The following is a 113,547-nucleotide window of genomic DNA, read 5'->3' on the forward strand; positions in this document are numbered from 1 at the left end:
TTGCCGCGGCCCAGGCCCAGCTGCAGCAGGCGCGCGGCGACGTGGCCCAGGTCCAGGCCCGCATCGAGGGGCTGGAGACCAATCTGCGCCTGCACCAGCAGGAAGCCTCCATTGCCGGGCAGCTCGCCGCCGAACAGTTGATCGGCCAGCTGGAAGTGCTGGACAAGCAGCGGGCGCTGGAGCAGGTCCGCGCCGAGCTGGCGGCATCGCGCCAGACGCTGTTCAGCAACCGCGCCAAGATCGAGCAGGCCCAGGCCAAGCTGCAGGAGACCCAGGGCGCCTTCCGCCGCCGCGCCTCCGACGAACTGGCCCAGACCGAACGCGAGCTGGCCAGCCTCAACGAAGACCTGGTGCGCGCCCGGACCCAGCGCACGCGCACCGCCGTGCTGGCGCCCACCAGCGGCTTCGTCAAGGGACTGCGCAGCTCGGGTGCAGGCTGGGTGGTCAAGCCCGGCGAGCCCATCCTCGAAGTCGTGCCCGACAAGGACGAGGTCATCGTCGAAGCACGCCTGAGCCCCGCCGACCGTGGCTACGTGCGCACCGGCCAGCCCACCCGGGTGAAGATCTCGGCCTACGATTTCCTGCGCTACGGCTCGGTGCCCGGCCAGGTCACCCTGGTGGCTGCCGATGCCGACCGCGACCCCAACCTGGCCGACTCGCCCTCGTACTTCCGCATCCAGGCCAGCCTGGAGCAGCCCTGGGTGGGCCGCACCGACAACCGCATCACCACCGGCATGCAGGCCGAGCTCGACCTGCTGCTGGGCCACGAACCCTTTATCTGGTACTTGCTGCGGCCCGTGCTGCGCATCCAGAGCGAAGCCTTCCGGGAGCCCTGATGCAAGGCCGCCCGTCCACTCCCACCACAGGCTGGCACGCCCGGCTGCGCCAGCTGCTGGCCGCTGCCTGCTGCGTATCGGCCCTGCAGGCGCTGCAGGCTGAGGCCGCGCCCATGGCGGCCGAGGAACCGGACCTGGCCACCACGGCTGCGGCGGGCACGGCGGAATCCGCTCACGCTCACGCACCCGCACCTTCACCCGAACCCGCATCCGTCCCGGTACCCGACGCCGTGGTCCTGCGCCTGGCCCAGCAGCTCACGCCCGGCACCCTGGCCAGCGACAGCGGGCAGCGCCGCCTGCTCGATGCCCTCTACGCCCTGCTCGACGAATACCCCGACGTGCGCAAGGCGCGCGCCGCGCTGGAATCGGCCGGGCATGACGTGAACACCGCGCGCGGCGCGCGCTGGCCCACCTTCAAGGTGGGCACCAACACGGGCGATGCCAAGCTCCGCCGGGGCCGCGAGTCGTACACCGCCGTCAATGCCGAAGTGCGCATGGCCCTGCTCGATGGCGGAGCCATCGGCGCGGGCATCCGCTCGGCCGAATCGCAGGAGGCAGCCCAGGGCAGCGTGCTCTACGGCACGCGCCAGAACGTGCTGCTGGAGGCACTGACCGCCCTGCTGGAGCTGCACCGCTTCGAGGACAAGGCGCGCGTGGCGGCCGAGTCGGCACGCATCATCGGCCAGCTCGCGCGCATCGAGGAGCGCCGCGCCGAACTGGGCGCCGTGGGCCGCAACGACCTGCGCCAGGCCGCCTCGCGCCAGGCCGGCGCCCTGGCCCAGCAGCATGCGCTGGAGTCGCAGCGCATGGATGCGCTGGCCCGCTTCACGCGCTACTTCGGCTTCACGCCCCAGGCCGGCTGGCTGCCCCAGCTCAATGTGCCCGAGCAATGGATGCCGGCCAGCGAAGACTCGGCCCTGCAGGCGTCCGAAGCCGTCAGCCCCGAGCTGCAGGAAATGCAGCAGCAGATCGAGAAGGCCCGCGCCGAAGTCGACCGCAGCAAATCCCAGCGCTTTCCCACCCTGGCCGCCGTGGTGGCCCACACGCGCGACCCCAGCGGCGTGCTCTATGCCGAGGGCACGCGCTACGGCGTGGAGCTGAGCTGGAACTTCGGCAACGGCTTCGAGCTGCGCGACCGCATCCTCAAGGCCATCAACGAACTGCAGGCCCAGGAAGCGCAACAGGAAACCGTGCGCCGCCAGGTGCGCGAGACCGCCTCCGCCGCCTGGGGCCGCACCCAGTCCGGCCGCCAGCGCGAAAGCCAGCTGGCCGACGCCGTGCGCGAGGCGCGCGCCGCCTTCGAGGGCCGCCGGCGCCTGCTCGAAGTCGGCCGCGGCAGCCTGGCCCAGGTGCTGGACGCCCAGCTGGACATGCAGCGCCTGCTGCTGGACGAGGCCGACGCCATCTACGACCAGCGCATCAACGAACTGCGCCTGGCGCGCACCACCGGCCGCCTGCTGCCGCAGGACCCGCCCGACCAATGGCTGAACGCGCTGTTCAGCACGCAAAAACCCATTCCAGCAGGTGGCGGTACGCCGGACCCCTCGCCCGGCACGGTGCCCGGCATGGCTCCCGGCCAGGCCCCCTCGCGCACCCGCCCCGACCCCATGGACGCTGCCGTGGCCACCCTGTCCGCCAGCGCCATGCCCCAACGAATCCAGCTGCGCCTTGAGCAGCAGTTGCGCCCCGTTTCAGACGCTTTTCAAACCACCGCCGCGCGACAGCAGTGGTGAAGTGGGAAGCAGGGGTTCCCGTGCAGCGGCCGGCTTGGGCCCATCGCCAGCCGCTGCCATCGACAACGATGGGCTTTTGCAACCGAAAGGACGATGCCATGACCGACATCATCAAGAACTTCTGGAAAGACGAGGAAGGCGCCACCGCCATCGAGTACGGCTTGATCGCCGGCCTCATCGCCGTGGGGATCGTGGTGGGCGCCACTGCGCTGGGCACCAATCTGAACGGCCTGTTCACACGGATCGCCACCAAGCTCACCGGCTTCACGCCCTGAGCGCCGGCTCCGGCGCGATCCGAGTGGGCCCGCAAGGGGTCGGCCCGATGCGCGATCTCCATTCCGGCCACCGGCCCCGAGGCAACTTGCAAACCGAAAGGACCATGACATGACCGAAACGATCAAGAACTTCTGGAAAGACGAGGAAGGCGCCACCGCCATCGAGTACGGACTGATTGCCGGGCTGATTGCCGTGGGGATCGTCGTGGGCGCCACCGCGCTGGGCACCGATCTGAACGGACTGTTCAACCGGTTGGCCACCAAGCTCACAGGTCTTGCGCCCTGAAGATGGAGCCGACCTCGCTATGGCTATGCGTCTGCATCACATGGCTCGCAACGATTGCGGCCATGGATCTGCGCATCCGCCGCGTGCGCAACTGGATGGTGCTGCTCGGCCTGGCCACAGGCGCTGGCGCACTGGCCAGTGGGGCCCAGCCGTTCCAGGTCTCGGCCTGGAACGCGCTGGCCGGCATGCTGGCGGGGTTTGCCGTACTGCTTCCTTTCTATGCACTGCGCTGGATGGGAGCGGGCGACGTCAAGTTCGGCGCGGTCGCGGGGCTGTGGTTCGGGTGGGGCTTCGACCTGCTGCTGATCTGGACCGGCGGCAGCCTGCTGGCCGGCCTGCACGGTGTACTGGTTCTGTCGCTGCGCCACCTTCGGGACAGCCCCACCGGGCTGTGGCTGCAGGCACGGCTGCCCCTGTCCAGCGCCGCCCTGTCCTGGACGGCCCGCCTGGCGCCCCTGGGCGCGACGCCCCGGCCCGCAGGCGCCACCGATGGACCGCGCCAGCCCCAGCGCTCCATCCCCTATGCCGGCTACATGGCCATTGCGGCCATCGCCCTGGCCTGGCGCCACAGCCAGCCACTTGTCTGAACCGGAGATGCCCATGCCTGTCACCTGCCTGCCTCCACGCCGTCCATGGACCGGCTCCGCCACACGCCATGGCCGTGCGCTGCCTGGACGCTTTCCTGCCCTGGAGGAGCTTCTCCGCCATGGCAGGAAAGCGCCAGGGCAGCCCCCGGCCCTGAACACCGTCGCAACGCACTTGCACCAGGAGTCCCAGCCATGAACCTCACCAAGATTCTTGCCGGACTGCTGGTGGGGCTTGCCATCGTGCTTGCGGGCCTTGCCTGGATGCTGGGCAGCCAGCCCGCACGCCCCGTGGCTGCCCCCGCCCCCGCGGCCTCGTCGCAGCCGGCCCCCGAACCGGCCCAGCTGCACGCCGTCGTGGTCGTGGCCCAGGCCATTGCCGCAGGCCAGCGCATCGGCAGCGACGATGTGAAGCTGGCCCAGCTGCCTGCCCCCGTGCCGGGCAGCTTTGCCGCAACCGACGACGTGCTGGGCCGCACCACGCTGATGCCGCTCACACCGGGCACCCCGCTGTTCGAGCAGCAACTGCTCAGCGGCCTGGCGCTGCAACTGGAGCCGGGCCAGCGGGCCGTTGCGATTGCCATCCGGGAGCAGATGGCCGCAGGCCACCATGTGCGCCCCGGTGATTTTGTGGATGTCTACTTCACGCTGGACGGCAAGTCCGACCAGGCGCCCGTGGACGCGCAGACCCGGCTGCTGCTGGCGCGCAGCCGCGTGCTGGCCTATGGCGCCGGCAGCGTCGAGCGCCCGCCCCTGTCGGCGGCCCAGCGCCAGGCACAGCAGGACAAGGAGTCGTCAGGCTCGCCGCTGCGCCGCGCCAGCGCCGGCGATCAGGCAGGCCAGCGCCCGGAGAACGTGCAATCGGCCGTGCTGGCCGTGCCGCTGGACGATGTGGAGCGCCTCACGCTGGCCGAGAAATTCGGCCAGCTCACCCTGGCCCTGCGCAACCCCGACGACCTGTCCGTGCCCGATCCCAAGCTCTTCGCCGCCCTGCCCGGCGCGCTGCAGCCGGTGGCCGGCCGCCTCAGGAAGGACCAGACGCTGGAGGGTGCAGACCGCGCCTTCGCCGGCCTGCGCATGCAGGACCTGGCCACCGGCGCCGACGCCAGGAACATCCGCAAGCCGGCTGCGCAGCCCATGACGGCCCTCGCGCCCGCCGTGCGGCCGCAGCCGCAGCGGGCCCCGCGCGAACGCACGGTGGAGCTGCACAACGGAGCGGCCGTGCAGATGGTGAACTACTGACAACACACAACAAGAGGGAGATGCCATGAAGTGCAAGAACATCTCGACGGCCGGGGCAACGCCGCTGCAGAGGGCGGTCTGGACGCTGTGCGGCAGCATGGCCTTGCTGGCCTTGACGCCAGCGGTGTCTGCCCCAGCGGACACCGCTGCCGGCCAGGGCATGGCCAACCCTGGTGCCGGCGACATGCTTTCTGGCGAATCCCTGCAGCTGGTGGCCGGGCGCCAGCACCTGATGGCGCTGGCCGACGCCCCGGTCCGCATCGCCGTGGGCGACCCCAATGTGCTGGATGTGAAACTGCTGCGCGCCACGCCGGGCTCCGGCGCCAGTGCCGGCTCCGGCTCCGGCTCCGGCGGAACCGAGCTGCTGCTCACGCCCAAGGCCCAGGGCAGCACCAGCTTGGTGGTGTGGCCCCGCAAGGGCGGCGTTCCCCAGCGCTGGGAGGTTCAGGTCAGAGGCCAGCACCTGCTGCTGGAAAAGCGGCTGGCCTCGGTCCCCGAGCATGCCCAGGCCGTGGCCGAACTGCGCCTGGGCGCGCCCGCCCAGACGCCGCTGGTGGACAACGCGCAGATCGATGTCAGGAGCAACACCGTGCAGGTGGACGTGCAGGTGGTGGAGTTCAAGAAATCCGCCATGAAGCGCGTAGGCGTCAATATCTACAGCGGCGGGCGCAACAACCAGGGCTTCAGCTTCGGCAGCTTCAGCCCCGGCGTGGTCGGCAGCATCAGCACCAATACCAACGGCACGGGCACGGGAACGGGCAATACCGGGTCGGGCGGCACGGGCTCGGGCAACACGGGATCGGGCAGCGTGTCCAACAACACCTCCTCGGCCATTGCCAGCGCCATGAGCCTGGTGATGACCTTCGGCAAGGCCTTCAGCGGCGCCGGCATCGTCACGCAGCTGAGCATCCTCGAGGGCAACGGCATGGCCCGCGTGCTGGCCCGGCCGACCCTGCTGGCACAGACCGGCCAGAACGCCAGCTTCCTGGCCGGCGGCGAGCTGCCGATTCCCGTGCCTGCGCGCGACGGCAACATTGCCATCCAGTACAAGGAATTCGGCATCAAGCTGCAGCTGACGCCCACCATCCTGTCGGACGAGCGCATCGCCCTGAAGGTCTCGCCCGAGGCCAGCGACCTGGACTTCAACAGCGGCGTGACCATCAGCGGCGTCACCGTGCCCGCCATCCGCACGCGCCGCGCGGACACCTCGGTGGAGCTGGCCGATGGCGAGAGCTTCGTCATCGGCGGGCTGGTCAGCCGCGCCACCACCTCCAACGTCAGCAAGGTGCCCGTGCTGGGCGACCTGCCCATCCTGGGCACCTTCTTCAAGAACCTCAACTACACGCAGGAAGAGACCGAGCTGGTGATCATCGTCACCCCGCGCCTGGTCCACCCGCTGCCCGCCAGCACCAACCTCGAAGCCCTGCTGCCGGGCGCGCGCTCCGAGCAGCGCAACGCCGGCAAGGTCTGGCTGCCCTACCTCGCCGGCGGAATGAACCAAGACACCGCCGTACCCGGTTTCTCGTACTGACGACATGACAAGCAAGCCCACCGCAACCGATTCGCCTGTGGACGCCACAGGCTCGCCGGCCATCGGCTCACCCACCTCGCTGGAGACATTGCTGGGTCTGCGTTCCTCGACCTCGCTGGCCGGCAAGCTGCAGCCCGCCACCGACGCGATGGCCCAGGAAAAAGCGCTGCTGGACAAGGCGCTGCTGGACAAGGCGCCACCGGACAGGATGGCGCCGCCCCATGCCGCAGCGGCGTCCGCCGCTGCATCGACTGCCGCGCTGCGCCAGCCGCCACAGCCGCTCGACGATGTGCTGGAGATGGAGCTGCTGTTCATCCATGCCGGCACGCCCGAAAGCGCGCTGGCCCAGTCCTGGATGCAGCGCATGCTGGACGGCACACGGCTGCACGTGGCGCGCTTCCAGGACAACATCACGGAGCAGGTACAGCGCTTCATGCCGCATGCCATCTTTGTGCATTTCGACCCGCTGTCCACCGACGAGGCCGCCCATCTGGCCTCCCAGCTGCACATCTCCCACCCCCACCTGCCCTGCGTGGCCGTGGGCCGCACCAAGTACCCGCAGTGCATGCTGGCCGCCCTGCGTGCCGGCGTGCAGGATTTCCTGGACGTGGACGCGCCCGTGCAGACCGCGCTGCAGACCGTGCGCGAGCTGATCAAGCGCATGCCGGCACCGCAGTCCAGCGCGCCCAGCGCGCCGCTGACGGCCATCCTGTCCGCACGCGCGGGCCTGGGCAGCAGCCTGCTGGTCTCGCACCTGGCCTGGTATCTGCAAAAGCGCCTGCACGGCCGGATCGAGGGCAAGGAAATCAGCGCCAGCGAAATCAGCAACGAAACGCTGGACGGCCTGCTCATCGACCTGGGCAATCCCAGCGGCGACTGCTCCCTGTACATGGGAACGCAAAGCGACTTCGACTTCATCGAGGCCGTCAACAACCTGCGCCGCTTCGACCGGCGCCTGGCCTCCACCGGCCTGTCACGCCACGAAAGCGGCCTGCGCATGCTCACGCTGCCGCGCCAGTCCAGCCGCCTGCGCGATGTCTCGTATGCCGACGTCGATGCCCTGCTGCTGCGCCTGCGCCAGTACTTCCGCCACGTGATTGCCGACCTGGGCGCCGTCGTCCCCACCCACCTGGCCATGCGCGTGGCGCTGCGCGCCAGCCAGGTCTGGGTGGTCTGCGACCAGAGCGTGGCCAGCGTGGTCTCCACCACCGAACTGCTGCGGCAGCTGGACGAGCAAAAGATCGAGCGCGAACGCATGCACCTCATCGTCAGCCGGCACGACAGCCAGCTCGAACTGGAGGCCCAGCAGATCGCCAGGCAGCTGCAGCTGCCGCTGCTGGCCACCATCCCCGAGCGCCGCCGGGAGCTGGCCCAGGCCGTCAACCAGGGCCAGCTGCTGCCCAGCCGCCTGCAGCGGGAGCCCTATGTGCAGGCCGTGGACAAGCTCGCCACCTTGCTGATCACCACCCACCACCAGGCCCATGCGGGCGATCAGGCCGCGCCCGCCCGCGGACTGAACCGTTTCTTCCACCGAACAAGAAGCTGAACGCACCATGACGACCACGGCTTATTCCCATCTGGCGGACGCACAGGCCAGCGAGTTCGAGCAAAGCGCGCTGTTCCTCGACCTGAAGAACCGCACGCACGAGCATTTGCTCAGCCGCATCGAGGAGCTGGGCGCCGAGTTCGGCCGCTGGTCGCAGGCTGCCATCGCGCAGTTCGTGCTGATGGAGCTGGACAGCTTCATCCGCCTGCACTCCGTGCCCGTCAACGAGCAGGAGGCGCTGCAGGTGGCGCGCGCCCTCACGCGCGAACTCACGGGACTGGGACCGCTGCAGCCGCTGCTGGAGGACCCCCGGGTCGAGGACATCCTCATCAACGGCCATGGCAACATCTACGTCTCGCGCGGCGGTGTGCTGCAGCGCGAGACCCTGCACTTCAAGGACGACGAGCATGTGCTGCGCATCGTGCGCCGCATCCTGGCGCCGCTGGGCCGGCGTCTCGATGAATCCAGCCCCATGGTCGATGCCCGCCTGCCCGATGGCGGGCGCATCAACGTCATCATCGAGCCGCTGTCCATCGACGGCCCCTCGGTCTCCATCCGCAAGTTCCGCAAGGACCCGCTGACGCCTTCCGAGCTGGTGCAGCTGGGCACCTTCAACCACGACATCTGCCGCATCCTGGAGATGGCCGTGCAGGCGCGCTGCAACATCCTGGTCAGCGGCGGCACCAGCTCGGGCAAGACCTCGCTGCTCAACGCGCTGGCCAGCTTCATCCCCTCCAGCGAGCGTATCGTCTCCATCGAGGACACGGCCGAGCTGGCCCTCAACCACAACCATGTGGTGCGGCTGGAAAGCCGCCCCGGCGGCTTCGACGGCTCGGGCCACGTCAGCATCCGCGACCTGCTGCGCAACAGCCTGCGCATGCGGCCCGACCGCATCATCGTCGGCGAAGTGCGCGGCGGCGAAGTGCTGGAGCTGCTGCAGGCCATGAACACCGGCCATGACGGCTCCATGGGCACCATCCACGCCAGCTCGCCGCGCGAGTGCCTGTACCGGGCCGAGATGCTGGCAGGCTTTGCGGGCTTCCAGGGCAGCGAGGTCAGCCTGCGCCGCCAGATCGCCAATGCCGTGGACTTCATCGTGCAGATCGGACGCCTGTCCAACGGCCGCCGGCGCCTGCTGTCGCTGACCGAGGTCACGGGCATGACCGACAACATGATCTCCATGCAGGAGCTGTACCGCTACGAGCCCCAGGTCGGCGGCGACGGGCAGGAAATCGACCACTGGGTCTCGCTGGGCATCTCACCCCACTCGCCCAAGCTGCTGAGCTGGTGGCGCTCGCAGCAGCAGGCCGGCAGCGGAGGCGTGCGATGACAGGCCTGGCACCCGTCATCCTCATCCTCGGCGCGCTGGCCTGCCTGCTGCTGGCACTGGCGCTGTGGGTGATCATGCGCGGGCGCCGCAAGGAGCATGAGCAGTCGATAAAGCTGCACCTGCAGCGCAGCGTCGAAGGCCACAGGGAGGCGATTGCGCCCGCGCTTGCCATGGCCGAGCCTGTCTACAAGCCCGCCGCGCCGCAGCCTGCGCCGGCGCCCGCCGCGGTGCAATGGCTGAACCAGCGCCTGGGCATCCAGTCCTGGGGCATCTCATCCAACACCCTGGCCCTGTTCGCCATCACCGGCCTGGTCCTGGCCCTGCTGGCTGCCAGCCAGGCAGGAGCGGCGGCAGGACTGGTGGTGGCCGTGCTCTATGCCGTGCTTCTGGGCCTGGGCATCTGGCGGCGGCAGGCCAAGCGCCGCGAAAGGCTGCTGCAGCAGCTGCCCGGCTTCCTGGACAACATGGTCCGGCTGATCTCCATCGGCAACTCGCCCCATGCGGCCTTCCAGATGGCGCTGAACAACGTCCCCGATCCGCTGGGCGATGCCCTGCAGCAGGCGGCGGCCATGCTCAGTGCCTCGCCCGATCTGGGGCAGGCCATGGGCCAGCTCGAGCGCAACTGGCGCCTGCCCGAATTCGGCCTGCTGGCCGCAGTGTTCCGCATGAGCGTGCGCTATGGCGGCCGCGCCGACCTGGTGCTCGAGCGCGTGTCGGCCTACATCCGCGACCGCCAGTCCGCCGAGCGCGAACTGCATGCGCTGTCCTCCGAGATCCGCATGTCGGCCTGGGTGCTGGCCCTGCTGCCCCTGGTGGTGGGGACGCTGATCATGGTGATCAACCGGGGCTATTTCATGCGCATGTGGAACGACGACAGCGGCCAGACCATGGTCCTGGTCGCCGCCGCCCTGGAAGCCCTGGGCGCCTTTCTCCTGTACCGGCTGGCCAAGCTGAGGTGAACCCATGACAGCACAGGCACAAGCACACGCCCGCCCACCCGTCTGCGCAAGGAGCCACGCATGAACACGCAGCAACTGTGGATCGCCAGCATCGGCCTGGGCGCTCTGGGACTGGTGCTGTGGGCGTCCACCCTGGTGTGGAGGCTGTGGCGCTCGGCACGCGCCTCCAGCCAGGTCGCCAGGATCCTGCAGGCGCGCGACTCGGCATCGACCACGAAGGCGGCCACGAAGAGCGCCATGCAGGCCAACGACGCGCAACTGCTCAACCCGCTGTCCATCAACGTGCGTTCGTCCGATTCCCCGCAGGCGGTGGCGGCCAACCTGCCGCCACCGGCCTGGCTGCAATGGGGCGTGGCCAAGGCCCTGCTGGCCGATGAGGACCGCAAGCTGCTGGACCAGGCCGGCGTGGGCACGCGCAACGGCAGCATGGCCTATGTGGCCAGCCGCATGGTGCTGTGCGTGGTCCTGCCCCTGCTGGCGCTGGGTGTGCTGCGCCCCGGCGAGAACGCTGCGCTGGTCTACGGCTTTGTAGGAGTGAGCCTGGGGCTCATGCTTCCCAAGTGGTTTCTGCGCTCGCGGGCCAAGGGCCGGCGCGAGCAGGTGGTCGAGGAACTGCCGCTGTTCGTGGACCTGCTGAGACTGCTGCAGGGCGTGGGCCTGAGCGTGGACCAGAGCCTGCAGATCCTGGCCTCGGAGTTCAAGGGCGTGCTGCGCGTCATCAGCGGCGAGCTGGCCCTGGCCAACCAGCTCTACAACACCGGCCGCACGCGCGAGCAGTCCTTCCAGCGCATGGTCAACATGAGCGCGGACGACGACATGAGCGCCATCGTCAACCTGCTGGTGCAGGTGGACAAGCATGGCGGAGCCGTGCAGGAGCCGCTCAAGGAATTCAGCATCCGGCTGCGCGAAAAGCGCCAGGCCAGCTTCAAGGAAAAGATAGGTTCCATCACCGTCAAGATGACGGGCGTCATGGTCCTCACGCTTTTGCCCGCCCTGCTGGTCATCACGGCGGGCCCCGGTTTCCTGGCCGTGATCAGGGCATTGACCACCATGGGAGGACGCTAGGCATGCGACACCACAAAGGCACCCCCGCCGGGCGGACGCCAGCGCTGACAGCACTGACAGCGCGGACAGCCCTGGCCCCCCTGGCCATGGCCCTGGCCCTGGCCGGCTGCGCCGGCAAAGGGCCGCAAGGCTACGGCGCCACCTCTTCGCAGCAGGAGACCGCAGCCCAGGCACAGCAGCAGCTGCAAAACGCCCAGCAGGCCACCCAGGTCGACAACGCCCAGACCTATCTGGACCTGATCACGCAGATGCAGCAGGCCGGCCAGTGGTATGCATCGCTGGCGCATACCGAGGCCTTCGAGCAGCAATACGGCACGCAACCGGAATCGCGCCTGATGCGGGCCGACGCGCTGCGCAACACCGGCCAGGCCGAGCAGGCCCGGCAGGCCTACCAGGCGCTGCTGCAGGGCGCCACCACGGCACGCGCGCGGCGCGGCCTGGGCCTGCTGCACGCAAGCCAGGGCGAGTATGGCCAGGCCGTGGAACAGCTGGAGAAGGCGCGCCAGCTCAATCCCATAGACGCCAACGTGCTCAGCGACCTGGCCTACGCCCACATGCTCGACGGCCAGCTGGCCGCCGCGCAGATGCCCATCATGCAGGCCTCGCAGCTGGCCCCGGCCAACGCGCGGGTGCAGCTGAACATGGCGCTGTTCTGGCTGGCCAGCGGCAACGAGACCCAGGCCTCCCAGCTGCTGCGCCAGCTGGCGCAGCCCCAGGCCAAGGGCGCCCTGCCCATGATCGACCAGACCTCGCTGCAGACCCTGCAGTCCCAGCTGGCCAGCGTGAACGAGGCGGTGCGCCTGCGCGGCGGCCAACTGTCCGCAGCGCCCGCGCCCGGGACCCGGCAGGCGCGGGGCGTGGAGCCCGTGCCCAGGCCCGCCACCGACGCGAGCGCCCTGCCGGCCGGCATCACCCGGCGCATTCTTCTGTCCGAGCCGTCCGGCGCCGCTGGCGCAGCACCGGCCTCGCCACTTTGAGGACCACGACATGCCAGACACACACCGCATGCATTTGCCCCGCCGCGCAGCCGCCGCAGCGCTGGCGCCCTGGCTGCCGGCTGCCGGCCTGGCCCTGACACTGGCCCTGACCCATACGGCCCCGGCACACGCCCAGGCCTTTGGCGAAGTGCAGAGCCCGCCCGAGCAGGTGGATGCACGGCCCCATGTGTTCGCCGAGCCCTCCACCGACTCCATCCTGGCCGGCTACACGCTCTACACCAACCCCGATGGAACCGTGATGTACGTGCCCCGGCGCGAGATCGACATCGGCGGCGGCACCCTGCGGCTGCTGGGAATGCAGCACAGCCAGCCGGGCCAGCGTGCCCGCCCCATCGACGGCGAGCAGGCGCGGCGCAGCTATGCGCGCTACCTCAAGAGCTTCGAGACGGAAATCCCCGCCCTGTACAAGACCGGCGTCGAAGCCGGCGGCAAGAACTGAGCCCGCCCCGGCCAGCAGCTTGAGGAACGACCATGATCCGGCGCCCACTCCGCGCTCACCACCCCCACCGGCCTGCCAGCCTGCGGCAGCGGGGGGTGTACGCGCTGGAGTGGGCCATCATCTTCCCGGTGTTCTTCGCCCTGCTGTACGCCTGCATCAGCTACGGGCTGGCGTTCCTGGTGCGCGAATCCATGCAGGCCGCCGCCGAGGACGCCGCGCGGGCCACGCTGCGCTACCAGACCAGCCGCAGCGCCCGCCTGGACGCAGCCCGCAGCCTGGTGCAGCAGCGGCTGGACTGGCTGCCGGCCGACCTGAGGCCCACGGCAGGCAGCATCGACGTGCGCATCTGCAGGCTGCAAAACAGCGAGCTGTGCTCGGCCACGCTGACCTGCGGCGTGCTGGTGGCCGAACGCTGCATGGTGCGCGTGGGCTTCACCATCCCTTATGGAACCAGCCCGATAGCACCCGCCCTGCCGGGCTTCGGCCTGGTCATGCCGACGACGCTGACCGCCAGCGCCAGCATCATGGTGGACAGGGGGGGGCTATGAAGCTCCCCCTGAGTCGCTTCGCGCCTTCCCCCTCTCTCGCTTCGCGGGAGGGGGGCATCCGGGCCACCGGCGACACCCTCGGGGCGGGGCGGCGCGGCCGGCTTAGGCCCTTCCTCGGTGTCCCTGGGTTGGGGCATGCCGTGCGTGGGGCACGCCCTGCTGCATCGGCCGAGTTCATGCAGGACACCGGCGATACCTTCGCGGCAGGGCTGCGCAGGCGGCAGCGCGGCGTGGCGGCGGTGGAGTTCGCGTTGATCGCCGGGGTGATGGTGATGCTGCTGATGGGCATGTTCGTGTACTGGCGCGTGCTGCAGGCCCAGCAGTCGGTGGCGCGCGCCACGGGCGACGGCGCGCGCATGGTCCAGCATCTGGCGTTTGGCGGGATGGCGGGCTACAACCCGGCCAAGCCGGCCGAGCGCGCCAGCATCCTGCAGGCCACCACCGACGTGGTGAACCAGAGCCTGACGGCCAGCGGCATTCCGCCCGGCACGGCGCCCACCCAGGTGCAGATCGACTGGACCAGTTCCCAGGCCACGCTGAGCGTGGTGTACATGCTTCCCCCCGTGCTGGGCCAGGGCCTGCAGGTGGGCAGCCAGACCCTGGGCGAACCCACGCGCCTGGAGGCCCGCAGCCTGATCAGGCTCGCCCCCGGCAGCTAAGACAGGAGGACCAGAGCATGCTCACCCACCTCCCCGCATCCGTACCCCGCCCCCGCACGCGCCGGCAAGGCGGCAGCCTGCTGGTGCAGTTCGCCCTGCTGGGCTCGGTGCTGTTCCTGCTGCTCGGCATCGTGGACCTGGGCTACATGTACTACGCCAAGCGCGACCTGCAGCGCATTGCCGATCTGGCAGCCACCCAGGCCGCCCAGACCATCAATGCCGAGCGCAGCAACCGCGCCGCCTGCGTGACGGCGGGCGAGGACAGCATCACGGCCAACTGGCCGGTTCCCCTGACCCGCAGCAGCGCCCAGACCCTGGTCAGCTGCGGCAACTGGAACCCGGCGGACCCGGCCAGGCAGTCCAGCGGCGGCCGCTTCTTCGACGCCGCCTCCGGCCCGCTCAACGCGGCGCGCGTCACGGTGGGCGGCACCTCGCCCACCATCTTTCCCGGCACCTGGAGCCGCCTCGTGGTGGCCGAGGCCATTGCCATGCGCAACGACTCGGTGGCGTCCTTCCAGGTGGGCTCGCAGCTGCTGCGCTTCAACAAGGACACGCCGCTGGGCGGGCTGCTGGGCCTGGTGGGGCTGGACGTGGGCATGCTGACCCTGCTGGACTCCAAGGGCCTGGCCGACGCCAAGATCAGCCCGGCCGGCCTGCTCAAGGCCCTGGGCGTGAACCTGGGCATAGAGCAGCTGCGCGCGCTGTCGCCCGAGGGCCTGGCCAACATCGCCAGCGTCACCCTGCTGAACGTGATCGATGCCTCCATCAGCGCCATCACCGACAACGCGCTGGCCGTGCAGCTCAACGCGCTCAAGACCCAGATCATCAACGCGGGGCTGAGCACCATCAAGATCCCGCTGGGCAGCCTGGATGACCAGAAGGGCCTGTTCGCCTTCCTGGGCGCCGGCCGCACCGATCCGCTGAACGCGGCCATGGACGTGCAGCTGGGCATCGGCGACGTGCTCAAGACCGCCATCGCCATCGGTGCCAACGGCCATGCGCTGCAGGCCAACCAGCTCGATGTGGCCGGCCTCATCAAGGCCCAGCTGACCATCGTGCAGCCGCCCACCATTGCCGTGGGCCCCGTCGGCACGCAGGGCTACAGCGCGCAGATCCGGCTGAACCTGAACGTGGACACGGACCAGTTGCTGGGCGGCGCGCTCAAATGGCTGGTCAAGGACATCCTGGGCACCCAGGTCAAGCTGCCCATTGCCGTGGACATCACCAACGCCACGGGCACGCTGACGGCGCTGCAGTGCAGCGCCAGCCCGCAGACCATGGACCTGTCGGTCAAGTCCTCCATCCTCAACGCCTGCGTGGGCAAGATGGACCCGGCCAACAAGCAAAGCTGCGAGAAGGGCCTGCAAAATGAGCAGCTCATCACCCTGCTGCACCTGCCCGTGCTGAACGGCAAGCTGTGGGTGCCGGCCCTGGAGTACACGGACTCCACCACGGGCCTGGGCATGGAGCCGGGCTACGAAGATCCGGCCGACCCCAACTGGTCCAAGACCAACCGCTCCATGCAGGTGAACCAGCTGGCGCTGGGCGACACGGTCGACAACATCGTCACGGGACTGCTCAACCTGCTCAGCGGCCTGCTGCAGCCGCCGGGCACCACGCCCACCGACATCACCACGCGGCTGCTGGGCTCCTATCTGGACGCCTCCATGGTGAACGGGCTCTACAACGTGACCAGCCTCACCAACCTGCTGCTCAACGGGCGCGGCGTGGCCAGCGACAAGGACTACATGCCGCCGCTGCTCACCTCCAACTTCACGTTCAACAACGCCATCGCCAAGTCCTGCCTGCTGGTGGCCTGCCCGTCCTCCACCTGGAACAGCGGCACGTTCTCGGCAGCCCTCAACTCCTACACCAGCGTGCCCGGCGGCCTGCTGGATGTGCTGGGCATCTCCACCTACGACAACGGCTACCAGAGCTGCGCGGGCCTGCTCAGCTCGCTGCTCAACTGGAACGGCTGCGTCAAGCACAACGTGACCAAGCTGCTGACCTCGCACCCGCAGTACCTGTACGCGATCAACGCCAACAGCCCCGAGATCCAGTCCCTGCTCAACCGCGACAACAACCTCACCTGCACCGGCGCCCTGTGCACCCTGCTCAAGCCGGTGATCACGGGCGTGCTCAAGCCCATCCTCAACGGCGTGGGCGGGCTGCTGACCACGGTGCTCAAGGACACGCTGGGCCTGGAGGTGGGCCGCACCGACATCAAGGCCCTGTCCATCGGCTGCGACACGGCGCAACTGGTTTTTTGAACTGCACAGGCCATCCAATCCATGAATCGACAACGAGGGAATGCAACGTGAATCTGGACGAGCTCGTCATCTATGTCTGGGAAGGCCAGGCCGACATCGCCGAGCGGGTGGAGCGCTGCGTGCTCAACCTGGGCGTGGACGTGGTGCGCGCCGACGGGCTGACCCTGCCCGCCGACACCAGCGAGCTGGGCAATGCGATCGCCGTGGTCAGCGTCTCGGTGCTGGAGGGCGCGCGCTTCACGCGCCAGGGCGTGGAGGGCACCTTCGGCATGCCCGTGCTGTGGGTCAGCGCCAAGCAGCGCGACGCCAACGCCGGCACCTATGCCATGGAGTACTCGCATGTGCTGCCCTTCGACTTCACGGGGGCCGAGCTGCGGGCCATGCTGGTGCGCATCCTGCGGCGCATGCAGAGCAACCAGCGCCAGGTGCAGCGCTCGGAGGACATCATCGCCGTGGCAGACTGCATGCAGCGCCTGCTGCGCGACGTGGACACCTTTGCCGACTGCGAGCACAGCGTGCTCATCATCGGCGAGACCGGCGTGGGCAAGGAGCGCATTGCCGAGCGGCTGCACGAGCGCAACAACCGCTACGGCCAGGGCCCCTTCGTGGTGGTCAACTGCGGCGCCATCCCGGACGGGCTGTTCGAGTCCCTGTTCTTCGGCCACGCCAAGGGCTCGTTCACGGGCGCGGTGAATGCCCACAAGGGCTATCTGGAGCAGGCCAACGGCGGCACGCTGTTCCTGGACGAGATCGCGGACCTGCCGCTGTACCAGCAGGTCAAGCTGCTGCGCGTGCTGGAAGAGCGTGCCATCACGCGGCTGGGGTCGGCCGCCGCCGTGCGGCTGGATTTCCGGCTGGTGGCGGCCACCAACAAGCCGCTGCGCGGGCTGGTGCGCGAGGGACGCTTTCGCGCCGACCTGTTCTTCCGCCTGGCCGTGATCGAGCTGCAGATCCCCAGCCTGGAGGAGCGCGGCGAGGCCGACAAGCTGGCCATCTTCCACGCCATCCTGCACAAGGTGGTGGGCGAGGCCACGATGAAGGAGCTGGGCGAGCCGCCCTTCTTCATCCTCGACGCCGTGGCCCAGATGTACTTCCCCGGCAATGTGCGCGAGCTGCGCAACCTGGCCGAGCGCATCGGCGTGGCCGCCCGCCAGACGCGCGACTGGAACGCCGACGGCGCCACGCAGCGCATCCTGCAGCACGCCCAGGCCCTGTCGGCCACCACCTTCCCGCCGGACGCCGGTGCCGCCGAGCCCCTGCTGGCCGACCGCAGCAACTGGGACATGGACGAGCGCAACCGCATCATCGCGGCGCTCAACACCAATGACTGGAAGCGCCAGAACACGGCCCAGCACCTGGGCATCAGCCGCAAGGTGCTCTGGGAAAAGATGCGCAAGTACCAGATCAGCGACGGCGAGCCCGAAGTGCCCGTGCCGGGCTGAGCACGCCCTCCGACACATCCCATCCCCCCACGCCATGGAGACTTCCACGAACATGCAGGACAAGCCGGTCATCATCTTCGTCAGCGCCGTCTACCCCAGCCAGTACAGCCTGCTGTGCAGCCACCTTCGCGCCAGCGGCGCGGCCGACAGCTGGTTCATGACCATGCCCGGCCATGCCGAGAACTATGCCAGCCAGTGCGACCACCTGCTGTCGTTCCGGCCCGATGGCGACATCGTCGGCCCGCAAAGCTACTACTACTCCAGCAAGGTGGAGCGCTCGGCGCGCATAGGCCGCGGCCTGCTGCAGGGCCTGCAGGCCTTCGAGAAGGAAAAGGGCAAGCGCATCGACGTGGTGGTCGCCCACTCGCTGTGGGCCGCGCCCAACCTGCTGTACGGCGAGATCGATGCCGCCATCGTCAGCTACATCGAATTCCCCAGCTACCGCGTGCACGGCAACGAGCCCGACTACCCGCCCGACCTGTCCCAGCGCCTGGCCGACCGCAACATGGAAATGCTGCACTACCACCAGGTGCTGTGCAGCGACCTGACCATCACGCCCAGCGCCCATGCACGCTCGCTGTTCCCGCCGCTGCTGCAGGAGCGCGTGGCCGTGCAGTTCGAGGGCTTCGACATCCAGGCGCCCGACGAGCAGGCCGAGCCGCCGCCGCGCCAGGACACGCGCTTCACCGTGGCCTTCTCATCGCGCGACCTGTCCAGCTCCAAGGGCTTCGAGACCTTCATGCGCCTGGTCGACCGACTGGTGCGCGAGGGCGATGGCCAGCAGATGCGCTTCATCGCCCTGGGCGACCCCACGGCCGTGACCTACGGTTACGAACAGCAATGGGTGGAGCGCCGCTACCAGGGCAAGGTGGCCAGTTTCCGCGACCATCTTCTGCAGATCCACCCGGCCGCCCAGGTGGTGGAGTTCCCGGGCAAGCTGCCGTATGACGAGTTCGCGCGCACGCTGGCCTCGGTGGACCTGTTCCTCTACCCGCTGCGCTACGGCGTGGCCAACTGGGGCCTGATGGAGATCCTGGCGCGCGGCGGCTGCGTGATCGGATCGAACTGGGGCTTTGTGCCGGAGCTGGTGCAAAACGATGTCAACGGCCTGCTGCTGCCCGACAGCGACGACGCCTGGATAGGCGCCATCCGCCAGCTGCGCGACGACCCGGCCCGGCGCCAGCGCTACAGCCGGGCCGCGCGCGAGACGGGCAAGCGCTTTCACATCTCCAACGTGGCACCGCGCTTCATGGACCTGTTCCGCCTGGCCATGGCGCGGCGCAGGGCGAGCCCGCTGATGCTGGAGTAAGGTGCAGCGCGGGCCGGGCTCGGCCTGTGCGTTCAGGTGCGGGCCCTTGCGCGCCTAGGCGGCGGACAGCGCCGATGCAGGGGCCCCGACAGCCCCGACAGCGCCGACGGCCCCGCCAGTCCCGCCGTCGGCAGCCGAAAGAGCCGGCACACGGTCCATGCCACTCCAGCTCAGGGCCATGCTCAGTGCCATGTCCAGCGCGTCGCCCTCCTGCGCCTCGGACGCCTGCAGCACCTCCAGCACATCGGCAACGCACACCACCTGGTCGAGCAGCCCATGCAGCGATGGCCGGGCTATGAAAAACCCCTGCACGCCATGCGCCCCCGCAAGCGCCACGGCCTCCATGCCCTGGGCGGACTCCACGCCTTCCACGATCACGCAGGCGCCGCGGTCGGCGCACAGGCTGATCAGGCCCTGCAGCATCCGGGCCGACGGCCGGGCCTGCAGGCTCTGGTCCAGCACGGACTTGTCGATCTTGACGATGTTGGCGCGCAGCTTGCCCAGGATGTCCAGGCCGCCGCGCCGGGGAACGATATCGTCCAGCGCCACGCGCACGCCCAGGATCTGCAGGTGCCGCACCAGGCCCAGCGCGGCCTTCTCGCAGGGGAAGACACCGGTCTCGGTGATCTCCAGCACCAGGCGCTGGGCGATCTCGGGCCGCTCCTCCAGATAGTCGAACACGCCTTCCCACCAGGCCTCGTCGCAGAACGAGGCGGCCGACAGATTGCAGCCTAGGCTGTGGCCGGTCTTCATCTCCAGCGCCCCTATCACCGACCACAGCACGCTGCGGTCCAGCCGCGCGGCCAGGCCCAGCCGCTCCAGCGCCTCGATGGCATGGGGCACGGCATAGTTGTCGTAGGCAGAGAACACGCTGCGGCGCAGCAGGCACTCGTGGTAAAGCGTGCGGCCCGTGCCGGTCCCACTGCCTCCCCCTGCCATGCCCCCGGGCTCCAGCAGCGTCACGGGCTGGAATGCCAGCGCCAGATGGCCCAGCCGCAGATCGTCCAGCAGGCGGCCCGCCAGCTGCATGTCGGCCTGGTAGCCCTTGATGAGCCTGGCGGGCATTCTGCGCACCGCCATGTCCTGGCCGCCCGCCGTGGCGTGGCCCTTGCCGCGTATCTCGTGCAGCCCCGCGAAGGAGACGCAGCCCAGCGCCTGCACCTCGGCCCGCAGATAGGCCTGGCGCGAGCCGTGCACCACGGGCTCGCTCACCAGGGCGGACTCCAGCGCATGCATCCAGCCATGCCGGGCATGATGGCCGGGCAGCACCGTGTCGGCCAGCGTGCGGGGGTCGAACCCGCGAACCAGCAGCGTATCGCCCGCGCGCTCCAGCGATTGGGCATCAATGCCCAGGCCCTTGAGCCGGTCCATGCAGGCCTGCATGGCCTCGTCGCAGAAACCGTTGCCATAGACGCTGCGCCAGGCCTGCAGGGGCGGCAGCCAGATGGCCAGATCCAGGGGCATGTCGCTGTGCGAGGGTTCGATGATGTCGTGCATGGTGAGCGCCTTCGTTCAACGGCCTGCAATGGGTTGTGAATAGCAGTGAAATCCGATCGCCCTGCGCCCCCGGCCGGCCGGCCCGCCGCCGAGCATGCCGGCATCCACGGCCGACAGCGCCAGGTCCACATGGCCGGCCACCAGGTCAAAGACCACCGAGCAGGCATCCGCCTTGCGGCTGAAATACGCCAGCGTGGCATCCGTTCCGCCGGCAAAGCTGCCCAGCAGCGCCTGCCCGTCCTGCTCCTGGAACACCGCCTGCGCGCTGCCCTGCTGCGGCACGATGACCCGGTCGCCCTGCTGCAGCAAGGCGCCGGCCTGCGCCACGATTACATCGCTGCGCCGCACGATGCGCACGCCCTCGCTCACCCGCGTGAGCAGCGCCACCGGCGCCGCCTGCGCCACCTGCGCATGGGGGCTTCCGTCGCCCGCCTCGCGCGCAGCGGTGCGCGGCACGGCGGCAGACGCAAACGACGCGGGTACGTTCAACGGCTTGCTGCGCGCCCTTTCCGGGTAGGCGCGCAGTCGCGGCAGGGGCATGCCTGCAAACGACAACGAGACAGCGGCCATGGTTTCTCCTCCGAAAGACAGCGATCAATGGGGCGGCCGGCGCAGCACACGGTTTTCCAGACACTGCGACAAGCTTTTTGCATCCTGTTGCAACAAGCGTGCCATGGGCCTGGACGTCTTCATCCAACGCCAAGCCATCTGTAACCTATTGATTTATTTGGGCACCCAAGCACAGCCACCACCGTGTCACCCTGCGGCGTTACGGGCGATGTCACGTAACGCCGGCACGCCACGGCGTTACTTTCACGGCGGCTGCGCAGGACGACGCAGCCCTGGCTGCCAGGCGCGGCCCCCCTTTCGGTGTATGTTCCAGCGCATCACTTCAGGAGCCGGCCCTGTCCCCGCAAAAGTTCATCCAACGGGATCTGGTGATCCTCTGGCTCACCATCTCGGCCGTCGCCCTGGTGCTGGCGTGGCTGCTGTTGCTGTTGACCCGGCAGGGCACCGAACCGCAGATTGCCCGCGCCCGCGACGCCGCAGGCGTCAGCTGCAGCGCGCTGCAGGCCGGGGCTGCGCGGATGGGGCTGGCGGGGCTGACGGCAGATACGCCATCTGCCCAGGCCCGGTCCGCCGCGCAGGCCGTGCTGGACCTGGCGCTGCGCGAGCGCCCGGGCATGGAGGGCGGGTTCTGGCGCGAGGGCCCCGGCGTGGTGGCCTATGCGTTTCCCACCTATGACGGCTCCGGCATCAAGCGCGATGCGCCCAGTGCGGAGATGGAGCGCATCGCCTCCACCGCCCAGCGCGCACGGGACAGCGCCGGGCTGGTGACCGACCTGCGCCCCGGCCTGCGCGAGGCGGTGGTCTTTGCCGCCTGCCCGGCCCAGGCCGATGCGCCCGCCCTGGTGGCCTGGACGCTGATGCGCGTCCCCCTGATCAGCGCCGACGTGGTCAACCCCCTCATCCTTGCCGTCAGCCTGCTGCTGGGCATGGTCCTGGTCTCGGGCCTGTGGCTGGGCAGAATGCTGCGGCGCTGGCAGCGGCAGTCGGCACAGATGGAGCAGCAACTGCTCGGCGCCGAACGGCTGGCCACCCTGGGCCGGCTGTCGGCCGGCCTGGCGCACGAGATCCGCAACCCGCTGGGCACCATGCGCATGAAGGCCGAGAACGCCCTGGCCGCGCCCGAGCCACTGCGGCAGGCCCGCAGCCAGGGCGCCCTGGAGGCCGTGCTGGCACAGACCGCGCGCCTGGAAGACCTGGTATCGAGCCTGCTGGCCTTGACCCAGCCCTTCCGCGTGCACCCGGAGCCCGTGGACCTGCAGCAGCTGCTGGACGAAAGGCTCCAGGCCCATGCAGAAATGGCCCAGGCCAGCGGCGTGCAGCTGGCAACGGCGGTGTCCGCCGGCCTTGCCCGGGACCTGCAGGAAGGGCGCCGCCCGCTGCTGGACCCCGCACAGATGGCCCGCGCGCTGGACAATCTGCTGCTCAACGCCCTGGCGCACACGGCGGACGGCGGCCGGGTGGAACTGGGCGCGGACCGGGACGCCAAAGGCTGCCTGCGGCTGTGGATTGCCGATGACGGCACCGGCATCGCGGCCGAACTGCGCGACACGCTGTTCGAGCCCTTCACCACCGCACGCCCCGGCGGCACCGGGCTGGGATTGGCGCTGGTGCGCGAAATCGTCCAGGCCCACGGCGGCCGGATCGCCCTGGCCAAGACTGCACAAGGCAAGACTGCACAAGGCACCCGCATAGAAATGGAATTTCCATGGCCCGCATCCTGATCGTGGACGACGACACGGCCTTCCGTGAAAGCCTGGCCGAGATGCTCGGCGACCTGGGCCATGGGGTCAGCCAGGCCCCGACCGTGGCGGCGGGGCTGCAGATCCTGCAGGCCGGGTCCGTGGATGCGGCCATCGTGGACCTGCGCATGCCGGGCGAGGACGGCCTGGCCTTCCTGCGCAAGGCCCGCGGCCTCTCGCGGGCGCCCTGCATCATGCTCACGGCCTACGCCAGCGGCGGCAACACCATCGAGGCCATGCGCCTGGGCGCCTTCGACCACCTGACCAAACCCATCGCCCGCACCGCCCTGGTTGAGGCCCTGGACCGCGCGCTGCAAGGCGCAGGGCCGGCCCAGGACTGCGGGGACGGCCAAGCCGGCCAGCCGCAGATGCATGACGATGGTGAACTGGTCAGCGGCAGCGAGGCCATGCGGCAGGTCTTCAAGCGCATCGGCCTGGCGGCGGACAGCGACGCCACCGTGCTGGTGCTGGGCGAGACCGGCACGGGCAAGGAACTGGTGGCACGCGCCCTGCACCGCAACAGCGTCCGGGCGGAACGCCCCTTCGTGGCCGTCAACTGCGCTGCCATTCCGGCAGACCTGATGGAAAGCGAACTCTTCGGCCATGTGAAGGGCGCCTTCACGGGCGCCGCCAGCGACCGCGCCGGGCGCTTTCGCGAGGCGCAGGGCGGCACGCTGTTCCTCGATGAAGTGGGCGACATGCCGCTGCCCACGCAGGCCAAGATCCTCCGGGCGCTGCAGGAGCGCGAGATCACGCCCGTGGGCGCCAGCCGGGCGCTGCCCGTGAACGTGCGCATCATCGCGGCCACGCACCGCGACCTGCCGGACGCCGTCAGGCAGGGGCGCTTTCGCGAGGATCTCTGGTACCGGCTCCAGGTCGTGCCCGTGCACCTGCCGCCGCTGCGCGAGCGCCTGGGCGACGTGCTGCTGCTGGCCGAGCATTTTCTGCGCCAAGGCGGCGGCGCCTCGCCCAAGCGCCTGGGGGCCGACGCCGCGCGCCTGCTGCTGGCGCACGACTGGCCCGGCAACGTGCGCGAGCTGCGCAACGCCATGGAGCGCGCGGCCCTGCTGTGCCCCGGGCCGGTCATCGGGCCCGAGCACATCGGCCTGCAGCCTGCGGCGGCGAACGGCCCCGCCATCGACTGGAACGGGCCGCTGGCCCCCGCCGTCGCCCAGCTGGAACGTGAAATGGTCACGCGCGCCCTGGCCGCAACCATGGGCAACCGTGCCGAGGCCGCACGCCGCCTGGGCCTGTCGCGCCAGCAGCTGTACCGCAAGCTCGCGGAGTTCGGCCTGGGTTGAGGCAGCAGCGGGCACAGGCGCCGCCTGCGGTGTCCGGATGGGTGACACCCCCTGTCGCCATCTCGGACACATGGCCCGCATCAGCGACCGCAAGCCCTTGATTTCATGAGATTTCCGGATGGCATGGCGCTTGCATTGGACTGTGCATGTCCATCGCCAACCCAGGAGCCATCATGACCCGTCTCACCCTTTCTTCCGCCGCCCTGTGGCTGGGTGCCAGCGCACTGAACGCGCATGCCGCCCCGCCCCTGCCTGCCCACGGCCCTGGCGCGCCCCACGCGGCCATGCCGCACGCGCAGGCCGTGCTCGAGAGCCCAGTCGCCCGGCTGCTCACCAACCCTTACGGGGAAGTGGACGGGCTGCGCCTGACCGACGGCACGGTGGTCCGGTTCCCGCCCCACATGGCCGATGCGCTGACGACAGCCGTGAAGGTGGGCGACACGGTGCGCATCATCGGCCGCAGCGAAGCCGGTGGTGCGGTCAAGGCCGACGCCATCGTGAACACCGCCACCGGCCAGACCGTGTATGACCAGCCACCGGAGCCCGGCCGCGCCCGCCCCATGCCCCCGCACCTGCGCATGGCCGGACTGCAGACGCAGCAGGCCCAGGGCCGCATCGAGGCCGTTCTCACCGGCCCGCGCGGCGATGCCAACGGCGTCATCCTGTCCGACGGCGCCATCGTGCGCTTTGCCCCCCATGCGCTGCAGCAGCCGCTGCAGCCGGGGCAGCTGTTTGCCGCCTCGGGCCTGGGCACGCGCAACGCGCACGGCACCTCGCTGGAGGCCATCAGCATGGGTGCCAGCCTGTCGGACCTGCAGCCGCTGTACGACCGCGCGCGCTGACGCCACCGCCCGGTCCCCGGGGCCGGGCGGGTTCCTGCCCCTTCCTGGTTTCCTGCTTCCCTGCTGCCCTGCTCTCCCGCTTTCACCGAACCCGCCATGTCCCCCAAGATCGCCCCCGTCCTGCTGCTGCTGATCTCCAACGTCTTCATGACCTTCGCCTGGTACGGGCACCTGAAGTTCGAGAACCGGCCTCTGTACCTCGTCATCCTGGTGAGCTGGCTGATCGCGCTGGCCGAGTACTGCTTCGCCGTGCCTGCCAACCGGCTCGGCCATGAGGTCTACAGCGCGGCCGAGCTCAAGACCATCCAGGAGGTGATCACGCTGGTGGTGTTCGCCGTCTTCTCCGTGCTCTACCTGGGCGAGAAGCTCACCCTCAACCACCTGGTGGGCTTCGGCTTCATCTGCCTGGGCGCCTTCTTCGTGTTCAAGGGCCCCTTGCGCTGAAGGAAGCCGCCATGCACCGCACACACCACCATGCGCGGCGCTGGCTGCCGGGGCTCCACTTCTTCCTGGCCGATGTGCGCGACGGCCTGGGCCCCTTCCTGGGCGTCTTCCTGCTCGCCCAGGGCTGGCGGCTGGACGACATCGGCTACGTCATGGCCCTGGGCGGCATCACGGGCATGCTGGCCACCACGCCGCTGGGCGCGCTCGTCGATGCCTCGCGCCGCAAGCGCAGGCTGCTGGCAGCGGCCATCGCCCTGCTGCTGGCGGGCAACCTGGCCATCTGGATCGCACCGTCGCTGGCCGTGACGGCGGCATCGCAGGTCATCACCGGCGTGGTCGCGGCCTTGATCGCCCCCTGCCTGCTGGGCATCACGCTGCAGATCACCGGCCATGCGGACCTGCCCCGGCAACTGGGCATCAACGAAGCCTGGAACCACGCCGGCAACGTGGCCACGGCCGCACTGGCGGGGGCCATGGGCCTGCGCTGGGGACTGCCTTCCGTCTTCGTGCTCATGGCCTTGATGGGCTGCGCCTCGCTGGCCTGCCTGGCGCTGATGCGGCTGGATGAAACCCCGCAAGGCACGCCGCCCCCAGAGCAGGCCGGGCCTTGCGCACCCGGCCTGATGCACGTGCTCACGGGCACGCCGGCGCTGCGGGTGCTGGCCGTGGCCATGCTGCTGTTTCACCTGGGCAATGCCGCCATGCTGCCGCTGCTGGGCCAGGCCGCCGTGGCGCGCGGCCATGCCAACCCCAGCGGCTTCACGGCGCTGACCATCATCGTGGCGCAACTGGTCATGATCCCCATGGCCCTGCTCGCCGGGCGCCACGCCCAGCGCAGCGGCTACTGGCTGCTGGTCAAGGCGGCCCTGCTGTCGCTGCCGCTGCGCGGCCTGGTCGCCGCCACCTGGGACTCCGACTGGGCGCTGATCCCCGTGCAGGTGCTAGACGGCGTGGGCGCCGGGCTGCTGGGCGTTGCCCTGCCGGGCCTGGTCGCGCAGACGCTGCGCGGCACCGGCCACGTCAACGCAGGCCTGGGCGCCGTGATGACGCTGCAGGGCCTGGGCGCGGCCGCCAGCCCGGCACTGGCGGGCTGGATCGCGCAGCGCTTCGGCTTCGATGCGGCCTTTCTTTCGCTGGGCGGCATCGCGGTGCTGGCCCTGGCGCTGTGCTGGTTCGGCGCACCGTCCGAACACCGGGCGGCCCGTCTCCAGCCCAAGGCCTGAGGACCGGCAGCGCACGGCTCACTTTCGGAGCACCTGGACACATTTGGGGGCCTGGAAACATAGGAGAATTCCTAGGACCCGAACCAGAACCCGCGCCATTGCGGACTTGCCTCCCTGCGGCCAGCGCCTGCCGCCCCCGAATGACAGTCAAGAACAAGAAGCCTTCCGCGCGCAAGCGCAGTTCCTCCCCCGCCTCCAAGAAGAAAGCCTCCGGCCGCAGCGGCCGCAGCGGACTGTGGCGCTCCGTGATCGCCGCCGTGGTCGCGGCAGCGGGCACCTTCCAGATCGCCAGCTGCAGCCTGGACCCGAACTGGCATCCCAAGCTGCCCGAGCCGCCCCTGCTGTCCACCCTGCCCATCCCCGGGCTGGAGCACCTGCGCAAGCAGCCGGAGACAGGTTCGGGCACGGCCTCCGGTGGCGCCAGCCCGCCTGCCGGCAGCCTGGCCACGGGCTTTTCGCACTGCCGCGATTTCTTCCCCGGTGGCGAGCCCCCTGCCCTGCAGGTCCAACCCCTTCAGCGCGAGCTGTGCTTCAGCGCCTTCGCCGTGCTGCACAGCGGACAGACCAAGACGCCCGTCTTCGTGGTGGAGCGCCTGAACCGCCAGTTGCTGGAGCAGGGCCAGGGCCTCAAGCGCAGCGACAAGTTCTATGCCGATGCCCGCCTGCCGCGCGCCGAGCGTGCCGAACTGGACGACTACCGCCGCTCCGGCTACTCGCGCGGCCACATGGCGCCGGCCGGCGACATGTACTCGCCCGAGGCCATGGCCCAGAGCTTCAGCCTGGCCAACATGGTTCCCCAGGACCAGACCCACAACGGCGGCGTCTGGAGCAAGGTCGAGCAGGACACGCGCCGCTACGCCCAGCGCGCCAAGGGCGATGTCTACGTCTTCACCGGGCCGGTGTTCGACGGCCAGCCCCTGACCATCGGGCCGGGCAAGGTCCATGTGCCCAGCCATATCTTCAAGCTGGTCTACGACGCGAGCACGGGGCGTGCCTGGGCGCACTGGCAGGCCAATAGCCCGGATACGCGGATGAGTGCGCCCATCAGTTATGAGGAGTTCACTCGGAGGACGGGGATGCCGTTGTTGGCGGGGGTGATGAGGGGGCGGGGTTAGCGTTTCGCGCTGGTTGCTGGCGTGGGGTGGGGGTCCTGTTTTTGACCCTGCCGGGGGGTTGTTTTTCGAGGCCGGGTCTCGGCCCGGCGGCCGACCTACTTTCCTTTGTTTCGCCAAAGGAAAGTAGGCAAAGCAAAGGCGACCCGGATGTCCGCGACCCCTTCGCTTCGCTGCGGGGCAACCTGCGTCGTGGCGGTTGCGGGGTTCGCCGTGAAACTCACTTCGCGCTGCGCGCTACGTTCAAACATCACGGCGAGTCAGATCACGAAGCAAGCCTGTCCTTCGGCAGGCTTGCAACCCCGCAACCGCCACGACGCAGGCGCTGACATACGGGGGTGGGGAGAGGGGGCGCGCTGCGGCTCAGGGAGTTACTGTGCGCCGGTCCAGAACCTTGTCTATCAGGCCCCATTCGCGGGCTTCTTCTGCGGTCATGAAGCGGTCGCGGTCCAGGTCGCGCTCCACCTCTTCGTAGCTGCGGCCGCAGTGCTGGGCGTACAGGCGTGTCACGCGGTCCTTGGTGCGCAGCATTTCCTCGGCATGGATGCGGATGTCCGAGGCCTGGCCCTGCACGCCGCCCAACGGCTGGTGCACGTGCAGGCTGGCGTTGGGCAGGGCCATGCGGTGGCCGGGCTCGCCGGCCATGAGCAGGAAGGAGCCCATGGAGCGCGCCGTGCCCATGCACAGCGTGTGCACGGGTGACTTGATGAACTGCATGGTGTCGTACATGGCCAGCCCGCTGGTGATCACCCCGCCCGGCGAGTTGATGTAGAGGTGAATGGGCTTGTCCGGGTTCTCCGCCTCCAGGAACAGCAGTTGCGCGCAGACCAGGGCAGAGACCGCGTCGTTGACCTCGCCGTTGAGAAAGATCACGCGGTCGCGCAGCAGGCGCGAGTAGATGTCGAAGGACCGCTCTCCGCGCGCCGACTGTTCGACAACCATGGGGACGAGCATCATCGATTCGCGCATGGGCGAACTCCTGTGTGTGGTGGTGAAAAAGAAAGGGCTGCGGCCCTGCGCCGCATGCCCCGTTGCCCGGGCAGGGTTTCAGGTCGCGTACATCAGGAAGCCGCCGTCGTTGGCCGCTTCCCTGGCCGGCTGCACCCGCGCATCGGTCAGCACATGGACGATGCGCAGCAGCGTGCCGCCATCGGCGCCGGGGCTGATCTGCAGGTCCACCGTGCTTTCAAGAAAGGGCGGCTCCGCCTCGCGCAGCCGCAGGCGCAGTTCCTGCTGCGGCACCTGCAGCAGCGGCTCGGCATGCTCGGTGCCCGGCAGCCACTGCGCGCGCAACTCGGGAATGCTCAGCGCGCGCCAGACCTTCTCGGGCGGGGCGTCCAGCGCGTACTCCTGCACCAGCTCGCGGGCCGCATCGTCGGTGTCCATATTGCTCATCTTGTTCATTGGTCCATGTCCTTGAGCAGGCCCTTGAGTGCATCCACGCGCTGCGGCCAGTAGGCGCGGTACTTCGCCAGCCAGCCCGCAATCTGCGCCAGCCCTTCGGGATCGACCTCGTAATGCATGAAGCGCCCCTGGCGCTGCTCGCTCACCAGCCCCGCATTGCGCAGCACGGCCAGATGCTGGGACATGGCCGACTGGCTGATATCCATCCCCTCGCGCAGCGCGCTGGCATGCATGCTGCCAGCGGCCAGCTTCTCGAAGATGGAGCGGCGCGTAGGGTCGGCCAGGGCCTTGAAGATGTCGTTCTCGGGCATGGCAACACTTTAGCAACCACTTATTTCAAACGCAAGCCCCGCACGCCAATCCCGCCGCCACACCCTCATCCGCAAACCGCTTGGCCGCCTTGAGCAGATAGCTCACGGCATAGAGGATGGGGTCGTCGGCCTCGTCGCCATTCAGGTGGTCCACCACCTCGATGGCATAGCCCAGGTTCACCGCCGTGTCGTGCAACAGGCCCAGCAATTCCTTGTCCTGCGGCTCCAGCGACTGCGCCTGATCGGCCTTCACGTAGTAGATGCGCAGCAGGTCCCGGCACACGCAATTGATGGCCGTGACCTTGTGGCGAGCGTGCAGGTCCAGCACATCCAGCGCGGCGCCCATGTGCAGGACGGCGTCGATGGCGAGGTCGGCGAGCCGAGGCGCGGCAGAAGCAGCCGTTGAATGATCGGGATGATGAGGCATCCTGCGATGCTCGTTGAATCGGCGAGGGGCGTCTCTACGGAATTCGTAGAACGGAAGCCGAGCCAGGATGGTTGTCTTCGGCTTGGATACGACGATGGCGGCCACCCGTGGAAAAGTCTCACCGGATTGCGCAAATCCTCGGAGTGCCGACTGCCTACCTTTACTGCGAGGACGATGATCTTGCTGAAGTGATCCTGGCGTGGAGCACGCTTGCTCGCGGCGGTCGGGCGCAGGAGAAAAAAGCTGTATTGGGGTTGGTGGCTAGGCGGCAGGGGGAACGCCTGGGCAGCCGCTATGACGGGATGTCGGCAGGATGGGGCGGCAAGAGATTGCTGGCTGCGTATCGATATCGCCAAGAGAAGCTGCTCCTCTCAGACGACGGCAACCGGCGGTGGATTCAACCGGTCAACGCAACACACTCATCAAACATTTCAGCAGGTGTTCTGAACCCCAGCGTCTTCCTGGGACGCTGGTTCAACTGCCTTGCAATCGCATCCAAGCTCTCCTGTGAGTAGCCCGACAGATCCAGGCCTTTGGGAAGGTACTGCCTGAGTAACCCGTTCGTGTTCTCGTTGGTGCCCCGTTGCCATGGATGGTGCGGGTCGCAGAAGTAGACCTGGATGTCGGTCGCCAACGTGAAGCGCTTGTGCCCCGCCATTTCCGAGCCGCGATCCCAGGTCAAGGAGCGGTAGAGCTCATGCGGCAGGCTCCTGGCATGTCTGGCTAGGGCCGCAGCCACGGTGTACGAGTCTTTGTCCACCAGCTTGACCAGCATCACATAGCGCGTGTGTCGCTCCACCAAGGTCGCGATCTGGCTATGAGCATCGCCGAACAGCAAGTCTCCTTCCCAATGCCCTGGCACGGCCCGATCTTCTATACAGGCCGGACGTTCGCTGATGGGGACGGCACCGACGATTCGGCCATGGATACTGGTCTTTTGCGTGTAGTGCCGTGAACGACGCATGCCTCTGGTGCGCCGCAAATGCTCCAGAAGCTCCTTCTTCAAAGCGCCCCGCGTCTGGACAAAGAGCGTGCGATAGATGGCTTCGTGGGACACCTGCATGCTCCTTTGCTCTGGGTAGGTCCGTTTGAGCCAACCGGCGATCTGCTCAGGCGACCATCGATGCTGCAGTTTGCCAGCCACGATCTGCGCCAGGGCTGGATTGCTCGCCAGCTTGCAAGGCTTGGGGCGGTGCGCACGCTCCCAGGCTGCTTCATCGGCGCGCGCAGCCCTGTAGCAACTCTTGCCACCGTTGCGGTGAAGCTCACGGCTGACAGTGGATGCAGCTCGCCCCAAGCGCGCGGCAACGCAGTGGATGGATTCGCCCGCAGCCAATGCCCGCGAGATCTCCTCGCGCTCAGCGAGAGTCAGTGCCAATCGTGATCGATGGCGCGCTGGCGGGCGGATTCCGCCGGTTGCGGCCAGGATGTTCTGAATGGAGGTATGTGGCCGATCGAACAGCTTGCCGATCTGGTGCAGGGTATCGCCCTTGCTCCAGCGATCCCACATCATCGCCTTCTGTGCTTCGGTGTAGTAGATCCGAGGTCGTTGCTTCATGGCCAGCACTCCTTGCGCCAGGTGCAGTCATTGTGTTGCATCGACCGGTTGAATTCACAGCCAAGAGCGGACATTGCTTTTATCCGATAGTCAAATCCAAAGCCGAATTTGCAACGTCGATTGAAAGTCGCAAAGGCTGGATATGGGTGTGTGGACAAAGTGTCAAGCTAACGGGCACCGAGCTTGGACACAATGGCGCCTCAGACGCCTTCTCGCCTGTCTACACCCCCCTCATGTCTTCCAACATCCTGACCTTTACCTGCATCGGCGCTGATGCCCTTATGCTCTCCGCGCTGCACGGTCACCTCCAGACCGCAGTCGGCCAGTTCGCCGACCAGTGGCCCGCGCCGCTGCAAGCTTGCTTCGACGACTGGGAGAAGCCCTTCGTGACCAGTACGTCGCTGCGGGGCGAGACGCTGCGCTTCGTGATTGACACCTCATCCGGTGACGAATTGGAGAAGGCGCATATCCAGGCACTGCACGACGCCGGCGCGACGCACATCCGAGTGCGCATCTGGTACGGGCAGGTCGGCGAAACGCGAACGCTGCATTACCAAGGCGGCAAAAAGGTTGCTGCCAAGGCCTTCCCGGCGCCGATGCTGACTGAGGAGGAGGAGCTGCTGGAGCTGCTGCTGGACGGCAAGGAGGCTGCCTTCGCCAAGGCCATCAAGGCCGGCGCACCGAAGAATGCCGTGGTCGATGGCACGCCGCTTCTGGTGCATGCGGCCAAGGCCCGGCTAGGCAAGGCGGTGTCGGCGCTGCTGGACGCGAACGTCGACCTAATCGCCTGCCTGGCCTGGGTCGACGAGGTCGCAGAGGTGGTGCAGAGCTACGGCGGCAAGAACACTCCGGCACTGCTGCGCACGCTCGTGCAGGCGCCACAAGCCGACCCCGTGGCGCTGTGGCGCTCGGAGTGTGTGCTGCGCGCGCTCTGCGAACATCCCGAACTGCTGGCCTTGCTGGCCTCTCGCGAGGGCGTGGACGTCAACGCGCAGATCCGCTGGGCCCTGCACCCGGAGCAGGTGAGGGGCAGCCTTCTCTTCAACAGTGTGAGTTTCTTTAAGGACCGGCTGGACGTGCTGGCCGTGCTGGAGACACTGGGCGCGCGCTCCGTTGCGCCGCCGGCCATGAGCGATCAGCGCCGCCTGGAGCGCCTGTACTGGCAGGAGCGCGACGCAGGAACCGTTGCCGAGCTGGTCGCCGCAGGGGTGAATCTGGACACCCCGCTGTGGGATGACCGCCCCACCTCCCTGCTGCGTAACGTCATGCGCCACCCGACGATGGGTTGCCAGCCGCTGACCCTGGCCAATGAGTTGCTCACCAACGGTGCCAGCGCCGCGTTCTGGATGGAGCCCGATGCGTTTCAGCGCGAGGTGTTAGTTGGCATTTTCGACGCCAAGGAGCGGGCGCTCATGGCCGACGTCCCACTGAACGGCGACCGACACTTCGTCCCGGCGCGCGATGGTCAGTTGATCTTGGATTTCTTGGCCGGGCTGCTTGCCCAGGGGTTAGACGCCAACATGCCTGTGCGCCTGTGCTTGCACAAATTGACGGGCAGCGGTATTGACGCTGACTTCCGCTACAAGCGTCTGTACTGGCGCGGCTCGCTGCTCGGTGCCGTTGCGCTGCTGCTGTGCGGTCGCGGCAGCGAGATGCGCCCGATCTGCCTACCGCTGGCGGCGCTGCTGCTGAGCTACGGCGCAGCCCCCGATGACGCAGGCGATCTGGTGGATAGCACGAAAGGCGAGATCTACTGGGACATCTTGCTGCGGGGCGACTGGAGCCGCGAGGCGTGGGACAGCCATCCCCCGACCGGCACGGTAGTTGAACGACTTCGCCATCGACAGAACCAAGTGCCGGACGAGGTCGACGCAGAACTCATCGCGATTTTGGAGAAGCGCGGCCGGTAGTAGGCCAGCCGACCGCTCGCCAGCCAACGTTTGCAAGAGCCTTCAGGCTTGCATTGAGTTATGCCGATGCGGCCGCAGGTCTTCGAAACTGGGGTGCTCTGGACGACCGCTTTTGAATTTGCTTCGAAGACCGCAATGGGTCGCCAGCCGACTGCTGGCCGGCAGCTTCAGGCTGGTTGCTATCTGTTAGCCCCACGGCAGACCTCTTGCCATCCATGCCGTCAACACCCCGCTGGCCGTCTTCTCGCACATGCCGGCAATGGCCCAGCAAGCCCCTGTTCTTTCTCAGTGACCAGCGTGCCGCGCCCCGGTCCTGAGAGCGCCAAAACTAAAATGCCGCCATGACTGCACCCTCGGCTTCCCCCCATTCCTTCGACAAACTTGCGCTTTCGCCTGCGACGCTCGCCAATCTTGAGCGGCTCGGCTACCTTGAAATGACGGCGATTCAGCTCGCCAGCCTGCCCCCTGCGCTTGAAGGCAAGGATGTGATCGCTCAGGCGAAGACCGGCAGCGGCAAGACCGCAGCCTTTGCCCTGGCGCTGCTGGCCAAGCTGGATACGCGCAATTTCTCGGTGCAAGGCCTGGTGCTCTGCCCCACCCGCGAGCTGGCCGATCAGGTGACGACCGAGATTCGCCGCCTGGCGCGTGCGGAAGACAATGTCAAGGTGGTGACCCTGTCCGGCGGCGTTCCGCTGCGCGGCCAGAACGCGAGCCTTGAGAACGGCGCGCACGTGATCGTGGGCACGCCCGGCCGTGTGATCGATCACCTGGACCGGGGCAATCTGAACCTTGATTCGCTGAACACCTTGGTGCTTGACGAAGCGGATCGCATGCTCGACATGGGTTTCGTCGATGACATCGCCAAGGTCGCCAAGCAGTGCCCCCCGCAGCGCCAGACCTTGCTGTTCTCCGCAACCTACCCTGAAGGCATCGCCAAGCTGGCCGCGCGATTCATGCGTGACCCGGTCACGGTCAAGGTCGCCGCGCAGCACAGCGGCGAGCAGATCGAGCAGCGCTGGTACGAGGTGGACAAGGAAGAGCGGCTGCCTGCGGTGGCTCGCCTGCTGGAGCATTTCCGGCCCGAGAGCACGCTGGCCTTCTGCAATACCAAGGCGCGCTGCCGGGCCCTTGCCGAGCTGCTGCAGGCCCAGGGCTACAGCGCGCTGGAGCTGCACGGCGATCTGGAGCAGCGTGACCGTGACCAGGTGCTGGTGCGCTTCGTGAACGGCAGTTGCTCCGTGCTGGTCGCCACCGATGTGGCGGCTCGCGGGCTGGATGTGACCAACCTGGGCGCCGTCATCAACGTGGACATCACGCCCGACCCTGAAGTGCACGTGCACCGCATCGGCCGCACAGGCCGCGCCGGCCAGAAAGGCCTGGCCCTGAGTCTTGCGACGATGGACGAAATGGGCGCGGTCGGAAACATCGAGCAGATGCAGGGCAGCCCATCCGTCTGGTACCCGCTGGACGAGCTGACGCCGACTCCCGGCGGCCGGCTCCTGCCATCCAAGGCCACCATCCACATCAATGCCAGCCGCAAGGACAAGATCCGCCCGGGCGATGTGCTGGGCGCGCTCACCGCAGACCTGGGCTACACCCGCGAGCAAGTGGGCAAGATCGACATCAACGAGTTCGCAACCTATGTGGCCGTGGACCGCAAGATTGCGCATGACGTGGTTGCCCGGCTCAATAGCGGAAAGATCAAGGGGCGAACGGTGAAGGCGCGCTTGCTCAAGGATTGAGCGGTTGCAGGCGCCGAGGCACGAACGACCACAACGGGTCGTTTCGCGCCAGCCACTGCCCATTCTTGTTTCGTTGGGATCGACGACCAACGATGGTCCTGGCTGCTCACCGGGTCCGTCGGCCGCGCCCTCGCCTTGAAAGGTCTGGAAAGACCGGGCCTGTCATGACTGCGCGGCAGGGTTGGCCGCTTCGGCTTTTTCTGCGGGCGGCTGCAGCCCTTCGGCCAGCGCCGCGCCCAGCGCGTCGATCACTGCCCGCACGCCCGGCACGTTGCGGCGGTCGCGGTGATAGGCCAGGTACACCGGGCAGGACGGCAGTGGCGCGTCCACCTCCAGCCGTGCCAGGCCGGGCACGGCATGGGCCATGGCGTCGGGCAGCAGGCAGATGCCCTGGCCTTGCTCCGTGGCCTCCTGGCGGGCCAGGTCGGAGGCGGATCGAAAGACGAACCGGGTGGCGCCCCGGCTGGCCAGCCACAGGTTGGAGGCGTCCTGCCGGCCGGTGGCCAGGTCCTGTCCCACGAAATCGTGGCTGGCGAAGTCCTGCACGCGCAGGCGGCGACCCGGCAGGCGCTGCTCGACATAGCCGTGCGAGGCGTACAGGCCAAACGTCAGTTGCCCCGCCCATTTCTCCACCACCACGGCCGAGCTGGAGCGCCCGACCCGGAGCGCGACGTCCACTTCGCGCCGCCCGACATCCGTGAAGCGCGACTCCACGGCCACTTCGATATGCAGCCCGGGGTGCGCGCTTCTCAACTGCGAGAGCACGGCGGTCACCGGCTTCACGAAGCCTTCGCCCATGCTGACGCGGATGGTGCCGGTCAGCGCATGGGCCTTCTCAGCGGGCCGGTCGTCGCGCTTGATGCCGCCCAGTCCCAGCTCGAATTGCTCGGCCAGCTCCACCAGTTCCATCGCATCGGGCTCGACCGTCGTCCCTGCGCTGCTGCGGTGTACCAGGGCGCGGCCCAGGGATTGCTCCAGCGCCTCGATGCGCCGCGCGACGGTGGAGGTGGACAGGCCGAGGGCAGCGCCTGCGGCCAGCAGGCTTTGGTGGCGGTGAAGCGCCAGGAGCACGCGCAGGTCATCCCAGGTGGTGGGCGGTTGGTTTTTCATGAATGCAAATCAGCTTACCAGCGCTGCCCATTCCCAGGCGGGCCCCCCGTCGCAATACTCGAGTGCATGAAAACCCCTTTTGATTTCTCCCAGAAAAACGTCCTGGTGACCGGCGCCTCCATGGGCATCGGTGAAGTATTCGCCAGGGAACTTGCCCGCCGTGGCGCCAAAGTCGTGCTGATCGCGCGCAGCCGCGACAGGCTCGAGAAGCTCGCCCGCGAATTGCCCGGCGCCGAATTCCTGGTGGAGGACCTGGCCGCACCCGGGGCGGCCCGGCGGGTCTTCGAGGCCGTCAGCGCCAGGGGCCTGCTGCCGGACCTGCTGGTGAACAACGCCGGCTTCGGCACCCACGGCAGGTTTGATGAACTGGCGCTGGACATACAGCGGGAGGCCATCGACCTGAATGTGGGCGCCCTGGTGGAATTGACGCACCTGTGTCTCCCCGCACTGGAGCAGCGCCAGGGCGGCGTCATCAACATCGCCTCCACGGCAGCGTTTCAGCCGGTCCCGTACATGGCGGTCTACGCCGCGACCAAGGCCTTTGTCCTTTCGTTCAGCGAAGCGCTCTGGGCCGAGTACCGGCCGCGCGGCGTGCGCGTGCTGGCGTTGTGCCCGGGCGCTACCGACACGGCGTTCTTCGCCCGCGCCGGCGAGGCCGCGTCCTTCGGGAAAAAAGCGTCCAGCGAAGACGTGGTTCGCCTGGGGCTGAAAGCCTTCGACGACAACCGCGCCTCGGTGGTGCACGGTTGCGCCAACTACCTGACGGCCCTGGGCGGGCGCATTGTCACGCGCGAGTTCATGGCCCGGTTCACGGCGCGCGTGATGAGGCCTGCCGCGCAGCCGGCTTGAAGACGACTGGCAAGAGACAGCGATAGAAAAAACCTGTCCCCTTCCCAACCCTAGCCCAGCACGAGCCTTGCTAGCCTTGGCACATGCTGATCTCCGAACTAGCCCGGCTCACGGGCGTCTCCATCCACGCGCTGCGGCACTACGAGCGCGCGGGCCTGCTCAAGCCCCGGCGACTGCCCAATGGCTACCGCGACTATCCGCGCTCGGCCCGGCGCGAGGTGGTGTTCATCGCCATGTCCCGCGCGCTGGGGTTCGGGCTGCCGCGCATTGCGGAGAACCTGCGCGCCTGACGTGCGGGGCGCATAGGCCCCGGTGACCTGGCCGATGCCGTGCAGCAGCGCGTGCAGGAGATAGACGAACAGATCGCCGCGCTGCAGGCCCAGCGCGCCCAGGCCCTGGACCATGTGCAGTGGCTGCGCGCCCGCCAGGCCGAGCGGGATCTGGCGCAGACGGCACCGGCCCCATCCAACGCACCCGACAAACCCGCCGCGCCCTGGCCGCGCGTGCGCCGTGCCGCTTCACCCACCACGAAGGAGACAAGCCATGACTGAGCCGACCACCCACCCCACCCCATCCACCCAGGCGCTGCAGAACGCCGTGCTGGCCATGCCCATGGCGCGCACCCTGGGCCTGCGCTTCGTGCGTGCCGAGCCCGGAGCCACCGAGCTGGAGATGCCCATTGCCGATGCCCTGTGCTTTCAGCCGGGCCAGTTGCAGGCCACGGCGGTCTTTGCACTGGGCGACTTTGCGGCGGTGTCGGCCGCAGGTTCACTGCTGCCTGCCGGCTGGGCCAATGCCACGGTGGACGGCAGCGTGAAGCTCTTCGCCCCCGCACGCGGCACCCACCTGCGGGCGCGCGGCCGCGTGGTGGATGCCGGCCGCGTGCTCAGCATCTGCGCAGCCGACCTGTATGCGGTGGCCGAGGATGGTCATGAAACGCATTGCGCGACCTGGCTGGGCACGGCGCGCAATCTGGAGCCCAGGCCCGTGCGGGCCTGAGAACGTTCCCCTGCCTCCCCACCCCGTATGTCAGCGCCTGCATCGTGGCGGTTGCGGGGTTGCCGAAGGACAGATCACCTCGCCAAGGGCCACCACTGCTACAGGCTCTGCTTCAAACCAATCTTCTCTTCGGATAGGGAATCTCGCCTGTTGCGGATAAGCAGGACCAACAGCGCACCGGACAGGAGAGAAGAAAATGAGAAAAAATAATTGATCATGGAATAACTGGAGCCATGAAACCCCAATGACATCGGGGCAAAAAACACCAATGCGTAAACAACCCAAAAAATGATTCTTGACGACCAATAAAGACCTAGCCCACCAGAAATTGCTGCCGCATAGAAAACCCCCACATCCGTAATTCCTTTGCACACCAAGGAAAGGAACCCCTCCCCGACAATTTGATAACCATTGGCCATCGATATTTCATAGAACAGCATGAATACAAACAATGCAACAGCCGGAATAATGGCACAATAAATCATCAATGAAGAAGAATCTTTAATGAACTGAAATTGCACTGCCCATCTTCCACGATTTTTTGATATCTCCATCGCCAGAAGAGCACAGACTCCCATGGCAGGCAGCTCTGCCAAAAGCAATATGGCAGAAGCTTGGGATTGAATTGCAGAATACATTGCACCCAGCCCTGCAACAGACATTGACAATATATAGAGCAGATATTTTCCAAAGAAAGAATTGGCATAACCAGGAATCAAAACGGAAAATATTCTTCTGCCAGGCAATCCACGAAAATTGAATGAAAAACCGAATTGACAGTATTTCCGCATCAAAGCATATGCGGCAATGGAAAAAATGATGTCACTGAACAGATAGGCAAGAGCGACCGAGTCATCACTCATCCACTCATTCCTCCCAAGCAGCACCAGCACAACAATCACACAGGCTGCATGGAAAAAAACCTGCCACATTCTGAATTTTGCAACGATGGAAGTATGTGATCTTGACTCAAGAACGCAGCTACATACATTGATGATTCCGAAGAATGGAATACACAGAATTATCAATCTTGCCTGCGATACGGCCCCATCCAACAGTTCCTCTGGCAAACCGGATATCAGGGTTTTCGAGATAACAGGAAGCCAATACACCAGAATAAAACAACCCCCCGTGTACAAGAGGACCAACCAGAATAGCAAACTGATGAGTGAATCGGATTGCTCCTTATCTTTGCTGGCAACCATTTCCGAAAAGAAGATGGCGCCAATACTCGCCGGCAATACAAAGAAAAGTGAAGCAAAGGAAAGGGCGATGCTGAATTGGGCAACAAGAGCAGGGCTATGGAAACTAATGGCAAAAATGGTGACCATGCAGGCAAGCGGCGGGGCGGAGCGCCCAACTGCGAGGTCAAATACCCGCTTTGCATCACCAGGCCTCATACCTATCCCTCCTCCGCAGAATCAAAACCCATGATATATGACCCGAATTCTTTGAAATGAAGATCCTGGGTTACGTTGAAGCTGCCATTCATTATTCATTGCCCGCCATCCCTGTCACTGCGGAATATGGACAAACATATCGGCGCAATCCTTGAGATACACTGGATGCAACAATAGAAAATCTCTTGAGCCGATATAAAAATCAATCATTCAATGCGAAAATGCATGACGCAATCGGACTGGTCTGAAAAGCGTGATGCGGGCATGCGCTGCCCCAGCATCTGAATGAGATCTCGCAGTCTGCCGACCCTGTCTTTACATCGGCGACCTGTATGCACGCCACTGCGCTGTAGCGGTTGCAGCATTGCAGTCCTGCCGAAGGACAGGACTGCTCCCTTGTCTGACGCGGGTCCAAAACAGACCCGGCCAGTCAACTCACCCCCGCAGCTTCGCCCGCCGCGCCTTCACCGCCGCAGCCAGCTGCTGCAGCACAGGCACGGTCTGCTCCAGGCTGATGCAGGCATCGGTCACGGACACGCCATGCGCCAGCGGCTGGCCGTCCACGATGTCCTGCCGCCCTTCCTGCAGGTGGCTTTCGATCATCAGCCCCGTGATGCGGGCATCGCCACCGGCGATCTGCTGGGCCACGTCGGCCGCCACATCGATCTGGCGGCGGTGCTGCTTGCTGCTGTTGGCGTGGGAGACATCGATCATGACCTGCGGGCGCAGGCCTGCGCCTTCCAGCAGGGCGCAGGCGGCCTGCACATGCTCGGCGCCGTAGTTGGGCTGCTTGCCGCCGCGCAGGATGACGTGGCAGTCGCCATTGCCGCGGGTCTCGAAGATGGCGGACTGGCCCATCTTGGTCATGCCCATGAAGGCGTGGGGCGCGCTGGCCGCCTGGATGGCATCGCTGGCCACCTTGACGCCGCCGTCCGTGCCGTTCTTGAAGCCCACGGGGCAGGACAGGCCACTGGCCAGCTGGCGGTGGCTCTGGCTTTCCGTGGTGCGCGCGCCGATGGCGCCCCAGCTGACCAGGTCGCTGATGAATTGCGGCGACAGCAGGTCCAGGAATTCCGTGCCCACGGGCAGGCCCAGGGCCAGCACGTCCAGCAGCAGGGCGCGGGCCATTTCCAGGCCTTCGTTGATGGCGAAGCTGCCGTCCAGGTGCGGGTCGTTGATGTAGCCCTTCCAGCCCACGGTGGTGCGGGGCTTCTCGAAGTAGACGCGCATGACCACGAGCAGCTCGCCGGCCAGGGCGTCGGCCTGGGCCTTGAGCTGGCGCGCATAGTCCATGGCCTGGTCGTGGTCGTGGATGGAGCAGGGTCCGACGACGACGATGAGCCGGTCGTCCCGGCCCTGCAGCACGTCCGAGATGGCGGCGCGGCTGGTTTCCACCAGTTGCTGCGCGGCTTCGGGCGCGGGCAGCCATTCCTGCAGCAGGGCCGGGGTGATCAGGGGGCGCACGGCCTTGATGCGCAGGTCGTCGATGCGGGTGGTGTCGTGCGTGCTAAGGGGCACGGCACTGCGTTGTACGTGGGTGGGGGTGGTCATGGCGCTATTGTCGCGCCTTGAGGTTTCCCGACCGGGGCGGGGCAAGTGGCTTGCCCGCCCCTTGGCCTTGACTTACTGAGCCGCCGGTGCCGCTGCTGGCGCAGGCGCAGGTGCGGACTCTGGCGCAGCCGGCACAGCGGCCGGTGCCGCGCCGTACTGCCAGCCGGCGGGCAGCAGGCCATCGACCCAGTGCAGGCGCCAGGCCATCAGCGCCAGCAAGGCCACCACGGCCAGCGCCACCAGGGTGTTGCGCAGGCCGTTGCCCTCCGCATAGGGGTCGCCCGCCGTGCGCCGTGCACCCACCGGCACCTTGGCGGTCTGCGAGAGGCTGCGGCCCAGCGGCAGGTTGATGCGCATGCGGCCGTTGATGGCCCAGCCGCTGGCGTCCAGGATGGGCCCCAGGCTGCGCTGGCGCAGCTTGAGCCAGGCAATCATCATGCTGGGCCCGGAGATGGCCGCGATGAGGCCGACCAGGGCCACGGGAATCCAGGGCCCCAGGTCGATGAACTTGCCGAAGATGCCCACCAGCACGGCGCTGATGGAGCCCAGGGCCACGCCCAGGGCGGCCACGGTGCCCACATCGGTCTTGCGCGATGCGGCGGCAGCCGTGGCGGCTGTGGCGTTGGCCGCAGCGGTGCCGGGCGCCGTGACCAGCTGGCCGGCCTGCGTGCCCAGGCTGGCGGTCACGCCCTCTTCCTTGGCCGAGGCGCGCTTGGCCACCTGTTCCTCCACCATGCGCAGGAATTTCTTGTAGGGCAGGAAGAAGGCCTGACCGATGCTGGTGGGGTTCTCGATGAGCTTGACGATGGTGGCGTCCCAGTCGTTGCCCGCGCGGTCATAGAACACGCCGTTGCGGCCCACGAAGAGAAAATCCACATCGCCCGCCGTGAAGGCCGCGACGATGGCTTTCTTCTTGCCCTCGCGCCGCAGCTCGCAGTAGGCCAGGCAGGTCTTGGCACGGCCGGCCAGCGCGGCGTGGGCGGCGGTGTCGCTCACTTCCACGGTCAGGTCGCAGCTGCGCGCATCCAGGTAGAGCGTGCCGGCCTGGAAGGCCGCGCCCTCGCGCCGGTAGAAGCTGCTGAACGAGACGAAGTTGTTGAGCAGCACCAGCAGGTCGCGCTGCAGGCGGATGAGCTTTTCCAGCGCCACAGCCTGCAGGCTGTGTTCCTTCTCGGACTCGTCCTGGGCGATGAGGTCCAGCAGCGCGGCTTCCTGGCCGCCGTCCAGCAGCGCCTGCACCTCCTGTTGAGGCAGGGCATCGAGCGGCGTGGCGGGCCGGGCCGCCAGCCATTGGCGGCAGGGCTGCAGGGCGGCCTTGACCTGCTCCCACTGCGCGGCGGTGATCTCCTGCAGGTCTTCGCCCAGCACGGGCTGCACGGCCTGCTCGCGCAGCGCCTGCAGCGCGCCGGCCCATGCGGGGTTGACCCCCTGCGTCAGCGGCAGCGCGCGATCGGCCGCCACGGCGGCCAGGGGCAGCGCGGCAATGGCTTGGGCGCCGCTGTCCAGCACTTCGCGGCCCAGGGCGGCATAGCCCTCCACGGAGGGGTTGAGCGGGTCCTGCGCGCGCGTGTCGAAGGCGGCCAGGCGTGTGCGTGCGAAGAAGTCGTCCACCTTGGCCTGGACCGCGTCCACGGCGCGGGCGGCGGCCAGGGCCTGGTCGCGCTCGGCAATGCCGCAGCCCAGGGCCTCGGCGCCCGCATGCCAGTCGCGCAGTGCGCGCAGGTCCGCATAGAAGGCCTCTGCCTGCTGGCGCGCGATGCCGGCCACGCCGTCGGCGCCGGCAGCGGTGCCGTAGGCCTTGCCAATGCGTTCAATCAGCTCGGCCAGTGCCTTGTCGCCCTCGGCCGTGGCGGGGCTGACGATGCCGTCGCCATTGAAGCGCATGGCCGCCAGGGAGGCCAGGCGATCGCGCACCTGGGCCAGGCTCAGCGCGGCGCCGCCGGCCTGGCCGGACAGGGCCAGCATGCGCTCGGCCTCGGCATGCAGCAAGGCGCCCTGCTCGCTGTCGCGCTCCAGGCTGGACAGTTGCAGCACGTCGCCGCCATCGGCCAGCACCTGGGGGTCACGCACGCGCGCCACGGCCCATTGGCAGGCGGCGATCAGTTCGGGCGGGCGGATGCGGCCGTCCTTGTCTTCGTCGATCAGGTCCAGCGTGTCGCTGTCGAACTCGATGCCGCGCGTGGGGCAGGCCAGGGCCACCCACAGCTTCTGGTCCAGCTCGCCGATGTGCGCAATGTCCTGCCCGGTGCGGATGACCACCTGGTCCACTCCACCGGCGCGAAAAAACTCCCAAGCATGTTGCTGCTGCATGAAATACCCAACGGCCGCTCTGGCCAACGTTCGAAAAACGGAAAAAGGGCCGCAGTTTAAAAGTCATTCGGCCTGTCCAATTGAAGACATTTGTCAACGACGGGCGTCAGTGCAGACTGTCAGGGCTATTGCTTTGTGCAAAAATAAAAGCACTGAATAGATACTTTATTGCCTTCATGCCCTCCAACTCCACCGCGTCGGCCCCTCAACAAGGCCGGGACAAGCTGCACCTGCAGCTGGCGCGGCTGTTCCGCAGCAAGGTGTCCACGGGCGCCTGGCCCGTAGGCAGCGCCATTCCCACGGTGCAGGAGCTGCAGGCGCTGCATGGCGTGTCGCGCACCACGGTGCGCATGGCGCTGGGCGCCCTGGTGGCAGAGGGCCTGCTGCTCACGCGCAAGCGCGGCGGCACGCGGGTGATTGCGGCGCCCTACAAGCCGCCGTCCTTTCTGCTGCCCACCAGCTGGAAGGAGCTGGTGGCCTTTGGCGCCCACATCGGCCAGATCACCCTGCACACCGGGCGGGACTGCCTGCCGCCGATTCCCGAAGGCTTCCCCGACGTGGGCCGCATGGCCCCCGCCTACGTGCACCTGCTGCGCGTGTACGACCATGACGCGGCGCGGTTTTGCCTGTCGCAGCTGTACCTGGAGCAGGAACTGTTCCCCGAGATCGAGGCCCAGCTGCAGCGCAGTTCCCTGGCCGTGGCCCTGAGCAGCGACCCCTCGCGCATTGCCGTGGCGCGCCAGCACCTGAGCGTGGCGCCGGCCGACGAACTGGCCGCCGAGCACCTGGGCGTGGCCCTGGGCACGCCGCTGATGCAGGCGCTGCGCTGGGCATGCAACGCCGATGGGCTGCTGATCTACTGGGCGCGGGTGCGCTTTCTCAGCGAGTACGTGCATATGGAAATGGATCTTCTGAAATGAACCCCACCCCCTCCGCCCCGGCCAGCCGCCCGCATGCGGGCCGCGTGGCCTGGATCACCGGCTCGACCAGCGGCATCGGCCTGGCCGTGGCGCGCCATCTGGCCAGCGAGGGCGCGGCCATCGCGCTGCATGGCCAGGCCGCCGCTTCTGCCGAGACCGATGCGCTGGTGCGCGAGATCGCCCAAACGCATGGCGTGCCGGTGCGCCACTACGGGCTGGACCTGCGCGACGGCAGCGCCATCGCCCCGCTGGCGCAGCGCATTGCGGCCGAGATGGGCGCCATCGACATCCTGGTCAACAACGCAGGCATGCAGCATGTGAGCCCGCTGCTCGAATTCCCGGCCGGCAAGTGGGACGAGCTGCTGGCCGTCAACCTCTCGGCGCCCTTCCACGCCATCCAGGCCTGCGCGCCGCAGATGCTGGAGCGCGGCTGGGGCCGCATCATCAATATCGCCTCGGTCAGCGGGCTGGTGGGCGTGGCGCGCAAGCCGGCCTATGTGGCCAGCAAGCACGGGCTGATCGGGCTGACCAAGTCGGTGGCGCTGGAGTTCGCCACCACGCCCGTGACCTGCAACGCCATCTGCCCGGGCTGGGTCCTGACGCCGCTGGTGCAACGGCAGATCGATGCGCTGGCCGAGCGCGACGGGCTGGATGCCGACGCGGCGGCCCGCCAGCTGCTGGGCGCCAAGCAGCCCTCCCAGGCCTTCGTGACCGTGGAGCAGGTGGCGGCGCTGGCCGGTTTCCTGGCCAGCGAGCAGGCCGCCCAGGTGCGCGGCGCACACTGGAACATGGACGGCGGCTTTGCCGCCGCCTGACCCCGCCACGCCTCGCCCTGCCCCGCCAAACCCCTTTTCATACCAACGACAGACAAACCCAACCAGGAGAGACAGATGTCCTTGAACGAAACCCATGACGCAGGCCTGCGCAGCTGGGTGGCCTCGGCCAACACCGGCGCCAGCGACTTCCCCATCCAGAACCTGCCCTACGCGGTGTTCCGCCGCGCAGGCAGCCAGGAGGCCTGGCGCGGCGGCGTGGCCATCGGCGACCAGGTGCTGGACCTGGCGCGCGCCAGCGCCCTCAAGGCCCTGGGCGATGCCGTGCAGCCGCAGCTGGAGGCCGCTTCGCAGCAGCGCCTGAACGGCTTCATGGCCATGGGGCCGGCCGCCTGGTCGGCCCTGCGCCTGGCGCTGTCGCGCGCGCTGCGCGAAGGCGCTGCCGCGCAGGACGCCCTCAAGGATTGCCTGGTACCCCAGGCCGAGGTGGAGTACGCCGTGCCGGCCCAGGTCGGCGACTACACGGACTTCTATACCTCGGTGCACCACGCCACCAACGTCGGCAAACTGTTCCGCCCGGACAACCCGCTGATGGAGAACTACAAGTGGGTGCCGATTGGCTACCATGGCCGCGCCTCCAGCCTGCGCGTGTCGGGCGTGGACTTCCGCCGCCCCATGGGCCAGCTGAAGGCGCCCGACGCCGCCGCGCCCGCACTCAAGCCCTGCGCACGCCTGGACTATGAGCTGGAGATGGGCATCTACACCGGCGCCGGCAACGCCTGGGGCGAGGCGATTTCCATGGACGAGGCCGAACACCACATCTTCGGCCTGTGCCTGCTCAACGACTGGTCGGCGCGCGACATCCAGGCCTGGGAATACCAGCCGCTGGGCCCCTTCCTGTCGAAGAACTTCGCCACCACGGTCTCGCCCTGGATCGTGACGCTGGAGGCGCTGGAGCCCTACCGCACGGCCTTCACGCGGCCCGCCGCAGATCCCCAGCCCCTGCCCTACCTCAGCTCGCCCGCCAATTCCGAGCGCGGCGCGTTCGACGTGCAGCTGAGCGTGGCGCTGGAGACCGGCCGCATGCGCGCCGAAGGCCAGGCCGCCCAGCAGATCACCCACACCAGCTACCGCCACGCCTACTGGACCATGGCCCAGCTGGTGGCCCACCACAGCGTCAACGGCTGCGACCTGCAGCCCGGTGACCTGCTGGGCACGGGCACGCTGTCCGGCCCCACCTCCAGCGAGGCCGGCGCTCTGCTGGAGCTGACCGAAGGCGGCAAGAAGCCCGTGGCGCTGGCCAATGGCGAGAGCCGCACCTTCCTGCAGGATGGCGATGCCGTGATCCTGCGCGGCTGGTGCGAGAAGCCGGGCGCCGCACGCATCGGCTTCGGCGAGTGCCGCGCCACCGTGCTGCCAGCGCGCCAGGGCTGACAGCAGCCTCCAATCGATCGGGCGCGATGGATTCGCCCGATCGATAGCCACGAATGTCGTGATTCCGACAGCCACGAGTGCATGACACAATTGCTGACATGCCCGCCCCATCGGAAGAAGCCCTCTCAGCACCTCCCGCCACCATCGACTTCGGAAGGCAGGCGGCCCCTGCACGGCAGGAGCCCGCCTTTGCCGAGCCCGGCACCGCCAAGAGCCCCAGCAAGCTGCCGCCCTCGATCGCCAGCGCCTTCGCCGCCGCAGCCTATGCGCTGCAGCACGGCGATGACGGCCCGGCCGCCGACGAACGGGCGGCCCCCGGCGCAAGTTCCGGCACGAATTCCGGCACGACCAGCTTCACCGGTGGCCAGGGTGCAGGCCTGATGCCCGGCCTGTACGCCAGCCTGATTGGCGAGCCCTCGCGCGACTACTACCTGCGGCTGTTCGAGCGCTTCGACGCGCTGGGCAAGCCCTTGCCTACCTGGAACCTGGCCGCAGGCCTGTTCACCCTGCCCTGGTGCGGGCTGCGCGGGCTGTGGCAAGAGGGCGGCCTCTATGCGCTGGCCGCCGGCGGCACGGGCCTGGTCTGGGGCCTGCTGCTGCGCCCCGCGCTGGGCCTGCCCCCGGCCATTGCCCACGGCATCGATGCCACGCTGGTGCTGATGGCCATTGCCATTCCCGGCCTGGGCGCCAATGCCCTGTACTGGCACCATGTGCGCCGCCTCACACTGCAAGCCATTGGCGAGGCTCCCAACATGGCCGCAGCGCACGAACGCCTGGCCCGCCGCGCGGCCACGCCCTTGCGCAAGCGCCTGGCCGTGGCGGCCGGTGCGGTGCTTGCCGCCGCTGCGGGTGCCGGCATCTGGGCGCTGTCGGGCACGCCACATTTCATGGCGGCACAGACGGAGGTGATTCCATCCGAAGCCGTACCGGCCGCTGCACCAGTTTCGCCAGCTGCACCAGCCGTGGCGCCAACGCCCGCCGCAGCCTTAGCTGCCGTTGAAACGCCAAGGACGGAACCGGCGCCCACACCCGCCCCCACTCCTGCACCCACGCCCCGGCCGCAAGAGCCAGTCGCCCAGGCCGAGGCGCGCCCTGATCCGCAAGCGCCCTTGCCCGCTGCCGGCAGCACCGTCTCCGGCACGGTCGAACCCATGCCCGTAGTAGCAGCGGCCGGCGCTGCGGGTGCCGTCGCGGCCACTGCAGCGGCAGCCATTCCCGTCAAGGCCGCGTTGGTGCCAGCCAAAGCGCCTGCACCTGCACCTGCACCAGCGTCCGTACACACAGCCACTCCAGCGCCCGCCAAGCCCTCCAAGGTGGCGGCTGAAACCAAACCAGCCAAGCCTGCCAAGCCTGCCGAACCCGTCGCAAAGGCCCCGGCACCTGCCAAGCCTGCCTCGGCGGCTCTGGAGCCGGGCAACTACTACATCAACATCGGCGTGTTCTCTGAAGCCGCCAATGCCGGGCGCGTGGTGGAGCGGCTGGAGAAAGCCAAGCTGCCCACGCTCAGCCAGACCCTGCACAGCAACAAGGGCGAGATCGTGCGCGTGCGCTCGGGCCCCTTTGCCAAGCAGCGCAGCGCCGATCAGGCGGCGGCCAGGATACGCGCCATGGGCCTGGAGGCCACGGTCTTCCACCACGCCCCCGCGGAAGGCCGCAGCGCGCGGCGGTGATGCCCTGGCAGCACCTTGGCAATGCCTTCGTGATGCCTTTGCTGCCGCCTGTTACTTCCGCATGCCAATGGCACCGCCCGAGCCCGGCTAAGGTATGCGGCGTTGTCCGAGGCGATGCGCCAGCGCCCGCCCTGATACTGCGCAGCACACACCCCCTGAATTGAGGAGACAGACCATGCCGATGATCACCACCCCAGCCCTGCACCGCCGCCTTGCCGCCCTGGCCCTGCTGGGCGCCACCACCCTGGTGGCAGGCTGCGCCGGCATGAGCAATCCTTTTGGCGGCAGCAGCGGCGGTGGGGCGCAACCGGCCCCGCGCCCCGTGCAGGTCTGCAATGCGGCATCGGCCCAGTCCTTCGTGGGCAAGAGCAATACCTCGGCCACGCTGGAGGCCGCCCGCAAGCAGTCGGGCGCCTACATGGCCCGCGTGCTGCGCGAAGGCCAGCCAACGACGATGGAGTTCAATCAGGAACGCCTGAACCTGGTGGTCGACGGCACAGGCCGCATCGTGGCCGTGCGCTGCGGCTGATCGCCGACCGATTGCGCGGTGGCGCTGGATGAAGAAAGGACGCCGAGGCGTCCTTTTTCAATCGTCGTCGGCCCGCTCACTCGGCCAGGAACAGCTCCTGCAGGTCGCTGAGGAAGTCAAAACCCCGCTCCGTGGGCACCACCCGGCCCAGGTCGCGCGTGATCAGGCCCTTGGCCTGTGCCGCATCCAGCCCCTTGGCGATGGACGACAGCGGCAGGCCCGTGCGCTCCATGAAGTCCTGCAGCGCAAAGCCTTCGCGCAGGCGCAGCGCGTTGAGCATGTACTCGAAGGGCAGGTCGGCGCGGCGCACCTCGCCGTCCTGCGCCAGTGGCGCGCCGGCCAGGGCCTGGTCCATGTAGCGTGCGGGATCGCGAAAGCGCACCTGGCGCACGATGCGGTGGGCAAAGCTGAGCTTGCTGTGCGCGCCCGCGCCAATGCCCAGGTAGTCGCCGAACTGCCAGTAGTTGCGGTTGTGCCAGCACTGGTGGCCCTCGCGCGCATAGGCCGAGATCTCGTAGCGCTGCATGCCTGCGGCGGCGGTGCGCGCGGTGATGCGGTCCAGCATGTCGTAGGCCAGGTCGTCCTCGGGAATGGCCGGCGGGAACTTGGCGAAATACGTATTGGGTTCGATGGTCAGGTGATAGACCGACAGGTGCGGCGGCGCGAAGGACAGGGCCACGTCCAGGTCACGCGCCAGGTCCAGCTCGGTCTGGCCGGGCAGCGCGTACATCAGGTCGATGTTGAAGGTCTCGAAGCTGTCGGCCGCCTCGCGCACGGCCGCACGCGCCTGGGCGCCGTCGTGCACGCGGCCCACGGCCTGCAGGAAGCGGTCGTCGAAGCTCTGCACGCCAATGGACAGCCGCGTGACGCCGGCCGCGCGAAAGGCGCGGAAGCGGTCGGTCTCGAAGGTGCCGGGGTTGGCCTCCATGGTGATCTCGCAATCGGCCTCCATGCGCAGGCGCGCGCGGATGGCGGCCAGCAGCCGGTCGATGGACTCGGGCGCGAACAGGCTGGGCGTGCCGCCACCGATGAAGATGCTGTGCACCGTGCGGCCCCAGATCAGCGGCAGCGCGCTTTCCAGGTCGGCGACCAGGGCGTCGATGTAGCGGTCTTCGGGCAGCTCGGGGCCGTCGCGGCCGTGCTCGTGCGAGTTGAAGTCGCAGTACGGGCACTTGCGTATGCACCAGGGCAGGTGCACGTACAGCGACAGCGGCGGCAGGCTGCCCAGCTGCAGCGTGCCGGGGCGCATGTAGTGCTGGATGTCGCGCTGCACGGCGGCCTGGGCGCCGGCGGCCGCATCCTGGGGCTGGATGGGAATCATCGCACCCAGCGCTCGCGCACGAGTTCGATCATCTGCAGCGTGGCGCGGCCGCGGTGGCTGTGCGCGTGCTTCACGGCCGGGTCCATCTCGGCAAAGGTCTGGCCCAGCTCGGGGATGTACATCACGGGGTCGAAGCCGAAGCCCTGCGTGCCACGGCGCTCGGTGGTGATCTCGCCCTGCACACGGCCCATGGCGATCAGCGGTTCGGGATCCTTTGCGCTGCGAACGCCCACCAGGGTGCTGACCATGGCGGCGCGGCGGTCGGCCACGCCCTGCATCTGCTCCAGCAGGGCGCGCACGTTGTTGTCATCGCTTTTCTCGTAGCCGAACTGCGTGCAGTAGTAGGCCGTATCCACGCCCGGCAGGCCGCCGAAGTGCGAGACGCACATGCCGGCGTCGTCGGCAATGGCGGGCAGGCCGGTGCGCTCGGCTGCGAAACGGGCCTTGGCCAGCGCGTTCTCCACGAAGGTGCAATGCGGCTCGGGCGCCTCGCCCTCGAACAGGTCGCCCTGGCGGATCAGCTCCACCCCCAGCGGGGCGAACATGGCTTGCAGCTCGGCGAGCTTGCCGCGGTTGTTGGAGGCCAACACAATCTTCATCGTAGAAATCCAGTCGGGCGCCCGTGCGCCCTTTGTCGTCAATAGGTTCGGTAGTCCATGCGCGCCAACGGCACCGCTGCCGCGGGCCGGCAGCGGCGGTCAGCGCTTGAACTGGCGCTCGGCCGAGCGGCGTATCGCTTCGTTGATCTCGGCGATGGAGCGCTCGATGGCCGCGTCGTCGAGCTCATCTTCCAGGTCTTCGATTGCCCCGCCCTGGATCGTGGATTCAAACGCGTCGTTCTCGATGTCCTGGGTGGAGATGCCCATGGTGGACTCGAAGGCGTCTGGCGTCTCCCACTCCATGGCAATGGCCGTGACGTTGTCGCTGGCATCGCCCGCATTGCGCAGCGCCGTATCGACCAGCTGGGGAATGGCCTGGGACACGGTGCGGCCGTGCAGGGTGCGCAGCAGGTGCCCTTCGTCCACGCTGCCCCACAGGCCGTCGGAGCACAGCAGCAGCTTGTCGCCCTGCTCCAGCCGGCGCGGCTCGGTCACGTCGTAGATGGGCTTGGACGGAGAGCCCAGGCAGGTGAACAGCACGTTGCGGCTCGATGTCTTGAGCTGGGCCGCGATCTCGCCCATCTCCAGATAGGAGTGATCGCGCGTGCGCACCAGCAGCTCGCCGCCGCGCACCAGGTACAGGCGCGAGTCGCCGCAATGGATCCAGGTGATCTTGCCCTTCTGGATGACGGCGGCGACCAGCGTGGTGCGCGGCGTGTCGATCATTCCCTTGGCGCTGGCATAGCGCAGGATCTGCCGGTGCGCGTGCAGCAGCGCATCGACCAGAAAGCCCTGCGGATCTTCGAGCAGCGGCTTGGCCTGGCGCTGGAAATGCACGGACATCACCTGCAGCGCCAGCTGCGCGGCGACCTCGCCTTCGGGATGGCCGCCCATGCCGTCGGCCAGCACGAAGAGCACGGCTTCCCGCGTGTAGCAGTAACCCATGCGGTCTTCATTGAGCGCACGGCCGCCGCGGCGGCTCAGCTGGAATACCGAAAACCTCATGGCTTGCGCTCCTGGCCCACGGCTGGCAGGCCCGCTGCGCCGCTGATCTTTTGCATGTTCTTCTTGGCGTCGGTCACCAGCGTGTCCAGCTGCAGGCGCATGCGCTCGGAGACGCTGAGCTTGGTGTAGCGACGCTCGCCTTCGCGGCTCAACTCCTTTTGCAGCGCAAAAACCGACTGCGGACGCGATCCCGGGTCCACGGCCATGCACCACTCGACCACCTCGATGAGATTGTCCGAATACACGCCGCGCAGCTTGGTCAGCGCCAGCGTGAGCCGGTCCTTGTCCTGGCGCTGCGGCGCCTCGTTGGGCGGAAATCCCTGCATGCAGGCATAGATGCAGGCGCCGATGGCGTAGATGTCGGTCCAGGGCCCCAGCGATGCGTCGCGGCGGTACATCTCGGGCGCGGCAAAGCCCGGCGTGTACATGGGGCGGATGAAGTTGCCTTCCTTGGACAGCACCTCGCGCGCCGCGCCGAAGTCGATCATCACGGCACGGTCGTCATTGGTGATGAAGATGTTGGCCGGCTTGATGTCCAGGTGCAGCATCTTGTGCTGGTGCACGATGCGCAGGCCGCGCAGCACCTCATCGAACAGCGAGCGAATGGTCGATTCGCGGAACACCTTCTCGGCCTTGAGCTCGCGCGCGGTGACGACGAAGTCCTGCAGGGTGGCACCCTCCAGGTAGTTCATCACCATGTAGACGGTTTCGTTCTCGCGAAAGAAATTGAGCACGCTGACCACGGAAGCGTGCGAGATCTGCGCCAGTGAACGCCCTTCCTCGAAGAAGCTCTTGAGGCCCAGGCGGTACAGCGAAAGTTTTTCGGGCGCCACGGCGGGCTGCAGCTCTCCGGGGGCACGGGTGGCCAGCGAGGCGGGCAGGTATTCCTTGATCGCCACCTGCTTGCCCTCTGCATCCAAGGCCAGGTAAACGACGCCGAAACCGCCGGAAGCAAGCCTGCGCACCACCCGATAGCCGCCGATCGTGCTGCCTGGCGGCAATGGCGCCGGCTTGATCTTGGAAGACATTTTTCTCCGGTGAGTCTCAGGGATGGGGCGAAACCCGGATAATCGGGCAATTGCAAGCATCCATCAAAAGTCCAATGCCAGTTTACAGCATGACCGGATACGCCAGTGCCCAGCACGGCGCGTCCGAAGAAGATGGTGGAGCGTCGGGCCGCAACAGCCGGCTCGGTCTGGAGATCCGCTCGGTCAACAGCCGCTTCCTGGATCTTTCGTTCCGCCTGCCCGACGAACTGCGCGCGCATGAGCCAGCCTTGCGGGCCCTTTTGACCGCCCGCCTCAAGCGCGGCAAGGTCGAGGTGCGCGCCGCCATCGACAACGACGACGGCAACTCCCTGCCCGACCCCTCCACCGCCATGCTGCAGCGCCTGGCCATGCTCCAGGACACTGTCCAGTCCTGGCTGCCCGACGCCCGCAGCCTGTCCGTCTCCGACGCCCTGCGCCTGGCCAGCGGCAGCGGCAACTCGGCCGTTGACTGGAGCAGCGTGCTGCCCACGCTGGCAGAGCAGGCCCTGACCGAACTGCTGGAGGCCCGCGCCCGCGAAGGCAAGCGCCTGGCCACCATGCTGCTGGACCGCATCGCGCAGCTGCGCAAGCTCGCGGCAGATGCCACGCCCCTGGTGCCCCAGCTCGTGGAGCAGCAGCGCCTGCGCTTCATGGAGCGCTGGAAGGAAGCGATGGCCCTGGCCGAAGGCGCCGTGGCGCCCGAAGCCGCCCAGGACCGCGCCCTGACCGAGGCCACCGCCTTTGCCATCCGCATCGACGTGGCCGAGGAAGTCACCCGCCTGGACTCGCACCTGGACGAGATCCAGAGCCTGCTCAAGAAGGGCGGCGAGATCGGCAAGCGCCTGGACTTCCTGATCCAGGAACTGCACCGCGAAGCCAATACGCTGGGCTCCAAGTCCGCCACGCTGGAGCTGACCCGCATCAGCGTGGACATGAAGGTGCTGATCGAGCAGATGCGCGAGCAGGTGCAGAACATCGAATAAGCCCAACACAGATGCCCATGCGTGAACACACTGCGCAAAATTCCATGGATTACCCCGGAAACCTCTTTGTCGTCTCGGCCCCCAGCGGGGCCGGCAAGTCCAGCCTGGTGCGCGCGCTGCGCGAGTTCGATGCGCGCGTCTCCCCTTCCGTCTCCCACACCACGCGCGCGCCGCGTGGCCAGGAAAAGCACGGCCGCGAGTACTACTTCGTCTCCGACCAGGAGTTCGACGCCATGGTGTCGAACAACGCCTTCGTCGAATGGGCGAACGTGCACAGCCGCCGCTACGGCACGGCCAAGAAGGCGCTGGAAGAGCGCATCCAGGTCGGCACCGACGTGCTGCTGGAGATCGACTACCAGGGCGCACTGCAGGTCAAGCAAGCGTTTCCGAACGCCGTGCTGATCTTCATCCTGCCGCCCAGCTGGGACGAGCTGCGTGCCCGCCTGGAAAACCGGGGCGAGGACGCGCCCGAGGTGATCGAGCTGCGCCTGAAGAACGCGGCCGAGGAGATGGCCCAGGTGGCGAAATTCGACTTCGTTATAATCAACGAATTGTTCGAGAGCGCACTGTTTGATCTCAAGACGATCATCCACGCACAGCGCCTCAAGTATGCGGCTCAGCGCAGCCGCCGCGCAGAGACCTTCGAGTCTCTCAATATTTCTGAACCCAACTGACGTTTCCCGGAGATCCTGATGGCACGCATCACTGTTGAAGACTGCCTGGAGCAGATCCCTAACCGCTTCCAGCTCGTGTTGGCCGCCACTTACCGCGCACGCATGCTGAGCCAGGGTCACACGCCCAAGATCGAAACCAAGAACAAGCCCGGCGTCACCGCGCTGCGCGAGATCGCCGAAGGCAAGGTCGGCATCGAGATGCTGAAGAAGGTTCCGGGCTGATTTGCTGCAAAGCAACACAATGGCCCCACAAAGAGCACCGCACAGCGGTGCTTTTTTTACATGAAGCCTGCACAAACCAGCATGCACGCTACATTTAAGTCATGAAAGCGGCCTTGACTTCGTTCACAGCCCCCTCTGATCCCGTACCGCCACCCCGGCCCGAGCGCATGTCTGCAGAGCAGGCAACCGCCGTGTCGGCCAATGCCTTTGCCGGACTGATGGAGCACCTGGGATACCTGGATGCCACCAGCATCGAGCAGGTGCGCGAAGCCTATGCCTTCGCCGACCAGGCCCACAGCGACCAGTGGCGCAGCAGCGGCGAACCCTATATCACCCATCCCATCGCGGTCACGGCGCTGTGCGCGAGCTGGAAGCTCGACGCCCCGGCCCTGATGGCCGCGCTGCTGCACGATGCGATGGAAGACTGCGGCGTCACCAAGGCCGATCTCGCCCAGCGCTTCGGCCAGGACGTGGCCGAGCTGGTCGACGGCCTCACGAAGCTGGACAAGCTGCAGTTCAACACGCGCGAAGAGAACCAGGCGGAATCCTTCCGCAAGATGCTGCTGGCCATGGCGCGCGATGTGCGCGTAATCCTGATCAAGCTGGCCGACCGCACCCACAACATGCGCACCATGGGCGACATGCCGCGCAGCAAGTGGGGCCGCATCTCGTCGGAAACGCTGGAGATCTACGCACCCATCGCCCACCGCCTGGGGCTGAACCAGACCTACCGCGAGCTGCAGGACCTGGCCTTCCGCCATCTGCATCCCTGGCGCTACGCCACGCTGGAAAAAGCCATCGCCCGCTCGCGCAAGCGACGCCGCGACCTGGTCCAGCGCGTGCAGGACGAGGTCAATGCCGAGTTTGCCGGCGCGGGGCTGCAGGCCCGCCTTGCCGGCCGTGAAAGCACGCTGTATTCGCTCTATCTGCGCATGGAGAAGAACCAGCTGAGCTTTGCCAAGGTGACGGACATCTACGGCTTTCGCATCATCTTGCCGCGCGTGATCGATTGCTACACGGCGCTGGGCGTGCTGCACCAGATGTACAAGCCCATGCCGGGCCGCTTCAAGGACTACATCGCCATTGCCAAGAACAATGGCTACCAGTCGCTGCACACCACGCTGGTGGGCCCCTCGGGCGTGAACATCGAGTTCCAGATCCGCACCGAGGAAATGCACATCGTCGCCGAGGCCGGCGTGGCCGCCCATTGGCTCTACAAGGCCCAGCCCGGCCACGATTCCGAGCAGCTGGGCACGCAGTGGCTCCAATCGCTGCTGGACATCCAGAACGAGACGCGCGATGCCGCCGAGTTCTGGGACCACGTCAAGGTGGACCTGTTCCCCGACGCCGTCTACGTGTTCACGCCCAAGAGCGAGATCATGGCCATGCCGCGCGGTGCCACCGTGGTGGACTTCGCCTATGCGATCCACAGCAAGGTCGGCAACCACATGACCGCCGCGCGCATCAACAACGAGGAAGTGCCGCTGCGCACCGAACTCAAGAGCGGCGACGTGGTGCAGATCGTCACCTCCGAAGACGCCACGCCCAACCCGGCCTGGCTGGGCTTCGTCAAGACCGGCCGCGCGCGCTCCAAGATCCGCCATTACCTGAAGTCGGCCGCGCAAAGCGAATCGGCACGCCTGGGCGAGAACCTGCTGGCCCAGGCCATGCGCGCCGAAGGCATGGACGCCGTGCCGCCGGCCGATGAAGCCAACCAGGCGCTGTGGGACGAAGTGCTGCGCATGGCAGGCAGCCGCAGCCGCGCCGACCTGATGGTGGACATCGGCATGGGCCGGCGCATTGCATCGCTGGTGGCCTCGCGCCTGACGGCGCTGATGGCGCGCCACGGCCACCGGCCCGACGCCCTGCTGCTCACGCGCGAACGCTTCAATGCCAGCAACCGGCCCTTCCAGGGCGCCGTGCTGCTGGACGGCTCCAACCAGGGCTCCATCCACTACGCGCAGTGCTGCCGGCCCGTGCCGGGCGACGCCATCGTGGGCTATCTGGGCAGCGGCGAAGGCCTGATCGTGCACCACGCGCAGTGCAAGATCGCACAGCGCCTGCAGGAAAAGGACAGCGACCGCTTCATTGTCGTGGAATGGGCAGATGACATCGATGCCGCGCGCCTTTTCGAGGCCCGCATCGTCGTCACCGTCAACAACGGCAAGGGCGTGCTCGCCCGCGTGGCAGCCGAGCTGGCCGGCGCCGAGGTGGACATCCTGCGCGTGGACATGGCCGACGAGGCCGCCATGAGCACCACGGACCTGTGCTTCGTGATCTCGGTGCACGACAACCAGCAGGTGGAGTCCGCGCTGCGCAACCTGCGCCGCGTGCATTCGGTGGTGCGCGCATCGCGCGTCATCCCCTGATGAACACTGCCCCGCTCCTGCGGGGCTTTTTCATTGCGCCAGGTCCTGGGCCAGCTGCTGCAGAAACGGGCCGCAGTCCTGCTCGATCTTGAGGGCCAGCAAATCCTCGGAGCGCATGCGGCCCTGGTTGATGGCGGCCACCGGCTTGCCCTGGGCCACGGCCTCATGCGCGAAGCGCAGGCCTGAATACACCATCAGCGAAGAACCGGCGACCAGCAGCCCGCCGGCCTGCTGCAGCATGGCGCGCACGGCCTGCACCCGCTGGCTGGGCACGCCTTCCCCGTAGAACACCACATCGGGCTTGAGCACGCCGCCGCAGTGCGGGCAGGCCGGCACGTCGAAGCGGCTGAAGTCGCGCCCCTCCAGGTCGGCATCGCCGTCGGGCGCGGCCTGGGCGCTCAGGCCGGCCCAGCCGGGGTTGCGCTCCAGCAGCATGGCCTGCAGCGCGGCGCGCTCCATGCCGGCGCCACAACCCATGCAGCGCACGGCGGCAATGCGGCCGTGCAGGTCGATGACACCCTCGCTGCCTGCCGCCGTATGCAGGCCATCCACGTTCTGGGTGACCAGGCCGGCCATCCATCCGCGCTGCTGCAGCAGCGCCAGCGCCTCATGGGCCGGGCCGGGCCGGGCCTGCGCCATCACGGGCCAGCCCAGCAGGCTGCGCGCCCAATAGCGCTGGCGCGTGGCATGGCTGCCCATGAAGGCCTGCAGCGTCACGGGCTGGGGCCGCTTCCACTGCCCCGCCGCATCGCGGTAGTCCGGAATGCCCGAGCCTGTGCTGCAACCTGCGCCCGTCAGCACCAGCCAGCGCTGGCCAGGGCGCAGCAGGGCACGCAGCGCCTGCGCGGCATCCTGCACAGGCGGGGACAGGGAGGGCGATGGTGCAGCAGTCATGGGAGCACAGCATAGCGATCCATGGATGGCTTGGCGCGGAAACACCGTGTTGCATTCAGCGCCAGGGCGCAGCGGAGACAATGGCTGCATGCCCCACGCACATGCCACCGCCCCCGTCCCCAGCAACGCCAACGGCCCCCACATGCTGACCCGCGCCGGACTGGCCACCGCCCTGACTGCCGCTCTGCTGGCCGGCTGCGCCTCCCGACCTGCGCCCACGCCGGTGCCAGCGCCAGCTTCCGCTGCGGCAAACTCCACGGCTGCGGCCGCCCCTGCCGCGGCGGCACAGGCCGGCCCGGCCGCAGCGCCTGCTGCCGAGGCAAGCGGCGCGCAAGAGGCGTCCCAGCAGGCCGAGGCCGCCAGCTTCGAGGCCTGGAAGCGGGACTTTGCGCGCAAGGCGCTGGAGGCCGGCATCTCCGCCAAGACCGTGAGCAGCGCGCTGGAGCCGGCCCGGCTGCAGCGGCGCGCGGTGCAGCTGGACCGCTCGCAGCCCGAATTCACGCGCACGCCCTGGCAGTACCTGGACAGCGCCGTATCCGCCCAGCGCATTGCCCAGGGCCGCGCCAAGCTGCGCGAAGCGGCTGCACCGCTGCAGTCGGCCAGCCAGCGCTATGGCGTGCCGGCCGAGGTGATCGCCGCCATCTGGGGCATGGAAAGCAATTTCGGCGGCAACTTCGGCAACTTCCCCACGGTCGATGCGCTGGCCACGCTGGCCTTTGACGGCCGGCGCGCCGCCTGGGCGCAAAAGGAGCTGCTTGCAGCCCTGCGCATCATCGACAACGGCGATATCGATGCGGCCCACATGATCGGCTCCTGGGCGGGGGCCATGGGCCACACGCAATTCCTGCCCTCCGTGTTCCTGGCCTATGCGGTGGATGCCGATGGCGATGGCCGCCGCGACATCTGGGGCAGCCTGCCCGATGTGACGGCCTCCACGGCGAACTACCTGGCCCATTCGGGCTGGAAGACGGGCGAGCCCTGGGGCGTGGAAGTGCGCCTGCCGGCAGGCTTTGACCATGCACGCGCCGAGACCAGCGTGCGCCAGGACAGCGCGCAATGGGCGGCCGAGGGCGTGCAGGCCGTGGACGGCTCCGCCCTGCCCGCCATGGCCGATGCCAGCGTGATCGCACCGGCCGGCGCGCGTGGCCCGGCCTTCATGGTGGGCGCCAACTTCCGCACCATCCTGCGCTACAACAACTCCGTGAATTACGCATTGGGCGTGGGCCTGCTGTCGCAGCAACTGGCCGGCGGCCCGGGCGTGCAGGCGGCCTGGCCACGCGATCTGGCACCGCTGTCGCGCGAGCAGTTGCGCGCCTTGCAGGCCGCGCTCAACGAACGGGGATTTTCAGCCGGCACGGCCGATGGCGTGATGGGCCCGGCCACGCGCGCGGGCCTGCGCCAGTTCCAGCAAAGCCAGGGCCTGGTGGCCGACGGCTATCCCACGCTGGAGCTGCTGCAGAAACTGCAGCCCTGAACGCTCACCCGGCGGCGCTGCCCGGCTCCGGGTAGGTGACGTCCAGCACTTCCAGCGTGCGCACACCTGCGGGGGTGGGCAGGGCCACCTCGTCGCCCACACGGGCCTTGAGCAGGGCGCGCGAGACGGGTGCGATCCAGCTGACCTGCTGGCGTGCGCTGTCGGCCTCGTCGATGCCCATGATGGTGATGGTGCGCTCCTCGCCTTCGTCATCGACGTAGGTGACGGTGGCGCCGAAGTAGATCTGCTCGCTGCCGGCATGCACGGAGGGATCGACCACCTCGGCGATCTCCAGCCGCTTGGTCAGGAAGCGGATGCGCCGGTCGATCTCGCGCAGGCGCTTCTTGCCGTACAGATAGTCGCCGTTCTCGGAGCGGTCTCCATTGCTGGCCGCCCAGTGCACGATCTCCACGATGCGCGGGCGCTCGTTGTCGATCAGGTCCAGCAGCTCGCCCTTGAGCCGCGCGAAGCCCTGGGGCGTGATGTAGTTCTTGCCGCCCGGCGGCAAGGGCGGCAGGCCGACTTCATCATCGTCGTCGCCGTCGGATTCCTTGGTGAAAGCCTTGCTCATAGGGAGCCGATCTTCACACAGATCACCGCAGCAGGCGAAGACGCCGAACAAACCTCGACACCAACTGGGCACAAACGAAAAAGCCTCAGAACTTTGCAGTTCTGAGGCTTGTCGTTTTGGTGCGGCTGGCAGGAATCGAACCCACGACCCCTTGGTTCGTAGCCAAGTACTCTATCCAGCTGAGCTACAGCCGCCAAGCTTCGAATTATAGCGTGCTTTTTGAACGCCTACGGAAAACCATGAAAATATCGAAAAATAACCGTTGACCAGCGCCTGAACCATGGCCACGGCCTCTGTGCGGGCCTGTGCGGGCGCCTGAAACGAAAAAGCCTCAGAACTTTGCAGTTCTGAGGCTTGTCGTTTTGGTGCGGCTGGCAGGAATCGAACCCACGACCCCTTGGTTCGTAGCCAAGTACTCTATCCAGCTGAGCTACAGCCGCCAAGACAACGATTGTATATCAATTTCTGGCCTCTCCGCAAAAATTGCAACCATCGCAAACTCCGGGCCCCGTGGCGCACCGCGCTGGCCTATATTGGCCGGTCGCGGATGCAGGCCCTGCCCTGCACCTGCGCGGGAGACAAACACAGCGAGCGGCCCGCCGCAGCGGCGGAAACGACAAGACATGACAGACAAGCGCGCGGCCACGCAGCCGCAACCGCCCGAGGGCGCCATGTGGGGGCAGCTGTTTCGCCGCAGCGCCCGCCCCTCCCTGAGCCTGCAGGGCCAGATCCGCGAGATGCTGGTCGATGCCATCCTCTCGGGCATCCTCGCACCCGGCGAATCCATTCCCTCCAGCCGCGAGCTGGCGCGCCACCTGGGCGTGGCACGCATCACCGTGGTGCTGGCCTACCAGCAGCTGGCCGAGGAAGCCTTTTTGCTGAGCCGCCAGCGCAAGGGCCACTTCATCCATCCCGACGTACTCAAGGGGCGCACGCCGGGCGGCGCTGCGGCCAGCAGCCCCCCTGGCGAAGGCCGCCGCACCGACTGGTCGCGGCGCCTGTGGCTGCTGCCCAGCCAGCAGCGCAGCATCGTCAAGGAAGAGGACTGGCAGCGCTACCCTTATCCCTTCCTGTACGGCCAGTTCGACAAGGAGCTGTTTCCCACGGCCGCCTGGCGCGAATGCTGCCTCAAGGCCCTGGGCGTGCTGGACATACGCCAGTGGGCGCCCGACCAGATCGCGCGCGACGACGAGATGCTGATCCAGCAGGTGCAGACCAAGATCCTGCCCAGGCGCGGCGTCTGGGCCTCGGCCGACGAGCTGATCATCACCGTGGGTGCGCAGCACGCCCTCTACATGGTGGCCGACCTGCTGATGCGCGAGGGCACGGCCGTGGGCATCGAGGAGCCCGGCTACCCCGACGCGCGCAACATCTTCAGCAGCCGCACCTCCCAGGTCATCCCGCTGCCGGTGGACGGCCAGGGCCTGCCGGTCACGCCGCTGCTGCGCCAGCTGGACTACCTCTACGTGACGCCCAGCCACCAGTGCCCCACGGGCGTGACCATGCCGCTGGCCCGGCGCGAGGCGCTGCTGGAGATGGCCGAGGCGCACGACATCATCCTCATCGAGGACGACTACGAGAGCGAGAGCAGCTTCGACGGCCAGCCCATCCCGGCACTCAAGAGCCTGGACCGCAGCAACCGCGTGATCTACGTGGGCAGCCTGTCCAAGAGCCTGGCGCCGGGCCTGCGCGTGGGCTACATCGTGGCGGCGCCCGAGCTGATCCGCGAGCTGCGCGCACTGCGCCGGCTCATGATCCGCCACCCCGCCACCTTCGTGCAGCGCACGCTGGCCATGTTCATCTCCCTGGGCCACTACGAGGCCCAGCAGCGGCGCCTGGCCCAGGCGCAGAAGGAGCGGCACGCGGCGCTGACGGCCGCCATGGCCGAGCATGCGCCCGGCTGCCGCATCACGCCCGTGCGCGGCGGCGGCTCGTGCTGGGTGCAACTGCCCGACCACATTCCTGTCGAAGCCCTGGCGCAGCGCGCCGCAGCGCACGGCGTGCTCATCGAGCCCGGCGATGTGTTCTTCGCCCGCCCGGGCACGCCCGGCAGCTACATGCGCATGGGCTACCAATCCATACCCGCCAACGACATCGGCCAGGGCGTGAAGGCCCTGGCCGATGCGATCCGTGAGGAGCAGCCCGAGAAGTAACGCCAGGAATGGCCGGGACCGGCCCTGCCGGTCCCGTCGCCCCTGGGTCAATACTTCTGCGGCTCGGGCCGCGCAGCCTCGGACAGCGATGTCACCACGGGCGCCACGCCGCGCTGCAGGAACTGCCGCACGGCGTAGGCCAGCAGCAAAATGCACAGGCTGGCCACGCCCAGCGCCAGCGGCGTGCGCTGCTCGGGGATGAAGGCCATGGCGATGACGATGGACAGCATGCCGAAGATGGCGAACCAGGTCAGGTACGGATAGCACCACATGCGCACCTTGAGCTGGTGGGGCGCCTCGCGCTCCAGCCGGGCGCGCAGGCGCAGCTGCGAGATGGCGATCAGGATGTAGACGAAGATCGCCACCGTGCCGTAGGAGTTGACCAGGAAGGCAAACACCTTGTCGGGCGACACATAGGACATCACCACGGCGCCGTAGCCGAACAGCGTGGCCACCAGGATGGCCCGCGTGGGCACGCCATTGCGGCTGACCTTGGCCAGCGCCTGGGGCGCGTCGCCGCGCCGCGTCAGCGCGAACAGCATGCGAGATGACGCATACAGCCCCGAGTTCAGCGCCGACAGCACGGCCGTCAGCACGATGGCATTCATGATCTGCGCGGCGGCCGGCACGCCCATGGTGTTGAGCGCGCTGACATACGGCGTGGCAATGCCGCCCGCATTCCAGGGCACCAGGCAGGCCACCAGGAAGATGGAGCCCACATAGAACACCAGCACGCGCGTGATCACCGAGTTGGTCGCCTTGGCCACGGCCTTCTGCGGCTCGGCCGTCTCGGCGGCGGCAATGGTCACGATCTCGGCGCCGAAGTAAAAGCCCGTGGCCGCCACCGCCCCGGTCAGCACGGGCACGATGCCGTTGGGCATGAAGCCGCCGTTGCCGGTGAGGTTGCCGAAGTGCATGCCCTGCGAGGCGGGCGTCAGGCCCAGCACGTAGACGCCGGCCACGAACAGGAAGACCACGATGGCCGCCACCTTGATGGAGGCGAACCAGAACTCGAACTCGCCAAAGGACTTGACCGACACCAGGTTGGTCAGCGTCAGCATCACCAGCAGCACCAGGCTGATGCTCCAGTTGGGCACATCGGGCAGCCAGTAGCGCACCAGGTCGGCTCCGGCCACGGCCTCCAGCGCCACGACGATGACCCAGAAGTACCAGTACATCCAGCCCGTCAGAAAGCCTGCCAGCCGGCCCACGCCGGGGCGGTCACGCCAGGCCTCGCGCGCAAACTCGTAGAACGAGCCTCCCCCGGGCATGGAGCAGGCCAGCTCGCCCAGCATGCGCATGACCAGGACCACGAGCAGGCCCGTGATGAGGAAGGAAAGAATCGCGGCCGGCCCGGCCGACTTGATGACGACGCCGCTGCCCACGAACAGCCCGGCACCGATGACGCCACCGAGGGCGATCATGGTCATGTGGCGTTCCTTGAGCCCGTGCGAAAGCCCCGGTGAAGAGGCGTGCTGATTTCCGATCATGTCTTGTCTCCTGTTTTATTCAGGCGCCACGGCTGATGCTCTGTTGTGGTGGCTGCGCAGGTGCGCGCCTTGCCGTGGCGTATCCGGTGTTCCCGGTGGCACGGGGCCGCAAGGCCCCGCGCCGTCAGGCGGCCGCCACCGGCGGGCGGTCCTTGCGGAAGGCGTTCTTCACGGCGATCTTTCCGTCCTTGAAGGTGAAGACATCCACCATGCGCGCTTCCACGCGCAGGCCGTCGGCCTTGGTGCCCTTGAAGGTGCTCTCGGACACGCCACGGTCGCCCTGCACGAAGTGGTCTCCATCGAGCCAGGCCGCATCGGGAAAGGCCTGCCAGGCCATCTGGAAGCCCTCGCGCACGGCCTGGCGGCCGATGAAGCTGCGGCCCATGAGGTCGGGGCCGGCCACGGCGTGGAACTCGCATTCATCGGCCATGAAGTCCATCAGGGCCTCGATGTCGTGGCGGTTCCAGGCCTCGGCGAAGCGGGCCAGGAACTGTGCGTCGGGAGGGTTGGTGTCTGCGCTCATGCTGTCTCCTTGTCTGTGGTGGGTCCCACGGCGCCGGGCCCGGGCAGGGCCGCCGCGCCGCGTCATCGAAATGTCGATGGGCCATGGTAGGTAGCAGGCACACGGACCCGTTAGAACCAGATGCCATCAATCGTTAGGTCCAGGCGCGCGCACCGGCCGCCGCTGGCTCTATCGAAAGCTGGGCTGTGGCGCTAACTGGCTCCATGGCCTGCTGGCTATGCTGATTCCATCGTCGGTGCACCGCCTTGCAGGGCTCGCCGGCACTGGCCCCATTCCACCGAATCCATAGCAAAAAGCGGCAGATCCCAAGCCGCCGCACCAGGAGACATCCGCCATGAAAGCCGAGGACATCCGCCCCAGCCACCTGCGTCCCTACGACCCTCAGTACGACCCGCTGGTGGCTGCCAACCCGGGCCACGGCACGGGCTATGCGCCCACTTACTGGGTCGGCACGGCGGGACGCCCGCCAGACGATGACGGCCCGGTCACCGGCGACATGGACGTGGACGTGGCCATCGTCGGCTCGGGCTTCACGGGCCTGGCCACGGCCCTGTTCCTGGCGCGCGAGCACGGCATCCGCGCCGTGGTGCTGGACGCCAACCAGACCGCCTGGGGCTGCACCAGCCGCAATGGCGGCCAGGGGCAGAACGCCAGCGGGCGCCTGTACCGCTCGCAGTGGATCGCACGCTGGGGCAAGGACGTGGCGCTCAAGCTCGACGCCGAGATCCGCGAGGGCTTCCAGACCTTCAAGGACCTGGTGGCCGAATTCCCCGAGTGCGAGCCCCAGCCCGGCGGCCACCTCTACATCGCCCACCGCGAAAAGAAGCTCGATTTCCTGCGCAACGAGACCCAGATCATGCGCGAGGTCTTCGGCTACGACGCCCGCATGCTCAGCCCCGAGGAGCTGCGCCGCGACTATGTGAACGATGCCGACAGCCATGGCGCCATGCACGAGCCCGACGGCATCGGCGTGCACCCGCTCAAGCTGGCCTTCGGCTACCTGCGCAAGGCGCGGGAGCTGGGCGTCAAGGTGCACCCGGCCAGCCCGGTGCTGGGCGTCGAGACGCGCAACGGCGTGCACCACCTGCGCACGCCCGGCGGCACCGTGCGGGCGCGCGCCGTGGGCTTTGCCACGGGCGGCTACACCAGCAACGCCCTGCATGGCAGCCTGCGCTCCAAGATCATGCCCATCCTCTCGAACTCGCTGGTCACGCGGCCGCTGACCGAGCAGGAGCTGGAGGCCACCGGCTTCAAGACCACCCAGGTCATCACCGACACGCGCACGCTGCGCTTTTACTACCGCCGCCTGCCCGACAACCGCGTGCAGATCGGCAGCCGCAGCGCCGTCACGGGTGCCGATGCGCCCAACCCCATCCACATGGCCAAACTGGTGGACGGCCTGCACCGCAAGTTCCCGGCGCTCAAGGGCATCACCATCGACTACTCCTGGTGGGGCTGGGTCGATGTGAGCCACGACATGATGCCGCGCGTCTTCCAGCCCGACCCGGGCCAGAGCATCTTCTACGCCGTGGGCTATGGCGGCAACGGCGTCTCCTTCTCGGCCCACGCGGGCCGTCGCATGGCCGAGCGCATCGCAGGCCGCCAGAGCAAGACCTTCGAGCTGCCCATCTACAACTCGGAGCTGGAGTATCCGAACGTCTTCAACATGGTGCGTTCGCCCGCGTTTGCGCCGTTTCGCCGGTTGGGGCAGCGGTTCCTGTACCACTGGTACTACATGCGCGACGAGAAGCTCTGACACCGGCTCCGATTGCTGCTTGGGCCGGCCTCCCGCAGGGGCCGGCCCTTTTTTTCAGCAGCGCCGGGGGCAGCCACCTGCTACCGGTTCCGCATCCAGTCGGCCGTGTTCATGAAGCTGGCCTTGAGGCGCACGCGCAACTCCTCGGGCACGCCGGTCTCGCCCATGGCCTGGTCCATGCAGGCCACCCACTGGTCGCGTTCCAGGATGCCGATGGAAAACGGCATGTGGCGCATGCGCAGGCGCGGATGGCCGAAGCGTTCCTGGTAATGGTCAGGGCCGCCCAGCCAGCCGCACAGGAACCAGAACAGCTTCTGGCGCGCGTCGGCCAGCGTGCTGCCATGGGCGGCACGCAGTTCGGCATAGCCGGGCTCCAGGTCCATCAGATCGTAGAAACGGTCCACCAGGGCCTGCACCCTGGGCTCGCCGCCGATCCATTCATAGGGGGTCTGGGGCGCGTTGTTCTGGGATTCCTCGGACATGACTGGAAGCGGCTGGCGGCTGAGTGAAACCCGCGATTGTCAGGCATGTGCCATGTCCGTGCTTGCGTGCGTGCCGGCCCGCAAGAAGGCATACACGCCCAGCGCCGTCAGCACGGTGATGCCGGCCAGCACATCGAGCAAGGTGGAAAAGGCCTGGCCATACGCGGCCAGCACGGCCGATGCAGGCAGGCCGGGCAGCAGCGACAGCGCGCCGGCGAGATCACCCGTCACCAGCAACTGCGCGGCCGGGCCGGTGGCCGCCAGCGCCTGCGGCGCCAGTGGGGCAGCCAGTGCCGACAGCCGCCATGACAGCAGTGCCGCCAGGCCCGCGCCCACCAGCGCCAGCGCCATGCCCTCGCCCGCCACGCGCACCGTGCTGAAAATGCCTGTGGCCATGCCGGCGCGCTCGCTGGGCACCACGCTCACGGCCAGGCCATCCATCAAACCCCAGGGCAGCCCGATGCCCAGGCCGATCAGCAGCAGCGGAGGCGCCATCTGCGCAAAGGCCGTGCCCGGCGCGCACCCGCCCAGCCACAGCAGGCCCGCCGCGCACACCAGCAACCCCGCCAGGCACAGCAGCGCGGCCGAAACCCAGCGCGTGAGCCAGCCCGCCAGCAACGGCACGAACAGCATGGGCAGGGACAGCACAAACATCAGCTGCCCCGCCTGCAGCGGCCCCATGCCCTCCACGCCGATGAAGCGCACCGGCAGCAGCACCAGCAGCACCACGAAGGCATAGGCCGGCGCACCCGCCAGCAACTGCACGCCCACGAAACGCGGATAGCGAAACAGCGACAGGTCCAGCATGGGCTGCCCCGTGCGCTGCTGCACGCGCCGCTCCACGCCCACAAAGGCCGCCAGCGCCAGCGCGGCACCGGCCAGCGGCAGCAGCGCCGCCCCGCTGGACCAGCCCGCCTCCGGCCCCTGCAGCACGCCCCAGGTCAGCAGCGCCAGGGCTGCGGTGAACAGCAGCGCACCGGCCCGGTCCAGCCGCTGCGCCTGCGGATTGCGCGACTCAGGCATGCAGCGCAGTCCCAGCACCAGCGCGGCCAGCGCCACGGCGGCCACGCAAAGCACCACGCCGCGCCAGCCCGCCACGCCCAGCAACCAGCCCGACAGCAACGGACCGAAGGCCAGGCCCACGCCGAACGACGTGCCCACGCCACTGAAGGCACGCATGCGCGCCGTCCCGTCGAACACCTGGGCCAGCGCCGCCGTGCCGCCCGCCAGCGCGGCCGCCGCGCCCAGGCCCTGCAGCGCACGCAGCAGGTTGAACACGACAATGGCCCCCTGCCCGCCCAGGCAGGCCTGGGCCAGCGCACTGGCCAGCACCACGCCCAGCCCGGTCAGGAAAACGCGCCGCCGCCCGTGCAGATCGGCCAGCGCGCCAGCCGCCATCAGCGTGGCGCCAAAGCTCAGCATGAAGGCATTCGTCACCCAGTTGAGCGCCAACGGCCCGCCGCCCAGCGCCTCGCGCAGCGCAGACAGGGCCACGGCCGGTCCGGTAAAGCTCAGGGGCATCGCCAGCGCCGCAAGGCAGACCGACAACAGCACCCAGACCGGGGACGCATGCGGTCGCGCTGTACCGTGGAGCGCACCCGGTGCGCGGGAAGAAGTCAGGCAGGAGGACATGGTTGGCAAGGCTTTCGCAATTTCCCGGCCGCACATGGCCAGGCATGCATGAACGATAAAAGCGCTGCAATGCCGTGAAAATAGGCGCCAGACTCCCCACACTCCCAACCCCAGGTTGGCAATCGACATGGACAGCTTCAGCGGACTCGAATCCTTTGTGCGTGCAGCCGACCTGCTGAGCTTTGCCGAGGCCGGGCGCGCCCTGGGCATCTCGGCCTCGGCCGTCGGCAAGAACGTGGCGCGGCTGGAAAAGCAACTGGGCCTGCGCCTGTTCCAGCGCACCACGCGCCAGGTGCGGCTCACACAGGAAGGCGCGCTGTTCCATGAGCGCTGCCGCCGCATCCTGGATGAACTGCACGATGCGCGCGCCACCATGCAGGCCGCCGCCGAGGCGCCGCGCGGACGGCTGCGCGTGAGCCTGCCCACCATCGGCTACCGCTTCCTGCTGCCTGTGCTGCCCGAGTTCCAGGCCCTGTACCCGGAGGTTGACCTGGACCTGGACTTCAACGACCACCTGGTGGACGTGGTCGAGGCCGGCCTGGACGTGGTCATCCGCAGCGGCGAACTGGCCGACTCGCGCCTGGTCGCGCGCCGGCTGGGGCCGTTCCGCTTCATCCTGGCCGGCTCGCCCGCCTACTTGGCGGCACGGGGCATACCGCAATCCCCCGCCGAACTGGCACAGCACAGCTGCCTGCGCTACCGCTTCCTGAGCAGCGGCAAGCTGGAGGAATGGGTGCTGCCCGGCATGCCGCCCCACCTGCCCGCCGCCCTGATCTGCAACAACATGGAAGCCATGCTGGGCGCGGCCGTGGCGGGCATGGGGCTGGCCTATATGCCGGACTTCCTGGCGCGGGATGCACTGGGGCGTGGCGAACTGCAGCGGGTGCTGGCGGAGGACCTGACGCACACGGGGCAGTTTTCGGCGCTGTGGGCGTCGAGCCGGCAGTTGTCGCCTAAGGTGAGGGCGTTTGTGGATTTTGTGGGGGAGAGGCTGTTCAAGGAGTCTTGAACGGGGCCGTCCCCTGCTGTTGCTCGTTTCTGCCCCTGGTGTTGCTCGTTTCTGCCCCTGGTGTTGCTCGTTTCTGCCCCTGCCGGGTGGTTGTTTTTCGAGGCCGGGTCTCGGCCCGGCGGCCGACTGCCCTTTCTTGATTCGCCAAGAAAGGTCAGATCAAAGAAGGCGACCGGTACGACTCACGCTCATAGGTGACACATCAGTACAAGGACATGGGTAACAGATCCAAGCTTGGCAGCTGGAGCCAACAGCAGCCAAGGAGCGATCACCATGCCCTGGAAGGAGTGCGCACCCATGGACGAGAAACTGCTCTTCATAGCCGACCACCTGCGCGGTGGTGCGCCGCTGAGCGAGCTGTGCAGGCGCTACGGCATCAGCCGCAAGACGGCCTACAAGTGGGTTGAGCGTTACCGCCAACTGGGCATGGATGGATTGCAAGAACGCAGTCGCAGGCCCCACGGGAACAATCAGGCGATCAGCTATGCACAGCGCCGGGCCATCATTGAGCTGCGCACGCAGCAAAGGTCACAGATGGGGCCCAAGAAGCTGCACGCTTTGCTCCTGCAGCGCTGGGGCCCACAGGAGACACCCAGCAAAACCACCATCTACAACGTGCTGAAGGCTGAGGGGCTTGTTTGCAGCAGGCGTGTACGCAGACGCTCGGTGCCTACGGCCCAGCCCTTGCGAACGAGCAAGCAGCCCAATGGGGTGTGGAGTGCAGACTACAAAGGCCAGTTCAAGACAGCCGATGGTCACTGGTGCTATCCATTGACCATCATGGACCACGCCAGCCGTTATTTGCTGGCCGTGCATGTCTACGACAGCCCCAACTACGAGGATGCCAAACGCAGCTTCGAACAGGTGTTTCGGCAATACGGACTGCCCGAGCGCATACGCAGTGACAACGGTCCGCCGTTCGCGACTACTGGCGTGGCGGGCCTGTCACGCCTGGCGATATGGTGGATAAGGCTGGGCATCAGGCCGGAGCGCATCGAGAGGGGCAAGCCACAGCAAAACGGTCGCCACGAGCGGATGCACCGCACGCTCAAGCATGCCCTGGGCAAAGAGCCTGCGGCGGACAAAGCGGCATTGCAGATGCAGCTCGATGCCTTTGTGGAGCACTACAACCAGCAGCGCCCGCATGAGGCCTTGCAGCAAAGCATGCCGGCCCAGCATTACAGCGACTCGACCAGGCCATACCCCTCAAAGCTACCCGAGCTGCAGTACCCGAAGCATTGGGAAAGGGTTCGGGTCAGCCACAACGGCTTGATCTACTGGCGAGCGCTGCGGGTCTACATAGGCTACCTGCTGGCGGGGCAGTGGATCGGGATGCAGGAGGTGGCCGCTGGCCAGTGGGATGTGTATCTGGGGCCGGTGCGACTGGGCTGCTTCAACGAAGAGGATGTGCGAGGACCCCAGAAGGACTATGTGAGCTTGAAGTGTTACCCATGTCTGTGAGCTGAGTTGTTACCCATGTCCTTGACACGTACAACCCGAATGTCCGCGACCCTCCGCTTCGCTGCGGGCAACCTGCGTCGTGGCAGTTGCGGGGTTCGCCGTGAAACTCTCTTCGCGCTGCGCGCTACGTTCAAACATCACGGCGAGTCAGATCACGAAGCAGTCCTGTCCTTCGGCAGGACTGCAACCCCGCAACCACCACGCCGCAGGCGCTGACATACGGGGAGTTGGCTCGGGCCTTCGCTTCGCTCGGCCCCGGTTTGAAGCCGAGCGGAGCGACGGCGCCGGCTGTCGGCCGTTGGCCGTTGGCCGTTGGCTGTTGGCTGTTGGCTGTTGGCTGTTGGCTGTTGGCTGTTGGCTGTTGGCTGTTGGCTGTTGGCTGTTCCCCAGCCTCCCCCCTTCTGCCCACGCCTGCGTTGGGCGGGATGCGGGGTGGCAGCCCTGCCGAAGGACAGGGCTGCTTCGTCATCTGACTCGCCGTGATGTTTGAGTGAAGCGCGCAGCGCGTAACGAGTTTCACGGCGCACCCCGCATCCCGCCCAACGCAGGTCGCCCCGTAGCGAAGCGAAGGGGTCGTGGGCAGTTTGGGGCGCGCTTCTTTGCCTACTTTCTTATCGCGCGATAAGAAAGTAGGTCGGCCGCCGGGCCGAGACCCGGCCTCGAAAAGAAACCGCTCGGCAGGGGCAAAAAACAGAACACAAAGACTACTCAGCCACCTGCCTCAACGTATCCATCACAGGCCTCCTCAACACCTCCCGCAACGCCCACCACCCCGCCATCCAGGCCAGCAAGGCCCCGGCAACGGCCCCCGCCAGCGGAGCCCACCAGGGCACGGTCCAGTTGAACTCGAACACCCAGCGCGCCAGGGCCCAGCCCACGGCCCCCGCCGCACAACTGGCCAGGAAACCCGCCAGCAGGCCCACGCCGGCCAGCTCGGCGCGCTGCACCTGCGCCAGCAGCCGGGCCTGGGCACCGACGGCGCGCATGATGGCGTACTCGCGGGCGCGCTCCTCGCGCGAGGCGGTGACGGCGGCGAAGAGCACGACCAGGCCGGCGGCCAGGGTGAAGCCGAAGAGGAATTCCACCGCGCGTATCACCTGGTCCAGCACGCGCTGCACCTGGGCCAGCGTGGTGCTCAGGTCCACGTTGGTGATGTTGGGAAACTCGCGCACCAGGGCGTTGTCGAAGCCCGCCACGTCCGGCGCGCGGTAGGCGGCCAGGTAGCTGACGGCCACGTCGTCCAGGTGGTCCACGGGATAGATGACGAAGAAGTTGGCACGCATCGATCCCCAGTCCACCTTGCGCAGGCTGGTGATGCGCGCCTCGCTGGGCACGCCGCCCACGTCGAAGCCCACCGTGTCGCCGAGCTTGAGGCCCAGGGTCTCGGCAATGCCGTCCTCCACGCTGATCTCGCCCTTGGCGCCAGGCGTCCAGGTGCCCGCCGTGATCAGGTTGTGTGCGGGCGCCTGCGCCGTGGTGGAGAGATTGAACTCCCGGTCCACCAGGCGCTTGGCACGGTCTTCGCTGAAGTCGTCGGGGCTGACCGACTTGCCGTTGACGGTGACCAGACGCCCCCGGATCATGGGGAACCAGTCATAGGAGGTGACGCCAGCCTTGTCCAGCGCCGCGCGGAAACCTTCGGCCTGCTCGGGCTGCACGTTGATGACGAAGCGGTTGGGCGCATTGGCCGGCGTAGCCTGGCGCCAGCTGCCGATGAGGTCGGTGCGCAGCAGCACCAGCAGCATGAGCGCCAGCAGCCCCACGGCCAGGCTGCTGATCTGCACCACGGCATAGGCGGGGCGCGCGGCGATCTGGCGCGTGGCCAGAACCAGCCAGCGCGGCGCCGTGCTCTCGTGCACCAGGCGGCGCAGCACCTGCACGGCCAGCCAGCCCAGGGCCGCGAACAGCAGCACGGCCACGGCAAAGCCGCCCACGGCGATCAGGCCCAGCTTGATGTCGCGGCTGGCCGCCAGCAGCAAGGCCGCAAAACCGGCCACGCCCACGGCCAGCACCACCACCGAGGCAGGCTTGAGCGCGCCCAGGTCGCGGCGCATGACGCGCAGCGGCGGCACGCGCGCCAGCTGCAGCACGGGCGGCAGGCCAAAGGCCAGCAGCAGGGTCAGCCCCATGCCCACGCCGAAGGCCGCAGGCCACAGGCCCGGTGCGGGCAAGGCGGTTTCCACCAGACCGGCCAGCAGCAGCACGAAGACATGGTGAATGGCCCAGCCCAGCAGCACGCCAGCGGCGCTGGAGGCCAGGCCGACCAGCACGAACTCCACCGTATAGGCCCCTGCAATGCGCCGCTGGCTCTGGCCGAGCACGCGCAGCATGGCCGAGGCGTCGAGGTGGCTGTTGGCAAAGCCGCGCGCAGCCAGGGCCACGGCCACGGCCGACAGCAGGGCCGCCAGCAGGGCGACCAGGCTCAGGAACTTCTCGGCGCGGTCCAGCGTCTGGCGCATCTCGGGGCGGCCGCTGTCCAGCGACTCCACGCGCACGCCATGCACGCCGGGCGCCTTGGCCTGCTGCTCGGCCCAGACGCGGTAGCGCTGCACGGCCGGCTCGGAGCCATCACCCGCGCCGGCCACGGCCAGGCGGTAGGTGATGCGGCTGGCCGGCTGCACCAGGCCTGTGGCGGCAAGGTCGGCGGAGGTGATCATCACGCGCGGCGCAAAGTTCATGAAGCCCGCGCCCCGGTCGGGCTCGATGGAGATGATGCGCGCCACGCGCAGTTGGGCGTCGCCCAGCAGCAGCATGTCCCCCACGCCTATGCCCAGCGACTCCAGCAGCGGCGCATCGACCCAGGCCTCGCCCCGCGCCGGTATCTCGCGCGTGGCCCGGTCGGCCGCGCCGGGGGCATCGGCCACGCGCAGGCTGCCGCGCAGCGGATAACCTTCGGGCACGCTCTTGAGCGCCACCAGGCGGCTCATGCCGCCTTGCGCGTCGCTGGCGCGCGCCATGGTCGGGAAGCTGGATGTCTCCAGGGCCTGCAGCCCTTCGGCGCGTGCGCGCTCGGCAAAGGCCGGCGCCGTGGGGTTGTCGCCCACCACGACCACGTCGCCGCCCAGCAGCTGGCGCGCATCGCGCTGCAGCCCCGCCTGCAGCCGGTCGGCAAAAAAGCCCACCGAGCTGAGCGCGGCCACGGCCAGCATCACGGCGACGATCAACAGGCGCAACTCGCCCGCGCGCAGGTCGCGCCACAGGGTGCGCCAACCCAGGGTCCATGCAGAAGATCCATTCATGCCGCGCAGATTAGCGCAGGCGAAGATGGGCACCCGCGCGCCACGGCTATTGGCACGGCCGTTCAGGACTATGGGCCCGGCCGTTCAGAACATCAGCCGCAGGCCCAGGTCCAGCCCGAGCGCGCCGGCCGGCTGCATGCCGCCCGTGGTCAGGTAGCCGGGCTGGGGCAGGATGGCCGGGTTGCTGACCACCAGCGGCGTCACGCCCATCACGCCCGGGTTGTTGCGCCCGTTGCCCACGCTGATGCGCGAAACCGTGGCGTACAGCGCCGTGCGTTTGGACAGCGGGTGCACATAGCCCAGGGCGAGCTTGTTCACCGAGGAATCGCCGTCGGCCAGGCCCTGGCCATTCCTGAACTGCACGCGCGCATAGGAGGCGCGCAGCGCCCCCTGGCCCACGGGGATGTTCACGCCGGCCAGCACGCCCAGGTAGCGGTCGTTGATGGCGGCCAGCGTGCCGGCGTCGCGCCGCTCGTTGCGCACGCCGGACCATTCGCCAAACAGCTTGACAGTGCCGAAGTCATAGGAGCCGCCCAGGTTCAGCGAGCGGATCTTTTCCGCGCCGGCGCCCGAGGTGCCCAGGGTGTTCTCGCCATAGCCCAGCGCCACATCGGCCGCCCCCATGGCCCAGCCGATGCGGGCACCCGCGTAGCGCCCCCGCTTCGAGCTGTTCTCGGGAAAGGCATACATCGCCTGCCCGTAGACGCCGCCCAGGCCCGGCGGCAGGAAATAGCCGATGGAATTGCCTGCGCGCAGATAGGTGTCCGTGCCCGCCGACAGCCCGCCGCCCAGCAGGCCGCCCGTGGCCAGCGCGCGGGCGATGGCCAGGTTGCTGTTGACCACGGCGATCAGGTTGGTGCCCACGCCGTTGACGGTGAAGGGGTCGAAGGCCCAGTCGTTCAGAAACGAAGGCGTGTGATCGCGCCCCATGCGCAGCTCGCCCAGGCGGCCGGACAGGCTGATGGTGGCGCGCCGCCCGAAGTTGAGCGCGCCGCCGCCCGTGTCATTGGCCACCGGCGCCTCCAGCCACAGGCCGGCCATGAGGCCGCCGCCCAGGTCTTCGCTGGCGCGTATGCCGATGCGGCTGGCCAGGTTGCCCGAGGGCGACAGCGCCCAGGTGCTTTGCCGCGCCGAGCGCGCGGGGCCCGTGTCCCAGGATTCGCTGCGCACGCTGTAGCGGCTGATGCCGGCGTCCATCACGCCGAACAGCGTGACCGAGGTGGGCGACTGGGCGGCGGCCGCGCCTGCCAGACACAGCAGGCCCAGCGCGTGCAGGCCGCAGGGATGGGGGTGAAGTCGGGGCATGGGGGTCTCCTGTTCATCGTGGGGGCTGGCGCGGTCCTGCGCCACGAATCGACTCTAGGAAAGCCATCGCGCCGCTTCTTGGCAGTTCATGCCAACGGCTTTGCAATTCACGACATGCGCGGGTTGCCCAGGTCAGGGTTGCCATGGATTTGTCCCAACAAGGCAAATGCCTGTCCCCCAATGGCAAGTCCCGGGAAAGCGGGCTTTCGATACTGGATGCCAGAACACGGAACAAGGAGACACGGATATGAGACTGCCCCACGCCATCGCCACGCTGCTCGCGGGCTGCGCCATCGCCATCGCCATCGCCATCGGCGGCACGGCCTGGAGCCGCCAGCCGCTCAGGCTCATCGTGCCCGCACCGCCGGGCGGCACCATGGACATCGTGGCGCGCGTCGTGGGCCAGCAGCTCGCGTCTGAAACAGGCCAGGCGGTGGTGATAGACAACCGCCCGGGCGCAGGCGGCCTGCTGGGCATGCAGACCCTGCTGCAGGCGCCCGCCGATGGGCAGACGCTGCTGGTGGGCGCAAGCAATCTGCTGGCCGAGATCCCCCATGTGATCAAGATGCCGTTCGATCCGCTCAAGGACCTGGTGCCCCTGGCCTCGCTGGCCCGCTCGGGCGTGGTGCTGGTGGCCGGGGCCAGCCAGCCCGCCCAGGACATGCAGGAGCTGCTCACGCAGCTCAAGGCACGCAAAGGCCAGACCAGCTTTGCCAGCTACAGCCCCGGCACCGTGTCGCACTACGCCGGCCTGATCCTCAGCGACAAGGCGGGCCTGGACCTGCAGCACGTGGGCTACGCGGGCTCGCCGCCGGCCGTGCAGGCCCTGCTGGGCGGCCAGGTGGACGTCATGTTCGACGGCATGCTGACCTCGGTGCCCCTGATCAGGGCCGGCAAGCTGCGTGCCTATGCTTTCTCCGGCCCCCGGCGTTCGCGCCACCTGCCCCAGGTGCCGACCACCGCCGAACTCGGCTACCCCGAGCTGCAGTTTCGCGGCTGGGTGGGCCTGATCGCGCCGGCCCGCCTGCCGCCCGAAACCATGGAACGCCTGCGCGCCGCCATCGGGAAAGCGGCCAGCGCGCCGGCCGTGCAGCAAAAACTCTCCGACGTGGGGCTGGAGCCCGAGGTGCTCACCTACACCGCCGCGCTGCAGCGCGAGACACGCCAGATGTCCGAGCGCAACGCCGGCATCGTGAAGAAATACCAGATCACCGCGAACTGACTTCCCGGGAAACACCGACCATGCAGATCCGACAGATCACCCCCGCCATCGGCGCCGAAATCTCCGGCGTCCATCTCGGCGATGCCGCACGCGACGCCGCACTGTTCGCGGACATCCGCGCCGCGCTGCTGACCCATCGCGTGCTGTTCTTCCGGGACCAGGACATCACGCGCGCCGAACATGTGGCCTTTGCCAGCCGCTTCGGCCCACTGGAGGACCATCCCGTGGCAGGCAGCGATCCCGAGCACCCTGGCCTGGTGCGCATCTACCGCAGCGACGATCCGCACAGCTACGAAAACACCTGGCACTGCGATGGCCTGTGGCGCCCCAACCCGGCCATGGGCGCGGTGCTGCGCTGCATAGAGTGCCCGCCGATCGGCGGCGACACCATCTGGGTCAACATGGTCAAGGCCTACGAGGAGCTGCCCGAGAGCATCAAGCGCAGCATCGACGGCCTGCGCGCCAAGGCCGGCATAGAGCACACCTTCGGTGCCGTGATGGCGCCCGAGGCGCGCGCGCGGCTGGCCAGCGAGCACCCGCCCGTGGAGCATCCCGTGGTGCGCACCCACCCCGAGACCGGCGAGAAGCTGCTGTTCGTGGGCGCGGGCTTCAGCACCCACTTCGTCAACTACAGCACGCCCGAGAACGTGCGCCACGGCATAGACAAGGCGCCCGGCGCCGCGCTGCTGATGAACTACCTGATCAGCCGCGCCACGATTCCCGAATACCAGGTGCGCTGGTCCTGGAAGCCCGGCGACGTGGCCGTCTGGGACAACCGCAGCACCCAGCACTACGCGCTCAACGACTACTACCCGGCGCCCCGCCGCATGGAGCGCGCGGGCATCGTCGGCGACATCCCGCGCTGAGGCCCTGCACAGACTCTTCCCACACCTACCCCTCACCCCCACCCACCGGAGCGTCCCATGAATTTTCTCGATGGCCACCTGTTCCCCGAAAACCAGCAGCCCCTGATCATCACGGCAGCCCCCTATGCGCCGGGCTGGCTGCCCGGCGATTTCCCCGAAGACATTCCCGTGACCATGGACGAGCAGATCCAGAAGGCCGTGGACTGCTACAACGCCGGCGCCACCGTGCTGCACCTGCATGTGCGCGAGCTGGATGGCAAAGGCAGCAAGCGTTTGTCGAAGTTCAACGAGCTGATCGCCGGCGTGCGTGCGCGCGTGCCCGAGATGATCATCCAGGTGGGCGGATCGATCAGCTTTGCTCCCGAGACGGACGGCGCGGCCGCCAAGTGGCTGTCCGATGACACGCGCCACATGCTGGCCGAGCTGCAGCCCGTGCCCGACCAGGTCACGGTGACCGTCAATACCTCGCAGATGAACGTGACGGAGCAGGCCGAGGACGCGGACTTCAGGGGCACCTCGCGCGAGAATCCCGCCATCTTCGACGCCTACAAGGAGATGACCGTGCCCGCCCAGCCCGGCTGGGCCGAGGAGCACATCCGGCGCCTGTCCGCCGCCGGCATCCAGAGCGCCTTCCAGTGCTACAACATCAACAGCTTCGAGTCCGTGGAGCGGCTCATGCGCCGCGGCATCTACAAGGGCCCGCTGGTGATGAACTGGGTGGCGATTGGCGGCGGCATGGACGCGCCCAGCATCTACAGCCTGGCCAACTTCGTGCGTGCCGTGCCCGACGGCGCCGTGCTCACCGTGGAAAGCAATGTGCGCAACGTGCTGCCCGTGAACATGATGGGCATCGCCATGGGCCTGCACGTGCGCTGCGGCACCGAGGACTGCCTGTGGAACCAGTCGCGCAGCGCCAAGGCCAGCACGGTCTCCCAGATCGAGCAACTGGTGCGCATCGCGCGCGAGTTCGGCCGCCCCATCGCCACGGCGCAACAGGCGCGCGCCATCAGCAAGATTGGCGTGTTCTACGACACCGCCGAAGAGACATTGGCGGCCAACGGCTTCGCGCCCAACCGCAACGGCGGCAACCAGGGATTTCTGCGCAAGAACGCCTGACGCACTAGGCCTCGCCAACCCGTCCCTGCCCCCGCCTGCGCCAGTCCGAGACGCTGGCGCCGAAAGCGGCCCGGAACCAGTGGCAAAAGCCGCTGGGCGCGGCAAACCCCAGCAGGCCCGCCACCTCGCCCAGGGGCTGGCCACCGTCTTGCAGATGGCGCAGCACCAGTTCCCTGCGGAGGGTGTCGAGCAGCGCCGAGAAAGTCTGCCCCTCCGCAAGCAGGCGGCGGTGCAGCGTGCGGCGGTCCATTCCCAGGTGGCGCGCCACCTGCTGGGCCGTGCAGCGGCCGCCCGGCAGCAATGCAATGATCAGCTCCCTGCAGGCCGCCTGCATGCCTTCGCCCCGGCTGCGCAGCGCCTGCTCCAGATGGCTTCGCGCAAAGCGCGCAACGCCCGAGCCCTGCGCCTGGCCGCATTCGCGCAGCAGTTGCAGGTCCGCCAGGCGGCAGACCATGCCGTTGAAAGGCTGGTCAAACAAAGGGGTCACGCCGAAGAAGGCACGGTGGGCCGATGCATCGGCCGGTGCGCGGTGTACGAAGCTGACCTGCTGCGGGCGCCACTGGGCGCCAATCAGCTCGCGCAGCACGCGAAACATCACGCCCACCGCCAGCTCCATGGACTGGCGCATGGCCATGCCCGCGATGGGCACCAGGTCCTGGCGCACCAGCACCCCGGAGCCCGCGTCCTCGATGCGTACGAACATGCCCGCACTCAGCAGCTTGAGGTAGCGGCACAGCGTGTCCAGCGCCTGGCGCGGCGTGGGCTCTTGCTGCAGCACAAGGCTGATGGGGCCCAGGTGGGACAGGCTGCGCCGCGCCGCCAGGCGCAGCGCGAAATCCTGCGTTCCCGTGGTGCGCGCGGCCACCTCCAGCAGCTCGCGCACGGCATGGATGGGAATCAGCGTCTCCGGGTCGTCGAGCAGGCGCGCCGACAGTCCCGCCGCGCGCACAAGGACGGCGGGATCATGGCCCAGGCTTTTCACCAGGTCGGCATAGCCATGCAGGCTGGCACTGCGGATAAGGCCGCAGGTGACGGGCCTGCGGCCTGCGGCCGCGGTGCCGATGGCATGGAGCGCAGGGGTCTGCATGGCAGGTCCATTTCAGGGAATCAGCACCGTCGCGCCCGTGGTGCGGCGCGACTCCAGCGCCTGGTGCGCCTGGGCCGCATCGGCCAGCGCAAAGCTTTGCTGGGGCTCGCTGGCGATGCGCCCGGCCAGCACATGGTCGAACAGCTCGCGCGCCATCTCCAGCATGTGGGCGCGCGGCTGGATGTAGTGCACCATCGCGGGCCGCGTCATCCAGATCGATCCCTTGGAGGCCAGCAACTGGGAGTCCACCACCACCGAGCCCGACGAGGTGCCGTTGCTGATCAGCCGGCCGCGCGGCTGCAGGCAGTCCAGCGAATCCATGAGCGTGTCCTTGCCCACCGAGTCATAGACCACGGGCACGCCCTTGCCACCCGTGATCTCCATCACGCGGTCCACGATGCGCTCGCGCGAGGTCACGATGACGTGGGCGCAGCCATTGGCGCGCGCGGCGGCGGCCTTCTCGTCGGTGCTCACCGTGCCGATCATGGTCACGCCCAGGGCACGCGCCCATTGGCAGGCGATCAGCCCCACGCCGCCGGCCGCCGCGTGGTAGAGGATGGTTTCGCCCCCCTGCAGCGGATGGACCTGGCGGAACAGGTACTGCGCCGTCATGCCCTTCATCATCAGCGTGGCCGCCGTGCGGTCGCTGATGCCGTCGGGCAGCGGGATCAGCACCTCGGCCGGCATCACGCGCACATCGCTGTAGGCGCCCTGCGGGCCCATCAGGTAGCCCACGCGGTCGCCGGGCCGCACTTCGGTCACTCCCTCCCCCACGGCCTCGACCACGCCCACGGCGTCCGAGCCCAGGCCGTTGGGCAGGGCCAGCGGATAGCGGCCCGTGCGGAAATAGATGTCGATGAAATTGACGGCGATGAAGCTGTGGCGCACGCGCGCCTGGCCGGGTCCCGGCGCGCCGGCCTCGGCATGCTCCAGCCTGAGCACCTCGGGGCCGCCGGTGGTATGAAAGCGTATGGCCTTTGCCATGGAGTCTCCTTGTGTAGCGCCTGGGTGGGGCGCCTTGCATCAGTTGAGCCGGATGTCGAAGTTCCGGACGATCTCGGCATTGCGGTCGAACTCGGTGCGCAGGTCGGTGGACATCTGCTCCAGCGAGCGATCGCCTTCGACGGGCTCGAAGCCCGTGCCCGCATAGCGTTCGCGCACGGCCTTGCGGGCGTTGACCCGGGCCAGCGCGCCGTGGATCTTCTCCAGCAGCGGGCGCGGCGTCTGCGCCGAGGCGAACACGCCGCTCCAGTTGCTGAAATCCACCTCGGGGTAGCCCAGCTCGGCCAGCGTGGGCACCTGCGGGTAGTCGGGCAGCCGGCTCTTGTAGGCCACGGCCAGCAGCCTGACCTTGCCGCCCGCGATCAGCGGCTTGGAGGTGACCGATCCGTCGAACATCAGCGGGATCTGGTTGCCCATGACCTGGGCCAGCGCGGGCGCCGAGCCCGGGAAGGCCACATGCTCCATGTCCAGGTGGGCCCTTCTGTTGAGGATGGCGCCCGCGTACTGCGAGGCCGTGCCCTGGCTGTACGAGGCGAACGACAGCGTGCCCGGGTGGGCCTTCACGTAGGCGATGGCCTCGGCCCCGTCGCGCGCGGGAAACTGCGGCGAGGCGATGAACAGCATCACCGAGCGCGCCATCTGCGCCACGGGCCGCACGTCCTTCATGGGGTCGAAGCCGACCTTGAGCACATGGGGCACCTCGGTGAGGATGTTGGTCACCGTCACCAGCAGCGTGCTGCCGTCGGCCGGCTGGGACAGCATGTGCTTGACGGCGATGGCGCCACCGGCACCGGGCCGGTTCTCGACGATGACGGGCTGGCGTATCTCCTGCGCCAGCTGATCGCTGATGATGCGCGCGAACACATCGATGGTGCCGCCGGGCGGCGCCGGCACGATGAGCCGGACTGGCTTGTCGCCGAAGGCGTGGGCGCCACCGGCCAGCAGCGAGGCAGCCAGGGCGATGGCCGTCCAGGGGGGCATGCGTTGCATCGTGGGCTCCCGGTTCAGGCGGCCTTGCGCAGAAATCCCTGCTGGGCGCCGTTGCGGTTGGGCGCGAAGCCGTTGGCCGCCAGCGTCTCTTCCACGGTGCCGTAGAACTGGCCGATCCGGCAGATTTCCCGCGCCTGTTGCGCCGTGGCAATGGGGCGGCCGAACTCGCCTGCGATGCGCACCAGCTGCTCGATCTGCGCCACCGTGCCCATCTTGGCCGTGCGGCGCTGGTTCCAGAGGTTGTCCTCCGTGCCGCAGCGCACATGCAGCCCCATGGCGATGCCCATCATGTTCACGGGCAGCACGTTGAGCACCGAGCTTTCCACCGTGAGCACGGCGCCGTCGGGCACGGCACGCACGAAATTGGCCAGGCTGTAGATGCTGGGCGCATCCATGCCGCCGCCAATCGCCACCCAGTTCATCACCAGCGGGCCCTTGTAGATGCCGCGGCGCATGAGCCGCTCCACGGACTCGAAGCTGTTGATGTTGTAGCACTGGAAGGCGCTCTGGATGCCGGCGGCGGACAGGCGCCGGATGTGCTCCTCGGCCCAGCCGGGCTGGGCGGGCACGGTCATCTCCCTGTAGGTATTGAAGACGGCCGGGTCCTCCATGGAGGTGCCGCGTATGTCGCGCGCATCGAACTGCTCCAGGAAATTCATCTGCGAGGTATTGATGGTCACCGTGACCTGGTCGGGCACGGGCTGCAGCTCGGCCAGCATGTGGCGCGTGTCGTCGGACAGCCACTTGGCGGCCGCGCCGTCCGTCTCGGGAGCAAAGCTGATCGATCCGCCCACCTGGATGATCATCTCGGGCACACGCGCACGCACGCCGGCGATCAGCTCGTTGAACTTCGACAAACGCTTGCTGCCTTTGCCATCCAGCTCGCGCACATGCAGGTGCAGCACGGTGGCGCCGGCGTTGTAGCAGTCCACGGCCTTCTGGATCTGCTCTTCCATGGTCACGGCGATCTCGCCGGGAAAGTCCGAGGGCAGCCACGAGGGCGCATAGGGCGCGGCCGTGATGATCAGAGGCTGCTGGTTTTCGGGGAACAGGTGGCCGTCGAGAAAATTCATGGCATGTCTCCTTGTGTCGTGATCGTGGTTCAGAAGGTCGGCGTGCCGACGATGCCAGCGCGCTCCATCTTCCGGTGGCTGGGCGGGTAGTCCATGGCCGCGTAGTGCTGGGTGGCGCGGTTGTCCCAGATCGCCACGCTGCCCGGCCGCCAGCGCCAGCGCACCTGGTACTCGGGGATGGCCGCCTGGCCGATCAGGTACTGCAGCAGGCCGGAGGCGCCCTGCGTGAAGTCCTGGCCCACGCGCACATTGGCGGGCGTATGGAAATTGGTGAAATGCGTGGTGAAGCCGTTCACGAACAGCACCTTCTCGCCGGTCTCGGGATGGGTGCGGACCACGGGATGCTCGGCATCGGGGTACTGGGCCTTGAGCGCCAGCCGCCTTTCGATGGGCATGGCCGCGCCGAACGTGCATTCGATGCTGTGGCGCGCGCGCAGCGGCGCGATCAGCGCCTTGACGGCGTCCGGCAGGCGTTCGTAGGCCAGCGCCATGTTGGCCCACAGGGTGTCGCCGCCCACGGGCGGGCATTCCACGCAGTGCAGCACGCAGCCCATGGGCGGCGCCTCGCGCCAGGTGGCGTCGCAGTGCCAGGAATTCTCGTAGCGGTCGTTGGGCTGCTCGGGCGTCCTGTAGATGCGCACCAGGCCCGGATGCTCGGGGTCGCTGCCGGCCACCGGATGGTCCTCCAGCTCGCCGAAGCGCCGCGCAAAGGCCACGTGCTCGGCGCGCGCCAGGCCCTGGTCGCGCAGGAACAGCACCTTGTGGCGCAGCAGCGCCGCCCGGATCTCCGAGAAAAGCGCGTCGTCGCGCACCGCGTCGGCCAGCCGCACGCCGAGCAATTCGGCGCCGATGGCGCATGTCATGGGCTCTATGCGCATGCCTGTCTCCTGTCATTGTTGTGAAGGCCCGTGGCGGCACGGTCCGCCCGGCGTGGGGCCGGTGTCTGCAATGTAGGAAAACCCGGTTCCGCGGACTTTGCAAGCCATGCCATCCTCTTTGCATTTCGTGCCACCAGGCCACGGACTGACAGGAGGGCAAGCATGGTCACCATGGTGCGCGCGGCGGCCTTGACCCATTTTTCGGACGTCATGCGCGAACTGGGCGGCGACCCCGACAAGGCACTGCGCCAGGCCGGCCTGCGGCCCGCGCTGCTGCGCGAGCAGGACCAGCTGATCGACGTGGCCATCGTCGCGCGCCTGCTGGAAGACGCGGCCCAGTCCACGGGCTGCGAGTCCCTGGGCCTGCGCATGGCCCGGCACCGCCAGCTGTCGAGCTTCGGCGCCGTGAGCCTGCTGCTGCAGCACCAGCCCACGCTGCGCCATGCGCTGGACACGCTGGTCGCGCACATGCACCTGGTCAACGAATCGCTGCTGATCCACCTGGAGGATGCAGGGGACATCGTCATCCTGCGCGAGGACTTCGTCCTGCACGGCGCCATGCGCCAGTCCGTGGAACTGGCCATGGGCGTGCTATGGCGCATGTGCGAGGCATTGCTGCGCGAGCGCTGGCGGCCGCAGGGCGTCAGCTTCAGCCACGCGCCACCGGCCGACCTGTCCGAGCACCGCCGCATGTTCCGCTGCCGCATCACGTTCGGCGCCGAGTTCAACGGCATCGCCTGCCGCGCCGCCGACCTGGACGAGCCCAACCCGCTGGCCGACCCCGCGCTGGCGCGCTATGCGCTGCGGCTGGTGGAGGCCATGCCGGCCCACCGTGCCGCCTCCGTGGGCCATCAGGCGCGCCGGGTCATCTACCTGCTGCTGCCCTCGGGCAACGCCACCTGCGCGGGCGTGGCGCAGGGCATGGGGCGCAGCCTGCGCACGCTGCAGCGCGAACTGGACCGAGAGGGCCTGAGCTTCAGCGAGCTGCTGACCGAAGTGCGCCACGAACTGGCCCTGCGCTACCTGGACCACCCCCACTACAGCGTGGGCCAGGTCGCCGCCATGCTCGGCTATGCCAGCCACAGCGCCTTCACGCGCTGGTTCGCTGCGCAATTCGGTTGCGCGCCCGAGGCCTGGCGCAGCCGCGCGCAGGGACTGCCTCGCGCCTGACGTACCCAGCGTTCCTGGCGCACCTGGCGGACCTGGCGCACTTGATCGCACTTGACGCACCACCACGGCGCACCCCGCCCCTGCGCGGTGCGGCGGGCGCATTGCGGTGCACGCTGTCTGCGCACCAGACAGCGTGCACCACGGGCAGGCACCGCGCAGCGGTGCTGGCACGGCACTTGCATTGGCAGCCCTGACCCGCCGGCCCTGGCCTGCGGCCCGCAAAACACTGGATGCGCAACGCAGGACGCCAGATGAACATCGTTGTGATCGGCCACGGCATGGTGGGCCACAAATTTCTCGAGCAGCTGCATGCCCTGGGGGTGGCAGATGCGAACGTCACCGTGCTGTGCGAGGAGCCGCGCGCCGCCTACGACCGTGTTCACCTGTCGGAATTCTTCTCCGGCAAGAGCGCCGAGGACCTGAGCCTGGTGGCGCCCGGCTTCTTCGAGGCCAGCGGCTTCACGCTGCGCCTGGCGGCCAGGGCGGCAGCCGTGGAGCGGCGCGAGCGCACCGTGACCACGGCCGATGGCGAAGTCATCTCCTACGACAGGCTGGTGCTGGCCACGGGCTCGGCGCCCTTCGTGCCGCCCGTGCCGGGGCGCGACCGGCCGCACTGCTTTGTCTACCGCACCATCGAGGACCTGGAGGCCATGCAGGCCTCGGCCGCGAAATCACGCGTCGGCGTGGTGGTGGGCGGCGGCCTGCTGGGCCTGGAATGCGCCAAGGCCCTGCGCGACCTGGGCCTGGAGACCCATGTGGTGGAGTTCGCCCCGCGCCTGATGGCCGTGCAGGTGGACGACGGCGGCGGCCGCGTGCTGCGCAGCAAGATCGAGGACCTGGGCGTGCAGGTGCACACGGGCCGCAATACGCTGGAGATCACCGACGGCGCCACGGCACGCCACCGCATGGTATTTGCCGACGGCACGCACCTGGAGACCGACATGATCGTCTTCTCCGCCGGCATCCGCCCGCGCGACGAGATCGCGCGCCAATGCGCCCTGGCCATAGGCCCGCGCGGCGGCGTGGCCGTGGACGACCATTGCCGCACCAGCGACCGCAGCGTCTACGCCATTGGCGAATGCGCCTCCTGGCGCGAGCAGACCTTCGGCCTGGTGGCACCCGGCTACGACATGGCGCGCGTGGCGGCCCGCCACATTGCGGGCGAGGCCGAGGCCGCCTTCGGCGGGGCCGATCTCAGCACCAAGCTCAAGCTCATGGGCGTGGATGTGGCCAGCATCGGCGACGCACAGGGCAAGACGCCGCGCAGCCGCAACTACCAGTTCATCGACGAGCGCAAGCAGGTCTACAAGAAGATCGTGGTCAGCGAGGACGGCCGCCAGCTGCTGGGCGCCGTGCTGGTGGGCAATGCCGATGAGTACGGCACGCTGCTGCAGATGACGCTCAACAGCATCGCCCTGCCCGAGGAGCCCGAGTTCCTCATCCTGCCCTCCAGCGACGGCAAGGCCAAGCCCGGCCTGGGCGTGGACGCCCTGCCCGACACGGCGCAGATCTGCTCGTGCAACAACGTCACCAAGGCGCAGATCTGCGCGGCCGTGGGCGAAGGCGCCTGCACCATGGCCGAGCTCAAGTCCTGCACCCAGGCCGGCGCCACCTGCGGCGGCTGCGTGCCCCTGGCCACCCAGGTCATGAGGGCCGAGATGACCCGGCGCGGCATGGCCGTCAGCAACCATGTCTGCGAGCATTTCCCGCACTCGCGCCAGGAGCTGTACCACCTGGTGCGCGTGGGCGGCATCAAGACCTTCGACGAGCTGCTGCACCGACACGGCAAGGGCCTGGGCTGCGATGTCTGCAAGCCGCTGGCGGCCAGCATCCTGGCCTCGTGCTGGAACGAGTTCGTGCTGCAGCCGCAGCTGGCCAGCCTGCAGGACAGCAACGACTACTACCTGGGCAACATCCAGAAGGACGGCAGCTACTCCGTGGTGCCGCGCATGCCCGGGGGCGAGGTCACGCCGGACGGCCTGATCGCCGTCGGCCAGGTGGCCAAGAAATACGGCCTGTACACCAAGCTCACGGGCGGCGCCCGCGTGGACCTGTTCGGCGCGCGCGTGGAGCAGCTGCCGCTGATCTGGGAGGAGCTGATCGCGGCCGGCTTCGAGTCCGGCCATGCCTACGGCAAATCGCTGCGCACCGTCAAAAGCTGCGTGGGCTCCACCTGGTGCCGCTACGGCGTGGACGACAGCGTGGGCCTGGCCGTGCAGCTGGAAAACCGCTACAAGGGCCTGCGCGCGCCGCACAAGATCAAGTTCGGCGTCTCGGGCTGCACGCGCGAATGCGCCGAGGCCCAGGGCAAGGACGTGGGCGTGATCGCCACCGACAAGGGCTGGAACCTCTACGTCTGCGGCAACGGCGGCATGAAGCCGCGCCATGCCGAGCTGATCGCCTCCGACCTGTCCAAGGACAGGCTGCTGCAGCTCATCGACCGCTTCCTGATGTTCTACGTGCGCACGGCCGACCGCCTGCAGCGCACCAGCACCTGGCGCGAAAACCTGGAAGGCGGCCTGGACTACCTCAAGGACGTGGTGGTCAACGACAGCCTGGGCCTGGGCGCCGAACTCGAGGCCCAGATGCAGCATGTGGTGGACACCTACCAATGCGAGTGGAAGACCGCCGTCACCACGCCCGAGGTGCGCCAGCGCTTTCGCAGCTTCATCAACAGCGACCAGCCCGACGAGCACATCGTCTTCGTGCAGGAGCGCGGCCAGATCCGCCCGGCGCGCTCCGAGGAGCGCAGCGAGGCCACGGCCTGACACCCCCTAGAGACCCGCGACAAGGACCCGCCATGGCACATGCCTCCCAAGAACACTGGCTGCCCGTTTGCGCCACCCAGGACATCGTCCCCGACACGGGCGTCTGCGCCCTCGTCCAGGGCCGCCATGTGGCGGTCTTTCGCATCGGCGACGACCGCTTCTACGCCATAGACAACGTGGACCCGCGCTGCGGCGCCAGCGTGCTAGCGCGCGGCCTGGTCGGCAGCCTGGGCGAGCGCGTCGTCGTCGCCTCGCCCATCTACAAGCACCACTTCGACCTGTCCACCGGCGAATGCCTGGAAGCGCCCGAGCACTCCGTGCGCGCGCATGCGGTGCGCAGCGAGAACGGGCAGTTGATGGTGGCGCTGCATTGAGATTCGTGCGGAGCACAGCCGCGCAGGAAGGTCCTGCGTGCCTACCTTCCCACACCATCCCTGCGCCGTTGCCACGCTGCAAGACCGGCCACGCCGCCCATCAGCGCCAGCAGCGCAGGCCACCCCAGCAGCGGCACCGCCACCGGGCCGGGCTGCGGGGGAATGTAGGGTTGCATGCTCCAGCTGCCTTGGGCAGGCGAAAAAGTGAATCCTGTACCACCATCAAGCACCTGGCTGCACACATTGCCATTCAACAAGACGCATGTGGTGTCCGAATGGTCACCAGCGATGTCCCCCGAGCCTGAGGCGATATTGAAAGCGTCCACCGGCTGGCCTGGGACATGGGGCGCAGCGGGTGAAACCATCGCCAGGTTCCAGGCAGTGATATTGCCGCTGCCATCGGTAGAAACCTTGAAGCGCGGCGGATCACCGATCGAAATACCAGCCAGGATCTGTGCATTGGCCTGCGTATAGGTATTCACGCCGTCGCTGAACGACCAACTGCTGATCGGGTAGGACGTTCCCGGACCGATGACGATGTCCGTCTGGCTGGCCGGCAGGGTCGCAGGCAGGACCATCGAGCCGCTGAGGCTCATGGCTGTGGTGTAAGGGGCATGGGCATCGTTGTAGTTGACGCCGACATAGGTGTACTGGGTATCCGCCAATGCGAGGCCAAGGCCCGAGAAGGAAAGGCATACGCTGGCAACTAAAGGCCTTATTCTCATCAATCTTTCCTTCAGTGGCTGAATGAAGATAAAAACAGAATCAATGAAGCAACTATTCCAATCCATTGTCTCGAGAAGGCACGTCAAAAATATATCCTGGAAATTTCAGGGATCTCAATTGATTTAATCAATAGAGAGCCACGGCCAATTAATGACTGGCGAGCGTTTATGTCTGGAGCATGTCGTCCACTTTTGCGTGCCCGAGACATTCGGGCGTGCCGAGCCGGGAAAGCGGCCGCCCATGTTTGATGCCTCGCCTGCGCCGTGATCTAAGCATCCGCACTGGAATGCGAGATGGCGCTGCACTGGGTCCGTCAGCTGCCCATGGCGCGGACCCCTGACAACCGGCCCGACGGTACCCGGGACTGCGGGCTCAGGCGTAAAAGGACAGCAACGCCAGGCACACGATGACCGCGATGGCCGCCGTGATGACGGTCACCCTGAAGCCGCCGTCGCTGCTGCGCAGCAACCGCAACTCCAGCAGGGCCGCGCCCACCCGGGCCATCCAGAAACAAAGCAGCTCCACCATGGGCGCAGCATAAGCAGCCCGGCAGATCAGGTGCGGGGCGTGGAAAATGCCGGCGAGCGCCTTGGCATCGCAGGCCATCCAGATGTCGTGAAGCCCGTTACCCACAGGGAGGTTTATGGAACAGATTCGGGAACAGTCAGCTGGCAGCAGGCCAGCCACAAAGAGGAAAAGAATCCTCATGGTCTGCACAGGGAACATCTGCCGCAGCCCCACGGCCCACGGCGTGCTCGAGAAAATGGTGGCCGACGCGGGCCTGGCGGGCCGCATCGAAGTGGACTCTGCAGGCACGCACGGCTACCACGTGGGCGAGGCACCCGACCGCCGCTCCCAGGCCCATGCCGCGCGGCGCGGCTATGACCTTTCGCAGCAGCGCGCGCGGCAGCTGCGGGCCGAGGACTTCACGGCATTCGACCAGGTGCTGGTGATGGATGGCGCCAACGAATCCGCCGCGCGCAGGATCTGCCCCGAGTCCGAATGGCACCGCGTGCAGCGGCTGACGGACTTCTGCACCGAGCACACCGCGCGCGAAGTGCCCGACCCCTACTACGGCGGCGAACGGGGTTTCGAGGACGTGCTGGACCTGGTGGAGGACGGCTGCAGGGGGCTGCTGGCCACGCTGGGCATGGCGCCGCAAAAGCGCTGACAAGCCACTGCACTGCGACGATATGCGGGCTCTCATCCTGGTTTTCGGCGTCGTGGGCACGGTTCTGTTCGGATCGGCCTTCGTGCTCTCGTTTTCCTCGCCATTGCTGGTCGAGAACCTGGGCAAGGAGATCATCCGCATCGAGATCGAGCACAGGCTGGGCACCCAGCTGGACACGCTGACAGGCTCGCGCATGGCGGACCTGGCCCAGAAAGCGCTTGGCAGGACAGATAGCGAGATCGCCGCAGTGCGGCGCGAGATCGAGGCAGGCATCCCCGACAAGCTGGCTTCGGTCATGACCGACATGCGCCGCGCCGACTGCGAATGCCGCAAGCGCAATGCCGTCTACATGCAGCAGCGCCAAGCCACCCAGCTGGCATCGCTGATCCAGATGCGCGCCCGGCTGGTGGAATTCATCGAGTCGGCCTACCACCAGACCACGGCCAGCCTGCTGCGGGAGTTCAGGATCTTCACTGCGTCCAATGCGCTGGTGTTTCTGGCCCTGACCGGCGTGACGGCGCGACGCAGGCGGGCGGGGCTGCAGCTGGCACTGCCCGCCATCGTGCTGGTGACCGCCTCAGCGGTGACTGCCATGCTGTATCTGTTCGCACAGGACTGGCTGCACACCATTGTGTTTGGCAGCTACATCGGCCTGGCCTACATGGCCTATCTGGCCTTTGCCATCGCGCTGCTGTGCGACATCGCATTCAACCGGGCACGCGTGTGCACACGGGCCATCAACGGCCTTGCGTCGTCTTTTGGCTCGGCATTCGAGGTCTTGCCTTGTTGAGCCCAAGGCCCACCTTGGCCCGGTAACTGCCCCGATCACAGCAGCGGTACGGCCTCCATAGCCCTACCCACCCGCCACCACAATCCGCACCTTGGCCGCGTCGGCACCGAAGGTGTGCGCATGCTGCGGCAATGGATGCGGGGAGATACCGGTGAATCGCCAAGCCTGGATCTGGGTCATGAGCTGGTGGTGCGACAAAGCAATTGACTGGCTGATGCCTGCATATCCATTCGCATATTGAGATAGAGTTCGGCGGCTTGGCCATTTCCGCCCAAGCCCTTCTTCTCCACTGCACCTGTGCAATGGAGATTTTTCATTTCAATCCATCTTCAAAGAACATGAACACCATTGCATTGGGAGGACGCCTGCGGCCGCAAGGCGCAATCCGGACTCGCCGGATCATGGCTGCCTTGCTCGCTGCGAGCGCTGTACTGTGTGTGCCGAACGGAGTATCGGCGGCAGAGAACGATGCACTATCTGCCTCTCTGGCTGCATTCGGTGATGCCGCTGCGGCAAGACGCCTGGAGGACCAGATCGCGGATCTTGTGAAAAAGCGCAATCAGGCGGGCATGACCAAGCTGGTGGGGCAGATCGCGCAGAACGATGGGGCTTTCATGGAAAAGATGGGCAGCCTGACGCAGGCCAAAAATCGCGTTCCTGATCCTGAAATGGCCAGGATTGCCATGGCCCTCGGCCCTTGCCACCATGCCGGTTTTCTTCTCAGGAAAATGGCCTTCGCCCTTGCCGATGGTCAGGCAAAGCCCATCATTCGCAATGGGGTGATCATGATTGACGGCACGCACATGGACGATATGTATGCCGAGCAAATTTCGCGCTGTGAAAGGCTGGCCAAGCAGCCCATGCGGAAAATCAAGATAGGCTCCATGTGCTCCGTCAATGGCTCGGGCTGCGACGAGGATCCGGATATGGATTGAAGAGGCCGAGCGCTGAAAAGCGAAAGCAAGAAAAGAAAAGGCCGGGTCTGCCGCCCGGCCTCGGGCTATCAATGGCATGGCGTCGACTTTTGGTTCGACTCTCGAAATTGGGGCTTTCTTAGCCTGCTGGCATTTGCCGCACGCGGAGCGAGCGTCTCGCAACGCCCATTTTTGCTGTTCACAACCGTGAACAGCCCAAACTGCCAAATTGGTTTCGGCAGAGCCTTGTCTGCGGCATTAACGCGATGCCGCCATATGGCTTCACCACCTAGCTCCGCGCACCCGAACTAGGAACACTCCTATTTTTCCTTCAAAAACAAAGAAAAATAGGAGCTGTCTTATTTTCAACGAGACGCATAGAGAATAGCATGAATTCCTCGCGTATGAAAATCCAAGTATCTTTGGTTTCTAGGCAATCTACGACATCTATTGCCGCCGCATTCATATATCAACCGAAAATTGAAATGAAATTCCATGCGCAATATAAAATACTATTTCCTTCTTGCATTTCTCATCTATGCAAACAATGTATTTTCAAAAGGATACATTGACAACTATTCGGTCGCAATGGTTACTGGCTGGGCGTGTGATGTCAGATTTCCGAATGACATAGTGGCCGTACACGTTTGGCGCGATGACAACCAATTTCTTGGTGGGAGCAGCGCAAATATAATCAGGGAACCCGCTGTAGGATCGGCTTGCCTTGGCAGCCACAGTGCGCATGGTTTCTCCATACCCATAAATCTTACTGAAGACTTGAAAGACGGACAGGAACACAGAGTTCTAGTTTACTCCATAGGACGTAATGGTTTCGTCGAGCAATTGAACAACTCACCTGTAAAAATCAAGTTCCCTGGCGACGGAATTAAAGAGCGCCCATATTATGTCGGAGACATAGTTGCGAGAAATCTAGATTGGCCAGTTATCGAAGGTGCCGGGCACATCGGAATATGGGATGGAACTTCCGTAATTGAAGTTCTCAACGAGCCGCAGGTTGTTCAGAAAAACAACTACGAGAATTTTTTCAAACGCAGCAAAGTTTGGCCAATAAGCAGAACCAAATGGCCTGCCCATAACGTACTCTCTTGCTTCTCTTCTGCATGCACAGAGGATTTTGACAGACCAAGAGCTAACAAGCAATCTTACCCAGCCTTGTATGCGATGGTTGCGAGAGCAAATCAAATATATGTCATAGGTGCAACATATGTTGTGACACCTTACGTTACTCCAGCCGAGCCTACGGTGAATATTCCACCCAGCAGGGACTGGAATAAATACGTAACCTGGCCTCCGACGAAAGGAAGATATCGGTGTGATACTTTTATAACGGATATTATGGGCGCAACGGTTCGAAGTCCTGGATCACATACTCACTCACACATTCAGGGCCGATGGCTACCTTTACGAATTATTGATGCAAATATAGCCTCATGGTATCAAAAATATATTGATGCAACAGGAGCCAATGTCAAAGCACCTGCTGCCTTGTACAACAAACTCAAGCAATGGCAATGAAGCGAATAATATCTTACTCCATCATTGTCGCCGCATTATATGCAGCCTATCTATTTATAAACGAATCTTTAAAACCGCAGAACCACATCACACCAAATGTAAAGACCGAAATTTTTAATCAACAATCAAAAAGCACAGCAAACGAAGACACACAAAATGCGAATCAAGTCACAGTGGAACAGCAACAATCAAGTGCATCCCAGACTTCCGCATTCATTCAGGATGAAATTGATAGATTTCGCACATCTCTTGCAGATCCGTTATCCCACGATGAGAAATTGCAAGCAACTAACCGGCTTCACAACATCATTCGATCGACCCAACGCAGAGAGGTCAGAGAATCCCTCCGCCAAGAACTGCTTAGCGTCATTGACAGCAACAGATCCAAAGACATAGTCAAATCCGCAATTTTCGACTATACGAGATCACTCAATAGTCTGGATAACGCCTCCGAAGCCATCAGAGTTCTCGACTTGGGACTGAAAAATGGGATCCTGACCACCGCAGAATATGCTGGAGAATCTATACACATGGGTTTTCTTTTTGACGACAAAGCGATGATCAAAAACGGTTTAAACACAGGGGACGAATATTCAAATATTGTGCTATACAATTACATATCCGGCATAACAGAAAGCAACGGAAAAAAGATCATAGATCAAGAACTATTGGTTTACATAAACAGCCATCCCATAAAATTTTCCGGCGCTCCTTTCAGTTTCAGCCTGACAGAAGCCATTCAATACAATGAATGGGCCATGGCCAAAGCAAACGTTGAGTCAATCCTCAATGGGGCAGATTCCGTGGATATTCTTTCTGCCCCCTTCAAAAATCCACTCATAGATCCCAGAGAGCTGCTGGCGCTATCCATTTCTCCGGATATTGGATTAAAAATCATGAAGAAAGTGATAGCAAGCAAAGATCACCAAATAGGCCTTGAGAATCTTGATAAGTTCATGACCAGCTATTCTTATATACCCGCCATAAAATCTGCATCGAAAAATATGGAGCGCCATAAGACAGGCTTGGAGAAGTGATCTCTCCATCAGAGCTTCCCCAAAGAGAGACTCCACAATCCAATTTTCGGATTTATCCGAGGGATTACCATATTTTCCGCCTTTACTCCTCCGCCACCACCACCCTCCCCTTGCCCGCGCGCTTGGCCGCATACATGGCCTCGTCGGCGCGCTGCAGCAGCTGGGTGGTGTTTTCCCGGGCGGCATTGAGGGCGATGCCGATGCTGGCGCCGACCTGGACGGTGGCACCGTTTTCCAGGCGGATGGGCTGGCAGATGGAGGCCAGGCAGCGCTGCATGGCCTGAAGGGCGTCGTTGGCCGAAGCCAGTTCGCCCAGCAGCAGCACGAATTCGTCTCCACCCATGCGGGCCACGCAGTCGGTTTCGCGGGCCTGGGTGGTGAGGCGGCGGGCGACGATGCGCAGCACTTCGTCGCCGGCATCGTGGCCTTCGGTATCGTTGATCTGCTTGAAGCCGTCCAGGTCCATGAAGCAGACGGCCAGTTGCCCCGGTCCGCAGGCCTGGGCCAGTTCGCGCTGCAGCCGGGCCTGCAGTGCGCGGCGGTTGGCCAGGCCGGTCAGCACGTCGTGCAGCGCCTGGTGCTGCGCGGCTTGCTCGTCACGCTTGAGCGCGTCTATGTCCACGAAGACCCAGATCGATTCGCCGTCGGCCAGGCCTGCGCCGCTGACATCGACCCAGAGCAGGCTGCCATCGCTGGTCTTCAGCTGCATCTGGGCATGGCATTTGCCGCTGGAGCGCAGTGCGCCATAGGCCAGCTCGCCGGAGCGTTCATAGGTTTCCTCATCCGGGTAGAGGATGCGCGCCGAGGTGCCCTGCAGCTCGCCGGCCGGGCGCTTGAGCATGCGCTGCAGGGCCTGGTTGGTCCACAGCAGCCGGCGCTCGCGCAGGCGGGCGATGCCGATGAGGTCGTTGTCCATGAACAGTTCCTGCTGGCGCAGCAGCTCGGCAAGCCGGATGCGCGCCACGCGCTCGCGCTGCTGCAGCAGGTAGAGGCTGACCGAGCCCAGCGCGATCAGTGCCATGCTGAGGCCCGTGAGTGCCCAGGCGCGCCAGGCCGATGCACGCCATGCGGCCAGGTAGCTTTGTGTGCCCAGGCCCGTGAAGACGGTCAGGGGATAGCCGGCCAGCCGCTGGTAGGCCGTGATGCGCTCCACGTCGTCCATCACCGTGGGCGTGATGTACCAGCCGCTGTCCCGGTTGCCGGCCAGGGCATGGTGGTACTCGCTGGAGACCGCAGAGCCGCCAATGCCGGCCACCGACCACGGATCGGCCGCCGAGTAGCGGGCCACCAGCAGGTCCTTGTCCGAGCGCAGCGCAATGGCGCTGTCGGGCCCGAAGGCCTGGCGACGAAACAGCGACTGGAAATGCGTGGCCGAGACCACGGCATAGACGATGCCCTTGAAATCCCCGTCCCCGGACTGCAGCCGGCGTGCCATCACGATGGCCCATTTGTTGAAGGAATGGCTGACCAGCGGATCGGAGATCACCATGCGGTCGGAGTGGCGCGCGCGCTCGAAGTAGCTGCGGTCGGCCACGGAAAACGGGGGCTCTTCCTCGTTGGCCGTCAGCAGCACCTGGCCCTTGGCGTCTGTCACGCGCAGCGCGGTGACAAATGGCAGCAGGGCACGCTGCTCCTGCAGGATTTCATAGAGGGCGAGGGCCGCCACATCGTCGCCGTCCAGGCCCCGGCTGCGGTAGCGGCCTGCCACGGTGGCCAGTGCGTTGTCCACCAGCCGCATCTCGGCCGTCAGCTCCAGGCTCAGGCTGCGGGCCTGGTTCTGGGTGACAGCCACGCCCAGGTCCAGGTCGGCCTGGTGGTTGGCGCGCAGGCTCAGCCAGGTGGCCAGGCCCAGCAGGCCGGCGACCAGCAGGTTGCCAAGCACCAGGCGCCGCAGCACCTTGTCAGAAAGAAGCGTCTTCATGGCGCCGGGTGTCCCTTTCCGTCTGGCTGGATGAGCGTCCGGGTGGATGGAGCCGCACATTTTTAGCACAAGGACGGGACGATCCAGACAAGGTTTTGACCGATGGCAACGGCGCTCGCGCCGCTGGCGTACCTTCACCTCCGCAAGAATGGTCGCTGCCTGGGCCAGGGCGGGGGCCGCTGCGCAAAGGCCTGTTGCGCCGGCCACCTGAGAAAGTGCAGAGCCGTCATGCAGCCTGCAGGATCTGCCGCAGGTCGGCCGCGCAGTCCTGTGCGTCCTGCTCATGGCGGAACGCCACGCGCAGCCGGCCCTCGGGATCGAAGACATAGGTGATGGCCGAGTGGTCCATGGTGTAGGACGCACCCGTGGGCACCTTCTTGTAGAAGACCTTGAATTCCCTGGCGACCTCGGCCGTCTGCGCCTCGTCACCGCGCAGCGCGACAAAGCCGGGATCGAAGGCGCCCACATAGGCCTTGAGCACCTCGGGCGTATCGCGCTCGGGGTCGATAGTGATGAAGGCCACGGCCAGGCGCTGGCCATCGGGTCCCAGCAGCTGGCGTATTTCCAGGGCGCGCGTCAGCGCCGTGGGGCAGACATCGGGGCATTGGGTGAAGCCGAAAAAGACCATCAGGGCCTGGCCCTTGAAGTCGGCCAGCGTGCGCTCGCGGCCATCGGCATCGCGCAGGCGGAAGTCCCGGCCGTACTGGGCGCCGGTCAGGTCTATGCCCTTGAACGGTACGGCGGCGGGCTTGCAGCCGGCCAGCAGCGCCAGTGCGGCCAGGCCGCCGCCAAGGCAGGCACGGCGAGACAGGGCGACGGAAGCAACGGATGGGAGGGTCGAAGAAAAATCGGCGGCGCGCTGCGGCGCCGCATGGCAATCGGAACGGAACATGGCATCCCTGCGTGGAATCTTGGCGAAGCCGCACCGCCAAGGCTGCGCCCGGCAGGTGCGGCAATGTTCTGAGACAGGCCAGCGGCCAGACAGCGCGGGACAGCGCTGCAAGCAGCCAAGGGCTCAGGCGATCAACAGCAACAAGGGAGGCCCGCGCGGCGGCAGCGGCGCGCCGACCAGGGAGGCAATGCGGGCAGAGACGATGGGCTGCAGCGCGCGGCCCATCGGCTGCAGTTGCGCCCAGGAGGGAGGGACATGCGCCGGCGGCGGCGTCACCGCCAGGCACAGAGGGCAGTCCAGCGAATGCTGGGCAGACACCGCCTGTCCTTCTTCACCGTTGACCACGACCAGCCTGACGCTGCCGCCAGCCGTGCAGACCAGCTCCATGGCCTGGGGGTGCACCAGGGGCGATGCAATGGCCAGGCCCAGCGTCAGCGCGAACCACGCCATGACCAAGCGGGCCAGTGGGACGGAGTTGCGCAGGGCTTGCATGGCTGGGGATTATGGGGGTAGGCCATCACAGGACCACGCCGACCTCGTCGCAGGCGGCCCAAAATCGGGCCGGGTCGCGCACCTGAAAGCGCTGTCCGCCGCGACGCGCCTGCACGATGCGGTCCAGCCGGAAGGTGCGCACGCCCTCGCGCTCGCAGTCCCAGGCCAGCAGGTACCAGAACGGCCAGGCCAGCAGCAGACATTGCGGCTCCACCACGCGCTCGCTGCGGCGCTGGCGTCCGTCCAGGTAGGTCAAGGCCAGCATCCATTGCTGTGCAAATGCCTGGTAGACGCTGGCGCGCGCCTCCACGCCCTGCGCACGCTCGCGCCGCGAAGCCTGGACTTCGACGGACACCGGCGAGGCCACGCGGATGCGCTGGCGCAGTTGCGCGATATCTGCGCGATCGGCCGGCGCAAAGCAGCGCGCGAACTGGCGGCGCAGTTCGCCATGACGCCCCGCCAGCGACAGGCCCAGGGCTTCCGACAGCGCCAGGGACATCAGCAGTTCCAGTGCGTCGTCACCCCGTAGCGTCACGCGGCCGGAGGGCCAGCGATGGACCACGCGGACACCGCCGCCCCTGCCCGAGGAGCTGTCCAGCTCCCAGCCCTGCTGCCTGAGCAACGACAGGTCGCGCGCCAGCGTGCGCTGGCTGACGCCCAGTTCCTCGGACAGCGCCGCCACGCCGTGCACGGCGCCATCGGACAGGCGCTGGGAAAGGGCTTCAAGCCGGGACAGACGGGCGGGCAGCGTGCGCGGTTTCATGGCCGGCATCATGGCGCAATTGACAGCCATTGAATGGCAGCGATGCAGGGACCATGGGCGGCATGTTCAATCCACGGAGAAATGCCATGCAAGTCATCGAATGGGCAGCGTTCAGCCTGCTGCCCGGTGTGACGGAAAACACCCTGCTGCAAGCCGCCAGCGCCATGCAGCACCAGTTCCTGGATGTGCAGGGCGGATGCCTGTCACGCCATCTGGTCCAGCTGGGCCAGGGGCGCTATGCGGATTTCGTCACCTGGCAATCACAGGAGGCTGCCCGTGCCGCCCTGGCGCAGGCCGGCCGGTCGGCTGCCTGCGCGGCCTACTTCGGGCTGATGCGCGTGGAGCATCCTCCCTTGCTGGGCGCCAGCGTGTTCAGCCACGGCGGGGAACGTGGGCTGCCGCAGGGCATGGAGTTCTCGTTGTTCCGGCTGCGCCCCGGCGCCGATTCCCATGCCTTGGCCACCGCCGCGCACCGCATGGCCGATGGCCTGTACCGGAATGAGCCCGGCTTCACGGCCCATGGCGTGATGCGCAGCGCCCACGACCCCGGCCTGTATGCCGACGTGGTGCTGGCCGACAGCGCCGGCCGCGCCCACCAGCTGTGCAGCAAGTGGGGCCAGGGACCGTTCGATCCGGCCTGCCAGGACTATCTGGAACTGATCGCGCCGGGGTCGGCACAGCTGCAGTTCTGGGACAGGGTGGCCTGAGCGCCGCCATCGCCGCGCCTTGGCCGGATGCCGGATATGCGTGGTATCCGTATCCGCCAGCCTGCACCGGCCATCCCATAATCACCTTTTCCCCAAGCAGTGACCGCCATGTCGAAACTCCATGTTGTGCAGCAGGGCCAAGGCCCGGCCCTCGTTCTGAGCCACGCGCTCGGTTGTGACCTCCAGATGTGGGACGGCGTGGCCCAGGCCCTGCAAGACCGCTTCACCGTGGTGCGCTACGACCACCGGGGCCATGGCCGCTCGCCCGCCATCGGCGAGGCCTTCGACATGAACGACCTGGCCGACGACGCAGCCGGCGTGATCGAGGCGCTGGGCCAGGGGCCGGTGCACTTCGTGGGCCTGTCCATGGGCGGCATGACGGCCCAGGCCCTGGCCGCGCGCCATCCGGCGCTGGTGCGCAGCATCACCATCGCCAATTCGGCCAGCTACTACGACGAGGCCGCGCGCGCAGGCTGGCAGGCGCGCATTGCCACGGTGCGCGCCCAGGGCGTGGCCGCGATTGCCGATGGCGCCATGCAGCGCTGGTTCACGCCCGAATTCCGCGCCGGGCAGGCCGCCCGAGTGGCAGCCTTGCGCGCCGGGCTGGAGGCCACGGCGGCCGCGCCCTATGCGGCGGCCTGTGCGGCCGTGGGCGGCATCGATCTGCGCGAGAGCAACCGGCGCATCGCCTGCCCCGCGCTGGTCATTGCAGGCAGCCGCGACGAGGCCACGCCCCCTTCCCTGTCCGAAGACATGCAGGCGCAGATTCCGGGCGCGCAGCTGGTGTCGCTGCCCGCCGCGCATTTGAGTGCCGTGGAAATGCCCGCGGAGTTTGCGCAGTTGGTGAGCGACTTTGTCGCGCAGATCCGCTAGATCTGCCGCCCTGCCCGGACGGAATGGTCGCTGAGCGACGCCGCTAGCAGGCCGGCATCACGGCCGGCAGATCAACTCCGCCACCTCCATCAGCAAGGCCTCATCGATCTGCTCGCGCAGGTCCACGGCCAGCCTGCGCCGGTAGAACACGCCCAGGTCCAGGCCCACGCCCAGCGCGCGGATCTGCACATCGCCCGCGCGCTCGTGCCGGGCGAGGACCTGGCGCAGGTGCTGGTCCAGGTAGTGCTCGTCGTTGGCCTGGTGCGTGGCCGTGTCCATGGGGCAGCCGTCCGAGATGACGAGCAGGATGCGGCGCTGCGCGGGCCGCGCCAGCAGCCGCTCGCAGGCCCATTCCACGGCCTCGCCGTCCACGCCCTCGCGAAACAGGTCGGGCCTGCGCAGCGCGGCAATGCCGTGGCGGGCGTGGCGCCAGGGTTTGGCGGCGTCCTTGAAGACGATGTGCAGCCGCTCGTTGAGCCGGCCCGGTATGTGGGGCTGGCCCGCGCGCTGCCAGTCGCGGCGGGCGCGGCCGCCGTTCCAGGCCTGGGTGGAAAAGCCCAGCACGTCCACCGGCACGCCGGCCATGGACAGCGCGCGGCCCAGCAGGTCCACCAGCAGGGACAGCGGGCGCGCATGCGCCTTCATCGAGCCCGAGCAGTCCAGCAGGATGGCCACGGCCGCATCGCTGACGGGGCGCGGCAGCTCGTTCCTGAAGATGGCGCGCTGCTGCGGATCGCTGACCAGTTGCGCCAGCCGGCTTGCATCCAGGTGCCCATCCTCCAGGCCGAACTGCCAGCCGTCGTGGCGCGGCACGGCCAGGCGCTGCTGCAGGTGGCGGGCCAGCCGGCCCGCATGCAAGCCGCTGCGCGCCAGTTCCTCATCCATCTGCTCGCGGAACTCGGCCAGTTGCGCGGCGCGGATCAGCTCGGCCGCCTGCGCCTCGCGGTCATAGGCGCGCGTGAACACGCGGTAGCTGTGGGCCGAGCCGGCCCAGGCGCGGCTGTCGCCGCTGAGCGCCACGGGCGGCGCATCCAGGCTTTGCGATTCAAAGTGCAGCGGCAGCGCGAAGCTGCCGCGCCGGCGCGGCCCGGCAGCGCCGCGCGGCGCCTCCTCCTGGGCTGACCGCACGGCCTGGCCCACCCAGCGGCTGATGGCCAGGGCCGGCGCAATGAAGGCCTGCTGGTCCTGCCGGTGGCGGCGCAGCAGGGCCCACTGCGCGCCCAGTTGCGCGGACAGGCCGGCGCGCGTGGCCTCGGCCAGGTCGGCCAGGGCATCGGGCGGCTCATGGCCGCCCAGGCGGCTCCAGGCGGTCAGCGCCACGGTGAACAGCAGGATGCCCAGGCTGCTTTCGGTCAGGCCCGAATCGGCAAAGGCCTGGCTCCAGTGCACAAAGCGCGCATGCAGGTTGGCGCGTGCGCCGGGCCATTCCTCGGGCGCCAGGCTTTCCACGCGCAACTGCTCCAGCAGCTCGAACACCAGCCGCTCGACCGGGTCGCCGGGCAGGTGGCGCGCGTGCAGCGCGGCATCGCTCAGGCGCAGGCGCAGGCTGGCGCCGTCGAGCAGGCCGCGCTGGTCGGCCAATCGGGCCGGCACATCGGCCTGGTGGGCCGCTGCCAGCACCACGGGCGCCGTGCCCCGGTACAGCGTCTGCCCGCTCCATTGCAGCGAGGCATCGCCCGCCATGGCGCGCAGCAGCGCGCCGCCCCAGGCCTCCATGCGCGCCAGCGAGGGGGATGCCTCAGCAGGCATGGGCGGGCTCGTCGCGCAGCGCCAGTTCCTGGCCGAAGCAGCGCTGGAAGTACTCGGCCACGATGGCCCGCTCGGCCGGCTCGCACTTGTTGAGGAAGGACAGCTCGAAGGCCAGCCGCAGGTCATGGAAGATCTGCGCGTTCTCGGCCCAGGTGATGACGGTGCGCGGCGACATCAGCAGCGACAGGTCGCCCACCGCAAAGCCCTTGCGCGTGAGCGCGGCCAGCGCCACCATGGCGGCCACCTGCTCGCGCCCCTGCGGCGTGGCCAACTGCGGCACGCGCGCCAGCACGATGGCGGCTTCCTCGGCCGGCGCCAGGTAGTCCAGGCTGGTGACCAGGTTCCAGCGGTCGAGCTGGGCGTGGTTGAGCATCTGCGTGCCGTGGTACAGGCCGCTGAGGTTGCCCTGGCCCAAGGTGTTCATGGTGGCGAAGAGGCGGAACTGCGCATGCGGCTGGAGCACGCGCTTTTGGTCCAGCAGGGTGAAGCTGCCCTCGCGTTCGAGCACGCGCTGGATGACGAACATCACGTCGGGCCGGCCCGCGTCGTATTCATCGAAGACCAGGGCCACGGGCCGCTGCAGCGCCCAGGGCAGGATGCCTTCCTGGAACTGCGTGACCTGGCGGCCCTCCTGCAGCACGATGGCGTCCTTGCCCACCAGGTCCAGCCGGCTGATGTGGCCGTCGAGGTTGACGCGCACGCAGGGCCAGTTCAGCCGCGCCGCCACCTGCTCGATATGGGTGGACTTGCCCGTGCCGTGCAGCCCCTGGATGACCACGCGCCGGTTGTGCGCAAAGCCCGCCAGGATGGCCAGCGTGGCCTGCGGGTTGAAGCGGTAGGCCGGGTCCACGGCCGGCACATGCTCGCTGCGTTCGGCAAAGGCCGGTACCTGCATGTCGGTGTCCAGGCCGAAGGTCTCGCGCACGCCAAGCGTGCGCGTGGGATGCATCAGGGTCAGCTCAGTCATCGTCAGGGGCTCCCGGGGGGACTTCGTCGTTGATGCGCGCAATCGCCTCGGCCGCCGCGCGCAGTTGGGGAAGAAAGGACAGCGCACGTTCGCGCGGGAAACGCATGATGGGCGCCTGCACGGCCAGCCCCATGTTCGAGGGGCCGCCCTGGATGGAGGGCACGAGCACGCCCAGGCACAGCAGGCCGGGCAGGAATTCCTCGTTGTCGAAGGCATGGCCCTGGGCGCGCACCTGGTCCAGTTCGGCGTCCAGCGCGTCGAAGGCCGTCAACGTATTGGCCGTGAAGCCTTCCAGCGGCACGGCCGACAGCAGCCGCCTGCGCTGCGCGGGCGCCATCTGGCTCAGGAACAGCTTGCCCGTGGCCGAGCAATGGGCCGGCACGCGCGAGCCCGGGTGCAGATAAAAGCGCAGCGGCGCGGGCGTCTCCACGCGGTCCAGGTAGAGCACTTCGCTGCCCGAAAAGGCGGTGATGTTGCAGCTCTCGCCGATATCGCGCACCAGCTGGGCCAGCACCGCGTGGCGCGCGCCGTGCGTGGTGTTGTTGAGCAGCACGCTCTCGGCCAGCCGCATCAGGCGCCGGCCCGTGCCGTAGTGCCGGCCATTGCCCTCGCGCTGCAGGATGCCCGCGCCTTCGAGCTGCTGGAGCATGCGGTGCATGGTGGGCTTGGGCAGGCCTGTCTCCTCGACCATGGTCTGCAGCGTGAAGGGCTCGTTCTTCTGCGCAATGGCCTCCAGCAGCGCGAACAGCCGCAGGTTGGGGGTATCGCCATCGATACGGGCAGGGACAGGTTCTCGGGTGTTCATGGTGTTGGCCATCATATGTTTTTCAATTTTTCGAGTCAATTTGTTCCGAAAAAAGAAATTTATTTGACATCCAGGCGAAATCACACCTAGACTTGCGCCGTAATTTCTTTTTTCGGAACTTAAAGTTCCATTTTCAAGGAGACAACATGACTGCAGCCAACAATCGTACGGTGGTCGAAGGCGTCCAGAAGATGACCCCTTCCGAAGCCTTTGTGGAGACCTGCGTGGCCAACGGCGTCACGGAGATGTTCGGCATCATGGGCTCGGCCTTCATGGATGCCATGGACATCTTCGCGCCCGCCGGCATCCGCCTGATCCCCGTGGTGCACGAGCAGGGCGCGGCCCACATGGCCGACGGCTATGCGCGCGTCTCGGGCCGCCACGGCGTGGTGATCGGCCAGAACGGCCCCGGCATCAGCAACTGCGTGACCGCCATCGCGGCCGCCTACTGGGCCCACAGCCCCGTGGTCATGATCACGCCCGAGACCGGCACCATGGGCATGGGCCTGGGGGGCTTCCAGGAAGCCAACCAGCTGCCCATGTTCCAGGAGTTCACCAAGTACCAGGGCCATGTCTGCAACCCCAAGCGCATGGCCGAGTTCACGGCCCGCTGCTTTGACCGCGCCATCTCCGAGATGGGCCCCACCCAGCTGAACATTCCGCGCGACTATTTCTACGGCGAAGTGCAGTGCGAAATCCCCAAGCCCATGCGCGTGGAGCGCGGCTCGGGCGGCGAAAACAGCCTGCAGGCCGCCACGGAACTGCTGGCCACGGCCAAGTTCCCCGTGATCCTGGCCGGCGGCGGCGTGGTCATGGGCGATGCGGTCGAGGAGTGCAGGCAGCTGGCCGAGCGCCTGGGCGCACCCGTGGTCACGGGCTACCTGCGCAATGACGCCTTCCCCGCCAAGCACCCGCTGTGGGCCGGCCCGCTGGGCTACCAGGGCTCCAAGGCCGCGATGAAGCTCATCGCCCAGGCCGACGTGGTGATCGCGCTGGGCTCGCGCATGGGCCCCTTCGGCACCCTGCCCCAGCACGGCATGGACTACTGGCCCAAGAACGCCAAGATCATCCAGGTCGAGGCCGACCACACCAACCTGGGCCTGGTCAAGAAGATCTCGGTGGGCATCCACGGCGACGCCAAGGCCGTGGCGCGCGAGCTGGGCCGCCGCCTGCAGGGCCAGACCCTGGCCTGCGACGCCACCAAGGCCGCGCGCGCCGACACCATCGCCACCGAGAAGGCGGCCTGGGAGAAGGAGCTTGACGAGTGGACGCATGAGCGCGACCCCTACAGCCTGGACATGATCGAAGAGGCCAAGGGCGAGCGCACGCCCACGGGCGGCCAGTACCTGCATCCGCGCCAGGTGCTGCGCGAGCTGGAAAAGGCCATGCCGCCGCGCGTGATGGTCTCCACCGACATCGGCAACATCAACTCCGTGGCCAACAGCTACCTGCGCTTCGACGAGCCGCGCAGCTTCTTCGCGCCCATGAGCTTCGGCAACTGCGGCTATGCCCTGCCCACCATCATCGGTGCCAAGTGCGCGGCGCCCGACCGCCCGGCCATCGCCTACGCCGGCGACGGCGCCTGGGGCATGAGCATGGTGGAGATCATGACCGCCGTGCGCCATGACATTCCCGTCACGGCCGTGGTCTTCCACAACCGCCAGTGGGGCGCCGAGAAGAAGAACCAGGTGGACTTCTACAACCGCCGCTTCGTGGCCGGCGAGCTGGAAAGCGAGAGCTTCGCAGCCATTGCCAGCGCCATGGGCGCCGAGAGCATCGTGGTCGACCAGATCGAGGACGTGGGCCCGGCGCTGAAGAAGGCCATCGACCTGCAGATGAACCACGGCAAGACCTGCGTGATCGAGGTGATGTGCACGCGCGAACTGGGTGACCCGTTCCGCCGCGATGCGCTCTCCAAGCCCGTGCGCTTCCTCGAAAAGTACAAGGACTTTGTCTAACCCCCTGAGGCGCTGGCGCGCCTTCCCCCTCTCTACCCGCTGCGCGGGGGAGGGGGACGACACCCTCGGTGCGGGGCGGCCCTTCCTCGGTGTCCCTGGGATGGGCCGCGCCGGTTTCATGCGCCTGGGTGAAGCGCAAGGCCCTCGAAAGCCGATTCCCAGATTCCCTGCGTTGCTCGCGCCGGGCCCTGTACTTTCCCGCAGGAGCTTTCATGGTCCCCCCACTTTCACTTGCCGTGGCCGCCGATGATGCGCCCGCCACGCCCCGTCCCCATCTCCAGCACCTGCTCGACCAGGCCAAGGCGCAAGGCCCCATTCCTGTGGCCGTGGCCTATCCCTGCGATGCAGGCTCGCTGCAGGCCGCCATGCAGGCCGCGCAGGCGGGCCTGATCACGCCGCTGCTGCTCGGCCCCGAGGCACGCATCCGGGCGGCGGCCCAGGCGGCCGGGCTGGACCTGGCGGGCGCGTCCATCCATTCCACCGCCGACGATCCACGCGCGGCGGCTGCCCAGGCGGCGGCGCTGTGCGGCAGCGGCCAGGCCCGCGCGCTGATGAAGGGCAGCCTGCACAGCGACGAGTTGCTGGGCGCTGCCGTGGCGCGCGAGGCCGGCCTGCGCGGCAGCCGCCGCGCCAGCCATGTGTTCGTGATGGACCTGCCGGGCTTCGAGCGCCCGCTGCTGATGACCGATTGCGTGGTCAACATCTTCCCCACGCTGATGGACAAGCGCGACATTGCGCAGAACGCCATCGACCTGGCCCGTGCCATCGGCATTGCCCGGCCCCGCGTGGCCGTGCTCTCGGCGGTGGAGACGGTCAACCCCGCCATCCCCGGCACCATCGACGCGGCCGCGCTGTGCAAGATGGCCGACCGGGGGCAGATCAGCGGCGCCATCCTTGACGGGCCGCTGGCCTACGACAACGCCATCTCGCTGCGGTCGGCGCATCACAAGGGCATCGTCTCCGATGTGGCCGGCCAGCCCGACGTGCTGCTGGTGCCCAGCCTGGAGGCCGGCAACATGATCTACAAGCAGCTGGTCTACATGGCCGACGCCGAGTGCGCGGGCCTGGTGCTGGGCATGCGCGTGCCCATCGTGCTGACCAGCCGTTCGGACTCGGTGGCCAGCCGCATCGCCTCCTGCGCGCTGGCCGTGCTGGCCGATGCGGCGGGCAGCAAGGAGCAGCCATGAGCCAGGTTCAAGCACAGGTGGCTGCGCAGGCGCCCGTGCCGCGCATGCTGCAGTGGCTCAGGCTCCTGCCCGGCACGGGCCTGTCGGGCGTGATCGCGCTGGCGGCGACCTTCGTCTCCACGCTGCATGGCGGGCCGCAGCTGCTGTTCGCGCTGTTCTTCGGCGTGGCCTTCCACTTCCTGAGCCAGGACGCGCGCGCCAAGCCCGGCATCGAGTTCTGCGCGCGCGGCGTGCTGCGCCTGGGCGTGGGCCTGCTGGGTGCGCGCATCACGGCCACGCAGATCGCGGGCCTGGGCTGGACCACGGCGCTGATCGTTATCGCCGCCGTGGTCACCACGCTGCTGTGCGGCACGCTGCTGGGCCGGCGTCTGGGCCTGACGCGCCCGCAGGGCGTGCTGTCGGGCGGCGCGGTGGCCATCTGCGGCGCCTCGGCGGCGCTGGCCATCTCGTCGGTGCTGCCGCGCGACAAGGACAGCGACCGCTTCACGCTCACCGTGGTGGTCACGGTCACCGTGCTGTCCACGGCCGCCATGGTGCTGTATCCGCTGGTGGCGCGCGCCCTGCATTTGCCGCCCGAGCTGGCCGGCCTGTTCATCGGCGGCACCATCCACGATGTGGCCCAGGTGGTGGGCGCGGGCTACACCATCGACCAGGCCACGGGGGACTACGCCACCATCGTCAAGCTGTTCCGCGTGTCCATGCTGGCCGTGGTGGTGGTCATGGTCTCGGCCCTGTTCAAGCGCCAGCGCGAGGCAGCGGCCGAGCAGCACCACGGCAAGAAGCCGGGCCTGGTGCCCTGGTTCCTGTGGGTGTTCGTCGCGCTGGTGGCCATCAACTCGCTGGGCTGGGTACCGCCGGGCCTGCAGCACCAGTTGAGCGACCTGTCGCGCAACTGCCTGGTGCTGGCCATTGCGGCCCTGGGCCTGAAGACCTCGTTCCAGCAACTGGCCCAGGCCGGCTGGCGGCCTTTTGCACTGCTGGTGGTGGAGACGCTGTGGATGGCAGCCTTCGTGCTGATCGCCATCGAGATCGAGATGCGCTGACGCCTGCACAGGCATTGCCGCAAGAGGCCCGCCCTGCGCGGGCCTTTGTCATGGCGCCACACATCGCTTGATGGGCATGCACCAAGATGATACATTTGCACACAAATTTTTGATCCACATCAACGCCCTACCGCGCCGTGAACGTTTTTCGCAAGCAAGCCGGCAGATTCCGCAGGCTGACCGCCACCCAAGTCCTCACCCTGCTGCGCAATCAGCAACCCCGGCAAGCCGCCCTGCTGCGGCTGCTGCCCTGCCTGTCGATGCTGGCCGTGTGCGCGGTGCTGCTCGATTCCCTGCTGCCCATTCCGCTGTGGGCCATCGCCAGCCTGACCGTGGTCATGGCCGCCTACATCGCCCACAACTGCCAGTCCTTTGTCGCCACCCAGCGCAGAAAGTCCACGCTGCGCCATCTCGCGCGCTCCTGCCTGCTGCACGCCGGCTGAAGCACAAGTGCCCCTGGGTGCCGGGCGTCAGGCACCGCCTCTGGCATAGGCCGTCAGCGCCTGGGCCACGGCCTTGAAGACCACGGCGCAGCGCTCGCTCTTGCGCAGGTCCTCGTGCATGGCCACCCAGGTATCGAGCTTCCATGAAAACGCCTGGGGCAGCACCCGCACCAGGCCCGGCTCCCGGGCCGCCAATGCCGACTGGCACACGCCAATGCCAAAGCCCGCGCGGATGGCGCCCAGCTGGGCCAGGTCGCTGTCCGAGCGCAGCGCCATGCCTTCGCGCGTGAGCATGGGAAACTGCTGCTGCATCTTTCGGATCAGGGCGCTTTCATGGTCGAAGCCGATGAGCGAATGCCCGGCCAGGTCCTCCAGCGATTCCGGCACGCCGCGTGCGGACAGATAGCTTTCATGGGCATGCAGCCCCAGCTCGATGGCGCCGATATGGCGTGCCACCAGCGCCTCCTGCTGAGGCCGGAACATGCGCACGGCCACGTCGGCCTCGCGGCGCAGCAGGTCGTCCACCGCGTTGGACAGCACCAGCTCGATGCCCAGTTCAGGGTGTGCCGCGCGCAATTGCGCAAGCACAGGCGGCAGCACCTCCACGCCCACCACCTCGCTGGCCGTCAGCCGCACCGTGCCGCGCACGCCCGAGCCATGGCTGGCCGCCACGCGGCGCAGCGCGGCCGCCGTCGCGGCCATGCTGGCTGCATAGGGCTGAAGCTCGTAGGCCGCCTCCGTGGGCGCGAAGCCATCGGATGAGCGGGTGAACAGTTGCAGGCCCAGCGCCGACTCCAGCCCGTCGATGTGGCGGCCCACGGTCGGCTGCGCCACACCCATGGCCCGGCCCGCCGCTGACAGCGACCCGGACTCCAGCACCTGCAAAAAACTGCGATACCACTCCCAGTGGGGTTCCGACATCACTCATCCATTCATTTATGCATGGACACCAGAGAATTCTAGGCAATTTTCTTTTTGCAGCGGGTTGCTGACACTGAGGCTGTCACCACAGGACCCAGCCCATGCCATCCATTGCACTCTTCGGCGCCGCAGGCGCCATCGGCCAGAGTCTGGCCGCCGCGCTCAGACAACAGGGCCGCGCCTACCGCGTGGTCGGCCGCAACGCAGCCAGCCTGCGCCAGACCTTCGGCGCCGACCCGCTGGCCGAGATCGTCCCCTGGAACCCGGACAGCACCGGCTCCGTCGAGGCTGCCGCCCACGGCGTGGACACGCTGGTCTACCTGGTGGGCGTGAACTACTGGCAGTTTCAATTGCATCCCGAGCTGATGCGCAAGACGCTGGAAGGCGCCATTGCCGCGGGCGTGCGCCGCATCGTGCTGATCGGCACCGTCTATCCCTATGGAAAGGCGCAGGCCCATGCCGTGAAGGAAGACCATCCACGCAACCCGCATACCTTCAAGGGCCGCATGCGCAAGGCGCAGGAAGACCTGCTGCTGCAGGCCCACGCACAGGGCCGCATCGAGGCCGCCGTACTGCGCCTGCCCGACTTCTACGGCCCGGGCGTGCACAACAGCCTGCTGCACGGAGCCTTCGAGGCGGCGGCCCGTGGCGGCCGGGCCGACATGGTCGGCCCGCTGGACCGGCCGCATGAGTTTGTCTATGTGCCCGATGTGGGCCCCGTCGTGGCGCGCCTGATCGGCACGCCGCAGGCTTTCGGCAAGGTCTGGCACCTCGCCGGCGCGGGGGCGATCACGCAGCGCGACGTCGTCTCGGAGATCGAACGCCTGACCGGCAGGCCGTTGAAGCTGCGCGTTGCAGGAAAGACCGCGCTGCGCCTGGCCGGCCTGTTCAACCCCTTCATGCGCGAGCTGGCCGAGATGCACTACCTGCTGACCGATCCGCTGATCATGGAGGACTCCGCCCTGCACGCCCTGCTGGGCCCCATCGCCAAGACGCCCTATGCGCAGGGCATACGCGCAACGCTCAACGCCGCCATGGCAAGTGCCGACTCACACTTGGCTGCGGCCTGAGCCTGGCCTGCAGCCCGAAAACAAAAAAGCCCTGACAGCAAAACTGTCAGGGCTTTTGTCTATCTGGCAGGGGAGGAAGGACTCGAACCCTCGCATGCCGGAATCAAAATCCGGTGCCTTTACCAACTTGGCGACTCCCCTAGAAGACCTAAATTCTAATACGTTTTTTTGGGCAAAAAAAGAAAACGCCTCAGATTTTCAACGCGGCGAGGCATCGGGACCTGCTTCACTCCAGCGTGCGGCCTCTTCAAGCAGATGATCTGCCGCCTCCAGAGAAGCTGCCTGCAGTTCGGGATCGTCTTCCATACGCTGCAGCACCTGGTCCACAAGGGCCGGGAATTGCGGATCAGCCTGCAGGGCTTCCCCCAGTTCACGCACGAGCGTGGCTTCCATGAACATGCGAAACGCCTTGCGCCGCCTGTCGGGGTCTGCGGCATCCACGCCTTTCAGACGCCGCAGCAAAGGCGCCGGCACGCGGGCGTCGCCCGAGCCCTCCTTCGCAGGGCCACCGGCAGAGCGGGCCTGCTCCCCCTGACCTTGCGCCTGCCGCAGCCGCGCCTGCTCCAGAGCCTGGGCGCGGATCAGCGCGGCAATGCCTGAGGCGCCATCAATGCGAGTCATGCGGGACCTTCATCAATGCGCCGGCCCCGACTGCTGGTAGTTGGAGAGCAGCACATGGGCCACGCCGTCGTCCGCAGGCGGCGCAGATGTCTCGGGCGAAGGCATCGCTGCAAGGACTCTCTGTATATCTGCCGACATCGCGGGATTGTCCGTGTTGCGCTCCAGGCCAGCCACAAACAAGGGCCGCGCCCCATCGAAATCATCGCGTGCCAGCGCCACGAACCCCTGCACCCAATGGGGCAACGGGCTGCTGTCGGGCAACTCGGCAAGTGGCTGCCACGTCAGCAGCGCGGCAGGCACGCGGCCATCGCTGAACTGCAACAGCCCCAGCTGGTAACGCGCCACATGCCATTGCGGACTCAGCAGCAGTGCCGTGGAAATGTGATGTTCCGCACGGCCAATGTCACCCAAGGCAGCGAATTCGGAACCCAGCAAGAAATGCGCGGCGCCCGAATCGGGCTGCTCGGCAATGGCCTGCAGGAACAGCTCGGTGGCGACCGTGCTGTCTCCCTGGGCGCTGGCTTCGAGAGCCTGGTCCAGGGTGGAGCGGGGAGAAAGATTGTCTGATTGGGACATAGGGGAGCACCAGGGATTGGCGGCAGAACGACTTGGAATGGACGGCTGTTGAGCCCTCACCTCTATATCCACTCCTGCGGACATCCGTTGAGCAAACCCGGCCAGTTCGCAGGGATTCTATCGCCCGGTCTTTTGCCGTCTTGGCACCCTTTCGCCGCCGAAATCCCCATCAATCCGAAGGGTCTTACTCAACAAACCGAACAAGGTCCGGATGCATTGGCAGAACGGGCCCCGAAACCTGCGGAATCCTCCGCCTCCTTTCTCGCGGCCCTCCATGCATATCGATCAAGGGGCACACATGGTTGGCATCGTCAGCGGCAATAGTCTGGGTCTGGGCAACAGCTCTCTGGCCACACTGGGTCAACGCGCCGCACAGGGCAACGCCTCCCAGGGGCGCGGTGGCGAGCAGGTCTTCGTCAACGTCGCCTCCGGCAACCTCGTCATCGCCCACAACGACGACCAGCTCGTGGCCCACGGCGGCGGCTTCCAGGCCGTGCGCACCTACAACAGCCAGGGCCTGCTCAATGACGACAACGCAGACAACTGGAGCGCGGGCTTCTACCGCCGCCAGCTCGTGCTCTCGGGCACTTACGGCCAGCCCGGCAGCACCATCACCCGCACCGAGCGCGACGGCGCAAGCGCCCTGTTCTCCTGGGACGCGTCCTCCAGCAGCTATGTGAGCACCGATGGTGCCGGTGCCTACGACCGCATCGTGCAGCAAGGCTCCAGCTACGTCTTCACCGATGGCGCCACCGGCAACCGCGAGTTCCACGACACCGCCACCGGCCGCCTGGACAAATCCGTGGACGCCAGCGGCAACACCACGGCCTATACCTATGACGCCAACGGCAACATCGCCAAACTGGTCAACCCCAGCGGCGAGTCCATCCAGTACGACTACACGGGCAACCTGCTGACCCGCATCCGGGTGGTCGACAGCCAGGGCGCCACCACCACGCGCACCAGCTACACCTACGATGCGCGCAACCGCCTGTACCAGGTCACGGTCGATCTCACGCCCCAGGACGGCTCCACGGCCGACGGCAAGCTCTACCGCACCAGCTACACCTACCATGGCGACAGCAACCGCATCGCCACACTCACCCAGAGCGACGGCAGCCAGTTGACCATCGACTATGTGCAGGTGGGCTCGGAGTTCAAGGTGTCATCGCTGCGCGACGCGCTGGGCCAGACCACGCGCTTTGCCTACAACACTGCCACACGCACCACCCAGGTCACGGACCCTGCGGGCAAGGTCTCCAGCTATGCCTACGACGCCAAGGGCCAGCTGCTGAGCATCACCTCGCCCGCCACCAATGGTGTCTCTTCCATACAGCGCTTCGAGTACAACGCCAACGGCGACCTGATCCGCAGCACCGATGCGGACGGGCGCACGGTCTTCATGGCCTATGACGCCAACGGCAACCAGGTGCTGCAGCGCGATGGTGCCGGAAACACCATCACGCGCACCTACAGCAGCAGCAACCGCCTGCTCAGCGAGACCGTCTACACCCAGCCCGACCCCGATGGCGACGGCGCAGCCCAGGCCTCGGGCGCGCAGACCACGCGCTATGTGTACGACGATGCCACGGGACTGCAACTGCGCTTTGCCATCAGCGCCGAAGGCCGCGTCACCGAATACCGGCGCAATGCCTATGGCGAGGTCGTCAGCACGCTGCAGCACCAGGTGGCGCGCTATGGCGCAGCCGCTGCCTCGACCGAGGCCGCCCTGTCGGCGTGGAGCGGGCAGCAGAACCTGCAGCAGCTGCAGCGCACCGACTACGTGCTGGACTTCCGGGGCCAGGCCCAGGTCACCACCACCTATGCCACCACCGACGCCGCAGGCAACGGACTGGCGGCCGGCAGCACGGTCACGCGCCATATCTACGACCAGGCCGGGCGCCTGCTGCAGACCATTGATGGCAATGGCGGCAGCACCAGTTATGCCTATGACGGCCTGGGCCGGCTGCTGACGGTGACGGACGCCAAGGGGCAGGTCACGACGACCACCTATGACGACATGGGCCGGCGCATCGTGGTGCTGTCGGCCACTGGGCAGCAGGAGGTGCGCAGCTATGACAGCGCTGGGCGCCTGATCAGCAATCTGCGCCGGGATGCCGGCCCCACCATGGGCCCGGGTCCAGGCGCGGAGACGCAGACCAGCTATGCCTACGACGCGGCAGGACGGCTGGTTTCGTCGCAGGACGCCACAGGTGTGCGGCAATGGATCGTCTATGACGAGGCCGGCCGCAAGGTGGCAGAGGTCAGCCACTCCGGCCGGCTGCAGGAGTTCATCTACAACGGCTCGGGCCAGTTGACACGCACCATTGCCTATGCCAATGCGGTCAACACCGCCCTGATGACGAACACCGTCACACTGGCCACCCTCCGCCCCGCAGCCAGCGCGGCCGACCGCAGCGAATGGATGGCCTACGACGCAGCCGGCCGCCTGGCCAAAACCGTGGGCAGCGACGGCAGCATCACCGAGAACATCTACGACGGCGCCTCGCGCCTGGTGTCCACGCGCCGCTATGCCAACGCCCTGTCCGCGTCTGCCACGGCCTCGCTGGGCAACAGCCCCGCAGCTTCGGCCATTGCACCCACGGCCAGTGCCACCGCCGACCGCGTCACGCGCCATTTCTACGATGCCGACGGGCTGCGCACGGGCTCGCTGGATGCCGAAGGCTACCTCGTGGCCCTCAACTACGACGCCGCCGGCCGCCTGGCCAGCACCACCCGCTTTGCCAACGCCACCAATGCCGCCAAGCGCGCCACCGGCACGCTGGCCGAGCTGATGCCCGCCTCCAACAGCCAGGACATCATCGAGCGCCGCATGTACGACGGCCAGGGCCGCCTGGCCGGCACGGTCGATGGCGCCGGCTACCTCACCGCCTTCGGCTACGACGCGGCAGGCCAGCTCACCAGCCAGACCCGCTACGCCACGGCCTTGAAGGCGGCCGTGCTGTCCACGC

General features: G+C 67.3%; 101 protein-coding genes, 3 tRNA genes and 1 pseudogene (2 of these 105 cut by a window edge). 62 read left to right on the forward strand and 43 right to left on the reverse strand.

The genetic code is table 11. The annotated features are described in order from the left end of the window. From G4D77_RS08605 to G4D77_RS08690, 18 genes are all read left to right on the forward strand, one after another. Positions 1-836, forward strand: the 3' portion of a protein-coding gene (locus tag G4D77_RS08605; protein WP_154835186.1) for an HlyD family type I secretion periplasmic adaptor subunit. 541 nt of this gene lie to the left of the window's left edge; 836 of the gene's 1,377 nt are visible here — the last part of the coding sequence; its start codon lies off the left edge, out of view; the stop codon is at positions 834-836. Continuing rightward, positions 836-2,569, forward strand: coding sequence for a TolC family protein (locus G4D77_RS08610; RefSeq protein ID WP_154835188.1), 1,734 nt, complete (start codon positions 836-838; stop codon positions 2,567-2,569). Before G4D77_RS08605 ends, G4D77_RS08610 begins: the two co-directional genes overlap by 1 nt. A 98-nt stretch (positions 2,570-2,667) precedes the next feature. Beyond that, positions 2,668-2,844 (forward strand): Flp family type IVb pilin, encoded by a 177-nt coding sequence (locus G4D77_RS08615; protein ID WP_016450680.1) that lies wholly within the window; start codon positions 2,668-2,670, stop codon positions 2,842-2,844. 109 nt (positions 2,845-2,953) lie between these two features. Next, positions 2,954-3,130, forward strand: coding sequence for a Flp family type IVb pilin (locus tag G4D77_RS08620; protein WP_016454539.1), 177 nt, complete (start codon positions 2,954-2,956; stop codon positions 3,128-3,130). A gap of 2 nt (positions 3,131-3,132) precedes the next feature. After that, a complete protein-coding gene (locus G4D77_RS08625) occupies positions 3,133-3,717 on the forward strand; it encodes an A24 family peptidase (protein ID WP_080649882.1) in 585 nt (194 codons plus the stop codon). 192 nt (positions 3,718-3,909) lie between these two features. After that, on the forward strand, positions 3,910-4,956 hold the full coding sequence (gene cpaB, locus G4D77_RS08630; RefSeq protein WP_212646766.1) for a Flp pilus assembly protein CpaB: 1,047 nt from the start codon (positions 3,910-3,912) through the stop codon (positions 4,954-4,956). Positions 4,957-4,981: 25 nt separating this feature from the next. Next, positions 4,982-6,487, forward strand: coding sequence for a type II and III secretion system protein family protein (locus G4D77_RS08635; RefSeq protein ID WP_154835192.1), 1,506 nt, complete (start codon positions 4,982-4,984; stop codon positions 6,485-6,487). Between the two features lie 4 nt (positions 6,488-6,491). After that, a complete protein-coding gene (locus G4D77_RS08640; RefSeq protein ID WP_016450675.1) occupies positions 6,492-8,033 on the forward strand; it encodes a P-loop NTPase family protein in 1,542 nt (513 codons plus the stop codon). 7 nt (positions 8,034-8,040) lie between these two features. After that, a complete protein-coding gene (locus G4D77_RS08645; protein WP_016450674.1) occupies positions 8,041-9,363 on the forward strand; it encodes a TadA family conjugal transfer-associated ATPase in 1,323 nt (440 codons plus the stop codon). Beyond that, positions 9,360-10,322 (forward strand): type II secretion system F family protein, encoded by a 963-nt coding sequence (locus G4D77_RS08650; RefSeq protein ID WP_016450673.1) that lies wholly within the window; start codon positions 9,360-9,362, stop codon positions 10,320-10,322. Before G4D77_RS08645 ends, G4D77_RS08650 begins: the two co-directional genes overlap by 4 nt. Before the next feature lie 60 nt (positions 10,323-10,382). Then, positions 10,383-11,387, forward strand: a complete 1,005-nt coding sequence (locus G4D77_RS08655) for a type II secretion system F family protein (protein WP_016450672.1) — start codon at positions 10,383-10,385, stop codon at positions 11,385-11,387. 2 nt (positions 11,388-11,389) lie between these two features. Further along, positions 11,390-12,364: a tetratricopeptide repeat protein gene (locus G4D77_RS08660; protein ID WP_046987649.1), complete on the forward strand. Its 975-nt coding sequence runs from the start codon at positions 11,390-11,392 to the stop codon at positions 12,362-12,364. A 10-nt stretch (positions 12,365-12,374) separates the two neighbouring features. After that, positions 12,375-12,824, forward strand: a complete 450-nt coding sequence (locus tag G4D77_RS08665) for a DUF3613 domain-containing protein (protein WP_026062698.1) — start codon at positions 12,375-12,377, stop codon at positions 12,822-12,824. Positions 12,825-12,856: 32 nt separating this feature from the next. Further along, the gene (locus G4D77_RS08670) at positions 12,857-13,372 is read left to right on the forward strand and encodes a TadE/TadG family type IV pilus assembly protein (RefSeq protein ID WP_026062699.1); all 516 of its coding nucleotides are present in this window, start codon (positions 12,857-12,859) and stop codon (positions 13,370-13,372) included. Positions 13,373-13,512: 140 nt separating this feature from the next. After that, on the forward strand, positions 13,513-14,031 hold the full coding sequence (locus tag G4D77_RS08675) for a TadE/TadG family type IV pilus assembly protein (RefSeq protein WP_227740818.1): 519 nt from the start codon (positions 13,513-13,515) through the stop codon (positions 14,029-14,031). A 17-nt stretch (positions 14,032-14,048) separates the two neighbouring features. Beyond that, positions 14,049-16,301 carry a TadG family pilus assembly protein gene (locus G4D77_RS08680; protein ID WP_154835196.1) on the forward strand — a complete coding sequence of 751 codons (2,253 nt, stop codon included), beginning with the start codon at positions 14,049-14,051 and terminating at the stop codon, positions 16,299-16,301. Positions 16,302-16,348: 47 nt separating this feature from the next. Continuing rightward, complete coding sequence (locus G4D77_RS08685; protein ID WP_016450343.1) at positions 16,349-17,743, forward strand: sigma 54-interacting transcriptional regulator; 1,395 nt, start codon at positions 16,349-16,351, stop codon at positions 17,741-17,743. Between the two features lie 34 nt (positions 17,744-17,777). Next, positions 17,778-19,052, forward strand: a complete 1,275-nt coding sequence (locus G4D77_RS08690; RefSeq protein WP_193726161.1) for a glycosyltransferase — start codon at positions 17,778-17,780, stop codon at positions 19,050-19,052. 54 nt (positions 19,053-19,106) lie between these two features. Here the strand turns inward: G4D77_RS08690 and G4D77_RS08695 are convergent, their stop codons facing one another. Further along, positions 19,107-20,549, reverse strand: a complete 1,443-nt coding sequence (locus tag G4D77_RS08695; protein WP_133073949.1) for an EAL domain-containing protein — start codon at positions 20,547-20,549, stop codon at positions 19,107-19,109. Positions 20,550-20,564: 15 nt separating this feature from the next. Then, the gene (locus G4D77_RS08700) at positions 20,565-21,119 is read right to left on the reverse strand and encodes a hypothetical protein (protein WP_043792335.1); all 555 of its coding nucleotides are present in this window, start codon (positions 21,117-21,119) and stop codon (positions 20,565-20,567) included. 368 nt (positions 21,120-21,487) lie between these two features. Between G4D77_RS08700 and G4D77_RS08705 the strand changes: the two genes are divergently transcribed. From G4D77_RS08705 to G4D77_RS08730, 6 genes are all read left to right on the forward strand, one after another. Beyond that, complete coding sequence (locus G4D77_RS08705) at positions 21,488-22,840, forward strand: sensor histidine kinase (RefSeq protein ID WP_154835198.1); 1,353 nt, start codon at positions 21,488-21,490, stop codon at positions 22,838-22,840. Continuing rightward, positions 22,825-24,159, forward strand: a complete 1,335-nt coding sequence (locus tag G4D77_RS08710) for a sigma-54-dependent transcriptional regulator (RefSeq protein WP_154835200.1) — start codon at positions 22,825-22,827, stop codon at positions 24,157-24,159. The genes G4D77_RS08705 and G4D77_RS08710 overlap by 16 nt, the downstream gene beginning before the upstream one ends. Before the next feature lie 173 nt (positions 24,160-24,332). Next, the gene (locus G4D77_RS08715; RefSeq protein ID WP_047218997.1) at positions 24,333-25,001 is read left to right on the forward strand and encodes a hypothetical protein; all 669 of its coding nucleotides are present in this window, start codon (positions 24,333-24,335) and stop codon (positions 24,999-25,001) included. Positions 25,002-25,097: 96 nt separating this feature from the next. Then, positions 25,098-25,445, forward strand: a complete 348-nt coding sequence (locus G4D77_RS08720; RefSeq protein ID WP_012203978.1) for a DMT family protein — start codon at positions 25,098-25,100, stop codon at positions 25,443-25,445. Positions 25,446-25,456: 11 nt separating this feature from the next. Next, positions 25,457-26,668 carry an MFS transporter gene (locus tag G4D77_RS08725; RefSeq protein ID WP_046987240.1) on the forward strand — a complete coding sequence of 404 codons (1,212 nt, stop codon included), beginning with the start codon at positions 25,457-25,459 and terminating at the stop codon, positions 26,666-26,668. A gap of 140 nt (positions 26,669-26,808) precedes the next feature. Further along, a complete protein-coding gene (locus G4D77_RS08730) occupies positions 26,809-27,783 on the forward strand; it encodes a DNA/RNA non-specific endonuclease (RefSeq protein WP_154835202.1) in 975 nt (324 codons plus the stop codon). A 360-nt stretch (positions 27,784-28,143) separates the two neighbouring features. On the opposite strand, the gene G4D77_RS08735 is transcribed toward G4D77_RS08730, so the two are convergent. From G4D77_RS08735 to G4D77_RS08755, 5 genes are all read right to left on the reverse strand, one after another. After that, entirely contained in the window at positions 28,144-28,749 is a 606-nt protein-coding gene (locus G4D77_RS08735) for an ATP-dependent Clp protease proteolytic subunit (protein ID WP_013803771.1), read from the reverse strand. A gap of 78 nt (positions 28,750-28,827) precedes the next feature. Continuing rightward, a complete protein-coding gene (locus G4D77_RS08740) occupies positions 28,828-29,184 on the reverse strand; it encodes an SRPBCC family protein (protein ID WP_016454522.1) in 357 nt (118 codons plus the stop codon). Further along, positions 29,181-29,495, reverse strand: coding sequence for an ArsR/SmtB family transcription factor (locus G4D77_RS08745; protein WP_016454521.1), 315 nt, complete (start codon positions 29,493-29,495; stop codon positions 29,181-29,183). Before G4D77_RS08745 ends, G4D77_RS08740 begins: the two co-directional genes overlap by 4 nt. 25 nt (positions 29,496-29,520) lie before the next feature. Next, entirely contained in the window at positions 29,521-29,922 is a 402-nt protein-coding gene (locus tag G4D77_RS08750; protein WP_154835204.1) for a hypothetical protein, read from the reverse strand. 397 nt (positions 29,923-30,319) lie between these two features. Then, positions 30,320-31,480 (reverse strand): IS30 family transposase, encoded by a 1,161-nt coding sequence (locus G4D77_RS08755; RefSeq protein ID WP_016448150.1) that lies wholly within the window; start codon positions 31,478-31,480, stop codon positions 30,320-30,322. A 233-nt stretch (positions 31,481-31,713) separates the two neighbouring features. Here G4D77_RS08755 and G4D77_RS08760 point away from each other — a divergent pair, with 233 nt between their 5' ends. Both G4D77_RS08760 and dbpA read left to right on the forward strand, forming a co-directional pair. Continuing rightward, complete coding sequence (locus G4D77_RS08760; protein WP_016450329.1) at positions 31,714-33,390, forward strand: hypothetical protein; 1,677 nt, start codon at positions 31,714-31,716, stop codon at positions 33,388-33,390. Between the two features lie 341 nt (positions 33,391-33,731). Continuing rightward, the gene (gene dbpA / locus G4D77_RS08765) at positions 33,732-35,132 is read left to right on the forward strand and encodes an ATP-dependent RNA helicase DbpA (protein ID WP_016454517.1); all 1,401 of its coding nucleotides are present in this window, start codon (positions 33,732-33,734) and stop codon (positions 35,130-35,132) included. A 162-nt stretch (positions 35,133-35,294) separates the two neighbouring features. On the opposite strand, the gene G4D77_RS08770 is transcribed toward dbpA, so the two are convergent. Then, the gene (locus G4D77_RS08770; RefSeq protein WP_034367759.1) at positions 35,295-36,242 is read right to left on the reverse strand and encodes a LysR family transcriptional regulator; all 948 of its coding nucleotides are present in this window, start codon (positions 36,240-36,242) and stop codon (positions 35,295-35,297) included. Positions 36,243-36,308: 66 nt separating this feature from the next. Here G4D77_RS08770 and G4D77_RS08775 point away from each other — a divergent pair, with 66 nt between their 5' ends. The 3 genes and pseudogenes from G4D77_RS08775 (at position 36,309) to G4D77_RS08785 (ending at position 38,090) form a co-directional block, all read left to right on the forward strand. Beyond that, positions 36,309-37,091: an SDR family NAD(P)-dependent oxidoreductase gene (locus tag G4D77_RS08775; RefSeq protein WP_154835207.1), complete on the forward strand. Its 783-nt coding sequence runs from the start codon at positions 36,309-36,311 to the stop codon at positions 37,089-37,091. An 83-nt stretch (positions 37,092-37,174) separates the two neighbouring features. Continuing rightward, positions 37,175-37,642 (forward strand): annotated as a pseudogene (locus tag G4D77_RS31075) (MerR family DNA-binding transcriptional regulator). Continuing rightward, positions 37,635-38,090 (forward strand): PaaI family thioesterase, encoded by a 456-nt coding sequence (locus tag G4D77_RS08785; protein WP_047471208.1) that lies wholly within the window; start codon positions 37,635-37,637, stop codon positions 38,088-38,090. Before G4D77_RS31075 ends, G4D77_RS08785 begins: the two are co-directional and overlap by 8 nt. A 98-nt stretch (positions 38,091-38,188) precedes the next feature. Here the strand turns inward: G4D77_RS08785 and G4D77_RS08790 are convergent, their stop codons facing one another. The 3 genes from G4D77_RS08790 to G4D77_RS08800 form a co-directional block, all read right to left on the reverse strand. Beyond that, the gene (locus G4D77_RS08790; protein ID WP_154835209.1) at positions 38,189-39,490 is read right to left on the reverse strand and encodes an MATE family efflux transporter; all 1,302 of its coding nucleotides are present in this window, start codon (positions 39,488-39,490) and stop codon (positions 38,189-38,191) included. 435 nt (positions 39,491-39,925) lie between these two features. Further along, positions 39,926-41,041, reverse strand: coding sequence for a 3-deoxy-7-phosphoheptulonate synthase (locus tag G4D77_RS08795; protein ID WP_016450323.1), 1,116 nt, complete (start codon positions 41,039-41,041; stop codon positions 39,926-39,928). Positions 41,042-41,113: 72 nt separating this feature from the next. Continuing rightward, complete coding sequence (locus tag G4D77_RS08800) at positions 41,114-43,351, reverse strand: hypothetical protein (protein ID WP_154835211.1); 2,238 nt, start codon at positions 43,349-43,351, stop codon at positions 41,114-41,116. A gap of 176 nt (positions 43,352-43,527) precedes the next feature. On the opposite strand from G4D77_RS08800, the gene G4D77_RS08805 reads away from it, so the two are divergent. The 5 genes from G4D77_RS08805 to G4D77_RS08825 all read left to right on the forward strand — a co-directional run bounded on the left by G4D77_RS08805 (position 43,528) and on the right by G4D77_RS08825 (position 48,677). Then, positions 43,528-44,271 carry a GntR family transcriptional regulator gene (locus G4D77_RS08805; protein WP_016450321.1) on the forward strand — a complete coding sequence of 248 codons (744 nt, stop codon included), beginning with the start codon at positions 43,528-43,530 and terminating at the stop codon, positions 44,269-44,271. Beyond that, the gene (locus tag G4D77_RS08810) at positions 44,268-45,086 is read left to right on the forward strand and encodes a 3-hydroxybutyrate dehydrogenase (RefSeq protein WP_154835213.1); all 819 of its coding nucleotides are present in this window, start codon (positions 44,268-44,270) and stop codon (positions 45,084-45,086) included. The genes G4D77_RS08805 and G4D77_RS08810 overlap by 4 nt, the downstream gene beginning before the upstream one ends. Positions 45,087-45,161: 75 nt before the next feature. After that, positions 45,162-46,478 carry a fumarylacetoacetase gene (gene fahA / locus G4D77_RS08815; RefSeq protein WP_154835215.1) on the forward strand — a complete coding sequence of 439 codons (1,317 nt, stop codon included), beginning with the start codon at positions 45,162-45,164 and terminating at the stop codon, positions 46,476-46,478. Positions 46,479-46,576: 98 nt separating this feature from the next. Further along, entirely contained in the window at positions 46,577-48,148 is a 1,572-nt protein-coding gene (locus G4D77_RS08820; protein WP_154835217.1) for an SPOR domain-containing protein, read from the forward strand. Between the two features lie 175 nt (positions 48,149-48,323). Next, on the forward strand, positions 48,324-48,677 hold the full coding sequence (locus G4D77_RS08825; RefSeq protein WP_154835219.1) for an I78 family peptidase inhibitor: 354 nt from the start codon (positions 48,324-48,326) through the stop codon (positions 48,675-48,677). Between the two features lie 76 nt (positions 48,678-48,753). On the opposite strand, the gene hemW is transcribed toward G4D77_RS08825, so the two are convergent. The 4 genes from hemW to G4D77_RS08845 all read right to left on the reverse strand — a co-directional run bounded on the left by hemW (position 48,754) and on the right by G4D77_RS08845 (position 52,630). Further along, entirely contained in the window at positions 48,754-49,998 is a 1,245-nt protein-coding gene (gene hemW / locus G4D77_RS08830) for a radical SAM family heme chaperone HemW (RefSeq protein WP_154835221.1), read from the reverse strand. Next, positions 49,995-50,597 carry an RdgB/HAM1 family non-canonical purine NTP pyrophosphatase gene (gene rdgB / locus G4D77_RS08835; RefSeq protein WP_034367744.1) on the reverse strand — a complete coding sequence of 201 codons (603 nt, stop codon included), beginning with the start codon at positions 50,595-50,597 and terminating at the stop codon, positions 49,995-49,997. The genes hemW and rdgB overlap by 4 nt, the downstream gene beginning before the upstream one ends. 99 nt (positions 50,598-50,696) lie before the next feature. Next, positions 50,697-51,602 (reverse strand): PP2C family protein-serine/threonine phosphatase, encoded by a 906-nt coding sequence (locus G4D77_RS08840; RefSeq protein ID WP_016450314.1) that lies wholly within the window; start codon positions 51,600-51,602, stop codon positions 50,697-50,699. Further along, a complete protein-coding gene (locus G4D77_RS08845) occupies positions 51,599-52,630 on the reverse strand; it encodes a serine/threonine protein kinase (RefSeq protein WP_016450313.1) in 1,032 nt (343 codons plus the stop codon). Before G4D77_RS08845 ends, G4D77_RS08840 begins: the two co-directional genes overlap by 4 nt. An 89-nt stretch (positions 52,631-52,719) precedes the next feature. On the opposite strand from G4D77_RS08845, the gene G4D77_RS08850 reads away from it, so the two are divergent. The 4 genes from G4D77_RS08850 to G4D77_RS08865 all read left to right on the forward strand — a co-directional run bounded on the left by G4D77_RS08850 (position 52,720) and on the right by G4D77_RS08865 (position 56,878). Then, positions 52,720-53,613: a YicC/YloC family endoribonuclease gene (locus tag G4D77_RS08850; RefSeq protein ID WP_017407182.1), complete on the forward strand. Its 894-nt coding sequence runs from the start codon at positions 52,720-52,722 to the stop codon at positions 53,611-53,613. Between the two features lie 44 nt (positions 53,614-53,657). Continuing rightward, positions 53,658-54,287: a guanylate kinase gene (gene gmk / locus G4D77_RS08855; RefSeq protein ID WP_016450311.1), complete on the forward strand. Its 630-nt coding sequence runs from the start codon at positions 53,658-53,660 to the stop codon at positions 54,285-54,287. A gap of 18 nt (positions 54,288-54,305) precedes the next feature. Next, complete coding sequence (rpoZ, locus tag G4D77_RS08860) at positions 54,306-54,509, forward strand: DNA-directed RNA polymerase subunit omega (RefSeq protein ID WP_016450310.1); 204 nt, start codon at positions 54,306-54,308, stop codon at positions 54,507-54,509. A 101-nt stretch (positions 54,510-54,610) separates the two neighbouring features. Beyond that, positions 54,611-56,878 carry a RelA/SpoT family protein gene (locus G4D77_RS08865; protein WP_016450309.1) on the forward strand — a complete coding sequence of 756 codons (2,268 nt, stop codon included), beginning with the start codon at positions 54,611-54,613 and terminating at the stop codon, positions 56,876-56,878. Between the two features lie 30 nt (positions 56,879-56,908). Here G4D77_RS08865 and G4D77_RS08870 read toward each other — a convergent pair whose 3' ends face one another. After that, on the reverse strand, positions 56,909-57,772 hold the full coding sequence (locus G4D77_RS08870) for an NAD-dependent protein deacetylase (RefSeq protein ID WP_154835223.1): 864 nt from the start codon (positions 57,770-57,772) through the stop codon (positions 56,909-56,911). Between the two features lie 88 nt (positions 57,773-57,860). On the opposite strand from G4D77_RS08870, the gene G4D77_RS08875 reads away from it, so the two are divergent. Next, positions 57,861-59,246, forward strand: a complete 1,386-nt coding sequence (locus tag G4D77_RS08875; protein ID WP_154835225.1) for a lytic murein transglycosylase — start codon at positions 57,861-57,863, stop codon at positions 59,244-59,246. Between the two features lie 4 nt (positions 59,247-59,250). On the opposite strand, the gene greB is transcribed toward G4D77_RS08875, so the two are convergent. From greB to G4D77_RS08890, 3 genes are all read right to left on the reverse strand, one after another. Beyond that, positions 59,251-59,817 carry a transcription elongation factor GreB gene (greB, locus tag G4D77_RS08880; RefSeq protein ID WP_016450306.1) on the reverse strand — a complete coding sequence of 189 codons (567 nt, stop codon included), beginning with the start codon at positions 59,815-59,817 and terminating at the stop codon, positions 59,251-59,253. Between the two features lie 117 nt (positions 59,818-59,934). Continuing rightward, positions 59,935-60,011: transfer RNA gene (locus G4D77_RS08885), tRNA-Arg, on the reverse strand. A 169-nt stretch (positions 60,012-60,180) separates the two neighbouring features. Further along, positions 60,181-60,257 (reverse strand) — tRNA-Arg (locus G4D77_RS08890). A 183-nt stretch (positions 60,258-60,440) separates the two neighbouring features. Here G4D77_RS08890 and pdxR point away from each other — a divergent pair. Then, complete coding sequence (pdxR, locus tag G4D77_RS08895) at positions 60,441-61,970, forward strand: MocR-like pyridoxine biosynthesis transcription factor PdxR (RefSeq protein ID WP_154835227.1); 1,530 nt, start codon at positions 60,441-60,443, stop codon at positions 61,968-61,970. Between the two features lie 47 nt (positions 61,971-62,017). Here pdxR and G4D77_RS08900 read toward each other — a convergent pair whose 3' ends face one another. Then, positions 62,018-63,460 carry an amino acid permease gene (locus G4D77_RS08900; RefSeq protein ID WP_016450754.1) on the reverse strand — a complete coding sequence of 481 codons (1,443 nt, stop codon included), beginning with the start codon at positions 63,458-63,460 and terminating at the stop codon, positions 62,018-62,020. 124 nt (positions 63,461-63,584) lie between these two features. Beyond that, on the reverse strand, positions 63,585-63,983 hold the full coding sequence (locus G4D77_RS08905) for a nuclear transport factor 2 family protein (RefSeq protein ID WP_016450755.1): 399 nt from the start codon (positions 63,981-63,983) through the stop codon (positions 63,585-63,587). 334 nt (positions 63,984-64,317) lie between these two features. Between G4D77_RS08905 and G4D77_RS08910 the strand changes: the two genes are divergently transcribed. Next, complete coding sequence (locus G4D77_RS08910) at positions 64,318-65,739, forward strand: NAD(P)/FAD-dependent oxidoreductase (protein ID WP_016454802.1); 1,422 nt, start codon at positions 64,318-64,320, stop codon at positions 65,737-65,739. Between the two features lie 80 nt (positions 65,740-65,819). Here the strand turns inward: G4D77_RS08910 and G4D77_RS08915 are convergent, their stop codons facing one another. Both G4D77_RS08915 and G4D77_RS08920 read right to left on the reverse strand, forming a co-directional pair. Further along, positions 65,820-66,221 (reverse strand): group II truncated hemoglobin, encoded by a 402-nt coding sequence (locus tag G4D77_RS08915; RefSeq protein ID WP_016450756.1) that lies wholly within the window; start codon positions 66,219-66,221, stop codon positions 65,820-65,822. Between the two features lie 39 nt (positions 66,222-66,260). Beyond that, positions 66,261-67,742: an MFS transporter gene (locus G4D77_RS08920; RefSeq protein ID WP_250134267.1), complete on the reverse strand. Its 1,482-nt coding sequence runs from the start codon at positions 67,740-67,742 to the stop codon at positions 66,261-66,263. A 238-nt stretch (positions 67,743-67,980) separates the two neighbouring features. Between G4D77_RS08920 and G4D77_RS08925 the strand changes: the two genes are divergently transcribed. Together G4D77_RS08925 and G4D77_RS08930 are read left to right on the forward strand one after the other, a co-directional pair. After that, positions 67,981-68,862 carry a LysR family transcriptional regulator gene (locus tag G4D77_RS08925; protein ID WP_154835229.1) on the forward strand — a complete coding sequence of 294 codons (882 nt, stop codon included), beginning with the start codon at positions 67,981-67,983 and terminating at the stop codon, positions 68,860-68,862. Between the two features lie 273 nt (positions 68,863-69,135). Continuing rightward, complete coding sequence (locus G4D77_RS08930; RefSeq protein ID WP_012202818.1) at positions 69,136-70,323, forward strand: IS481 family transposase; 1,188 nt, start codon at positions 69,136-69,138, stop codon at positions 70,321-70,323. Positions 70,324-71,027: 704 nt separating this feature from the next. Here the strand turns inward: G4D77_RS08930 and G4D77_RS08935 are convergent. Further along, the gene (locus G4D77_RS08935) at positions 71,028-73,562 is read right to left on the reverse strand and encodes an ABC transporter permease (protein WP_154835233.1); all 2,535 of its coding nucleotides are present in this window, start codon (positions 73,560-73,562) and stop codon (positions 71,028-71,030) included. A gap of 84 nt (positions 73,563-73,646) precedes the next feature. Further along, complete coding sequence (locus G4D77_RS08940) at positions 73,647-74,867, reverse strand: porin (RefSeq protein ID WP_154835235.1); 1,221 nt, start codon at positions 74,865-74,867, stop codon at positions 73,647-73,649. Between the two features lie 247 nt (positions 74,868-75,114). On the opposite strand from G4D77_RS08940, the gene G4D77_RS08945 reads away from it, so the two are divergent. From G4D77_RS08945 to G4D77_RS08955, 3 genes are read left to right on the forward strand one after another with little or no spacing between them, the layout of a single operon-like run. Then, entirely contained in the window at positions 75,115-76,089 is a 975-nt protein-coding gene (locus tag G4D77_RS08945; RefSeq protein ID WP_154835237.1) for a tripartite tricarboxylate transporter substrate binding protein, read from the forward strand. A gap of 20 nt (positions 76,090-76,109) precedes the next feature. Continuing rightward, complete coding sequence (locus G4D77_RS08950) at positions 76,110-76,955, forward strand: TauD/TfdA dioxygenase family protein (RefSeq protein WP_099734467.1); 846 nt, start codon at positions 76,110-76,112, stop codon at positions 76,953-76,955. 57 nt (positions 76,956-77,012) lie between these two features. After that, complete coding sequence (locus G4D77_RS08955) at positions 77,013-78,071, forward strand: beta-keto acid cleavage family enzyme (RefSeq protein ID WP_154835238.1); 1,059 nt, start codon at positions 77,013-77,015, stop codon at positions 78,069-78,071. Between the two features lie 4 nt (positions 78,072-78,075). On the opposite strand, the gene G4D77_RS08960 is transcribed toward G4D77_RS08955, so the two are convergent. From G4D77_RS08960 to G4D77_RS08980, 5 genes are read right to left on the reverse strand one after another with little or no spacing between them, the layout of a single operon-like run. Next, a complete protein-coding gene (locus G4D77_RS08960; protein ID WP_046240896.1) occupies positions 78,076-79,158 on the reverse strand; it encodes an AraC family transcriptional regulator in 1,083 nt (360 codons plus the stop codon). A gap of 12 nt (positions 79,159-79,170) precedes the next feature. Continuing rightward, on the reverse strand, positions 79,171-80,142 hold the full coding sequence (locus tag G4D77_RS08965; protein ID WP_154835242.1) for a quinone oxidoreductase family protein: 972 nt from the start codon (positions 80,140-80,142) through the stop codon (positions 79,171-79,173). A 39-nt stretch (positions 80,143-80,181) separates the two neighbouring features. Then, the gene (locus G4D77_RS08970; RefSeq protein WP_013803809.1) at positions 80,182-81,150 is read right to left on the reverse strand and encodes a Bug family tripartite tricarboxylate transporter substrate binding protein; all 969 of its coding nucleotides are present in this window, start codon (positions 81,148-81,150) and stop codon (positions 80,182-80,184) included. A gap of 14 nt (positions 81,151-81,164) precedes the next feature. Beyond that, positions 81,165-82,223, reverse strand: a complete 1,059-nt coding sequence (locus G4D77_RS08975) for a beta-keto acid cleavage family enzyme (protein ID WP_154835244.1) — start codon at positions 82,221-82,223, stop codon at positions 81,165-81,167. A gap of 29 nt (positions 82,224-82,252) precedes the next feature. After that, a complete protein-coding gene (locus tag G4D77_RS08980) occupies positions 82,253-83,101 on the reverse strand; it encodes a TauD/TfdA dioxygenase family protein (protein ID WP_016450062.1) in 849 nt (282 codons plus the stop codon). Positions 83,102-83,263: 162 nt separating this feature from the next. Between G4D77_RS08980 and G4D77_RS08985 the strand changes: the two genes are divergently transcribed. From G4D77_RS08985 to nirD, 3 genes are all read left to right on the forward strand, one after another. Beyond that, entirely contained in the window at positions 83,264-84,271 is a 1,008-nt protein-coding gene (locus tag G4D77_RS08985; RefSeq protein WP_047219233.1) for an AraC family transcriptional regulator, read from the forward strand. A 251-nt stretch (positions 84,272-84,522) separates the two neighbouring features. Then, the gene (gene nirB / locus G4D77_RS08990) at positions 84,523-87,039 is read left to right on the forward strand and encodes a nitrite reductase large subunit NirB (RefSeq protein ID WP_154835246.1); all 2,517 of its coding nucleotides are present in this window, start codon (positions 84,523-84,525) and stop codon (positions 87,037-87,039) included. 32 nt (positions 87,040-87,071) lie between these two features. Beyond that, positions 87,072-87,413 carry a nitrite reductase small subunit NirD gene (gene nirD, locus G4D77_RS08995; protein WP_047325972.1) on the forward strand — a complete coding sequence of 114 codons (342 nt, stop codon included), beginning with the start codon at positions 87,072-87,074 and terminating at the stop codon, positions 87,411-87,413. A 41-nt stretch (positions 87,414-87,454) separates the two neighbouring features. On the opposite strand, the gene G4D77_RS09000 is transcribed toward nirD, so the two are convergent. Both G4D77_RS09000 and G4D77_RS09005 read right to left on the reverse strand, forming a co-directional pair. Further along, positions 87,455-88,225, reverse strand: coding sequence for a hypothetical protein (locus tag G4D77_RS09000; protein ID WP_250134268.1), 771 nt, complete (start codon positions 88,223-88,225; stop codon positions 87,455-87,457). A gap of 286 nt (positions 88,226-88,511) precedes the next feature. Further along, positions 88,512-88,847, reverse strand: coding sequence for a hypothetical protein (locus tag G4D77_RS09005; protein WP_250134269.1), 336 nt, complete (start codon positions 88,845-88,847; stop codon positions 88,512-88,514). Here G4D77_RS09005 and G4D77_RS09010 point away from each other — a divergent pair. From G4D77_RS09010 to G4D77_RS09030, 5 genes are all read left to right on the forward strand, one after another. Beyond that, positions 88,783-89,310: a low molecular weight protein-tyrosine-phosphatase gene (locus G4D77_RS09010; protein WP_446682068.1), complete on the forward strand. Its 528-nt coding sequence runs from the start codon at positions 88,783-88,785 to the stop codon at positions 89,308-89,310. The two genes, G4D77_RS09005 and G4D77_RS09010, sit on opposite strands and share 65 nt — an antisense overlap. A gap of 22 nt (positions 89,311-89,332) precedes the next feature. After that, positions 89,333-90,100: a hypothetical protein gene (locus tag G4D77_RS09015; protein WP_154835248.1), complete on the forward strand. Its 768-nt coding sequence runs from the start codon at positions 89,333-89,335 to the stop codon at positions 90,098-90,100. Between the two features lie 257 nt (positions 90,101-90,357). Further along, on the forward strand, positions 90,358-91,035 hold the full coding sequence (locus G4D77_RS30845; RefSeq protein ID WP_227740825.1) for a hypothetical protein: 678 nt from the start codon (positions 90,358-90,360) through the stop codon (positions 91,033-91,035). Positions 91,036-91,509: 474 nt separating this feature from the next. Beyond that, on the forward strand, positions 91,510-92,550 hold the full coding sequence (locus tag G4D77_RS09025; protein WP_016454313.1) for a hypothetical protein: 1,041 nt from the start codon (positions 91,510-91,512) through the stop codon (positions 92,548-92,550). After that, positions 92,541-93,587 carry a hypothetical protein gene (locus G4D77_RS09030; RefSeq protein ID WP_193726162.1) on the forward strand — a complete coding sequence of 349 codons (1,047 nt, stop codon included), beginning with the start codon at positions 92,541-92,543 and terminating at the stop codon, positions 93,585-93,587. The genes G4D77_RS09025 and G4D77_RS09030 overlap by 10 nt, the downstream gene beginning before the upstream one ends. 82 nt (positions 93,588-93,669) lie before the next feature. Here the strand turns inward: G4D77_RS09030 and G4D77_RS09035 are convergent, their stop codons facing one another. From G4D77_RS09035 to G4D77_RS09050, 4 genes are all read right to left on the reverse strand, one after another. Then, positions 93,670-95,508, reverse strand: coding sequence for a sensor domain-containing diguanylate cyclase (locus tag G4D77_RS09035; protein ID WP_016454311.1), 1,839 nt, complete (start codon positions 95,506-95,508; stop codon positions 93,670-93,672). 226 nt (positions 95,509-95,734) lie between these two features. Beyond that, positions 95,735-96,400: an SCO family protein gene (locus tag G4D77_RS09040; protein ID WP_154835250.1), complete on the reverse strand. Its 666-nt coding sequence runs from the start codon at positions 96,398-96,400 to the stop codon at positions 95,735-95,737. Positions 96,401-96,523: 123 nt separating this feature from the next. Further along, a complete protein-coding gene (locus G4D77_RS09045) occupies positions 96,524-96,892 on the reverse strand; it encodes a DUF2946 family protein (protein WP_016450071.1) in 369 nt (122 codons plus the stop codon). Positions 96,893-96,917: 25 nt separating this feature from the next. Continuing rightward, a complete protein-coding gene (locus tag G4D77_RS09050) occupies positions 96,918-97,655 on the reverse strand; it encodes a helix-turn-helix transcriptional regulator (protein ID WP_227740826.1) in 738 nt (245 codons plus the stop codon). An 86-nt stretch (positions 97,656-97,741) separates the two neighbouring features. Here G4D77_RS09050 and G4D77_RS09055 point away from each other — a divergent pair, with 86 nt between their 5' ends. Together G4D77_RS09055 and pcaD are read left to right on the forward strand one after the other, a co-directional pair. Further along, positions 97,742-98,362, forward strand: a complete 621-nt coding sequence (locus G4D77_RS09055) for a hypothetical protein (protein ID WP_154835252.1) — start codon at positions 97,742-97,744, stop codon at positions 98,360-98,362. Between the two features lie 108 nt (positions 98,363-98,470). After that, on the forward strand, positions 98,471-99,235 hold the full coding sequence (gene pcaD, locus G4D77_RS09060; protein ID WP_016450074.1) for a 3-oxoadipate enol-lactonase: 765 nt from the start codon (positions 98,471-98,473) through the stop codon (positions 99,233-99,235). Between the two features lie 57 nt (positions 99,236-99,292). On the opposite strand, the gene G4D77_RS09065 is transcribed toward pcaD, so the two are convergent. From G4D77_RS09065 to G4D77_RS09075, 3 genes are read right to left on the reverse strand one after another with little or no spacing between them, the layout of a single operon-like run. Further along, positions 99,293-100,984, reverse strand: coding sequence for a cobaltochelatase CobT-related protein (locus G4D77_RS09065; protein ID WP_154835254.1), 1,692 nt, complete (start codon positions 100,982-100,984; stop codon positions 99,293-99,295). Further along, complete coding sequence (locus G4D77_RS09070) at positions 100,974-101,951, reverse strand: AAA family ATPase (protein WP_013803829.1); 978 nt, start codon at positions 101,949-101,951, stop codon at positions 100,974-100,976. Before G4D77_RS09070 ends, G4D77_RS09065 begins: the two co-directional genes overlap by 11 nt. Further along, on the reverse strand, positions 101,944-102,771 hold the full coding sequence (locus G4D77_RS09075) for an IclR family transcriptional regulator (protein ID WP_154835256.1): 828 nt from the start codon (positions 102,769-102,771) through the stop codon (positions 101,944-101,946). Before G4D77_RS09075 ends, G4D77_RS09070 begins: the two co-directional genes overlap by 8 nt. A gap of 131 nt (positions 102,772-102,902) precedes the next feature. Between G4D77_RS09075 and xsc the strand changes: the two genes are divergently transcribed. The 4 genes from xsc (at position 102,903) to G4D77_RS09095 (ending at position 107,387) form a co-directional block, all read left to right on the forward strand. After that, entirely contained in the window at positions 102,903-104,714 is a 1,812-nt protein-coding gene (gene xsc, locus G4D77_RS09080) for a sulfoacetaldehyde acetyltransferase (protein ID WP_017407835.1), read from the forward strand. A gap of 212 nt (positions 104,715-104,926) precedes the next feature. After that, complete coding sequence (locus tag G4D77_RS09085; RefSeq protein ID WP_154835258.1) at positions 104,927-105,901, forward strand: bifunctional enoyl-CoA hydratase/phosphate acetyltransferase; 975 nt, start codon at positions 104,927-104,929, stop codon at positions 105,899-105,901. Further along, positions 105,898-106,944: a YeiH family protein gene (locus G4D77_RS09090; RefSeq protein ID WP_016450079.1), complete on the forward strand. Its 1,047-nt coding sequence runs from the start codon at positions 105,898-105,900 to the stop codon at positions 106,942-106,944. The genes G4D77_RS09085 and G4D77_RS09090 overlap by 4 nt, the downstream gene beginning before the upstream one ends. 137 nt (positions 106,945-107,081) lie before the next feature. Continuing rightward, a complete protein-coding gene (locus G4D77_RS09095; RefSeq protein WP_016450080.1) occupies positions 107,082-107,387 on the forward strand; it encodes a hypothetical protein in 306 nt (101 codons plus the stop codon). Between the two features lie 27 nt (positions 107,388-107,414). Here G4D77_RS09095 and G4D77_RS09100 read toward each other — a convergent pair whose 3' ends face one another. Then, positions 107,415-108,308, reverse strand: a complete 894-nt coding sequence (locus G4D77_RS09100; protein ID WP_016450081.1) for a LysR family transcriptional regulator — start codon at positions 108,306-108,308, stop codon at positions 107,415-107,417. Positions 108,309-108,409: 101 nt separating this feature from the next. On the opposite strand from G4D77_RS09100, the gene G4D77_RS09105 reads away from it, so the two are divergent. Further along, a complete protein-coding gene (locus G4D77_RS09105) occupies positions 108,410-109,378 on the forward strand; it encodes an NAD-dependent epimerase/dehydratase family protein (protein WP_154835260.1) in 969 nt (322 codons plus the stop codon). A 64-nt stretch (positions 109,379-109,442) separates the two neighbouring features. On the opposite strand, the gene G4D77_RS09110 is transcribed toward G4D77_RS09105, so the two are convergent. The 3 genes from G4D77_RS09110 to G4D77_RS09120 all read right to left on the reverse strand — a co-directional run bounded on the left by G4D77_RS09110 (position 109,443) and on the right by G4D77_RS09120 (position 110,575). Beyond that, positions 109,443-109,519 (reverse strand) — tRNA-Gln (locus G4D77_RS09110). Positions 109,520-109,576: 57 nt separating this feature from the next. After that, entirely contained in the window at positions 109,577-109,999 is a 423-nt protein-coding gene (locus G4D77_RS09115; RefSeq protein ID WP_154835262.1) for a hypothetical protein, read from the reverse strand. A gap of 12 nt (positions 110,000-110,011) precedes the next feature. Further along, a complete protein-coding gene (locus G4D77_RS09120) occupies positions 110,012-110,575 on the reverse strand; it encodes a tetratricopeptide repeat protein (RefSeq protein ID WP_154835264.1) in 564 nt (187 codons plus the stop codon). 298 nt (positions 110,576-110,873) lie between these two features. Here G4D77_RS09120 and G4D77_RS09125 point away from each other — a divergent pair, with 298 nt between their 5' ends. Then, on the forward strand, positions 110,874-113,547 hold the 5' end (the start) of the coding sequence (locus tag G4D77_RS09125) for a hypothetical protein (protein WP_213757944.1). 8,603 nt of this gene lie beyond the right edge of the window; 2,674 of the gene's 11,277 nt are visible here — the first part of the coding sequence; the start codon lies at positions 110,874-110,876; its stop codon lies off the right edge, out of view.

The sequence above is a fragment of the Delftia sp. WY8 genome (assembly GCF_018437695.1).
GTDB classification, from domain to species: domain Bacteria; phylum Pseudomonadota; class Gammaproteobacteria; order Burkholderiales; family Burkholderiaceae_C; genus Comamonas; species Comamonas tsuruhatensis.

Bases quoted from the DNA above. Each gene is read 5' to 3' on its own strand.
- G4D77_RS08610 (WP_154835188.1), top strand. From the start codon at position 836: ATGCAAGGCCGCCCGTCCACTCCCACCACAGGCTGGCACGCCCGGCTG.
- G4D77_RS08615 (WP_016450680.1), top strand. From the start codon at position 2,668: ATGACCGACATCATCAAGAACTTCTGGAAAGACGAGGAAGGCGCCACC.
- G4D77_RS08620 (WP_016454539.1), top strand. From the start codon at position 2,954: ATGACCGAAACGATCAAGAACTTCTGGAAAGACGAGGAAGGCGCCACC.
- G4D77_RS08625 (WP_080649882.1), top strand. From the start codon at position 3,133: ATGGAGCCGACCTCGCTATGGCTATGCGTCTGCATCACATGGCTCGCA.
- cpaB (WP_212646766.1), top strand. From the start codon at position 3,910: ATGAACCTCACCAAGATTCTTGCCGGACTGCTGGTGGGGCTTGCCATC.
- G4D77_RS08635 (WP_154835192.1), top strand. From the start codon at position 4,982: ATGAAGTGCAAGAACATCTCGACGGCCGGGGCAACGCCGCTGCAGAGG.
- G4D77_RS08640 (WP_016450675.1), top strand. From the start codon at position 6,492: ATGACAAGCAAGCCCACCGCAACCGATTCGCCTGTGGACGCCACAGGC.
- G4D77_RS08645 (WP_016450674.1), top strand. From the start codon at position 8,041: ATGACGACCACGGCTTATTCCCATCTGGCGGACGCACAGGCCAGCGAG.
- G4D77_RS08650 (WP_016450673.1), top strand. From the start codon at position 9,360: ATGACAGGCCTGGCACCCGTCATCCTCATCCTCGGCGCGCTGGCCTGC.
- G4D77_RS08655 (WP_016450672.1), top strand. From the start codon at position 10,383: ATGAACACGCAGCAACTGTGGATCGCCAGCATCGGCCTGGGCGCTCTG.
- G4D77_RS08660 (WP_046987649.1), top strand. From the start codon at position 11,390: ATGCGACACCACAAAGGCACCCCCGCCGGGCGGACGCCAGCGCTGACA.
- G4D77_RS08665 (WP_026062698.1), top strand. From the start codon at position 12,375: ATGCCAGACACACACCGCATGCATTTGCCCCGCCGCGCAGCCGCCGCA.
- G4D77_RS08670 (WP_026062699.1), top strand. From the start codon at position 12,857: ATGATCCGGCGCCCACTCCGCGCTCACCACCCCCACCGGCCTGCCAGC.
- G4D77_RS08680 (WP_154835196.1), top strand. From the start codon at position 14,049: ATGCTCACCCACCTCCCCGCATCCGTACCCCGCCCCCGCACGCGCCGG.
- G4D77_RS08690 (WP_193726161.1), top strand. From the start codon at position 17,778: ATGGAGACTTCCACGAACATGCAGGACAAGCCGGTCATCATCTTCGTC.
- G4D77_RS08695 (WP_133073949.1), bottom strand. From the start codon at position 20,549: ATGCACGACATCATCGAACCCTCGCACAGCGACATGCCCCTGGATCTG.
- G4D77_RS08700 (WP_043792335.1), bottom strand. From the start codon at position 21,119: ATGGCCGCTGTCTCGTTGTCGTTTGCAGGCATGCCCCTGCCGCGACTG.
- G4D77_RS08710 (WP_154835200.1), top strand. From the start codon at position 22,825: ATGGCCCGCATCCTGATCGTGGACGACGACACGGCCTTCCGTGAAAGC.
- G4D77_RS08715 (WP_047218997.1), top strand. From the start codon at position 24,333: ATGACCCGTCTCACCCTTTCTTCCGCCGCCCTGTGGCTGGGTGCCAGC.
- G4D77_RS08720 (WP_012203978.1), top strand. From the start codon at position 25,098: ATGTCCCCCAAGATCGCCCCCGTCCTGCTGCTGCTGATCTCCAACGTC.
- G4D77_RS08725 (WP_046987240.1), top strand. From the start codon at position 25,457: ATGCACCGCACACACCACCATGCGCGGCGCTGGCTGCCGGGGCTCCAC.
- G4D77_RS08730 (WP_154835202.1), top strand. From the start codon at position 26,809: ATGACAGTCAAGAACAAGAAGCCTTCCGCGCGCAAGCGCAGTTCCTCC.
- G4D77_RS08735 (WP_013803771.1), bottom strand. From the start codon at position 28,749: ATGCGCGAATCGATGATGCTCGTCCCCATGGTTGTCGAACAGTCGGCG.
- G4D77_RS08740 (WP_016454522.1), bottom strand. From the start codon at position 29,184: ATGAACAAGATGAGCAATATGGACACCGACGATGCGGCCCGCGAGCTG.
- G4D77_RS08745 (WP_016454521.1), bottom strand. From the start codon at position 29,495: ATGCCCGAGAACGACATCTTCAAGGCCCTGGCCGACCCTACGCGCCGC.
- G4D77_RS08750 (WP_154835204.1), bottom strand. From the start codon at position 29,922: ATGCCTCATCATCCCGATCATTCAACGGCTGCTTCTGCCGCGCCTCGG.
- G4D77_RS08755 (WP_016448150.1), bottom strand. From the start codon at position 31,480: ATGAAGCAACGACCTCGGATCTACTACACCGAAGCACAGAAGGCGATG.
- G4D77_RS08760 (WP_016450329.1), top strand. From the start codon at position 31,714: ATGTCTTCCAACATCCTGACCTTTACCTGCATCGGCGCTGATGCCCTT.
- dbpA (WP_016454517.1), top strand. From the start codon at position 33,732: ATGACTGCACCCTCGGCTTCCCCCCATTCCTTCGACAAACTTGCGCTT.
- G4D77_RS08770 (WP_034367759.1), bottom strand. From the start codon at position 36,242: ATGAAAAACCAACCGCCCACCACCTGGGATGACCTGCGCGTGCTCCTG.
- G4D77_RS08775 (WP_154835207.1), top strand. From the start codon at position 36,309: ATGAAAACCCCTTTTGATTTCTCCCAGAAAAACGTCCTGGTGACCGGC.
- G4D77_RS08785 (WP_047471208.1), top strand. From the start codon at position 37,635: ATGACTGAGCCGACCACCCACCCCACCCCATCCACCCAGGCGCTGCAG.
- G4D77_RS08790 (WP_154835209.1), bottom strand. From the start codon at position 39,490: ATGAGGCCTGGTGATGCAAAGCGGGTATTTGACCTCGCAGTTGGGCGC.
- G4D77_RS08795 (WP_016450323.1), bottom strand. From the start codon at position 41,041: ATGACCACCCCCACCCACGTACAACGCAGTGCCGTGCCCCTTAGCACG.
- G4D77_RS08800 (WP_154835211.1), bottom strand. From the start codon at position 43,351: ATGCAGCAGCAACATGCTTGGGAGTTTTTTCGCGCCGGTGGAGTGGAC.
- G4D77_RS08805 (WP_016450321.1), top strand. From the start codon at position 43,528: ATGCCCTCCAACTCCACCGCGTCGGCCCCTCAACAAGGCCGGGACAAG.
- G4D77_RS08810 (WP_154835213.1), top strand. From the start codon at position 44,268: ATGAACCCCACCCCCTCCGCCCCGGCCAGCCGCCCGCATGCGGGCCGC.
- fahA (WP_154835215.1), top strand. From the start codon at position 45,162: ATGTCCTTGAACGAAACCCATGACGCAGGCCTGCGCAGCTGGGTGGCC.
- G4D77_RS08820 (WP_154835217.1), top strand. From the start codon at position 46,577: ATGCCCGCCCCATCGGAAGAAGCCCTCTCAGCACCTCCCGCCACCATC.
- G4D77_RS08825 (WP_154835219.1), top strand. From the start codon at position 48,324: ATGCCGATGATCACCACCCCAGCCCTGCACCGCCGCCTTGCCGCCCTG.
- hemW (WP_154835221.1), bottom strand. From the start codon at position 49,998: ATGATTCCCATCCAGCCCCAGGATGCGGCCGCCGGCGCCCAGGCCGCC.
- rdgB (WP_034367744.1), bottom strand. From the start codon at position 50,597: ATGAAGATTGTGTTGGCCTCCAACAACCGCGGCAAGCTCGCCGAGCTG.
- G4D77_RS08840 (WP_016450314.1), bottom strand. From the start codon at position 51,602: ATGAGGTTTTCGGTATTCCAGCTGAGCCGCCGCGGCGGCCGTGCGCTC.
- G4D77_RS08845 (WP_016450313.1), bottom strand. From the start codon at position 52,630: ATGTCTTCCAAGATCAAGCCGGCGCCATTGCCGCCAGGCAGCACGATC.
- G4D77_RS08850 (WP_017407182.1), top strand. From the start codon at position 52,720: ATGACCGGATACGCCAGTGCCCAGCACGGCGCGTCCGAAGAAGATGGT.
- gmk (WP_016450311.1), top strand. From the start codon at position 53,658: ATGGATTACCCCGGAAACCTCTTTGTCGTCTCGGCCCCCAGCGGGGCC.
- rpoZ (WP_016450310.1), top strand. From the start codon at position 54,306: ATGGCACGCATCACTGTTGAAGACTGCCTGGAGCAGATCCCTAACCGC.
- G4D77_RS08865 (WP_016450309.1), top strand. From the start codon at position 54,611: ATGAAAGCGGCCTTGACTTCGTTCACAGCCCCCTCTGATCCCGTACCG.
- G4D77_RS08870 (WP_154835223.1), bottom strand. From the start codon at position 57,772: ATGACTGCTGCACCATCGCCCTCCCTGTCCCCGCCTGTGCAGGATGCC.
- G4D77_RS08875 (WP_154835225.1), top strand. From the start codon at position 57,861: ATGCCCCACGCACATGCCACCGCCCCCGTCCCCAGCAACGCCAACGGC.
- greB (WP_016450306.1), bottom strand. From the start codon at position 59,817: ATGAGCAAGGCTTTCACCAAGGAATCCGACGGCGACGACGATGATGAA.
- pdxR (WP_154835227.1), top strand. From the start codon at position 60,441: ATGACAGACAAGCGCGCGGCCACGCAGCCGCAACCGCCCGAGGGCGCC.
- G4D77_RS08900 (WP_016450754.1), bottom strand. From the start codon at position 63,460: ATGATCGGAAATCAGCACGCCTCTTCACCGGGGCTTTCGCACGGGCTC.
- G4D77_RS08905 (WP_016450755.1), bottom strand. From the start codon at position 63,983: ATGAGCGCAGACACCAACCCTCCCGACGCACAGTTCCTGGCCCGCTTC.
- G4D77_RS08910 (WP_016454802.1), top strand. From the start codon at position 64,318: ATGAAAGCCGAGGACATCCGCCCCAGCCACCTGCGTCCCTACGACCCT.
- G4D77_RS08915 (WP_016450756.1), bottom strand. From the start codon at position 66,221: ATGTCCGAGGAATCCCAGAACAACGCGCCCCAGACCCCCTATGAATGG.
- G4D77_RS08920 (WP_250134267.1), bottom strand. From the start codon at position 67,742: ATGCCCCTGAGCTTTACCGGACCGGCCGTGGCCCTGTCTGCGCTGCGC.
- G4D77_RS08925 (WP_154835229.1), top strand. From the start codon at position 67,981: ATGGACAGCTTCAGCGGACTCGAATCCTTTGTGCGTGCAGCCGACCTG.
- G4D77_RS08930 (WP_012202818.1), top strand. From the start codon at position 69,136: ATGCCCTGGAAGGAGTGCGCACCCATGGACGAGAAACTGCTCTTCATA.
- G4D77_RS08935 (WP_154835233.1), bottom strand. From the start codon at position 73,562: ATGAATGGATCTTCTGCATGGACCCTGGGTTGGCGCACCCTGTGGCGC.
- G4D77_RS08940 (WP_154835235.1), bottom strand. From the start codon at position 74,867: ATGCCCCGACTTCACCCCCATCCCTGCGGCCTGCACGCGCTGGGCCTG.
- G4D77_RS08945 (WP_154835237.1), top strand. From the start codon at position 75,115: ATGAGACTGCCCCACGCCATCGCCACGCTGCTCGCGGGCTGCGCCATC.
- G4D77_RS08950 (WP_099734467.1), top strand. From the start codon at position 76,110: ATGCAGATCCGACAGATCACCCCCGCCATCGGCGCCGAAATCTCCGGC.
- G4D77_RS08955 (WP_154835238.1), top strand. From the start codon at position 77,013: ATGAATTTTCTCGATGGCCACCTGTTCCCCGAAAACCAGCAGCCCCTG.
- G4D77_RS08960 (WP_046240896.1), bottom strand. From the start codon at position 79,158: ATGCAGACCCCTGCGCTCCATGCCATCGGCACCGCGGCCGCAGGCCGC.
- G4D77_RS08965 (WP_154835242.1), bottom strand. From the start codon at position 80,142: ATGGCAAAGGCCATACGCTTTCATACCACCGGCGGCCCCGAGGTGCTC.
- G4D77_RS08970 (WP_013803809.1), bottom strand. From the start codon at position 81,150: ATGCAACGCATGCCCCCCTGGACGGCCATCGCCCTGGCTGCCTCGCTG.
- G4D77_RS08975 (WP_154835244.1), bottom strand. From the start codon at position 82,223: ATGAATTTTCTCGACGGCCACCTGTTCCCCGAAAACCAGCAGCCTCTG.
- G4D77_RS08980 (WP_016450062.1), bottom strand. From the start codon at position 83,101: ATGCGCATAGAGCCCATGACATGCGCCATCGGCGCCGAATTGCTCGGC.
- G4D77_RS08985 (WP_047219233.1), top strand. From the start codon at position 83,264: ATGGTCACCATGGTGCGCGCGGCGGCCTTGACCCATTTTTCGGACGTC.
- nirB (WP_154835246.1), top strand. From the start codon at position 84,523: ATGAACATCGTTGTGATCGGCCACGGCATGGTGGGCCACAAATTTCTC.
- nirD (WP_047325972.1), top strand. From the start codon at position 87,072: ATGGCACATGCCTCCCAAGAACACTGGCTGCCCGTTTGCGCCACCCAG.
- G4D77_RS09010 (WP_446682068.1), top strand. From the start codon at position 88,783: ATGGAACAGATTCGGGAACAGTCAGCTGGCAGCAGGCCAGCCACAAAG.
- G4D77_RS09005 (WP_250134269.1), bottom strand. From the start codon at position 88,847: ATGAGGATTCTTTTCCTCTTTGTGGCTGGCCTGCTGCCAGCTGACTGT.
- G4D77_RS09015 (WP_154835248.1), top strand. From the start codon at position 89,333: ATGCGGGCTCTCATCCTGGTTTTCGGCGTCGTGGGCACGGTTCTGTTC.
- G4D77_RS09025 (WP_016454313.1), top strand. From the start codon at position 91,510: ATGCGCAATATAAAATACTATTTCCTTCTTGCATTTCTCATCTATGCA.
- G4D77_RS09030 (WP_193726162.1), top strand. From the start codon at position 92,541: ATGGCAATGAAGCGAATAATATCTTACTCCATCATTGTCGCCGCATTA.
- G4D77_RS09035 (WP_016454311.1), bottom strand. From the start codon at position 95,508: ATGAAGACGCTTCTTTCTGACAAGGTGCTGCGGCGCCTGGTGCTTGGC.
- G4D77_RS09040 (WP_154835250.1), bottom strand. From the start codon at position 96,400: ATGTTCCGTTCCGATTGCCATGCGGCGCCGCAGCGCGCCGCCGATTTT.
- G4D77_RS09045 (WP_016450071.1), bottom strand. From the start codon at position 96,892: ATGCAAGCCCTGCGCAACTCCGTCCCACTGGCCCGCTTGGTCATGGCG.
- G4D77_RS09050 (WP_227740826.1), bottom strand. From the start codon at position 97,655: ATGAAACCGCGCACGCTGCCCGCCCGTCTGTCCCGGCTTGAAGCCCTT.
- G4D77_RS09055 (WP_154835252.1), top strand. From the start codon at position 97,742: ATGCAAGTCATCGAATGGGCAGCGTTCAGCCTGCTGCCCGGTGTGACG.
- pcaD (WP_016450074.1), top strand. From the start codon at position 98,471: ATGTCGAAACTCCATGTTGTGCAGCAGGGCCAAGGCCCGGCCCTCGTT.
- G4D77_RS09065 (WP_154835254.1), bottom strand. From the start codon at position 100,984: ATGCCTGCTGAGGCATCCCCCTCGCTGGCGCGCATGGAGGCCTGGGGC.
- G4D77_RS09070 (WP_013803829.1), bottom strand. From the start codon at position 101,951: ATGACTGAGCTGACCCTGATGCATCCCACGCGCACGCTTGGCGTGCGC.
- G4D77_RS09075 (WP_154835256.1), bottom strand. From the start codon at position 102,771: ATGATGGCCAACACCATGAACACCCGAGAACCTGTCCCTGCCCGTATC.
- xsc (WP_017407835.1), top strand. From the start codon at position 102,903: ATGACTGCAGCCAACAATCGTACGGTGGTCGAAGGCGTCCAGAAGATG.
- G4D77_RS09085 (WP_154835258.1), top strand. From the start codon at position 104,927: ATGGTCCCCCCACTTTCACTTGCCGTGGCCGCCGATGATGCGCCCGCC.
- G4D77_RS09090 (WP_016450079.1), top strand. From the start codon at position 105,898: ATGAGCCAGGTTCAAGCACAGGTGGCTGCGCAGGCGCCCGTGCCGCGC.
- G4D77_RS09100 (WP_016450081.1), bottom strand. From the start codon at position 108,308: ATGTCGGAACCCCACTGGGAGTGGTATCGCAGTTTTTTGCAGGTGCTG.
- G4D77_RS09105 (WP_154835260.1), top strand. From the start codon at position 108,410: ATGCCATCCATTGCACTCTTCGGCGCCGCAGGCGCCATCGGCCAGAGT.
- G4D77_RS09115 (WP_154835262.1), bottom strand. From the start codon at position 109,999: ATGACTCGCATTGATGGCGCCTCAGGCATTGCCGCGCTGATCCGCGCC.
- G4D77_RS09120 (WP_154835264.1), bottom strand. From the start codon at position 110,575: ATGTCCCAATCAGACAATCTTTCTCCCCGCTCCACCCTGGACCAGGCT.